Genomic DNA, 112705 nt, shown 5'->3' with positions numbered 1-112705 from the left:
CGACTACGACGCCTTCGTGTGCAAGGACGGCAGCCTGCTGCCGGTGTCCGTGGTGCAGGTGCCCCTGCTCGAAGGCCCGCGCCTGACCGGTACCGTGGCCGCCTTCCAGGACATCACCGAGCGCAAGCGCGACGAGGAATACCTGCTCGCCACCACCTCCCGCCTCACCGCCCTGATCGAAAGCCTCCAGGCCGGCATCCTGGTGGAGGACGAGCACCGCCAGATCCTGCTGGTGAACCAGGCCATGCCGGCGGCCCTGGGCCTGGATTCGTCCCTGGCCGAAAGCTATATCGGCCAGGACTGCCGCGACGTCCTGGCCAGCCACCTGCCTCTGATGGAAAACGCCGAAGAGCTGCGGGACTGGGTAGAAGGCCGGGTGCTGGAGCGGGAGCACGCCGAGGGCCAGGAAATGCGGCTGAAGGACGGCCGGGTGCTGGAAATCGACTACGTGCCGATCTTCCTCTTCCCCGACGCCCCGGACCCGGAGGGCTACCGGGGCCACCTGTGGCTGTTCCGCGACGTGACCGAGCGCAAACAGGCGGAACGGGACCTGGAGCAGGCCCGGGCGGCGGCGGAGGAGGCCAACCGGGCCAAGAGCGTGTTCCTCGCCAGCATGAGCCACGAAATCCGCACCCCGATGAACGGCATCCTGGGCATGACCGACCTGGCCCTGGAAACCGACCTGGACCCGGTGCAGCGGGACTACCTGGAAACGGTCAAGGTTTCCGCCGAATCCCTGCTGGTGATCATCAACGACATCCTCGACTTCTCCAAGATCGAAGCCGGCCGGATGGACCTGGAGTCCATCGCCTTCGCCCCGCGCCGCCTGGTGCGCGAAGTGGTCAAGCTCCTGGCCTTGCGCGCCCGGCAGAAGGGGCTGACCCTGGAATCGGTGGTCACCGAGGACGTGCCCGAGCGGCTGGTGGGGGACCCGGGGCGCCTCAAGCAGGTGCTGATCAACCTGATCGGCAACGCCATCAAATTCACCGAGCGCGGCGGCGTCACCCTGACCCTAACCGGGGGCGGGAGCGGAGCCCCGGGGCACCTGCGGGTGGCGGTGAGCGACACCGGGGTGGGCATCCCGGCGGAAAAGCAGCAGCTCATCTTCGACGCCTTCTCCCAGGCCGATAGCAGCATCGCCCGCCGTTTCGGCGGCACCGGCTTGGGCCTGGCCATCTGCAATCGGCTGGTGGGGCTGATGGGCGGCCGGATCGGCGTGGACAGCCGGCCCGGCCAGGGCGCCACCTTCCATTTCGACGTACATCTTGGCCTGGTGGAGAGCGCCGTGGCGATGCCGTCCGGCGCGGCGGACGAGGAGGAGGGCCGGGATGCCGGAGAGCGGGAAACCGTGCTCCAGCCCCTCTCCCTGCTGCTCGCCGAAGACCACCCGGTCAACCGCAAGCTGGCCCTGGCCCTGCTCAACGGCCGGGGCCACCGGGTGACGGTGGCGGAAAACGGCCGCCAGGCCCTGGACCGCTGGGCCGCCGATCCGGAAGCCTTCGACGCGGTGCTGATGGACGTGCACATGCCGGAAATGGACGGCCTGACCGCCACCCGGGCGATCCGGACGGCGGAAGCGGCCCGGGGCCTGGCCCGGGCCATCCCCATCGTCGCCATGACCGCCAGCGTGCTGGACGGGGACCGGGAAGCCTGCCTCCAGTCCGGCATGAACGGCTACGTGGCCAAGCCGGTGGTGGCGGAAAAACTGTTCGCCGAATTGGGCCGCTGCCTGCCCGGGGCGGTGCTGGCCGGTCCGGCGGCGGCCGCCGCCGTGGCCGAAGCCGCGCCGGTGGCGACCGGCGGGCCGCTCCTCGACCGGGCCGAAACCCTGGCGCGCATGGGGGACGACCCGGCCCTGGTGGCGACCCTGGCGGACATGTTCCGCACCGAACTGCCGCGCCACCGCAGCAACCTGGCGCCACCGGGGAGCGAGGAGGGTACCGTCTGGGTGAAGCGCATCGCCGAGGAAGCCCACACCCTGAAAAGCCTGTTCGCCACCTTCTCCGCCCCCGCCGCCACTGCCCAGGCCCTGGGGCTGGAACAGGCCGCCAAGGAAGTGCTCAAGGCCTGCGCGGCGGGGCAGGCCGGGCAGTTGAGCCAGCCCGGCGGGGCCGAACTCACGGCCTTGCAGCAGCGGGTCGGCGAACTGCTCGCCACCCTGGATGCGGTGGACGGCGAACTGGCAGGCTGGCTGGCCGCCTGACGCGGCGCCGTCGTCGAGCATCCAGAGTGGTCCTGCGGCCGGAGTGCGGCCGGATGCGGCGCCGTCCAGGGTGGAGTGGCCAGATGGGCCGGATTGGCGAGCGCCCCCAATCCCCCTTGGATGCCATAGAAAAACTACGGCATGAATCCGGGAGTTGGCCAAAAGTCCGCGCCGATATTCGAGCTTGGCGGCTCGCCCGGTAAATGGCATAGAAAAACTATAGCGCGCCGAGTCACGCCGACTCCCACCAAATTCAGCCGCCTTCCGCCTTCCGCCTCCCGCCGGTAGCGGCGGGAGGCCAGGCCCGTTCAGGCTCGTTGCGCCGCTCAGTGCCGGGCGAACACGCTGATCTTCTCGCGCCCGTCCTCCCGGCTCACCAGCAGGGTGTCGTAGGGCTGGGGCTTGGGTACTTCCATGCCCGGGGCGCCCTGGGGCATGCCGGGCACGGCCAGGCCGACCGCCTTGGGCTTTTCCACCAGCAGGCGGCGGATGTCCTGGGCCGGCACGTGGCCCTCGATGGCGTAGCCGCCGACCTTGGCGGTGTGGCACGAAGCCAGGGAATCGGGCATGCCGGCGGCGGCCCGGGCGGCCTGGGTGTCGTCCACGTTGTGCACCTTCACGGCAAAGCCGGCGGCCTGCATGTGCTTGACCCAGTCGGTGCAGCAGCCGCAGTAGGGGCTCTTGAACACCTCCACGGTGGGCAGGGCCGCCTGGGCCAGGGCGCCGGCGGCGCCGAGGGCCAGGACCAGGGTTGCGGCGCCGCGGAGAATGCGACGGGAAATTGCACTGGGAATGGCACTGGGAATGGCGCTGGGAATGGCGGAGGTGCGGATTTCCTGAAGGGTTGGCTGCATGGTCATCTCCCGTAAAGGTGCCGGGGAATTCCCCGGCGTGGTGCCGGCCGGCATTGCCTGAAAAGGCGCCGGCCGACGAGGTTCGAGGGTGGTGGTTGCCAGGGGCCGGGCCGCATTCCGCATCGAATCGCGCCGTCGCGAATCCCGGCGCCTTAGATCCGGATCTCCAGCCGGGCCGAGAACACCCGGTAGGTGCGGGCGCTGCTCTGCACCGACTGCTCACCGGTGCCGGTCAGGTAGGCGGTGCCAGTGGCGTAGTCGACGTGCAGCAGGTTGGCGGCGGAAAAGCGGACCCGGGTGTCCCGGTCCACCTGCCACAGGGCATACACGTCGTACACCCGCTTCAACTGCTGGGTGTAGGTCTGGGTGGTGCTCTGCTGCACGGTGAAGGCCGGGGTCCAGTTGAGGTTGCCGCCCACGGTCAGGGGCAGGCTGCGCAGGCGGTAGTCGGCTCCCAGGTTGGCGGTGTAGGTGGGCTGCTGGTCGAGCCGGTTGTTGGGGCCGTCGATGCCGTCCACCTTGGACCAGAAGCGGCTGACGTTGGCCCGGATGTCCAGGGGCGGGGCGCCGGCCATCAGTTCTGCGAGGCGGAACTTGGCTTCCAGCTCGATGCCCCGGGTGACGGCGCTGCCGATGTTCTGGGGCGTGGTCACCCAGCGCTGGGTCGGCGACCAGCCGACGTTCTGCAACGAGGTGACGTTGCGGATCAGGTTGTCGATGTTGCGCTGGAACAGGCTGGCGCTGAGGATGCCGCCCTCCGCCAGGTAGTGCTCGTAGGCCAGGTCCAGGCCCCAGGCCAGTTCCGGCTTGAGGTTGGGGTTGCCGGCGCTGTCCGGCTTGTCCACCGTGTTTTGCACGCTGGTGGGATAGGTGCTGGACAGGGTGGGGCGGGGCACCAGCTGGCCGAGGGTGGGGGATTTGTAGCTGCGGGTCAGGCCCAGGCGGATCTGGTCCTTGCTCTCCTCGGTGAAGCGCCAGACGCTGTGGAAGAGGGGGCTGGCCACGCTGCTGTCATTGCTGGCCGAGCCGGACGCCCAGTCGCTGCGGGTATGGATCGCTTCCCAGCGCAGGCCGCCGTAGACCGACCACAGGGGCGAGATTTCCCACTCGTCCTGGCCGAAGGCCGCCAGGCGGGTGGTGCTGGCCTCCAGGTCGCTGCCGAACTGGGCCAGTTGCAGGGCGCCGTCCTGGATGGTGGTGGCGGTCTCCTTGCGCTGGCCCCGCTCCAGTTCCCAGCCCACCGCCAGGCTATGGCCCCGGGCTACCGGGTTGGACAGCTTGCCGGCAGTGCTGAAGGTGGTGTCGCGGATCTGGGTGTTGCTCCAACTGGTGTGGGCCAGGGCGCCGCCGCCGTCGTACTCGCGGCGGTCGGTGGTGCTGTCGCTGCTCGCCAGGCCGGCGTTGAAGCGGATGTCGAGGCGCGAGCCGCTTTCCAGGCGGTGCTTCCAGTTGCCCATCACCCGCAGCAGGGTGCTCTCGTTCTCGGTGCGCCACTGGGCGGTGCTGTAGGGCGCGATGCCGATGCTTTCGGTGAGCCGGCTGTCCCCGGTGGTGACGCCCCGGTTGACGGCGAGGAAGGGGTTGAGGGCCAGGCTGTCGCCGCCGTCGAGCTTCCAGTTGAGGCGCGACGACAGGTGCAGACCGTCGCTGACGGTGTTGCTGCGGCTCTGCTCGTCCCGTTGCAGGGTGGCCAGGCCGGTGCCCAGGTCCCGGGCGCTGGTGGTGGTGTCCACCTGGCTGGCCTGGTTGCGGTGCATCACGTTGGCGTTGAGGTTGTAGCCGAAGCTGCCGTCGCTGTCGCTGCGCTGCAATGAGACGAAGGATTGCAGCCGGCCGTTTTCCAGGCTGGCCGAGGGGCGGAAGTCGTTTTGCTTGCGGGCGAAATCCTCGCGCAGAACGATGTTGATGATGCCGGCGATGGCCCGGGTGCTGTGCTCGGCCACCGGCGCCCGCATCACCTCGATCCGCTCCACCTGGTCGGGCGGAATGCTGTCCAGGGAAAAGCCCCGGGGCGCCGGCTCGCCGTTGAGCAGGATCTGGGTATAGCCGTTGCCCAGGCCGCGCATGCGGATGTCGCCGCCGCGTCCCGGGGTGCCGGAGATGGTGACGCTGGGCAGTCTCTTGAGCACGTCGCCCAGGGAGGTGTCGCCGTAGCGGTCCAGTTCCTCCCGGCCGAACACCATCTTGGCGGCGGTGGAGTAGCGGCGCTGCTCGATATCGTCCAGGCGGTTGGCCGAGACCACCACCTCGTTCAGGGTGCGGTTGTCCTTGCTTGGTGCCGCCCGTTTTTCCGCCGGGGCGGTATCGGCCGTTTCAGCCGTGTCGGCGGCAGCGGCGCCCAGGGAAACGGTGGATAGGGTGGACAGGGCCAGGGAAAGTAGACGAGGCAGGGGCAGGGGAGGACGTGACAGCGCCAGCATGACGGGACTCTCGCAGAAAAGGGGAACGGCCCGCGGGATGCGGACCGGATCTGGGTCTTTTGCGTGCTGGGTGGCTGAAGGGGCTTGAGCAAGCCTGGCTGCCTGGCGGGCGCGAGTATACGGGCAGCCTACCGGCAGGGTTGTTTCAGGTTGTAAGGCGGATTTCAAGGCGAATTCGTCCCTCGCGTCCGGCAAGGGGCATCGTGAAGCTGATGGCATTGCTGCAAGCATTCCTGAAATCCTGGCGGGGCCGTTCGCTGCGCCCCGGGCGGCCGAACCACCCGGGGCTTGGCCTTACTTGATGGCGAAGCGCACCGTGGCCGGGGCCTGGCCGGGCAGGGCCACCACCGCCACGGCGGTGGCCGGGGCCTTGAAGTCGCCCTTGGCGGCGAGCTTGTTGTCCCCGGCCGGGGCCAAGGGGGCTTCGCTCTTCTTGCCGCCGGCCAGCCAGGTGAGCTTGCCGGTGGCGCCCTGGGCGGCGATGGGCTGGCCGTGCTGGGTTAGATAGACGGTGGCGCCGCCTTCGGCCATGGTCAGCTCGGCCTGGAAGATGCCGGCCTCGGCGAAGACGCCGCCGTACTGGGGCTGGCCGTGGGTCTCGTGGGCCAGGGCCGGAGTGGCGAGGCCGGCGCCCAGGGCTAGGGCGAGGGCGGACGTGCGCAGGAAGTTGGCAATGGTTTTCATGAGTTTTCTCCGGAAAGAACGGGTTAAAAGGTTTCGTCGCTGCTGTCGGCCAGCAGGCGTTCGAGGGGCGCCCGGCCGTAGCGGGCGAAGAGCAGGGGGGTGACGAAGCTGTCGAGCAGGGTCGAGGAGATCAGCCCGGCGAAGATCACCACTGCCACCGGGTGGAGGATCTCGGTGCCCGGCTGGTCGGCCTCGAACAGCAGGGGCGCCAGGGCGAAGGCCGCCACCAGGGCGGTCATCAGCACCGGGGTGAGGCGTTCCAGGGAGCCGCGCAGGATCATGGCCGGACCGAAGGTCTCGCCCTCGAAGCGGCACAGGTTAACGTAGTGGCTGACCTTGAGGATGCCGTTGCGGGTGGCGATGCCGGCCAGGGTGATGAAGCCGATCAGGGTGGCGATCGACAGGGGCTGGCCCGCCAGCCACAGGCCGGCCACGCTGCCCACCAGGGCCAGGGGCACGTTGGCAATGATGAGCAGGGCCAGGGCCGTGGAGCGGTAGCGCGAGTAGAGCACCACGAAGATCAGGGCCAGGGACACCAGGGACAGGCCGGCGATCAGGCGGCTGGCTTCCTCCTGGGCCTTGAACTGGCCGTCCAGGGCGAAGAAATAGCCCTCGGGCAGGGGCGTGGTGTCGAGCGTGCGGCGGATGTCCTCCACCACCGCCGACAGGGGCCGGCCCTGGGCATTGGCCGAGAGCACGATGCGCCGCCGGCCGTTGTCGCGGCTGATCTGGTTGGGGCCGTCGCCATCCTCGATGCTGGCCAGCCGGGCCAGGGGCACCCGGCCCCCAGGGGTCTCGATCAGCAGGTTGGACAGCCCCTCGACGCTGCGCGCCGACTCGGGTAAGCGCAGCACCAGGGCGAAGCGGCGGTTGCCCTCGATCACCTGACTGATCCTTTCGCCGTCGGTGAGGGTCTGCAACTGGGCCAGCAGCACCGCCGGGGAAACGCCGTACTGGCTGGCCCGGTCGTAGTCGATGCGCACCTTGATCTGGGGCGCCAGCACCTGCTTCTCGATCTCCAGGTCGGCGATGCCGGGAATGGCCGCCAGCTTGTCGCGCAGCCGGGCCGCCTCGCCGCGCAGCACGTCCAGGTCGTCGCCGACGATGCGCAGGGCGATCTGGGCGCGTACCCCGGAGAGCATGTGGTCGATGCGGTGGGAGATGGGCTGGCCCAGGCTCACCGCCGCCGGCAGCACCGCCAGCTTGTCGCGGATCGCCGCCGACACCTGGCGGGTGTCGGCGTCCGGGGCCAGCTTCACGTCCAGCTCCGAGACATGGACGCCTTCGGCGTGCTCGTCCAGCTCGGCCCGGCCGGAGCGGCGCCCGACGTGCTCGATGCCGGGCAGGCCGCGCACCAGGTCCTCGGCCTGGCGGGCGATGCGCACCGATTCGGTCAGGGTGGTGCCCGGGTTGAGGCGCAGCCCCACCAGCAGCGACCCTTCGTTGAAGGGCGGCAGGAAGGTGGTGGGGAAGAAGGGCACCGAGGCCGCCGCCAGCAGCACCGCCGCCGCCGTACCTGCCAGCACCGCCTTGGGCTTTTCCAGCCCCCGGGCGAGCAGGCGGGCGTAGTGGCGCTTCAACCAGACCACCAGCCGGGTGTCGTCGTGGCCGGCGCCGGCGCTCTGTTCGGCCACCTTGGGCAGCAGCCAGGCCGACAGCACCGGGGTCACGGTGATCGACACCGCCAGGCTGGCCAGGATCGAGGTCAGGTAGGCCGCGCCGAGGGGCACGAACAGCCGCCCTTCCAGCCCGGGCAGAGCGAACAGGGGGACGAACACCAGGACGATGATGAAGGTGGCGTAGAGGATGGCCGAGCGCACCTCCAGGGTGGCATCGAGCACCACCTTGCCCACCGCCTGGGGCGCGGCGCTGGCCCGATTGAGCTTGAGCCGGCGCAGCACGTTCTCCACCCCCACCACCGCGTCGTCCACCAGCTCGCCGATGGCGATGGCCAGGCCCCCCAGGGTCATGGTGTTGATCGACAGCCCGAAGACCTGGAAGACCAGGGCGGTGACCAGCAGCGACAGAGGGATGGCCGCCAGGGAAATGACCGTGGTGCGCCAGTTGCCGAGGAACAGGAAGAGGATCGCGGCGACGAACACCCCGGCCGCCAGCAGCTTGGTCTTGAGGTTGCCGATGGACGACTCGATGAAGCTGGCCTGGCGGAAGGTCACCTGGGGCGCGGCCATGCCCGGGGGCAGGGACTTGCCCAGCTCCCCCAGGGCCGCCTCGATCCGCCCGGTGAGGGCGATGGTGTCGGCGGCGGGCTGCTTCTGCACCGCCAGGATCACCGCCGGCTGGCCGTTGAAGCCCGCGTCGCCGCGGCGGATGGCCGGGGCGAAGCCGACGCTTGCGACCTGTTCGAGCAGGATCGGCTGGCCGTTGCGGGCGGTCAGGGCCAGGCGTTTCAGGTCCTCCAGGCGGTTGGTGCGGCCCAGGTGGCGGATCAGGTATTCCCGCCCGTTCAGCTCCAGGAAGCCGCCGCTGGTATTGGCGGCAAAGCCGCGCAGGGCGGTTTCCACCTGGTCCAGGGTGATGCCCAGGGCGGCCATGCGCGCTGAATCCGGCTGCACCTGGAACTGGCGCACCTCGCCGCCGATGGGGATCACCTGGGACACCCCGGGGAGGGTCAGAAGGCGCGGGCGCAGCACCCAGTCGGCGTACTCGCGCACCGCCATGGCGCTGATCTTGGCTTCATCGACCGGCAGGGCGATCAGCATCACCTCGCCCATGATCGACGACACCGGCCCCATGCGCGGCACCACCCCGGCGGGCAGTTGCTCCTGCACCAGGGACAGCCGCTCGTTGACCATCTGCCGGGCCCGGTAGATGTCGCCACCGCCCGATCCACCCATATCCCAATCGAACTGGACATAGACGAAGGACAGGCCGGCGGAGGACACGGAACGCACCGCGCTCACCCCGGGCATGCCGTTCATGGCCGTTTCCAGGGGGAAGGTGATGAGGGTTTCCACCTCCTCCGGGGCCATGCCGCCAGCCTCGGTCATGAGGGTGACGGTGGGCTTGTTGAGGTCGGGAAAGACGTCCACCGGGGTGCGGCTGGCGACGAAGGCGCCGTAGAGCATCAGGGCGCCGGCGGTGGCCAGCACCAGCAGGCGGTTGGCCAGGCTCTTCTGTACGAGGGTGGCGAACATGGGTCACCTCACCTGGTTGAGCAGGGTCGCCCCCTGCACCACCACCCGCTCGCCGGCCGCGACGCCGTCGGTCAGGGTCACCCGGGCGCCGTCCAGGGGGACGAAACGCACCGGCCGGGGCACGAAGCGCTCGGCGCTGGCCTTCACCCACACCACGTCCTGGTTAGCCGGGTTCTTGACCAGGGCGGCGGCGGGCACCGGGGCGCCGCTCACCGTGTCCCGGGTCTGGGCCAGCACCGTCACCGTCTGGCCCAGGGCCAGGGTGCCGCCGCCGTCTTGGGCCGCCTGGGCGTCCACCTGGAAGTGCAGGGGGATGGCCTGCTCGCGCAGGGCCCGGCCGGCGCCGACGAAGCGCAGGGCCAGGGATTCCCCCGGAGCGGCACTGGCCCGGGCGGCGGCGATGCGCGCCGCCAGGCGCGGGTCGAAGGTCAGGGCCTCGATGCGCAGCCCGGCCGGATCGACGATCTCGAACAGGGTTTCCCGGGCGTCCACCACCTGGCCGGCGATGGCGTTGGCGGTGGCTACCACCCCGGCCACCGGGGCGCGCAGCTCCTCGTGGTAGCGCAGGCTGCCGGACAGGGTGGCGAGCCGGTCCTTGAGGCTCTGCACCTCGGCCTCGGCCTGCTCAATATCCTTGCGCGCCACGGTGGCTTCCAGGGACTGGAGGCGGGCCAGGCGCTTTTCCGCCACCTTCAGCTGGGCGCGGAAGTCCGCCGCCTGGGCGGCCTGGTTGCCCAGTTCCAGGGCCGAGGCCGAGGGGTGGATGGCGGCCAGCAGCTGGCCGCGTCGCACCTTCTCGCCCAGGGCCGGCAGGCCGCCGGCGGGGGACTCGATGCGCCCGGCGATCATGGCCTGGACCCGGCCGCCGGTGCTGGGATCGAGCACCACCCGGCCAGGCAGCTCCACGCTCTGGGGCTGGGCCGAGGGCTGGGCCACGACGGTGCGCAGTTCCAACTGGCGCTGGGAGGTCTTGGGCAGAAAGACGCTGCCGTCGGGCAGGCGCTGGGGTGCGTCGCCGCGTACCGCCGGGGGCGGGGCGTCGTCATGGCCCTCGTGGGCCTGGGCGGTGGCGGGCAGCAGAGCGGCCAGGGCTAGAGCGAGCGCGGCGGCAAGGGGGGCGAGGGGGGCTGTGGGATAAGCCCGGGCACGGCCAGGGCGATGGGGCATGGGTCGGATCATGAGGCGCTCCCGGAACGGGGGGCTCGGCGGCGCAGGCGCCGCGCGGCGAAGGCGAGAAGGGCGGCCAGTGCCAGGGTCGCGGCGGCGATGCCGAGGCGGGCGGCCCAGGGGCTGGCGGCGGCGGGCACGGCGTCCGCCGCCACGTCGAAGTCGGCAGCGAGCAGGTCGGCCTGGTCCCCGGCGGTCACCGTCAGGGTCAGGGCATACTCGCCGGGGGCCGCCAGGGCCCGGGCGAAGGCGGTGGGCAGGGCGTAGGTGCCGTCGGGCCGGGCTTCGGCCTGGGCCTTGAGTGGCGCGCCGTCCTTGCCGCCCTTGTCGCCGTTTGCCTGGCTGGCCTCGATCTCGATGCTGGCGCCGGCCACCGGCTCGCCGCTGGCCCAGCGGTCGAGCCACAGGGTCAGGCGGGGTTCGCCGTGGCCGTCGGCGGCGGTTTGCAGGCGGCCCACCACCTCGAACAGGTCGGAGTGGGCCTCGAAGGTCGGGGAGGCGCCACGGCTGGCGGGGGCCGCCGGGGCGTCGTGGCCCTCGTGGGCCAGGGCCGGCATGGCGGCCAGGGTAAGGCCGACCGTGAGAGCGAGCAGGGGCGCGGCTTTCCCGGCCGGTTGCCCGGAGATCGAGCACTGGCGCGGCTTTCCGAAGAGGGGGGTAGGGAAGGTCATGGCAGGAGTCCCAGGGATTGGTTGTGCCGGGCGACGGCCCGGGCGGCCTCGATGCGGGCCCGGGCGGCGGCCAGTTCGGCGTCGAAGCGGTCGAATTCGATGCGCAGGCGCTGGGGCAGGTCGATGTTGCCGAGCTGGAAGGCCCGGGCGTATTCGCGCTGGGTTTCCACCGCCAAGGCCAGGCGCTGCTCGGCCCGGGCCAGGGCGACGGCGGATTGCTCCACTTCCCGGGCGCTGGCGTCCTGCTCGGCGGCGAGCCGGGCCCGTTCCAGGGGTAGGCTGGCCTCGGCCTCGGTCAGCTCGGCGCTGGCGGCGGCGATGCGCGGCCGGTTGCGGGCGCCGGTGGAGAGGGGGATGCGCACCCCGACGGTGGCGGAGTTGAGCCAGGGGCCGTCGAAGCTGTCCCGCTCGCGGCGCACGCCCACGGTCAGCTCCGGTGCGTCGCGCACGTTGCCCCGGGCCAGGGCCAGGCGGGAGCGGGCCGCCTCGATGGCCCGCACCAGGGGCGAGAGGGCCGGATGGGCGGCTTCCCGCTCGTCGAGGGGGGCGTCGAAACCGGCGTCGTCCGCGGCCAGGGGGACACTTGCGGTGGAGGGCACTGCGGGCGCCGGGGCCGGAGTTGAGACGGCCGATTCCCGGGCGGCGCTTTCCTCGGGCAGGGCGCCAAGGCCGGTGAGGGCGGAAAAGGCGCGGCGCGCCCGGTGGGCCCGGGCCTCGCCGTCGGCCTGGGCCGCCAGGGCGGCCTGTTCCGCGCCCCGGGCCTGGTTCAGGTCCATGGGGGCCAGTTCGCCGGCGGCGACGCGGCGGCGTACGTCCTCGCTCAGGCGGGCGGCGTCCTCGGCGCGGCGGTTGGCGACGATCCGCTCGTTCTCGGCCAGGCGGGCCAGCCAGTAGGCTTCCCGCACCTCGCCGGCGAGGCGCCAGCGGGCCTGGTCCACCAGGGCCGCGAAGGCGTCGCGTTCGGATTCCACCAGAGCCAGGGTGCGGGACTGGTAGCCGGGCAGCCACAGGGGCAGGGCCAGGGACACGTCCCATTCGGCGACGCCGGCGTTGCGGTTGAGCTTGTCGCTGCGGTTGCTCGCCGCCAGGGAGGGCGATTCCGCCAGCAGGCTGGCGGCCGCATCCTCCCGGGCGGCAAAGGCGTCGAGCCGGGCGCTCAGGGCCCGGGCGGCGGGATGGCGCTGCCAGGCGGCGGCGAGTGCATCGGCCAGGCCGATGGCGCGGCGTGGCGCGGCGGTACCAGGCTGGCCGATGGACGGGGGAGGTGAAGGGGCGGCGGCCGTTGGCGCGGCCAGCAGCGGGGTGGCCGCACCGCCCGCCAGCAGGGGCAGGGCGGCCAGGGCCAGCCGGACGATGCGCGCGATGCGGATCGGGCGCTCTGGCATGGCCGGGGCAGCCAGGCCGGGGGGGCGGCTGCCGGGTCGGGGTGATACGTTCCAACGCATCGGATTCTCCAAAAGCAAAACGGGGAGGAGGAATCCGGCGGGGGAAAACGCGGGGCGCGTGGGGCGCCAGGGGGCTGCGGCTAGTCGGTTGCGTACCGTCCATTCCGCTTGGCCGGCCCGCACGCGGCATGGGCCGGCGCGCAAGACGGGCGAGCGGGGCTGGACGGCGTGGAACCGGGGCCGGGGACGGTCAGGCCGTCGCGCCGGTCAGCGCAGGGGAAGGTGCGTTCGGGTCCCGCCGGTCAGACGGCGGGAGCCCAGTTGGGCCGTTCGGGCCCGTCGGGAACGGCGGAGAGGAAGGCAGGGACCGCCCGTGGCGGCGGGGTCGAGCCCGTGCCCAGAGCGGGCAGGGGCGGAGGGAGGAGAACCAGGCTGAGGCAGCTCAGGTGGCAGGTGCCGCAATCGCCGTCGAAGCCGTTGCCGGATGCACTACCGCTTGCGTGGCCGGTGCCAGCTGCGGCATGGTCGGCCGGCGTGCCGTCGTGGCCGTGGCTACCATGGCCGGCCTTGTCGTGGGGGCAGGCGGCGAAGGCCGCATCGGCCATGACCTGGCTGGCATCGTCGGCGCCGATGCCAGCCGCTTGCCGGTGCTGGTGGGCGTGGTGGCCGAGATGCTGCTGGGCGGTGCGTCCCGCTTCGTGCTGGCAAAGGCTGCCCACCGCGGCCCAGACGGACTGCAGCGGGAAGATCACCATCAGGAAGAGGACGAGAAGGCGGCGCATGGGGGCGAAGCATAGCCCAGGGGCCGCTTTCCCTTCAACCTTGCTGGCGTAACAGGGATTCGGCCTGGGCCGGGGTGAGGCGCCGCCAGGGGCGGGGAACAAAGGCCGGGACGCAGGCCCGGTAGTGCCGGTAGATGTCGCCATGGCGGGCGATCAGCTTGCGCTCTTCGAGGCGTGAGCCGGCGACGAAGTAGAGGGTGGCGAGCAGGGCGGTGAGCAACATGCCGGCGTCCATGGGGCGGGTCCACAGCAGCACCAGGGCCAGGGCGTACCAGGGATGGCGCACCCAGCGGTGCAGGGGCGAGAGGCACAGACGTTCCTGGTCCTCGGCCTGGCGCACCCGGCCGCGCCATTGGCGCAGGCCGAGGAATTCCTGCCCGTCGTAGTAGCGCAGGGACCAGGCGAAGCCCGCCACGGCGGCCAGGGCCAGGCCGTCGGCCAGCCAGGCGCCAACGCCCTGCCAGCGCCACAGCGGCGGCCAGGGCGTGCCGTAGAGCAGCCCCAGGGGCAAGGCCAGGGTGACCAGGGCCACCAGGTTGAAGCCGAGCCGGTAGGCGGGCATGGCCCCGGGCCGATGCCGGGCGACCCAGCCCTTGACCGGCAGGGAGGCGAGCAGGGAATGGAGGGCGAAGTAGGCGAGCCAGGCCAGGGCCAGCAGCGCCAGGCGGAAAACCAGGTCGGGCATGGCGCTAGAAACGCTGGTGGTCGAGGAAGGCCGCCGCCGCCTCGGCGGAGAAGAATACCAGGCGGACTTCGGCCACGGCGGCCAGGGGCGTGCGCCCAGGTTGTTCCGTCAGGGCGTCGCGCAGGGCGGTGGAGACCACCTGGGCCGCCTCGTCCCCCGGATAGCCGTAGACGCCGGTGGAGATGGCCGGAAAGGCCAGGCTGGCAAGACCGTTGCCTGCCGCCAGGGCCAGGGCGTTGCGGTAGCAGTTGGCGAGCAGTTTCGGCTCCCGTCCGTCGTGGCGGCCGTAGACCGGCCCGACGGTGTGGATGACGTAGCGCGCCGCCAGGTTGCCGCCGGGGGTGATCACCGCCTCGCCGGTGGGCAGGCCGTCGGGCCAGCGATTGGCGCGGATGGCCCGGCAGGCCTCCAGGATGGCCGGCCCGCCGGCCCGGTGGATGGCGCCGTCCACGCCGCCGCCGCCGAGCAGGGTGGCGTTGGCGGCATTGACCAGGGCGTCGACGTCGTGGTGGGTCAGGTCGCCGACGTGGATGGCGATGCGGCCGTCGAGGAAGGTGGCGATGGGGGGCATGGCGAAGGGACGGGTGAACTCAGGGGCCGGCCGGCTTGCAGCGCATCACGTGGCTGTACCCGCCGTCGTGCAGCAGGGCGGCGAGGCGGAGGTCGGCCCACTGGTTTTCCCAGAAACGGTGCATGCGCAGTGCCCGCCAGTCGGGGAGCTGTAGCCCAGGGCCTGGGCGAAGCCGTTGGGATTGCCGAAGCAAATCCGCATGAGGCGGGTGCAGATCGGCCTGTTGGCGATCAGGATGACCGTCAGCAGGACGGGAGCGTCGGGAAACGGCATCGCCTCAGCGGCTCGGAGGTTCAACGGCTCAACCGGGCCGCCAGTTCGTCCACCAGTTCGGCCCAGTCGGCGTCGTCCCCCAGTTCCTCGCGCAGGAACTGGGCCTGGGCGGGATTCCAGAAGGGCGCGTCGGCCAGGGGCGTGCCAGCGGGGAGAGGGCGGTGGGCGGCGATGAAGGCGTCGATGGATTCCGCGTCGTCGGCCAGGCCGAGCTGGCGGAACAGGTCGCTGAGTTTGTGGATGGCGTTTTCCATGGCAAGGGCTCTATGGGGATGGGGGGCGCCGGCGCCGGAAGCGCCGGCGGCTTCCTTCAAGCTAGCATGGCGCACCGGGTCATGCCGTGCCGAAACGGTTGGGTTCCCGGGCCGGCTGGAGGCACCAGTAGACCATCACCAGCCAGCCGATCACCGGGATGATGCCCACCAGCTGCCACCAGCCGCTGCGGTCGATGTCGTGGAGGCGGCGGGCGGTGACCGCCAGGCCGGGCAGCAGCACCGCCAGGGAGAACAGGTTGCCCAACAGGTGGTGGATGAGGGTGGTGACCAGGGTGGCCAGGAAGACGAAGAGCACCCACCACCAGAATTCGGACCGGGAGGCCCGGCCCTCGAAGTTGAGGTAGTTGGTGAAGCCGCTTTTGATCGCATCGACGAAGGTCATGGTCGCTCCTGGATGAAATGGCACGGCGCCCCGGATCGGGGCGGGAACGCCGTGAGCATAACGGCCGGGGCGAGGCGCCGTCCATGTCCGAGCCATTTCCTACCATTGCCTCGCGGCGGGGAAGGCGGCGCTTGCCCACAGTTTCTGTGCGTCAGTCTGTGGATAAGGTGAAAAATCCCTGGTGGTTCAGCCATATGACGAACCGCCCGGATAATGAGCATTGGCGCGGTTTTCGGCGATGGGTGGCTGGAGATCGGCCATGGTGGCCGACCTTGGCGGCATGTGCCCGGAAAGCCAAGCCTGGCGCCGACTTTCACGAAGGGGCGGGATGGCTCAGGCGGTGAGGCGGCCGTCCACTAGCTCGATCACCCGGTCGCAGCGGGCGGCCAGGCGCGGGTCGTGGGTGACGATCAGGCAGGCGCTGCCTTGTTCCCGGTTGAAGTGGCGCATCAACTCGAAGATGTCGTCGGCGGTCTTGGTGTCCAGGTTGCCGGTGGGCTCGTCGGCGAGCAGCAGGCGCGGGTGGGTGGACAGGGCCCGGGCGATGGCCACCCGCTGCTGCATGCCGCCGGACAGTTCCCCCGGCTTCTTCTGTCCGGCCCCGGCCAGGCCCACGGCGGCGAGCAGTTCCTCGGCCCGGGCGGTGGCCTCGTCGGTGGCGATGCCCTGGTGGATGATGGCCGGCATCATCACGTTCTCCAAGGCCGAAAAGGCCGGCAGCAGGTGGTGGAACTGGAAGACGAAGCCGATGGCGCGGCCGCGCAGCCGGGTCAGGGCAGTGTCGTCGAGGACGGTGGTTTCGTCCCCGGCGATGCGCAGGGCGCCCTGGGTGGGCGTCTCCAGCAGGCCGATCAGGTTGAGCAGGGTCGATTTGCCCGAGCCGGAGGGGCCGGTCAGGGCGACGAACTCGTGCTCGCCCAGGGTCAGGTCGATGCCATGCAGCACCTCGGTCTCCACCGGCGTGCCGATGCCGTAGGACTTGCGGATGCCGCGCAGTTCCAGGATCGGTGCGCCGGCGTCGGCGGTGGCGGTTGTACCCGGGGTCATACGCGGATCGCCTGGACCGGGTCGAGGCGGGAGGCGCGCCGCGCCGGCAGGGCGGCGGCGGCCACCCCCACCGCCGTGGCCAGCCCGCAGGCGGCCAGGGCGAGCATCGGGTCGAGCTGGGCGGAGAACAGCTGGGAGCCGTCCGGCGCCTTGTAGATGTGGGAGAACAGGTGCAGCAGGCCGAAGGCCAGGGCCGTGCCGGCCACCGAGCCGATGGCGCCGACGATGCCGCCCTGGAGCAGGAACACGGTGAGAATGCGCTGCCGGCTGGTGCCCATGGCCCGCAGGATGCCGATCTCCTTCTGCTTCTGCACCACCGACACCACCAGCACGCTGGAGATGCCCAGGGCGACGATGAGGATGACGAAGGTGCGGATCAGGTTGTTGGAGACGCTCTGGTTGGTCAGCGCCGTGAGCAGGCCCGAGTTGGTCAGCATCCAGGATTCCACCGTCAGCCCGGTCTGGTTGCCGAGCCGGGCCGCCACCTGGTCGGCGACGAAGATGTCGGTGACGGTGAGGTCGATGTTGGATACCGAGCCGGGCAGGTCGAGCAGGGTCTGGGCCAGCTTGAGGGTGATGAACACCCAGCGCCGGTTGATGTCCCGGCTGCCCATGTCGAACAGGCCGGTGACGGTGAGGGTCTCGTCCCGGCCGTCGGCGGCCAGCACCCGCAGCTTGTCGCCCAGGCCTACCCCCAGGTCCTTGGCCAGGTCGACGCCGATCAGGGCGTTGGTGCCGGAAACGTCGAAGCGCCCCTGGGTCATGTAGTCGTCCATCTTCACCACCCGGCGGTACTGCTCCGGGATCATGCCGATCAGGGCCACCGACTTGTTGGCGCCGCCGCGGATGGCGAAAGCCGGCCCGCTGGCCACCGGCGAAACGGCCACCACGTTGGGGGTGGCCTCGGCCAGGCGGGCCACCGCCTCCCACTGGTCCAGGGGGCGCAGCCGCTGGGCCCGGGGTTGCACCGTGGCCGCCACCGGCGCGTCGGCGGGCAGGGCGCGGCGGGTCAGGTCGTCCAAGGGCTTGATCACCACGTGGGCCTGGGAGCCCAGCACCTTGTCGATGATGGTGCCCTGGAGCTGGTTGATCAGCTGGGTGAGGAAGATCACTACCGCCACCCCGCCGGTGACCCCGGCCAGGATCAGGAAGGTCTGCATCCGCCCCTCGCGCAGAAAGCGCAGGGCCACCAGCCACTCGAAGGGCAGGTGCAGGGGGCCGGGGCGGATCAGGCGGGCCATGGCGGCGTATCCAGGATTGGTGGGACCGATGGAGCGGCGCTCAACGCGACAGACCCGGCACGTCGAAATTGCGCCGGGGGCCGACGGCCCGGGGCTGGGCGCTGACCCGGTCGCCGGGGCCGGCAGCGGCCTGGGCCACCACCAGGATGTCGCCGGCCTGGACGCCGGCGACGATCTCGCTGCTGCCCACACCCTTGAGGCCGAGCTTGACCGGCACCTTCACCGCCCGGCCGTCCTGCACCGCCAGCACCCAGGGTTCCTGGGTATCGGCGCCGCGCACCGCGTCGGAGGCCACCACCAGGGCGTCATCCTTGTGCCCGGTGACCATCTCCACCGACACGGTCATGTCCGGCCGCAGGTAGGCGGGGGGCTTGGGCACCGTCAGGCGTACCTCCACCGTGCCCTTCTTGGGGTCGATGGACGGGGCCACGTAATACACCCGGGCGTCGAAGCGTTCCCCCGGGTAGGCGTCGGCTACGCCGAGCGCCGTGGCGCCGGGGGCCAGGTAGCGCAGGTTCTTCTCGTCCACGTCAACGTAGATGCGGGTCTCGCCCTGGTCGGCCAGGGTCAGCAATACCTTGCCCGGCTGGGCGATGGTGCCGGGCTCCACCGTGCGGGTCAGCACCCGGGCGGCCTCGCCCAGGGTTTCCGGAGCGGTCAGGCGCTGGTTGTCGAGGCGGGCCTGGGCGGCCTTCAGCGCTGCTTCGGCCTGGACCAGGCGGGCGTTCGCCAGGGCGCGCTCGGCGCCGCCCTTGGCGTTGCCCTCGGCCTGGGCCTGGGCCGAGAGCAGGGCGGCCCGGGCGGTGTCCAGGTTGCGTGCCGCGTCGTCGGCCTTGGAGCCGCTGTAAAAGCCCTGGGCCACCAGGGCTTGGGCGCGCTGGTACTCGGCTTCGGCCACCCGCAGGTTGGCTTCGGCCTGGCGCACCGCCTGGTCGGCCATGGGCTGGGCTACCCGGTCGAGCTGGGTGATGCGCGCCCGGGCTTCCACCAGGGACGCCTGGGCCTGGACCTGGGCGGCCCGGGCTTCGTCGTCGCGCAGGGTGACGAGCAGCTGGCCGGGCTTGACCAGGTCGCCCTCGCGCACGGTGACGGTTTCCACCGTGCCGGTGACTTGAGCGCCGATCTCGATGCGGGTCGGGGTGGTCACCCGGCCGGTGGCCACCACCGACTGGACGATGGGGCCCCGCGCCACGGTCACGGTTTCCACCGGCTTGGCCCGGGGCCAGAAGATCAGCACGACAACGGCTACGGCGACGAGGGCGATGAGCAGGCGCTGGCGGGTGAGCTTGAGGCTGGGCATGGGGTGGACGGGACGTAGTCAGGGCTGGCCGGGCAGGCGCAGGGTGCGGGCGATGATGTCGAGCCGGGCTTCCCGGGCTGGGCCGGCGGGTTCGGCCAGGTGGGGCGTCAGCCCCAGGCAGGGCAGGCCGAACGCATTATGCAGGCGGTCTCGCAGGTAGCGCACGTTGTCCTCCTGGCGAGCCATGGCCGGGTCCACGTGGTTGCCGATCCAGCCGGCCAGGGGCAGCCCCCGGGCGGCGATGGCCTCGGCGGTGAGCAGGGCGTGGTTGAGGCAGCCCAGGCGCAGGCCCACCACCAGGATCACCGGCAGGCCCAGGGCCCGGGCCAGGTCGGCGCCGTCTTGCGTGTCGGAAAGGGGCGCCAGAAAGCCGCCCACGCCTTCCACCAGCACCAGGTCGGCCTGGGCGGCGAGGCGCCGGTAGGCGGCCGCGATCGTGGCCAGATCCACCGGCCGGCCTTCGTCCCGGGCGGCAATGTGGGGCGACACCGGGGCCCGGTAGAGAAAGGGATTCACGTCGTCCCGGGGGGGCTGGAAGCTGCTGGCGGCGAGGATGGCTTCCACGTCGTCGTTGCGGCCGTTGGCGTCCACCCCAGCAGCCACCGGCTTCATGCCCAGGGCGGTGAGGCCAGCCAGGCGGGCGCTGCGCAACAGCAGGGCGGTGGTGAAAGTCTTGCCGATCTCGGTGTCGGTACCGGCGATGAAGAAGGAGCGGGGGGCGTTCATGGCTGTCGGGAAATAGGAGTGAAGGCGCCGGGCCCGTCGCGCCGGCTGCCCGGTTCAGGCACGGGCCAGGGCGTAGACCACCCGGTAGCTCAGGGGCAGGCCCTGCGGCGTGCGCAGGGCTTCGTAGGCCTCGGTGAGGCGGGCCAGGCCGGCCCGGCCCAGAGGCGCGGTGCGCCGGCCGGGGCCCACCTGGTTGGCGCCCACGGCCTTGATGGCGGCGAGCAGGCTGGGCAGGTCCGGGTAATGGACGGTGAGGGTTTCGCTCTCCAGGTACGGGTCGGCAAAGCCGGCGGCGGCGATGGCGGCGGCGATGGCGGCCCCGTCGTCGAAGGCCAGCACGTGGCGGTGCCGATCCACCGCGGCGAAGGCTTGGGCCAGCTCGGCAAAGGTGCCGGGCCCCAGGGTGGCGACGGCCAGCATCCCGCCCGGGCGCAGCAGGCGCCTGGCTTCGGCCAGGGCCGTGGGCAGGTGGCACCACTGCAGGGCCAGGCTCGACCAGTATAGGCCCAGGCTGGCATCGGCCAGGGGCAGGGCCTCCAGGTCGGCGCACAGGGCTTGGGCCTGGCTTGGGGCGTTCAGCGCAGCCAGGGCCTTGCGGCTGGCGTCCACCATGGCCGGGGCCAGGTCGGCGGCGATCAGGGATTGGCCGGGGTAGCGCGCGGCCAGCAGGGGCAGGGCATAGCCGGTGCCGCAGCCGGCGTCGAGCAGGGGGCCGGCGAGGGCGGGGGCTGCGGCCTCCAGGCGTGCCAGCAGGCCGGCCACGGCCCGGCGTTGCAGGATGGCGGCCCCGTCGTAGGTGCGCGCCGCCCGGTCGAAGGCGGCCCGCACCCGATGCTTGGCGGGACGGTCGGAAACCGGGCTCATGCAGCCGTGGCGGTGCCGGTGTCGGCGGCGGCGCCGGCCGTGGCGAAGCGGGCGATGGCGGCGGCGCAGCCGGCGGGGTCGTGCAGGAAGGGCGTGTGGGCGGCCTCCGGCAGGGTCAGCAGTTCGGCCCGGGGCAGGTGCCCGGCCAGCCACTGGCCGGCCTCACAGGGGATCAGGCCGTCCTTGGCGCCGTGGATGACCAGGGCGGGCTGGGCGATGGTGGCCGCCAGGGGGCGCAGGTCCAGTTCCCCCAGCCAGGCCAGTCCGGCGAGCAGGCCGGCTTTTTCCGGCAGAGGCTCCTGGGTGAGGGGCTTGATCAGGCGGTTGATGTCCCGGGCACGGCTGTCGCCCTGGTTGATCAGGGTGGCGAAGCGGGGCACCACGGCGGCGGGCAGGGCGCGGATGCCGGCGGTGAAGGTGGCGAGCAGGGCCGGGGGCTGGCCGGCTTCGAAACCCTCGCGCTTGACGAAGCAGGGGGTGGTGCCGAGCAGCACCAGCCGGGCGATGGGGCTATTCGGCCGGACCGCCGCCATCTGGGCGAGCATGCCGCCCAGGGACCAGCCGGCCAGGGTGCAGCCGGGGGGCAGCTGCTCGGCCAGTTGCCGGGCCACATCGGCAGCGTTCTCGCCGGCGTAGGGCGTGCCGTGGTAGCCGGGCAGGTCCACGCGCAGCAGGGGCAGATCAGGCGCCAGGGTGGCGAGGTGGGGCAGCAGATCGTCCCAGATACGGCCGTCCAGGCCCCAGCCGTGCAGCAGGGCGAGAGATGGGCGCGCGGGGGCCACGGGGGCGTTGAGGGGCGTGATGTTCATGGGGCAAGGGCAGCAACGGCGGCCAGGGCGGCGGTTAGGCGGTCCACGTCGTCCAGGCTATGGGCGGCGGACAGGGACACCCGCAGCCGGGCGGAACCGGCGGGCACCGTGGGCGGGCGGATGGCCGGCACCCACAGGCCCTGGTCGAGCAGGGCCTGGGCCACGGCGAGGACGGCGTGGTTGTCGCCGACGACGATGGGCTGGATGGCGGTGTCGGAATGCAGCAGGCGCCAGGGCGTGTCGGCCAGGCCGGCGCGCAGCCGGGCGATCAGGGTTTGTAGGTGGGCGCGGCGGGCGTCGCCGTCCGGGCCGGCCAGCGTGTCCAGGGCGGCGAGCAGGCCGCAGGCCACGGCAGGGCTGGCGGCGGTGGTGAAGATGTAGGGCCGGGCGGTCTGAATCAGCCACTCGATCACCGATTCCGCGCCGGCGACGAAGGCGCCGGAGACCCCGGCGGCCTTGCCCAGGGTGCCCATCAGCAGGATGCGCGGGGAGGCGGGCAGGCCCAGGTGGGTCAGGCTGCCCCGGCCCTGGGGACCGAGCACGCCGAAGCCGTGGGCGTCGTCCACCACTAGCCAGGCGTCGGAACGCTCGGCAAGGGCGAACAGTTCGGCCAGGGGCGCCAGGTCGCCGTCCATGCTGAACACGGCGTCGGTGAGGATCAGCTTTTTGCGGGCGGTGGATTTTTCCAGCAGGCGCTCCAGGGCCGCCACGTCGTTGTGCGGGTAGCGCACATGGTCGGCCCGGGATAGCTGCACCGCGTCGATCAGGGAGGCGTGGTTGAGCTTGTCGGCGAACACCGCATCGCCACGGCCCACCAGGGATGGGACGATGGCCAGGTTGGCCATGTAGCCGGTGGAAAAGGTCAGGGCCCGGGCAAAGCCGGTGAAGGCGGCGAGCCGGTCTTCGAGCTGCTGGAACGGTTCCAGGTGGCCGGACACCAGGTGGGAGGCGCCGGAGCCGGCGCCCCAGCGGCGGGCGCCCTCGGCCATGGCGTTGGCAACAGCGGGGTCGGCGGCCAGCCCCAGGTAGTCGTTGCTGCAAAAGGCCAGGAGCGGCCGGCCGTCCACGATGGCGTGGGGGCCGGCGGGGGATTGCAGGGTGCGCCGGGTACGCAGCAGGCCCTGGTCGCGGCGCTTGGCCAGTTCGAGGTCGAGGTCGTCCCAGATCATGGATGTGGTTCAGGCGGCGAAGGTGGGCGAGGCCGGACCGCCGGGCTGCGCCGCGTCGCCGGCGGCCAGGGCCGCTTCCAGGGCCTGGAGCGCCCGTTGGGCGAGGAAGGCCAGATCGGCTTCCGTGGCGATGTAGGGGGGCATGAAGTACAGGGTGTTGCCCAGGGGGCGCAGCAGCACTTCACGGGCCAGGGCCTCGCGGTAGAAACGGCGGCCGAAGCTCGGGTCGGCGGTGTCGATGTCGGCGGCCCAGATCATGCCGCGCTGGCGGAAGTGGCGCACCCGGGGATGCTCGGCCAGGGGCCGCAGCAATTCGCTGAAGGCGGCGGCGGTGGCCCGGTTGGCGGCGATCACGTCGTCGCTGGCGAAGATGTCCAGGGTGGCCAGGGCCGCCCGGCAGGCCAGGGGGTTGCCGGTGTAGGAGTGGGAATGGAGGAAACCTCGGGCCAGCCGCTCGTCAAGGAAGGCGGCGTAGATGGCGTCGGTGCTCAATACCACCGACAGGGGCAGATAGCCGGCGGTGATGCCCTTCGATAGGCAGAGAAAGTCCGGGCGGATCGGCGCGCCGGCCACGGTGGCCTGCTCATGAGCGAAGAAGGTGCCGGTGCGGCCGAAGCCCACGGCGATCTCGTCGCAGATGAGATGAACCCCGTAGCGGTCGCACAGGGCGCGGGCCTGCACCAGGTACTCCGGATCGTGCATGGCCATGCCGCCGGCGCACTGGATGAGGGGTTCGACGATCAGGGCGGCGATGTGCTCGTGCTCTTCGGCCAACAGGGCCTCCAGCCCCTGGGCGGCGCGGCGGGCCACGTCGGCGGCGCTCTCGCCGTCCCGGGCGAGGCGGGCGTCCGGGCTGGGCACCACGTAGGCCGGGTGGGTGAGGGGGCCGTAGGCGTCCTTGAACAGGGCCACGTCGGTGACCGCCAGGGCGCCCACGGTTTCGCCGTGGTAGCTGCCGGCGACGCAGACGTAGCGGCGCTTGGCCGGGTGCCCGGTGTTCTGCCAGTAGTGGTAGGACATCTTCAGGGCGATCTCGGTGGCCGAGGCACCGTCGGAGGCATAGAAGGCGTGGCCCAGGGCGCCGCCGGCGAGGGCCGAGAGGCGCTCGGAGAGTTCCACCACCGGCTCATGGGTGAAGCCGGCCAGGATGACGTGTTCGAGCGTTTCCAGCTGGTCGCGCAGCGCCGCGTTGATGCGTGAGTTGCCGTGGCCGAACAGGTTAACCCACCAGGAACTGATGCCGTCGAGAAAGCGCCGGCCCGAATCGTCGTACAGCCATAGCCCCTGGCCGCGCACGATGGGGATCAGGGGCAGGGCGTTGGCGCCGGCCTCCAGATGGTGGCGCATCTGGGTACAGGGGTGCCAGACGGCAGCCAGGCTGCGGTCGAGCAGGGAAGACGAGGCGGGAGCGTGGGGCATGGGAGGGGGCAGGAGCTATCCACGGCGTCGCGCCGGGCGCCTCATGGAGTGCGCGGGCGCGTGTAAAACGCGGCTGGGATATTGCAGATTCCGACAAAGGCCGACATTCTACCGCCTGCACTTCCGGGCGCGTTGGCCCGGAGTCCCGCCAACGAGGAAGCGACACGGCCGCCAACCGCCGGCCGGCAAGGGGAAAACGATAATGAAGAACCTGAAACTGGGCTGGAAACTGACCCTTTTGGTGGCCCTGGCCGCCCTGGGCATCGTTGCCAGCATCGCCATGGGCCTGGCCCAGCTGCGCGACAACCTGCTGGAAGACCGCAAGTTCAAGACCCGCCACGTGGTCGAAACGGTCCACGGCCTGGTGTCCCACTACTACGCCCTGCAGACCAGCGGCGCCCTGGGCGAGGACGAGGCCAAGGCCGCCGCCATTGCCGCGGTGCGCCGGCTGCGCTACGGCGGCGACGAGTATTTCTTTCTCAACGATTTCGATGCCGGGTCGGTGATGCACCCGATCAAGCCCGAGTTGGAGGGCAAGAACCTGTCCGACGCCAAGGACGCCAACGGCGTGCATCTCTTCCGCGAAATGTCGGAAGTGGCCAAGGCCAAGGGCGAGGGCTTCGTCAGTTACGTCTGGCCCAAGCCGGGCAGCGACGTGCCGGTGGAAAAGATCTCCTACGTGAAGGCCTTCCCCGCCTGGGGCTGGGTGGTCGGTTCGGGCATCTACGTGGACGATGTGGATCAGGTGTTCCGCGAGAACGTGGTCCGCCAGGGCGGCGTGGCGGCGGTGGTCCTGGTGCTGCTGGTGGCCCTGTCATGGTGGGTGGTGCGCGGCATCCTCGCCCCGGTGAAACAGGTCCAGAACGTGCTCGAAGCCCTGGCCGAAGGCGACATGACGGTGCATGCCGAGGCCGACGGCAAGGACGAGATCGCCCAGATGATGCGCTCCGCCGACAAGATGATCAGCCGCAACAAGGCCGCCATGCTGGAAGTGCGCGCCAGCGCCGAGGCCCTGGCCAGCGCCTCCGACCAGGTCAGCAGCACCTCCCACTCTCTGTCCCAGTCCGCTTCCGAACAGGCGGCCAGCGTGGATGAAACCACCGCCGCCGTGGAGCAGATGGCCAGCAGCATCGAGCAGAACAAGGACAACGCCCGGGCCACCGAAACCATCGCCGTGCGTGCCGCTGAGGATGCCGGCGCCGGCGGCGAGGCGGTGCGGGCCACGGTGGAGGCCATGCAGCGCATCGCCGACAAGATCGGCATCGTGGACGAGATCGCCTACCAGACCAACCTGCTGGCCCTGAACGCCGCCATCGAAGCGGCCCGGGCCGGCGAGGCGGGCCGGGGCTTCGCCGTGGTGGCCGGCGAGGTGCGCAAGCTGGCCGAGCGCTCCCAGAAAGCCGCCCAGGAAATCGGCGAACTGGCCACCGGCAGCGTAGCCTTGGCGGAAAAGGCCGGCGGCCTGTTCGGCCAGATGCAGCCCAACATCGAAAAGACCGCCGCCCTGGTCAAGGAAATCGTCCTGGCCTCGGAGGAACAGGCCACCGGCGCCGGCCAGATCTCCACCGCCATCGTCCAGGTCAGCCAGGCCACCCAGCACAACGCCAGCGCCTCCGAAGAACTCTCGGCCACGGCCCAGGAGCTGCACGGCCAGGCAGTTCGCTTGCAGGAGACGATTGGGTTCTTCAAGCTGGATTGAATCCTTCCTGGTAAGTGCATTGAAAGAACAAGGGCCGATCAAATGATCGGCCCTTGTTCTTTCGTGTCTTGTAAGTTTTTATAGGTGATGATAAAAATGACATCGTTCTTTTTGTATGGGAAGGGGATGATGAAAAAAATATTGGTTGGTTGCTTTTTTTGTTTTTTTGCAATGAATTCATTTGCAGAAGTAACGGTATATCAAGCACTAAAGATTCTCAGGACAGAAAGCCAGGAAGGAGTTGTTGGCCTTCTTCTTTCGGAAGATATGAGCAATCCTAAGCGCCCCGATGCTTGGGAAGCAGAAGAAGTTGACGAAGTCGTGGCCGAACTTCCAGCTGATTACCTAAAGCCTCTTTTGTTGAGCAAGCAATTTGAATCATGGCCGGCTGCCCGGAAAAAAGTGGTGATCAGTGGCTTGTTTCGGCCGAGTACCAATGTTCTGAAAAGAATCAGATCCGGATCGCCCCAAGGCGATTTTTTCCTGTTCGTCAAAGAGGACTACAGGCAGCGTCTGGAGTTGGTGCGCGAGTATGCGGGAAAAAACAACCAATGGCAGGTGTGGGGAAGTGAGTTCTTGATAGTGGCTTCAAACTTTACGAATGCCGAGGGGGTTTCATTTCTGTTGAGTCAGGGGATAAAACCCAAAGGAAACGTTGTCAGCGCGGCACTTGAGGCCAGGAGGATGCAAAAGGCTGGGTATTTAACTGCGCTCGCGACGGTTGATGATCAGTTTGGCGTGGTTATGCAACTGATTGATGCCGGCGGTGACGTCAATGCCTTGAAGTCCAGTGTGCCTCCCTTGTTTTTTGCGTTGCGCCAAGTCTATATAGCCAACGAGTGTGAGTCAGATACCTTGAAGCCCTTGGGTGTGGGTACTCCTCAAGGATTGGGTGGAACTCCGCGGCTGGTTAGAGAAAAATGTGGTGCCGGCCAGCATTTCGGGAGTCAGGATGTCGCACTGAAATTAGTTGAAACATTGCTGGCACATGGTGCGAAAATTCCAAAAGATCTCCCCGAGGGGGTCGGTAGCCCGAAAGATTGGGTTAGAGTCAGTGGATTGCCAGGAGCGGAAAATCTGTTGAAGAAACACAATTTGTATTTTTGACGGGCTGGAAAGAAAAACCCCGCTGTGCGATGTGCAACAGCGGGGTTTTTCTTTGGTGAGCGAGATCGCAAGCGTTAGTGCAGCATCCCGCCTGCCGCGCCGTGGGCCGGTTGTTCCGGCATTTCAGCGTGGATCAGTTCGCCTTCTTTGTTGGGATACAGGGGGCTGCCGCAGTCGTCGCAGAATTCCAGGGGGAAGCGGTGATCGTGGATGGTCACGTCCTGGAAGCCGGCTTCGGCGAGGATGGCTTCGATTTCCGGCACCACTTCGGCGTTGTCGTCCTCGGTGCCGAGCAGGGGCCAGACCACGCCGTAGTAGATGTCGTCCGAATCCCGGGGGCCGAGACCGATGCGGTATTCCTCCAGGCGCTGGTCGTGGAAGGGGCCGATCACCGCCTTCATGGCCGCCGGCTCCAGGTTCACCGTGGTCTGTAGGAAGGCGATGGCGGCGCGCAGGGAATAGGGGCGCGAAGCCTGGTCGGTCTGGCGGCAGGCGGCGTGGTAGGCGTCCGGCAGTTGCGGCTGGAAGGCGCAGCCGGGCAGCAGGGTTTCCACCGTGGGGCCGGCCTGGGCGATCCATTGGGCGAGGGCCTTGTCCTTGTCGCCGTCGGGCTCGTTCCAGCGGAACAGGGCTTCGCCTTGGGGCACGGCCACCGCCGCCAGCAGGTAGCGGGTGTCGGAGAGGAAACGGTTGGTTTCCGGCAAGTCCTTGGCGTTGAGCTTGAAGTCGCGGCCGGTGAGGGCGCGCACGCCCAGTTCGCAGGTGATCTGGAAGGTTTCACAGAAGCTGCGCGGCAGTTGGTCCGGCGAGAAAAGGAAGTTGGCCAGGGCCACCTTGGCGTTCTTGGCCAGCACGTGGCCCGCCAGTTGCGCCTTGAGGGCGCCCAGGGTCTCCGCGGCGAGGGGCGCGGCGGGAATCGAGAAGCGGGACCAGGCCAGCACTGGGCAGGCTACCAGCAGCACGTCCCAGACCTTGCCGTCGTGGTTGAGCCGGGTGCTCTCGGCCCGGGATTCGACCATGTCGGCCAGTTCGTCGTGGGCCGGGCCGTCGGCCTCGAACAGCTGGTCCAGGGCGGCGGTCAGGTCGGCCTCGTTGTCGTCGCGCAGCAGTTCGTCCACCGCGCTGGCGAGGCGGGGTTCCCAGTAGGCGTCTTCCAGCTTGCCGCCGGAGCGGGACAGGCCGGTCGAGAGCCAGACAAGCTGGGCGGCTTCCCGGGGGAGGTGGGAGCGGGCGGAGGAACGGGGTTTTCTCATGGCGGAAGCACTTAATGGCGCGGCCCGGAGGGTGTCCGGGCCGTGTGTAATGTAGCGGTCATCGATTCTACCAGACCCGGGGCCTTTCCCCCGCCGGGGCGGGCGGGAGGGCGGCCCGGCAGCGGGTCCGGGCAGTGGGGGCAAAATCAGGCTTGCGATTCCCGCGGGCGCTCTTGTTCTCCATCCCTCGGAGCGTCGGGTGCGGCCTCGGCCAGCACCGGCTCCACCGCCGGCGCGGGATCGGGCAGGGCCGGGCGGGGAGGGAGGAAGAATTCCCGTGGATGGCTCCACAGCCGGCGCAGCACGCTGCGGCCGAGCTGGCGGCCCTGGGCGAAGGTGACGCCCCGGGCGCGCAGGGCGACGAACAGGGCCAGTGTGAAGCTCACCAGCAGGTTGGTCAGGCCGATCAGGGCCACCCCCAGCACCGCCGGCAGCCAGATACCCAGCGGCACGCCAAAGTCCAGGGCCACCGTGGCGAAGCCCAGGTTGGCCGACGAGAAGGCGATGTGGCGGATGTCGATGGGCAGGCCGAACAGCACGCCGATGGCCCACACGCCGCCGAGCATGAAGCCGAAGAAGAAGTTGCCGGCCAGGGCCCCCAGGTTGTTCTCCACGTAGCGGGCCACCCGGCGCATGCGCGCCTCGCCGAACAGGGTCTGGGGCCACTTCAGGCGCAGGATGCGCTCCGGGATGCGGTTGTAGGCGCACAGGTTGTCGTAGTAGCCGGCGAGCAGGCCGGAGAGGAACAGGCAGACGCCGGCAATGGCGGCGTAGATGATCGCGCCGCTGTGCCAGGGATGGACCTCTTCGAGCATGTGCAGGGCCTTTTCCGGCCCGACGAAGTGTTCTCCGGCCACGCCGCGGACGAGCAGGGCCAGGATGAAGGCGGTGGGGATCGCCAGGCCCACGTTGCCGATGATGGCGGCGATCTGGCTGCGGATGGTGCGGGCGATCAGGGTGGCCAGGTTCTCCAGGTCGCGCACCTTGCCGCTAGCCTCGCCGATGGAGGCAGCGATGGCGTTGGCGGTCATGGCCGGCTGCTTGGTGGCCACGGTGAAATGCAGCATGTGGATCAGCACGAAGCCCAGGCCGTAGTTGAGGCAGAAGGACAGGGCCTCGTTGAGTGGGGCGAAGTGCTGCTTCGACAGGATCACCTTCAAAGCTGCCATGAAGGCGACGATGAAGCCCGCCCCCAGGGCCGAGCGCAGCAGCGAGAAATACTCGGGCCGGCTCTCGGTGATGTAGTGCTCGCCGGTGTGGCCGGCGTTTTCGGTGACGCGCAGGGCCAGCAGTTCCACGTTCTGGCGCAGGTAGTGGCGCAGGTTGTTCTTGCGGCACTCGGCCCGGATCAGGGCCACCATCAGCACGGCGATGCGCGGCAGCAGGTGGGGCAACTGGCTGGCGGTGTCCTTGTCGTCGTGCAGGCCGGAGAGGATGTCCACCAGGGTTTCGGTGCGGCGCAGGTTCTGCTTGAGGCGTTGCAGCTGGAAGGTCAGGGATAGGCTGGTGCCGGCCCGGGCCGCCCGGCTGCGGATGCGCTCGGCCACGTCGCGGCACTGGCCGAGCAGCACCAGAAGATGTTTTTCGTCGAGCTTGTCGTTGCTCGGATCGGCCCACCAGGCCTCGTACTTGTCCAGGTAGGCGAGCATTTCCACGTTCTGGGCCAAAAACGGCGAGGCGAACTTCTCCAGGGCTGGTTCCAGGCGCAGCACCTCCGGCTCCAGGCCGATGGCGGAGATGCGGTAGGACAGCACCCGCAGGGCTTCCAGCACCTGGGCTAGGGGATGGGGGGGAGGGCCGTCCCGGCCTTCGTCCAGTTCGTCGAAGCGCAGGGCGTGGAGCAGGTCGGTCCAGGTGTCCAGCCCCACCTCCTGCACCCACAGCTGGTCGCTGGCCTTGTGGAAGAGGGTGGCCACCACGTCGCGCAGGGTGGATAGATCCACCACGTCGGGCAGGATGGTGCGGGACAGGCGCCGGCTTGACTCGGTGAAGAAGCCGGTGTTGGGGAAGACCCCGGTGTCCACGTACAGGGACACCTGGCGGCGCTCGGTCATCAGGCCCCAAAGGGCCTGGCGCAGGGCGGCGCGCTGTTCGGGATGCTGGCCGAGTTGGAAGCACAGGGCCTGGATGGCCTGGCGGGCGGCTTCGCCGTCGTGGGCACGCCTGGGGCGGATGTGCTCGACCAGTTCGGTAAGCAGTTCCACCGGGTCGTTGCCGTTCTCGACGAGGGCGATGAGGCGTTGCAGCAGATCTTCCATGACATTCATGGTCTTGTTCTTTTCCCGTGGCGAATTTGTCGAATGTATGTGCTTTTTACCGTGCCATAATTTTTCGACGTTTTTTGTAAAGGATTGTGCCGTGCATTTCGTGATTTCGCCCGCCAAGAGCCTGGATTTCGAGACTCCCGCCCCGATCGAAACGGCCAGCCAGCCACGCTTCCTCGACCGTTCCGCGGCCCTCATCGAGACCCTGCGCCCCCTGTCGCCGGCGGACCTGGCCAAGCTGATGGACATTTCCGATCCGCTGGCCGTGCTCAACGTCACCCGCTACGCCGACTGGCGCCCCGAACACGCGCCGGGCAACGCCAAGCAAGCGGTGCTGGCCTTCAACGGCGACGTCTACGAAGGGCTGGACGCCGCCAGCCTGTCGGCCGCCGACCTGGCCTACGCCCAGGACTACCTGCGCATTCTTTCCGGTCTCTACGGCGTGCTGCGCCCCCTCGACCTGATCCACCCCTACCGGCTGGAAATGGGCACCAAGCTGGCCAACCCGGGGGGCAAGGACCTCTACGCCTTCTGGGGCGAAACCCTGACCGACAGCCTCAACGCCGAACTGGCCCAGGCCCCGGCCGGCAGCGCCGCCCTGGTGAACCTAGCCTCCGAAGAGTACTTCAAGGCGGTCAAGCCCAAGAAGCTGGCGGCGCCGGTGATCGATTGCGTGTTCGAGGACTGGAAGGGCGGCAAGTATAAGATCATCAGCTTTTATGCCAAGCGCGCCCGGGGACTGATGGCCCGCTACGCCATCACCAACCGCATCGACCGGCCCGAGGGCCTGAAGGGCTTCGACCTGGAAGGCTACGGCTTCGATGCCGACGCCTCCGAGGCCCGTCGCCTGGTCTTCCGCCGCCGGCTGGAAGGCTGACCCCTGGCCCGCGCCGGGGCGGCGTTCGCCGTTCTGGCGACATCCTGCCGACGTGCTAGGGTGAAACCTGGCGCCGGCCGACGCCCGGTGGGCCGGCCGGTGCAACACGAACAAGGAGCTTCCCATGATCGATCACACCGGCCTGGTCGTCAGCGACTTCGCCAAGAGCAAGGCTTTCTATACCCAGGCCCTGGGCGCCATCGGCTACGGCCTGCTCATGGAGCTTCCCGCCTCGGTCACCGGCAACGCCGACGTGGCGGGCTTCGGCGAGCCGCCCAAGCCCGATTTCTGGATCAGCCGGGGCACCCCCAACCAGCCGCCCATCCACGTGGCCTTCCGCGTCGCCAGCCGCGCCCAGGTGGATGCCTTCCACGCAGCGGCCCTGGCCGCCGGCGGGCGGGACAACGGGGCTCCGGGGCTGCGCCTCCACTACCATCCCAACTACTACGGCGCCTTCGTCCTCGATCCGGACGGGCACAACATCGAAGCGGTGTGCCACGAGCCGGAGTGAGCAGGAGCCTGCTCTCCGGCACGGCGGCATGAAGGTTCTCTCTCTGCGCAAGGAATCCCCATGGGTAATCCAGTCGGCTGGTTCGAGATCTACGTGCAGGACATGGCCCGGGCCAAGGCCTTTTACGAAACCGTTTTCGACGTCCAACTGACCAAGCTGGCGGACACCGAGTTCGAGATGTACGCCTTCACCATGACCCAAGAAGGCTACGGCGCCTCTGGCGCCCTGATCCGCATTCCCGGTTATCCGCCGGCCGGGGCCGCGGCCAACAGCGTGCTGGTCTATTTCCACTGCGCCGATTGCGCCGTGGAGGCCGGCCGGGTGGCGGCGGCGGGCGGGCGCATCGAAACGCCCAAGAAGGCCATCGGGCCCTACGGCTTCATCGCCCTGGCAGTGGATAGCGAAGGCAACACCATCGGTCTGCACTCCATGCAATAAGCCCGGTGGGCCGGGTCAGAAGATGCACTCGGCCCGGTTGTGCTGCTCGATCACCGTGCGCAGGGTATGGGGCTCGGGTGTGCTGGGCGAGACGAAGGTGCACACCTTCGGGTCGTATTCCTCGTCCCGGCCGCTTAGCAGCGGACAGCTGGAGAACAGTTCCGCCACCCAGTCCACGAAGGCCCGCACCTTGGGCGACAGGTGCCGGTTTTGCAGGTACACCACCGAGATCGGCATGGGGCTTGGCTTCCACTCGGGCAGCACCTCCACCAGTTCCCCCGACTCCAGGTAGGGCAGGACCATGAAGCGGGCCGGCTGGATCAGGCCGAAGCCCTTCAGCGCGCAGGCCACGTAGGCCTCGGAATCGTTCACCGAGATGCGGCCGTGCACCTTCACCTCGGTGCTCTTGCCCTCCACCACGTAGTCCCAGTCGATGGTCCGTCCGGTGCGGGTCGAGAAGTAATGCACCGCCTGATGGTCCTGCAATTCCTCCAGGGTTCTGGGGGTGCCGAAGCGTTCCAGGTAGGACGGTGCGGCGCAGGTGACGCTCTGGAAACTGCCGATGCGCCGCGCCACCAGGGACGAATCCTGCAACTCGCCGACCCGGATCACGCAATCCACCTGCTCCTGCACCAGATCCACCGGCCGGTCGCCCATGCCCAGGGCGATCTCGATCTCCGGGTGGCGGCTGTGGAACTCACACAGGCGCGGAATCAGGATCAGCCTGCCGATGGAGGGGGGCACGTCCAGGCGCAGCCGGCCCCGGGGCACCCGGGCCACGTCGCGGAAGGCGGCCTCGGTTTCCTCGACTTCGGTCAGGATGCGGGCGCAGCGCTCGTAATAGGCCGCCCCGTCCGGGGTCAGGCTGACCTTGCGGGTGGTGCGGTTGAGCAGGCGCACCTGGAGCATGGCTTCCAGGTTCTGGATGGTGGTGGTTACCGTGGCCCGGGGCAGGCCCAGGCTTTCGGCGGCGCGGGTGAAGCTGCTGGTGTCCACCACCCGGGTGAAGACCTGCATGGCTTGAAAACGGTCCATCGGGGTGTCCTTGCGTGATCCGGCCCGGCAGGTGGGCGGGGGAGGGGAATGCTGAATCCCGGAATTCCCGGAGTGGGATTGTTCGGTATTGCCGAATAGTGTTGTCGTGAATTGTATGTTTATCCAATCCACTTTAACACCGAGAATGCGCCCATTCCAACATTCCAAACGACTGGCCGGATCGTCCCGGCCGGCTTTGCCCCATGGACCCCCTTCTTGCTTCGGAGCTGGTTGAAAACGCGATGAACGGCAGCGCCGCCACCGGCGTCGCTGCCCCGCCGGCTGACGTCGCCGAAGCTTCGGCCCCCTTGCAGGTGGATGAGCAGCGCATCGACGGCCATGCCGCCCCCCTGCCGCTGCGCCTCTACCACCCGGCGGGAGCCAGCGGCCTGCCGGTGGTGCTGTACTTCCACGGCGGCGGCTTCGTTTCCGGCAGCATCGACGACGCCGACGGGGCGGCCCGCTACCTGGCCCGGGCTGTGCCGGCCCTGGTGGTGGCGGTGGGTTACTCCCTGGCGCCGGACTGGCCGTTTCCCGCCGCGCCGGAGGATGCCCACGCCGCCGCCTGCTGGGCGGCGGCCCAGGCCCACCGCTACGGCGGCGACGCCGGCCGGCTGGCCGTTGCCGGCGACGACGCCGGGGGCAACCTGGCCGCCTGCCTGGCCCTGATGGCCCGGGACCGGCACGGCCCGGCGATTGCCGCCCAGGTGCTGGTGGGACCCATGCTCGACCCGAGCATGACCCTGCTAGGGGATGCGGTCCGGCTCAATTCCGACCTGGACGAGGCCACCTGCGCCGACTGCTACCGCCAGTACCTGCCCCACACCCAACAGCGCCTGCACCCCTACGCCTCACCCCTGGAATCGCGCCGCCTGGGCGGCCTGCCACCGGCCCTGATCGCCACCGCCGAGTGCGACGTGCTGCACAAGGAGGCGGAAAAATACGCCGCCGCCCTGATCGCCGTCGGGGTGCCGATCCAGGTGTCGCGCTACGGCCGCGTGCAGCACGGCCACCTGCGCGACCACCAGCCCACCCTGGCGGAAGCCGCCGACTTTCTGCGCCGCCACCTGGCGTCCGACCCCCGCGGCGCCGCGCCGCCTCCCTCCTGTTGTCCCGAATGCAGCGCTTGACCTTGCCGCCGTGGCAAGGCCGACGCTGTTGCGGCTGACCTTTCACCGTCCCTGACCACTCCCGTTTTTCCTCTCCCGGCTCCGCCTTGCGCGGCCCGGGCCGGCCCTCGTCATCCTTGAATTTTCGTATGGAGCCTGCCATGACCCGACGCTTCTCCCTCACCGCCACCCGCCTGGCGGTGGCCGCCGCCCTTACCGGCACCGCCGCCCTGGGCGGCCTGGCCTTGTTCTACGCCCACCCCGGCACGGCGGTGGCTGCCTCGGCCCCGCCGCCGCCGGCGGTGGACGTGGCCGAGGTGACCAAACGTTCGGTCACCGACTGGCAAGCCTATTCCGGCCGCCTGGAAGCGGTGGACCGGGTCGAGGTCCGCCCCCAGGTGTCCGGCACCGTCACCGCCGTCCATTTCAAGGATGGCAGCCTGGTCAAGAAGGGCGACGTGCTGTTCACCATCGACCCACGCCCCTACGCCGCCGAAGTGGCCCGGAGCCAGGCCCAGCTCGCCGCCGCCGAGGCCCGGGTGGCCTACACCGGCGCCGACGTGGCCCGGGGCGAGCGGTTGCTGGCCGACAACGCCATCGCCCGGCGCGACTTCGAAGAAAAGCAGAACGCCGACCGGGAGGCCCGGGCCAACCTGCAAGCGGCCAAGGCGGCCCTCAAGGTGGCCGAGCTCAACCTCGAATACACCCGCATCGCCGCGCCGATCGCCGGGCGCATGTCCCGGGCCGAGGTGACCGTGGGCAACGTGGTGGCCCCAGGCACGGCCAACGCACCCCTTACCACCTTGATGTCGGCCAACCAGATGTACGCCGCCTTCGACGTGGACGAGCAGAGCTACCTCAAGTACGTGGCCGCCGCCCGGGGCGCCGCCGGCAGCGCCCTGCCGGTGTTCCTCGGCCTGGCGGACGAGGACGGCTATACGCGTCCGGGGCGCATCGCCTCGGTGGACAACCGGCTCGACACCACCTCGGGAACGATCCGGGTGCGCGCCCTGTTCGACAACGCCGACGGTCGCCTGCTGCCCGGCCTCTATGCCCGGGTGCGCCTGGGCGGCGGCCAGCCCCGGGAGGCCCTGCTGATCGACGAAAAGGCGGTGGGCACCGACCAGGACAAGCGTTTCGTACTGGTGGTGGGCGAGGGCAACCGCACCGCCTACCGGCAAGTGCGCCTCGGCGCCGTCCAGGACGGCCTGCGGGTGGTGGAAGACGGCCTCAAGCCGGGGGAGCGCATCGTGGTCAACGGCTTGCAGCGGGTGCGTCCCGGCGATGCGGTGACGCCCCAGCCGGTGGCCATGGGCGCCACCAAGGCCCCTGCCGATTCGGCCACCGCCGCCGCAGCCAAGACGGCACAGTCCGCCAAGGCTGCCGCCGCCGATAACAATACCTGATCCCTTGCGGGGGGAGTGCCATGAACATATCCAAATTCTTCATCGACCGGCCCATCTTCGCCGGCGTGCTGTCGGTCCTGATCCTGCTGGCCGGGGTGCTGGCGGTGTTCCAGCTGCCCATTTCCGAATACCCGGAAGTGGTGCCGCCCTCGGTGGTGGTGCGCGCCCAGTACCCGGGCGCCAACCCCAAGGTGATCGCCGAGACCGTCGCTGCGCCCCTGGAGGAATCCATCAACGGCGTGGAAAACATGCTGTACATGCAGTCCCAGGCCAACAGCGACGGCAACCTGACGGTGACCGTGTACTTCAAGCTCGGCATCGACCCGGACAAGGCCCAGCAACTGGTGCAGAACCGGGTCTCCCAGGCCCTGCCGCGGCTGCCCGAGGACGTGCAGCGCCTTGGCGTGACCACGGTGAAAAGCTCGCCGACCCTGACCCTGGTGGTGCACCTCATCTCGCCGGACGACCGCTACGACGCCACCTACCTGCGCAACTACGCGGTGCTCAACATCAAGGACCGCCTGGCCCGGCTCAACGGGGTAGGGGAGGTCTCGATCTGGGGCGCCGGCAACTACGCCATGCGGGTCTGGCTCGATCCCCAGAAGGTGGCCCAGCGCGGGCTGACCGCCAGCGAGGTGGTGCGCGCCATCCGCGAGCAGAACGTGCAGGTGGCCGCCGGGGTGATCGGCGCTTCGCCCACGGTGGGCGACGTGCCCCTGCAATTCTCGGTGAACGCCCAGGGCCGCTTGCAGACGGAGGAAGAGTTCCGCGACATCGTGCTCAAGACCGCCCCCGACGGCGGCGTCACCCGCCTGGCCGACGTGGCCCGGGTGCAGCTGGACGCGGCGGAATACGGCCTGCGCTCCCTGCTCAACAACAAGCCGGCCATCGGCATGGGCATCATGCAGTCCCCCGGCGCCAACGCCCTGGATGTGTCGTCCCAGGTGCGCGAGGCCATGGCCGACCTGGCCAAGGACTTCCCCGCCTCGGTGGAATACCGCATCGAGTACGACCCCACCCAGTTCGTCCGGGCCAGCATCAAGGCGGTGGTGCATACCCTGCTGGAGGCCATCGCCCTGGTGGTGCTGGTGGTCATCGTCTTTTTGCAGACCTGGCGGGCCTCGATCATCCCGCTGCTAGCGGTGCCGGTGTCCATCGTCGGCACCTTCTCCCTGATGCTCGGCTTCGGCTATTCGATCAACGCCCTGTCCCTGTTCGGCATGGTGCTGGCCATCGGCATCGTGGTGGACGACGCCATCGTCGTGGTGGAGAACGTGGAGCGCAACATCGAGGCCGGGCTGACGCCCAGGGAGGCCACCTACCGGGCCATGCGCGAGGTCAGTGGGCCCATCATCGCCATCGCCCTGACCCTGGTGGCGGTGTTCGTGCCCCTGGCCTTCATGACCGGCCTCACCGGCCAGTTCTACAAGCAGTTCGCCATGACCATCGCCATTTCCACGGTGATCTCGGCGTTCAACTCCCTGACCCTGTCCCCGGCCCTGGCGGCCATGCTGCTCAAGGGCCACGGCAGCGAGCCGGACTGGCTGACGCGGCAGATGAACCGCTACCTGGGCCGCTTCTTCGCCGCCTTCAACCGTTTCTTCGGCCGGGCGTCGGACAACTACGGCCGGGGCGTGAAGGGCGTGCTGGCGCGCAAGGCTTCGGCCATGGGGGTCTATGCGGTGCTACTCGGCCTCACCGTGGGCCTGGCCTACCTGGTGCCCGGGGGCTTCGTGCCGGCTCAGGACAAGCAGTACCTGATCGGCTTCGCCCAGCTGCCCAACGGCGCCTCCCTGGACCGCACCGAGGCGGTGATCCGCAAGATGGGCGAGATCGCCCTGGAGCAGCCCGGGGTGCAGAGCGCCATTGCCTTCCCCGGCCTGTCCATCAACGGCTTCACCAACAGCTCCAGCGCCGGCATCGTCTTCGCCACCTTGAAGCCCTTCGACGAGCGGCGCGGCAAGAACTTGTCGGCGGACGCCATCGCCGGGGCCCTCAACCAGAAGTACAGCGCCCTGCAAGAGGCTTTCGTGGCGGTCTTTCCGCCGCCGCCGGTGATGGGCCTGGGCACCCTGGGCGGCTTCAAGTTGCAGATCGAGGACCGGGGCGCCCTGGGCTATGCCGAGCTGGACAAGGCGGCCAAGGCCTTCATGGCGGGAGCGGCCAAGGCGCCGGAGCTGGGTCCCATGTTCTCCAGCTACCAGATCAACGTGCCGCAGCTGGACGTGGACCTGGACCGGGTCAAGGCCAAGCAGCAGGGCGTCTCGGTGACCGACGTGTTCGACACCATGCAGATCTATCTTGGCTCCCTGTACGTGAACGACTTCAACCGCTTCGGCCGCGTGTACCAGGTGCGGGCCCAGGCCGACGCGCCGTTCCGCGCCCGGCCCGAGGACATCCTGCAACTCAAGACCCGCAACCGGGACGGGGAGATGGTGCCCCTGTCGTCCCTGGTCAAGGTCAAGCCCGGCTTCGGCCCGGAAATGGTGGTGCGCTACAACGGTTTCACCGCCGCCGACATCAACGGCGGCCCGGCCCCCGGCTTCTCTTCGGCCCAGGCCGAGGCGGCGGCGGAGCGGGTGGCGGCGGAAACCCTACCCCGGGGCGTCAAGTTCGAATGGACCGACCTGACCTACCAGAAGATCCTGGCGGGCAACGCCGGCATCTGGGTCTTTCCCATCAGCCTACTGCTGGTGTTCCTGGTACTGGCCGCCCAGTACGAGAGCCTGACCCTGCCCCTGGCGGTGATCATGATCGTGCCCATGAGCATCCTGGCGGCCCTCACCGGCGTCTGGCTCACCGGCGGCGACAACAACATCTTTACCCAAATCGGCCTGATGGTGCTGGTGGGGCTGGCCTGCAAGAACGCCATCCTCATCGTCGAGTTCGCCCGGGAGCTGGAGATGCAGGGCAGTACGCCGATCCGGGCCGCCATCGACGCCAGCCGGCTGCGCCTGCGCCCGATCCTGATGACCTCCATCGCCTTCGTCATGGGCGTGGTGCCCCTGGTCACCTCCAGCGGCGCCGGTTCCGAGATGCGCCATGCCATGGGCGTGGCCGTGTTCTTCGGCATGCTCGGCGTCACCTTCTTCGGCCTCTTCCTCACCCCGGCCTTCTACGTGCTGCTGCGCACCCTGGACAAGCGCCACAAGCTTCATTCCGCCGCGCCCCACGAAGCGCCGCTCACCGCCCACTCGGCCCATGTGCCCCAGGCGGCCCACGACGCGAGCCACTGAACGGAACAGGACCCTTCATCATGACCCAACGTTTCAACTCCTCCCGGGGGCTGCCGCTGCTGCTCGCCAGCCTGCTGGTCCTGGCCGGCTGCTCCCTGGCCCCGACCTATGAGCGCCCCCTGCTCGACACCCCGGCGGCCTTCAAGGAGGCCGCCGCCGGCGATAGCCAATGGAAGCCCGCCCAGCCCGCCGAGGCTCAGCCCCGGGGCGACTGGTGGACGATCTTCGCCGACGACACCCTCAACGCCCTGGAGAACCAGGCCCTGGCCGCCAACCAGGACCTGAAGGCGGCCGCTGCCCGCCTCGCCCAGGCCCGGGCCCTGGAGCAGAACGCCCGCTCCGGCCTGTTCCCCCAGGTCGGTGTCGGCTTCGGGCCGACGCGCCAGCGCCCGTCCCCCGCGTCCCAAGGGCTGGCGGCGGATGCAGACACCACGCCCACCACCCTATGGCGCGCCCAGGGCACCGTAGCCTACGAGGCTGACCTGTTCGGCCGGGTGCGCTCCGGGGCCGATGCCGCCGGGGCCGACGCCCTGCAACAGCGGGCCCTGTTCCAGTCGGTGCTGCTGGCCTTGCAGGCGGACGTGGCCCAGGCCTACTTTCTCGTCCGCGAGCTGGACGCCACGGCCGCCCTCTACAGCGAGACGGTGGAACTGCGCGGCCAGACCCTGCGCCTCTTCCAGCGCCGTTTCGACGAAGGCGACATCAGCGAACTGGACCTGGCCCGGGCGAGAACCGAACTGGCGGCGGCCCAGTCCGAAGCCCTCGGCGTGGCACGCCAGCGCGCCGTGGCCGAGCACGCCCTGGCGATTCTGCTGGGGCAGGCGCCTGCCGCCTTTTCACTGCCGCCCCAGCCCTTGGCGCGCCTGACCGTGCGCATTCCCGCCGGCCTGCCCTCGGCACTTTTGGAGCGACGCCCGGACATCGCCGCCGCCGAATACGCCATGGCCGCCGCCAACGCCCGCATCGGCGCGGCCCGGGCCGCCTACTTCCCGCGCCTCAACCTGACTGGCGCCTTCGGCTATGAATCCGCCGACCTGGGCGACCTGTTCAAGTGGAGCAGCCGCAGCTTCCTGCTCGGCCCCCTGGTGGGCACGGCGCTCAGCCTGCCGCTGCTGGACGGCGGTGCCCGCCGCGCCGGGGTGGATTTCGCCAACGCCAAGCACGAGGAAGAGGTGGCCAACTACCGCCAGGCGGTGCTCAAAGCCTTCAAGGAGGTGGAAGACAACCTGGCCGGCCTGCGCCTGCTCGATGCCCAGAACCAGGCCCAGGACGAAGCGGTGAGCGCCTCGCGCCGCGCCGCCCGGCTCTCCCACATCCAGTACCGGGAAGGCTCGGTGAGCTACCTCAGCGTGATCGACGCCGACCGTAGCGTGCTGCAACAGCAGCGCGTCGCCGTCAGCCTGGACGGGGAGCGTGCCCGGGCCACCGTGGGGTTGATCCGGGCGCTGGGCGGGAGCTGGGGCGAGGCCCCGGCGCCGGCGGCCGGAGCGAGCGATCCGGCGGCCCCGGCTGCGGGCCAAGCCGCGGCGGCGACCGGTTCGGCGCCTTCCGCCGCGACCCCGGCTGGCGCGACCGCCGGCCCCATGGCCACAGCCGCGAAGTAGGGCGGCGAAGTAAGGGCGAGGCGAGCCCTTGGCCGGCGCCCGCCATTGACCTGCCGGCACCGCCTCCGCTGCCGGGACGGTGCCGCCCTTGCCGCCGGATGGGAATCAAACCTCCTGTCCGGCGGTTTTTTTATGCATGCCCCGGAAAGGCGCGTGGATAAAGGCGCTTGGCGATGCCTATCTGGAACCCCGCACCCCTATTGGCGTTGCGCGATGCCTGCCTGGAGATCGGCCACTGGCGCGGGGAAGCGGGGAGGGGATATGCTGCGCGCGGTTCGGGTCAGCCGCAATTCCACTGAATGGAGGTTGCCCACGGCAGCGGCAAACAGCGCAAATAAAGCGCCTGGCCTAACCGGGAATCAGCACCGGGAACAGGCTGCGCAGCCCGGTGGCCATCATCTCCACCGCCATGGTGGCGAGGATGAAGCCGCCCACCCGGGCCACCAGGTCCAGGGTCGCCTGGCGGATTTGCCGCTCGGCCCGGCAGGCCAGGTGAAAGCTCACCCAGCACGACAAGCCCACCATGACGATGGGCAGGATCACGTGGATCAGGTCCACGTAGCTATGCCAGGCGCTGTTGGCCATCACGTAGCTGAACGCCGCCGGTCCTGCCAGCAAAGGCACCGCCAGGGGAATGATCGATGCCTTGCCCAGAGGCACCGCCAGCGCCCCGTCCGCCGCCGGGGGCGAACCCTTGAAGCTGGTTTCCTTGCCCAGCACCATGGCGATCGCCAGCAGCAGCACGATGATCCCGCCCCCCACCTGCATCGCCCCCAGGGACACCCCGAGCAGCCCCAGCAGCGGCATGCCGAGAAAGGTGGCCACCAGCAGCGCCACCGTCACGCTCACCCCGATGGTCCGGGCAAAACGCACCTTGCCGTGAGCGTCCAGCCCCTCGGCGGAGGCCAGGAACACCGGAATCATCGTCACCGGCCCGACCAGGGCGAAGAGGGTGACGGCTTTTTTGAGGGTTAGGGCGGCGATGAGGAGCATGGGGCTTTTTGAGCAGGAGGCGGCCCCTCGTGGGGCCGGGCCTCAAATCTGTGCAGTGTTTTGTGCGGCGTTAGGAGGCGGGAGCTGGGATTCAGCGGGAATAGATTGCCTGGAGGGTTGCGTTCCCCAGGCTGTTGGCATTGAGCATGAAGCCAACCATAGCCGCAGAGGCATCCGCTGCCAAGTCGAGGCGTTCGACCTTGAGCGCATGGACGGTGATCCGGTAGCGATGGGGCTGGCTCCCGGCAGGCGGGCAGGCACCGCCGTAACCTGGAGTGCCAAAGTCGGTCCGGGCCTGGATGGCGCCTGGAGGAAGGGATTTGCCGTCGGGACTGCCGGCGCCGGCGGGCAACCCGCTTAGCGACGCCGGGATGTCATAGACCACCCAATGCCACCAGCCCGAACCCGTCGGCGCATCGGGATCGTACATCGTGACGGCAAAGCTCTTGGTGCCTTGGGGGGCATCCTTCCAGGCAATGGCCGGGGACTGGTTGCCCCCATGGCAGCCAAAGCCGTTGAGGACATGGGTTTCCGGCAGCCGGGCGCCTTCCTTGACGGTGGTGCTGGTGACGGAGAAACCGTCGGCGCAGGCGGACATGGCGTAGCAGGACAGTAAGGCGGCGGCGGTATAAGCGATGAGCTTCATCTTCTGGCTCCATATGGTTGAGTGGCCGTCCGATGTTCAGACCTTTCCTTGATTTCCGGTTATCCGCTTTCTGCCGATCATTGTTCAGTTTCTTTCAGCCGTGCCCGCACGACGGAGGGTGGGACGCCCCATCGTTCCTGGAATACGGCCGAAAAGCGGCTGTGGGATTCCCAGCCGCAGCGCTGGGCGACCTCGCCCACGGACAGGCTGGTGGTTTGCAGCAAGCCGAGGGCGGTTTCCAGGCGTACTTCCCGCACCAGGGCGCCCAGGGTGATCCTGTCGTCGTCCAGGCGGCGGCGCAGGGACGATTCGCTGAGATGAAAGGTGTCGGCCAGGGATTTTGCCGTCCAGTCCGCGGCGGGATGGTTGCTCACCAGGCGGCGTATTCGCTCGCACCAGCCGACCTCGTTTTTCGGCACGAATCGGTGGCCTGCCTCGGCAAGCATCAGCAGAACCTCCATGGTGCGATGCTGGAGAATTTGCCGGGACATGGGCTTCGCCTTGAGGGGCGGCAAGGTGCGTTGGACGGCTTCGCGAAACTGCTCGTCGGTCGGCACGATGCGGGCGGCGGTGATGGCGTTGGCCTGCGGCAGTTCGAAGCGGCTCATGTCCTGGAGCACGGCATCGTCAAAAGACAGGGCCACGGCCTCATAGCGGCCGCTCCCGCCCGGGTCGTTCACGATGTCCCATCGCGTGCCGCCGGCCACCAGCGCCGCTTCGTTGCGACGGGCCAGCAATACATCTCCGGGACCGTGTAGCCCCTTGGCGCCACTGAGCACTACCACGAGCAGGTTGTCGTGCACGGCCAGCGTTTTCAGGCGGTAACACCGGGAGGCAAAGACTTTGGCGCCGAAATTGAGTCGCGGGCTGGGAAGGGGGGAATGGTCCATTGGAAGAATCTAGGGCGAGAAGAGGAACGGCGCCGTCAGGGGTGCTCTATTCGCCCATCCACATAAAACCACCGCCCATCCTCCCGCACGAACCGGCTCGTCTCCACCAGCCGGTGCGCCCGTCCCCCCACCTTGTAGCGGGCGACGAAAGCCACTTCGGCTTTCTCTCCATCGGGACTATGACGCTTGACCTCCAGCCCCAGCCATTGGGCCGGTGGCTCGTCGGCCAGGCCCAGGGCGGCGGGGCGGGTGGTGGGGTGCCAGGTGGCGAGCAGGTAGGGTTCCAGGCCCAGAACGTAAGCGCTGTAGCGGGAGCGCATCAGGGCTTCGGCGGTGGGGGCGGGGGGCGCCTCGGCGAAGGGTTCGGCGTGGTAGGGGGCGCAGCAGGCGGCGTAGGGGCGGCCGGTGCCGCAGGGGCAGGGGCCTTGGGGCTGTTGCGGGGTGCCGTGGGAGGCGAGTTTGTCGGGCTTGGTGCGGGTCATGAGGCTGAATCTAGGGCTTGATTGAGGGCCGGTTTGGGGCCGATGTGTGGCTGGATTTACGGATTCGGCGTCGCAAGCAGCGTGGCTTGATCCGCCAGGCGCTCGCCCGCCAGCAAGGCGGCCAGTTCTTCCGGCAGGAGCACCCGGTAGGGCAGGGGATTGAGGCGGCGGCGGTTGAGGCGCAGCACTTCCTTGTCCCGGCTGACCAGCCACAGGGCGCCGGCCCGGGCGGCCAGTTCGACGAACTTCTGGTCATCCTTGTCGCGGCAGTGGGGCAGGCCGCTGGCGGTATCCGGATCGGCCGGGGCGATCAGCTCCACCCGGGCGGCGTAGGCGGCGTGGAATTCGGCTTGCTCGTCGGCGGCCAGGGCGAATTCGGGGTAGGTGAGCACCCGGGCCAACTCGTCCAGGGTGGTGGCGTCGGCGCAGGGGCGCAGGGCACCGCTGTCGATGGCCTCGGCCAGGGGTGCGATGGACGGCCCCCGGGGTGGCTTGTTCTGGGCCAGGGCCCGGGGGCGGTAATAGAAGAGGTCGAGCACCGCGTTGGTGTCGAGCACGACCCGGCGCGGCGGGGCATCTGCCCGGGGGCCGTGGGTTGCCGGGGTGCTTGCTGGATTCTGCATCGCGCCGCTCATTGCGTGGCTCCGGCCGGGGCCACGCCCTGCTCCAGCCCCAGCCGCTCACAGGCCAGTTCGGCCAGGGCCAGGCAGGAGGTGAGGCCCGGGGATTCGATGCCGTAAAGGTGGAGCAGGCCGGGGATGCCGTGGGTTTCCGGCCCTTGCAGGCTGAAATCGGCGGCGGGCTGGTCGGGGCCGTTGATCTTGGGGCGCACGCCGGAATAGGCCGGGGCCAGGGCGTGGTCGGGCAGGTCCGGCCAGTAGCGGCGCACCTCGCCGTAGAAGCGCTCGGCCCGGGCCGGATCGACCCGGTAGTCGAAGGTGGCCGGATCAGCCGCCACGCCCTGGTCGGGCAGCCATTCCACGTCCGGGCCGAAGCGGGCCTGGCCGCCCAGGTCCAGGGTCAGGTGCACCCCCAGGCCGCCGGGTTCGGGCACCGGATAGATCAGCCGGGAGAAAGGCGCCCGGCCCGACAGGCTGTAGTAGTTGCCCTTGGCGAAATGCACCGGGGGCAGGTGCTCGGCGCCATAGCCGGTGAGGCGGGAGGCGACCCGGGGGGCGTACAAGCCGGCGGCGTTGATGACCAGGCGCGGGGCCAGTTCCATGGCGTCGCCGCCCTGGCCCACGGTGAGGGTGAGGCCGTCGCGGCTGGCCCAGCCCTCGATCACCGGGCTGCCCAGGGCCAGGCTGGCGCCCTGGCGTTCGGCGTCGCCGAGCAGGGCCAGCATCAGGCCGTGGCTGTCGATGATGCCGGTGGAGGGGGAGAGCAGGGCGCCGTGGCAGTACAGCGCCGGTTCCAGGGCTTGGGCCTCGGCGGCGGTGAGCTGGCGCAGGTCGGTGACGCCGTTGGCCTCGGCCTTGGCGCGGATGGCTTCCAGTTCTCCCACCTGGGCGGCGCTGGTGGCCACGATCAGCTTGCCGCAGCGCTGGTGTGCCACGCCGTAGTCGGCGCAGAAGCGGTAGAGCAGTTGCCGGCCGGCGACGCACAGGCGGGCCTTGAGGGAGCCGGCCGGGTAGTAGAGCCCGGCGTGGATGACTTCGCTGTTGCGGCTGGAGGTTTCCTGGCCGATGGCCGTATGGGCCTCGACCACCACCGTTTCGATGCCGCGCCGGGCCAGGGCCCGGGCACAGGCCAGGCCGACCGCGCCGGCCCCGATGACTACCGCGCCGACTGATTCGGCCATGTCACATCCTCGTTACGACAAAACCTTGCCATTGTACGAGGCTGTCGGGCGGTGGCGGCCCTGCCGATGACGGGATGGGCAGGGCCGGCGGCTGCCGGGTTAAGGCATCAGGGGGCCGGCTGCTGCATTACCACCACCTGGGCCGGCATGGGGGCGGGGAAGCCGGCGGCGGTGAGGGCTTCGCGGATCGCCCGGTTGCCGTCGAAATAGACCTGCCAGTAATTGTCGTTGTGGCAGTAGGGGCGCACCGCCAGCACCGGCCCGACCAGGTTGAAGTCGAGGATTTCCACTTCCGGCGGCGGGTCGGCCAGCACGTTGTCCACCGCCAGCAGTTTTTCCCGCAGCAGCACCATGGCCGCCGCGTGGTCGGCGCTGCCGGCCAGCTGGCACTTGAGGTCGACCCGGCGGTAGGGGTTGGCGGTGAAGTTCTGGATGGTGTCGCCGAAGATCCGGCCGTTGCCCACCAGGGTCATCACGTTATCCGGGGTGTTGATGGTGGTGGCGAACAGGCCGATTTCCTTGACCCTGCCGGTGACGCCGCCGGCACTGATGAAGTCGCCGACCTTGAAGGGGCGCAGCACGACGAGAAAGATGCCCGCCGCCAGGTTGCCGAGCAGCCCGCCCCAGGCGGCGCCGATGGCCACGCCGATGCCGGCCACCAAGGCGGCGAAGGTGGTGGTCTGGACCCCGAAATAGCCGAGGATGGCGACGATCAGGATGATGTTCAGGGTGACCGCAACGAAGCTGCCGACGTAGCGCACCAGGGTCGGATCGACCTTCTGCCGGGCCATGGCCTGTTGCAGCAGGCGTTCGGCCAGGCCGATCAGCCAGCGGCCGACGACCCAGAAGAGGATGGCGCCGACGACCTTGATGCCGATGTCGGTGGCGTAGGTCATGATCAGTTGGCGGTAACTGTCGAGATTTTCCATGGCGGTCTTCCGAGCGGGGTTGGGGGGAATTGGCGCGCTGCAATGACGAACGTATAACGATCCAGCCTAGACGGGAAATGTGCCAATTGCACGCACGGCGGCAGGGGGTAGGGCAGGTTGGCGGGGAGTCCCGACGGCGGTATGATGCAGCGCTCCCATACGTCTGCGTATGGAACCACGCACTCCGCTGCACCACTGACTACAAGGAGAGTAGGGATGTCCCAGCAAAAAATCGGCGTCGTCGGCGCCGGCACCATGGGTAACGGCATCGCCCAGGCCTTCGCCGTGGCCGGCTTCGAGGTGATCCTCACCGATATCGCCCAGCCCGCCCTCGACCGCGCCGTGGCCACCATTTCCGGCAGCCTGGACCGGCTGATCAAGAAGGAAAAGATGACCGAGGCGCAGAAGGCCGCCGCCCTGGCCAAGATTTCCACCGCCACCGACACCCAGGCCCTGGCCGTCGCCGACCTGGTGATCGAGGCCGCCACCGAGAACCTGGAACTGAAGACCAAGATCTTCAAGCAGCTCGACGGCCTGATGAAGGCGGACGCCATCCTGGCTTCCAACACCTCCTCCATCTCCATCACCAAGCTCGCCGCCGCCACCGGCCGCGCCGACCGGGTGATCGGCATGCACTTCTTCAACCCGGTGCCGATGATGGCCCTGGTCGAAGTGATCCGTGGCCTGCAGACCTCGGACGCCACCTACGCTACCGTGGAAGCCATCTCCAAGGCCGTGGGCAAGACCCCGGTGCAGGTCAAGAACAGCCCGGGCTTCGTGGTCAACCGCCTGCTCTGCCCGATGATCAACGAAGCCATCTTCGCCCTGGGCGAAGGCCTGGCCGAAGCCGCCGCCATCGACGAAGCGATGAAGCTCGGCTGCAACCACCCCATCGGCCCCCTGGCCCTGTGCGACATGATCGGCCTGGACGTGGAACTGGCGGTGATGCAGGTGCTGTTCGAAGGCACCAAGGACCCGAAGTACCGTCCGGCTCCTCTGCTGGTGGAAATGGTCGAAGCCGGCTACCTGGGCCGCAAGACCGGCAAGGGCTTCTTCACCTACTGATCCCGGGCGCGCGGTGTGCATGGCGCACCGCATATCGGGAACAAGCAGGAACAGGCAAAAAGGCAGGGCGGGATTTTTCCCGCCCTGCCTTTTTTGTTGCATGTTTGTTGCATATGCCGCCGGCGGAATACTCCCGGATTGTTACAATGTCATATCCAGGGGGCGAGAAGGCAGGGAGAACCTGCCCAGATTCCAACGTGACGACACAAACCAATCAAGCGCTTCATGCGTTCAGCGGCAGCTATGCGGGAACGATCCTGTTCGTCGGCTTCGGCAGCGTCGGCCAGGCGCTGCTGCCGCTGCTGTTCCGCCATTTCGACCTGTCGCCCAGGCAGATCCGCATCGTCACCGCCGACGAACGGGGGATGGATGTCGCCACCCTGTTCAACGTGGCCTTCACGGTCCAGCCCCTCACTCCGGAAAACCACCGGGAGGTCCTGGGGCGGCTCCTGCCCCGGGGCGGGATTCTCATCAACGTCTCGGTCGATGTCGCCTCCCTGAGCCTGATCGACTGGTGCCAGGACCACGGCGTGCGCTACCTGGACACCTGCATCGAGCCTTGGGTGGGGGGCTACACCGATCCGGCCCTGCCCGTGGAGCACACCACCAACTGGTGGCTGCGGGAGCAGGTCCTCGCCCGCCGCGGCCCGGGGCGGCCCACTGCCGTGGTGGCCCACGGCGCCAACCCCGGGCTCATCAGTCATTTCGTCAAGGCGGGGCTCGAACGGCTCGCCGGGCTGCGCGGCGTAGCGTTTGCAGCATCGGCTGGCAGCCACGCCGAGCTGGCCCGGGACCTGGGCGTCCGGGTCGTCCAGATCGCCGAGCGGGACACCCAGCACGGCGGTCCGCCGTTGCCTCCGGGCGGCTTCGCCAACACCTGGTCGGCCGACGGGCTGATGGCCGAGGCCTTCCAGCGGGCCGAACTGGGCTGGGGCAGCCACGAAGGCGCCCTGCCGGCCGGCGCGACTCCGCTCGGTAGCGGCGGGCGCAGCCTGTACCTGCCCGAGCCGGGCGTGCGGACCCGGGTCCGCTCCTGGGTGCCCTCGGCCGGGGAGCAGAGCGCCTACCTGCTGACCCACCACGAATCCCTATCCATCGCCGACCTGCTGACCGTCGCGGACGGCGCGGGAGCCCCGGAAGTCTCGGAAGTCCCGGCCTATCGGCCCACGGTGTATTACGCCTACCGGCCCTGCCCGGCGGCGGAGACCTCCCTGGAGGACTGGGCCGCTTCCGGCTTTGCCGAACTCGGTTACAAGTTCCTGCTGCGCAATGATCTGAGCGGCGGCGGCGACGAGCTGGGCGCCTTGTTCGTCTTCGACGGCGGGACCTACTGGTACGGCTCCACCCTGACGCTGGAAGAGGCGCGCCACCTGGCTCCGTGCAACAACGCCACCACCTTGCAGGTGGCGGCGCCCCTGCTGGCCGCCGTGGCCTGGCTGGTGGAGCACCCGGACGAGGGCGTGGTCGAGGCCGAATCCCTGGACCACGAATTCGTGCTGGACATCGCCCGGCCCTACCTGGGGCGGATCGAGGGCATCCTGTCCGCCTGGAATCCGAAAAGCATGGGCAGGGCGGGCGGCTTGCAGTTTTCCGACTTTATCGTCGCGTCCTGAGGAGGGACGATGAAACGTTCGCAACAGGTTGGGCGGCTCCCGGTCCAGATCGCCGAACCCAAGAAGCGCACCACTTGGACCTATAACGGCGATGGAGGCACCTACTGTGTTCGCGGCAGGTGGTTGGCTGGTCGATGCAATCCCGCATAGCAACCGATCTGGCTCTCAACGCACTATTGATGGCCGTCTGGCGCCGGCAGCCCAAATCGGCGGTGACCATCCACTCCGACCAGGGCCGCCAGTTCAGCAGTCATGAATGGCTGGCGTTCCTGAAGGCCCATAACCTGGTGGCCAGCATGAGCCGGCGCGGCAACTGCTACGACAACGCTGTGGCCGAGAGCTTTTTCCAGCTTCTCAAGCGGGAGCGGATTCGTCGGAAGATCTACGCTGATCGCGAGGAAGCCCGGCGGGATGTCTTTGATTACATCGAGCTCTTCTACAACCCGAAACGCCGCCATGGTTACGCTGGCAGCATGGCTCCGGTAGAGTTCGAAAAGCAGTATTTCAACCGGCTCGAAAGTGTCTACTGAAACCGGGGCGATTCAAATCGAAAGGGAGAAAACATGGCCACGTCACCATCAGAGGCAGTCATTTTGGATGAACAAGGTCTACGACTACTTACCCTGTTGATAGCCATGCTGCCCAAAATCAAGGCCAACGACCCCCGAACGTTTGTCAGCTACAAGCAAGTTCACGAAGCTCTGAAACTTCCTCTGCTGGGAGCCACATTCGGAGTAAGCCTTCAAAACCAGGGGCTAAATTCTCTGGCTGACTGGACGGCTTTAACAGGCAAACCCGGCATCACAGGCCTAATCATAGATAAAGAAAAACTCACGCCTGGGCCTGGCTATTACAGGTTATTCGGTAGAAATCAAGACGATATCAACTGGTGGCTGGCTGAAATTCAGAAATCCAAAGTCTTCGATTGGGAACCTTACCAGACTAGCCATGAAATGCAGCCAGAAGATGTCAGCGGTGGCGGTTGGAGCCGTGACGAGCTGCGAGCATCTGTTGAGGCCTACTTGGATATGCAACGGCTTGATCGAGCCGGGACACCGTTCATCAAGAAAAAGTACTACGACGAACTTGCCAGCCAGTTTGGCAGAACGGCAAAGTCATTTGAGTACCGGATGCAGAACATTTCATATGTTCTATCACTTATGGGACGAGACTGGCTATCGGGGTTGAAGCCCGCAAAAAATGTAGGTGCAAACGTCGCAACACAGATCGAAGAGCTGGTCGCTGAAATCGAAGATCAAGTTATAGCGCCCACGGTTGCCTTTGAGATCGCCGTCCGAGAGGACGTAAAAAGAAAGCAACTACCACAGCCGGTAGGAAGCCCTGCCCCGACTGCCTACACATCCTCAGTAACGCAATATCAGCGTGACCCATCGGTGAAAGCTTGGGTGCTGAAACAAGCAGAGGGTGTTTGCGAGTGCTGTAATCAGCAAGCCCCTTTCTTGGGCGCAGACGGCCTTCCATATCTTGAAGCTCATCACGTCCGCAAACTTGCTGAGAAGGGGTCTGACACTACCAGTAATGTCGTTGCCGTATGCCCAAATTGCCACCGCGAACTTCACTATGGCGAACAAGCTAAGGAATTGGTCAGCAAACTTTACAAGTCAGTCTCCCGCCTGAAGCGCGAGTAAAGGCGGCAAGGGAATCCTGAAGGAAGCCGAGGTCGGCCTGAAGGTGGCGGAGCTGTGTCGCAAACACGGCATCAGCGAGGCGACCTACTACAACTGGAAGGCGAAGTTCGGCGGCATGACCGTGTCGGACGCACAGCGCTTGAAGGGGTTGGAGACCGAGAATGGTCGGCTCAAGCGACTGCTGGCGGAAGCGATGCTGGACAACGCCGCCTTGAAAGAGGTCGTGGGCCGAAAGTGGTAGGCCCACAAGCCAAGCGGGCAGCAGTTTCGCATTTGATGGCAACGCAGCAGATGGGTGTCACGCGGGCTTGTGGGCTGATCGGCATTTCCCGGTCGCTGTATCGCTATCAAGGCAAGCGGCCAGCCGACGCGGAACTCAAGGAGCGGCTATGCGAGTTGGCGGCGCAGAAGCGGCGCTATGGCTACCGCCGTCTGCATGTCTTGCTCTGCCGGGAAGGCTGGGAAATCAACCGGAAACGCACGTACCGGGTGTATCACGAAGCCGGCCTGATGGTGCGCAAACGAAAGCGTAAGCGCATTGCCGGGATCGAGCGCCAAATCAAGGTCGCACCTTCAGCACCGAACGAGAGCTGGTCGATGGACTACGTCTCGGACGGCCTGACCGATGGTCGGCGGCTGCGGTGCCTGAACATCGTCGATGACTTCACCAAAGAGTACCTGGCGATTGAAGTCGATACTTCGTTGCCCGGCCGACGGGTCGTCGGCGTGCTGAGATGCCGAATATCCAGACAACCCTGATGCGATGCCAGGGAAATTTCAACCTATTCGAGGAACGCCCGGAAAGCAGTGTGAAGATGGTTCAGTTTGGGAGCGGGATAAATCGGGTCACGGCAATCGTGATAGAGACTAATGGAAGCGTTGGCCCAGCAAGGGCTCTTGGGAGCGAGGTGACAAGCCACAAAGTATTTGGCCCGATGGGCGTATAAGGAAATAAATATGGCGAATGCTCAGGTTTTTTCTGGTTGGCTCTCACAAGCTCTATCAGAGTGGCCGCAGTCACTTGATTTGAAAATATGTTACATGCAGAGTGACGGGCAAAGATATGTTGTTGAGGGTCTTGGTCAATTGGCAGATGATATTGGAGACACATTCATTGGGCGTGAAGACGAACTCATCTTTAGAAATTTGCATTGGGCAATCAATGTTGCTATTCATGGATTGGCAAAGTACACGACCAGGATCTGCTTGGCAGATTTGCGGGGGGAGCCTGTGCAAGATATCTTTAATGCCAAATTGAGGTCGTGCATTGACGATTTAAAGAAAGAAGGAGAGGAGATTCCGGCTTTATTGTGTGAATATATTATCAACAACACCTCGGCGCCTTGACAAATAGCTCCTGTTTTCGACACGATGCGCCGTCCTGGTGCGTCGTTTCTTCGTAGTAACTCAGATACTGCTACACGTGTAAGCACTGTGCCGGTTTTGCCAAAATTCCATTCATCAGTTGATGGCTTTTCCCAACTTTATGCATACTATTAACCCGGAAATCCAATAGGTTTGCTGTGTTTAATCATATGGCATATTGAGTATTAGGGGCTGAAATAGTAGCGGGCGATTTCACCAGATCTTGCTGGACAGTGTGCGGGTGGCGCTGGCCGCCCAGTTAGGCATTGCCGGCGGACTGAGCGCCACGCAAGGCGCTCAGGCGGTGGCCGGGTAGCGTTCCAGCACCGTGTAGGGTGATTCCTGGCCCGGGCGGCTTTCCACCAGCACGTAGTCGCGGACCTGCCAGCGCAGGGGAAGAGGCGGGATGGCCGGTACCAGCCTGCCGGCCCGGCGGGCCAGGGTGACGTGGGGGTGGAAGTCGGCGCTGTCGGTGGGCAGGCCCAGGTCGGCCAGGCGCTTTCCCAGGGCGGCGTGAAGGGCTGCCATGCCCGGCGCCATCGCGTCCGTGGCGAGCACGGCAATGCCGTGACGCCAAAGGTCCGTCCGCTCCAGCCCGAAGGCGAAGGGGGCGAAGGGGATTTTCAGGCCATGGCGGATTTCCGCCAGGCGCGAACGCGGCACATGGCCGATGTAGTGCAGGGTCAGATGCAGGGTGTCGGGCCGCATCAGCCGGGTGCCGGCCGCCGCGCTCCAGGCGTCCCGCTGCCGCACCAGGGCCCGGCGCACGCCCGCATCGGGCCACAGGGCGAGGAACAGCCGCACCTCCTCGCCGGCGGCGGGGGGATGTGCAGGTGGCCGAGGAGGCGGAAGAGGGAGCGTGCTCACTCTGCCAGTGTAGCGCCGCCAGCGCCCGAAGCGCTCCGGGACAACGCCGGCCGGGAACTGCCGCGCCCGCGCCATGGCCCAAGCAACAGGGACGGTTTGGCGCGAAGGAGAGTCTCATGCCCTGGGAATCTGGAATATCCGGCGGTGTCTTTGGCGGCTACGGCATCGTCGTGGTGCTGCTCGTGCTGTTGGCGTTTGCGTCGATCCGCATCTTCCGCGAGTACGAGCGGGGCGTGGTGTTCACCCTGGGCCGTTTCTGGAGGGTCAAGGGGCCGGGGCTGGTGATTATCGTCCCGGCCATCCAGCAGGTGGTGCGGGTCGATCTGCGCACCATCGTGCTGGAGGTACCGACCCAGGACGTGATCTCCCGGGACAACGTGTCGGTCAAGGTCAGCGCCGTGGTCTATCTACGCGTGGTCGACTCGGCCAAGGCCATCATCCAGGTGGAGGATTACCTCAACGCCACCAGCCAGCTGGCCCAGACCATGCTGCGCTCGGTGCTCGGCAAGCACCAGCTGGACGACATGCTGGCGGAGCGGGAGCGGCTCAACCTGGACATCCAGCAGGCCCTGGACGCCCAGACCGATACCTGGGGCATCAAGGTGTCCAACGTGGAGATCAAACAGGTGGACCTGACCGAATCCATGATCCGGGCCATCGCCCGCCAGGCCGAGGCGGAGCGGGAGCGGCGCGCCAAGGTGATCCATGCCGAGGGCGAGTTGCAGGCCGCCGAAAAGCTCTTCCAGGCCGCCCAGATCCTGTCCCAGCAGCCCCAGGCGATCCAGCTGCGTTACCTGGAAACCCTCACCGTGATCGGCGCCGACAAGAACACCACGGTGATCTTTCCCCTGCCGATGGACCTGGTGAGCGCCTTTCTCGACCGGGCACGCCAGCCCTGAACCGGAGCGAGCCATGAGCCACAAGCACCTGACCCTGCTGCGCGCCGTATTCAAGGACCCGCCCAGCGCCAACATCCACTGGCGCGAGGTGGAATCCCTGCTGCACAACCTGGGCGCCACCATCGAACCCAGCCACGGCGCCCGCTTCAAGGTGGTCCTCAACCACCAGGAAGGCTTCATCCACCACCCCCACAACAGCTCCACCTGCACCCGGCAGGACATCAAGCAGCTGCGCGAACTGCTCACCCAGGCCGGGGTGAGCCTGGCGGCCTACGAAGAAGGGGTTGGCTGACGTCTAAGACGTAAGCACGGTGCTTCGCGTAGTGGAGGGCGGTACTGCGGGTTGAAGGCGATTTCTCAAGCCCATTGGTCGAAGGGCTTATTCAACCTTGTCCCGATACTGCTGGATGAACGCCTGGGTATCGAGAGACAGGACGTTGGCGACTTCCATGAATTCCGTGAAGTCGAGGCGGCGGTCGCCTGACTCGTATTTGGAAACGTAGCTCTGGGGCTTGCCCAGCAGTGCGGCAACTTGCACCTGTGTCATTCCTGACCTTTCCCGAGCCTGCTTGAGCAGCTCGCGGAAGATCGCGTAATGACGGGAGTGCAGGGACTTTGCCATGGCCGCACGTTAGGCTTCATCGACAAATATCCCGAATTAGGATATTTTTCGCCTGCCGGTCCCGGATGACACATGAGTTGCGGGCAACGGAGTCTGCAACCCGCTCACGGCAGGGCCGTTTTTTGAACTCTCAGGAAAAGGGTAGAAATGAAAAAGATCTTTCTTGCGGCAGCCCTGGCTGCGCTTTCCACTTCCGCGCTGGCGGGCGGTTTCGACGGCCCGTTCGTCCAGGCATCCCTGGGGTGGGCCAAGACAGAGACCAAAATGACCGATGGGGCGGATACGACGAAGTGGCACGATTCGGCGACCATCGGCAAATTGTCTGCGGGCTATGGCTACTCGTTCGGTGGGTTCCACCTGTCCGGCAACGTTTTTTACGTTGTGGGTGACCTGAAATCGGGAAGCCTGCTTCTTGAAGACGGCACAACGGTCAAAACCAAGGGCTCCAATACCTACGGTGTTTCCGTTGAGCCGGGCTGGAACGTCACCGAATCCACCCTGGCCTATGCGAAGCTTTCCTATGTTCATACCACCGGGAAGGTTTCTGCGGACGGTATCGACCCCATCTCCGTGTCGCGTGGATTGAACGGGTTCGGCTATGGCGTCGGCGTCAAGCAGAAGCTCTCGCAAAGCCTCTATGGCCTGGCTGAAATCGAGCAGATCGATTTCGGGAGTACCACGGTAGAGGGCGTTAAGCTCAAGCCCAGCACTTTCGGGGCTTATGTCGGCGTGGGCTACAAGTTCTAAGCCCGCCTGTCTCGGGAAGAAGCCCGCCCCATGAGCGGGCTTCAGGCTGCTCGCACCCCCGACTTTTCGGGGGTTTTGTTTTGTGGGAATGAGTAAAGTTCCTGGCAAGCAGGGACTTATGAGTACTGCGCTGGCTGGCTAGAGGCGCGTTTACCGAGGCACCATGGAAAAGATGGCCGCCAATTGGTGGCAGCCAATTGCGGGCTGATGCTCCGGTGGAATTTCAGAAGGGCAATTCGCCCTGGCGCTGCTGTCGTGTGAGCGCTCCCCGGGCGTCGTCCAGCTCGGCCAGAGGCGTCAGGGTGCCGACCCGCACGCCCAGCAGGCGCAGGCGCTGGTCCAGGGGTACCCGTTTCAGGCATTCCCCCGCCGCTCGGCGGATGGTGGCGGCGTCGGCCACCGGCAGGGGCAGGGTCGCGTCCCGGGTGACGGTGTGGAAGTCGGCGTAGCGCAGCTTGATGCCGATGGTGCGTCCGGCGTAGCCCTTGCGCTTGAGGTCGGCGGCCACCTTCTCGCACAGGTCGGTGAAGATTTCGCTCAAGGCGGCCCGGTCCTGGCGCGGGTGCAAATCCCGGGCGAAGGTGGTTTCGCGGCTGATGGAACGGGGTTCCGGGTTGAGGGACAGTTCCCGGTCGTCGATGCCGTGGGCGGCCGCGTGGAGCCAGGCCCCGTAGCTGCGGCCGAACTGGGCGACGAGAAAGTCTTCCGCCGTGGCCGCCAGTTCGCCGATGGTGTGGATGCCCAGGCCGGCGAGCTTCTCCGTGGCCTTGGGGCCGATGCCGTTCACCTTCTTCACCGGCAGGGGCCAGATGCGGGTGGGGATGTCCTCAGGGCCAAGCAGGGTCAGGCCGTTCGGCTTGTCCAGGTCCGAGCAGATCTTGGCCAGCAGCTTGTTGGGGGTGACGCCGATGGAGCAGGTGAGGCCGGTGGCGGCGAACACGGCGTCCTTGATGCGCCGGGCCAGGGCCTCGGTCTCCCCCGGCACGTCGGTGAGGTCGATGTAAATCTCGTCCACGCCCCGGTCCTCGATGCAAGGAGCGATTTCGGCCACCGCCGCCTTGAAGCGCCGTGAGGCGTTGCGGTAGGCCTCGAAGTCCGCCGGCAGCAGGATGGCGTCCGGCGCCAGCTGGGCCGACTTCATCAGCCCCATGGCGGAGAACACCCCCAGGGCCCGGGCTTCGTAGGTGGAGGTGGTGACCACCCCCCGGCCCACGTAGTCGCGCAGCCGGGCGTAGCGCCGGGTGCCGTCGGGCTGCGTCACCGGCGCGTCCACACTGCGCCCGCCCACCACCACCGGCTGGCCGCGCAGGTCCGGGTAGCGCAGCAATTCCACGGAGGCGAAGAACGCATCCATGTCTAGGTGGGCAATGCGGCGGTGAGCGGAGAGGGAAGCGGGGCGGGGACTGCTCATGACGGCGTGGAGCGGTGCAGAACGGTGGCAAGGACGCCAGAAGGGACGGTGCCGGGGCGTTCCTTGAGGCTCAGTTCCGGGTCAGGCGCAGCACCCGGACCCGGGGCTTGGCCAAGTGTTTGACCAGCAGGGTGTAGGTGTGGCCGTCGAAGGGCGGCCGCTCGGCGGCCAGCAGGGGCGGCACTGCCGCCTCGCCGTCGGCGGTGCCCAGGTAGCGCCAGTCGTCCAGCAGGTGCAGGCCGGCGCCCTCGCGGACGGCGATCGGCCCGCCGTAGGGCCAGGGGGCCAGTTGCGCCCGGCTCAGGGCGACCTTTGGCTGGCGGTTGTGGCGGGGGCGGAGCCGCCGCACCAGATCGGCCTCGGCGAGCTGGGTGCCCAGTTCGCCGCCGGTTTCGATCCAGTCGATGCGCCGCACCTGTTCGGCCAGGGCCGCCTCCCGAGGGGAGGGCCGGGCCTTGCCGAAGTGGGCCAGCACCCGCCGGCGCAGGCCGCTGCTCTTACCCACGTAGAGGGCTTGATCGTCCTCGCCGTAGAAGAGATAGACCCCGGGGCCCTCGGGGATTTCTTCCGCCAGATTCGGGTCCAGTTGCGGTGGCAGCTTGGGTTGGGCGGTGAGGGCGGCCACCTCGGCGTCGATCCTCGCCTCGCTCAGTTCGGCCCGGGCCTTCTGCCAGAAGTGCCAGATCACCCGGGCATCGTCCAGGGCGCGGTGGCGGGCGGCCACCGTCAGGCCGTGGCGGGCGATCAGGGCGTCCAGCCCGTGGCGCGGCTCTTCCGGGTAGAGCCGGCGCGACAGGCGCACGGTGCATAGCACCGTCGCCTTGAGGTCGATGCCCAGGCGCTTGAATTCGCTCTTGAGAAAGCCGTGGTCGAAGCGGGCGTTGTGGGCGATGAACAGCCGGCCGGCGAGCCGTTCCTGCACCGCATCGGCCACTTCGGCGAAGACCGGGGCGCCGGCCACCATGGCGTCGTCGATGCCGGTGAGCTTCTGGATGAAGGGGGGAATGGGGGTCTGGGGATTGACCAGGGTGCTCCATTCGGCCACCCCGCCGGCGTCCACGGTGACGATGCCGATTTCGGTGATGCGATCCAGGGCAGCGGTGCCGCCGGTGGTTTCCAGGTCGATGAAGGCGAGGGGTTGCACGGTGTGTAGGTGAAAGGCGCCCGGCTGCGGCCGGGGCGTAATCAAGATTGACTGTATATAAAAACAGTATGTGGCGTATTGCCCGGTTCGGCAAGGGGGAGGGGCCGTTCTCCGGCCGGGGAGCCGGAGCGGAGCCTCCTGTAAACGGACGCGGCGCCGGGGAGTCCGGCGCCGCGTTGCGAGCAGGGCGAATGGGTCGAATGGGGCGGATAGGTCGATTGTCGCGGCGGGCGGGTCAGACCAGGTTGTCCACCGCCGCCGTGTCCGGTTCCCCGGCCGTGCGGGGCGCGGCGGGCAGGATCAGGTTGAGCAGCACCGCCAGCACGCCGCACAGGCTGATGCCCTGGAGGCTGAAATTGCCGATGGAAACGCCCAGGCCGCCGATGCCGGTGACCAGGGTGACCGAGATGATGCACAGGTTGCGCGGGTTCATCAGATCCACCTTGGCGTCCATCAGGGTCTTGAGGCCGATGCCGGCGATGGAGCCGAACAGCAGCACCATGATGCCGCCCATCACCGGCATGGGGATGGTCTGGAGCAGGGCGCCGAACTTGCCGACGAAGGCCATGACGATGGCGAAGCCGGCGGCCCAGGTCATCACCACCGGGTTGAAGTTGCGGGTCAGCATCACCGCCCCGGTCACTTCGCCGTAGGTGGTCACCGGCGGGCCGCCGAACAGGCCCACCACGTTCACCGCCAGGCCGTCGCCGAGCAGGGTGCGGTGCAGGCCCGGTTCCGCGGTGAAGTCCTTGCCCACCACCGAGCCGATGGCCAGCACGCCGCCGACGTGCTCGACGATGGGGGCGATGGCCACCGGGATCATGAACAGGATTGCCGCCAGATTGAATTCCGGCGTGCCGAACTGAGGCACCGCCAGCCAGGCGGCGTCGCTCACCTTGGCAAAATCGACGATGCCCGCCGCCAGGGAGGTCCCGTAGCCCACGGCCACACCCACCAGGATCGGCACCAGCTTGAGCAGCCCCTTGGCGCGGATGGCGGTGAGCATGGTGGCCGCCAGGGAAATGGCGGCAATGGCGATGGCCGTGCCGTAGGGCACCACCTGCTGGTCGCCGGCCTTGCCGCTGGCCATGTTCACCGCCACCTGGGCCAGGCCCAGGCCGATCACCATCACCACCGGGCCGATCACCACCGGCGGCAGCAGGCGGTGGATGAGGCCCACGCCGCGCCACTTCACCAGGGCGGCGGCCACGTAGTAGAAAAACGAAGCGCAGGCCAGGGCGCCCAGGGTGGCGGGCATGCCCCAGGTTTGCACCGAATAGATCACCGGGGCGATGAAGGCGAAGGACGAGCCCAGGTAAATGGGCACCCGGCGCTTGGTGCACACCTGGAAGATCAGGGTGCCGACCCCGGCGCCGAGCAGCGCCAGGCTGGGGTTGAGGCCGGTGAGCAGGGGCACCAGCACGGTGGCGCCGAAGGCGACGAAGAGAATCTGGGCGCCGGACAGGGCGATGCGCCAGGTGGGGTCCCGATGGGTGGTCATGGGCGAGGGTGTCCGTCGGAGCGGTTGGAACGGGGTGGAGCCGGCGCGGCGTGGGCCCGGCCTGGGGGCGGCATGGGCCGATGCAACGCGGGCCATGCCGCGCGGGAGGATACGGCCTTGCGCGGGCCGCGTCCATGGCGCCGGGCAAGGCAGGGCGTCATGTGTCCGTCACCCGGGGGCCGGTGTTTGCGGCGTCAGCGGTTTTCCACGGTTTTTGTGGACGTCCCTGTGGATAAATCCAAAAAACCTTGCCGCATCAGGAGGATGACGCACTGCCGCAAAAATGGGCACGGCCGAAGGTCCGCGCCAGTATTGGCTTTCCGAGGTGTGCCCGTGGAGACCCGTGCTGATATTGGCTTTACAGGCAGCCTGTCTGGAAATCGGCCAGGGGCCTGGGGTTCGGGGGAGACTGCACGGAGAGTAGTCAGACCAGGATTCTTGTTTGAGTGCGGCAATATCGATGACAATTGGGAAAAGGGAGGTCGAATGAGCGTCGGAACAATTTGCCAACACTGCAAGCACACTCGCACTTTAGAGGACCAGGAATCCCCCGCATGGGTCTGCCCGGCATGTGGAAAAAAATATTATGAGGGTAAACCAAAAAAAGGGCTGTTTGAGTGTATCTACGATACTTTGCTATTTACTCCATCAGAGAAATGGCCCGCGACATGGCCGTGCAAGGCGTGCAGAAAGATGGTTGCTCGCGATGCCGTGGTTTGTCCGCACTGTGAGCAGCCTGAGCCATACAGCTATCAGCCTATTTTTAAGATATACGCTAAGGCAGATACATCCCATAAAGTCTCTGGCGGAATAATTCTTGGGCTTGGTTTTTTTGCCCTATTATGGATGGTGCGATGCTCTATCACCCCAGCTGCTCCAGATTATTCGGATGGTACGGCCTTGTATATGTGTCAAAGCTATATTAAACAGTTGCTTAAAGCGCCAGCAAGTGCTCAATTTTCCAGGCCAAAATTTTACGGGGCTAATGATGGAATGGTTATCGCAGCAGGGACTGTCGATGCCCAGAATGGATTTGGTGTCTTGATTCGTAATGGCTACGAATGTCAGTTAATTAAAGGTGAAAGGTCGTGGGTTTTGATTGGAGGCCAGTTCTTGGAGCGTTGATTTAATTCAATATTAATTTTTCTTGCTGTTCTATTAACCCGCGACCCTGTTTGTGAAGTTATTCCTTCCATTGTCGATGGGTCAGTCATGGCAAATAATTGGCTAGCAGTAGTGGTGTGTTTTTCTAGCTGGTGTTGGTGAAGTTATAGCTAGAGCCATATGCAGTGAAATTACCTCGATCCGTATATCTAGGGCATAAAGAATGGGACTCGGTTCTGCCCGTGGTTGGCCCGGCCTGGCGCCAACCACGGGAGAGAGGCCGGATCAGGCGTCGAACAAGCTTTGCCCGATGAACTCGCCGGGACCGACGCCCGGCGGGCAGGCGAACAGGCCGCTGCCCGTATGGGTGGTGAACTGGTTGAGCATGTCGATCTGGGCCATCTTGGCGTACAGCTTGACGAAGCCGGTGCGCGGGTCCTTCTGGTAGCACTGGAACAGCAGGCCGGCGTCGAAGGTCACCAGCTGGCGCCAGGGCGGCCAGCGCTCGGCGATCTTGGCGATCCCGTTGTCGTAGTTGAACGCCCGGCGCAGGATCTGGGCGCCGTCGTTGTTTTCGGGCGCCGCCATGGCGGCGTGGGAGTTTTCGGCCACCACCGGGTTGCCGTCCTTGTCGGTGCGCTCCAGGTCCAGGGGGTCGAATTCGCCGCGCTTGCCGATGGGGGCGCCGGAGGCCTTGTGCCGGCCCACCGATTCCTCCTGGAAGGCGACCTTCATTTCGTCCCAATGCTCCAGGGAAATGCGGATCGGGCGGATCACCATGTAGCTGCCGTTGCGCAGCCAGGCGGGCCCTTCTTCCCGAACCCAGACGAATTGGTCCATGGCCTTGGCCTGGTGGGTGGGCACGTTCATGGTGCCGTCCAGGAAACCCATCTGGTTGCGGCCGGTTTCCCCAGGCTTGAAGCCGCCGGTGAAGCCCATCTGGGCCCAGCGCATCACCGCCGTGCCGCGGGCCAGCATGGCCAGGCGGCGCACCGCGTATTCGACCACCTGGGGATCGTCGGCGCAGGCCTGGACCGACAGGTCGCCGCCGGTGCGGTCCGGTGCCAGCTGGTCCCCGACGAAGCGGGGCAGGTCCACCAGGGCCTCGGGGCGGTGCTTGGCCAGGCCGAAGGGGTTCTGGCCGTCTTTTTCGAACAGGGTGGCGCCGAAGCCGAAGGTTACGGTCAGGCGCGACACCGGCAGGCCGACGGCGGCGCCGGATTCCTCGCTGGGCTGGCCGGGGTCGGCCTTGGGGTCGAAGCGGGCCGGGCCCGCCGTCATCTGGGCGGCGGCCTTGGTCCAGTCCTGCAACAGCTTGACCAGCGCATCGCGGCTGTCCGTTACCAGGTCGAAGGCGATGAAGTAGGTGTGCCGCTGGATGGGCGTGGCGATGCCGGCCTGGTGCGTGCCCCGGAACGGCTCCACCTGGGAGGCGGCCGGGGGCGCTGCCGTGGCCTTGGCGGTGCCGGCCAGCACCTGGGGGGCGAAAGGCGCTGCCGCTGCGGCCGCCGCCGCGCCGGCCAGGAAGTGGCGCCGGCGGGGATCGGGTTGGCGGTCGATTTGGTCGGCGGATTGTCGGGCGGGTGTGGAAGTCATTGCGTGGCCAGCCTCAGGGAATTGATGTCGTCCTCGACGTAGTAGAAGCCCTTGCCGTCCGGGGTGAGGGCGATGCCGAACAGGTTGCCGTTGCCCGGGGGGGACTGGGCCTGGTTGGTGTTGAGCCAGTGGGCGTAGATTTGCTTGCCGGCGACGGGGTCGATTTCCACCGCCTGGCCGTTCTTGCCGTTGCACACGATCAGGTGGCCCTGGGGCGTCATGACCATGGCCAGGGGCCAGGCGAGCAGGCCTTCCCTGGTGATCACCCGTCCCTTGCCGGCGCTGCCGGTGCGGGTGCTGGCTTCGGGGATGGCGGTGATCTCGTTGTCCAGGCCGTCGGTCACGTAGAGGGTGTCGTCCGGGCCCAGGGCCAGGCCGGTGGGGCCGAACAGGAAGTTGTCCCGGTCGGCGCGCTGGGCGAAGCCGTCGCCGATCACCGTCTGGCTGTCCAGCACGGGGGGCTTGCCGTCCGGAATGGTCAGTTCCAGGCGCAGGACGGTGGCCTTGTGGATGATCACCGGGTACTTGGTTTCTGGATCGATCACGTCGGGGCCCTGGAGGCCGAAGCCGGCCATGCTGATGAACAGGGTGGCCTTGTCGCCCCGGTCCACCGTCACCATGTTGCCCCAGGGGCCGTTGATGGTGGGGCCCGCCCAGGTGGCGACGTGCTTGCCGTTGGGGTCGAAGACCAGCAGGCAGCCGTCGCCCTTGGTCTTGGTGGTGCCGTCGGTGCTCGGGGTGCTGCCGACGATGATCCAGCCGCTCTTGAGCATGGTCATGGCCGTGGTGAGGCCGACGCCGCCGGGACAGTCCTTGAGCTTTTGCGGCACCTGGGCGAACTGCTTGGTTTCCTTGGTGCCGGGGCGGTAGCGGACGATGGTGGTGCCGGTGCCCTGGAGGTTGGAGATGTTGTTGAAGTTGTCGATCAGCACGTCGTCCTTCTCGATGGCGCCGGCCGAGACGGGGGCGACCACCACCGCGTAGGGGTTGAGATCCCCGTTTTCGGCGGCCGTGGAAGTAAGGAACTTGTGCTTGTGGATGGTTTCGAGCAGCCCCTTGGGCTCGGCCAGAGTGGGGGCAGCCAGGCAGGCGCTAAGGCCGAGGAAGAGGGCGGCCCGGGCCAGGGCGGCGCCCAGGCGTCCCAACGGTGCCGGATGGTTGGAGGTGGTTTTCATGGCGGTGGCGGTCAGAAGGAAATATTGGTGCGCATGCCCAGGACGAGCTCGTTCTTGATCCGCTTGCTCGGATCGTCGGGGTTGGGCACCCCGGCCCCCGGGTTGAACACGTACTGGAGGTCCGGCTGCAACTGAATCCAGGGCTTCAGCTGGTACTGGTAGGTGAGTTCGACGAAGGTCTCGCTGCTGCGCGTCGGCCCGGGCGGGGCGTTGCCGAAGGCGATGTTGTCCCGGTCGAGCTGGGCGGCGGACTTGCTGACGTGGGCGTAACCCACCCCGACGCCGAAGGTGTCGGCGGTCCGGTAGCGGAAGGGGCTGTGGAACACTAGGCCGGCGTTCAGGCTGAAGTCGATCAGGTTGCGGTCCTTGAGCGGCGTGCCCATGACGCGCCCGAACAGGGCCATCGTCCGGTTCGGGTCGGTGCCGTCGCGCCAGATCAGCTGGTCGGCCACTGCATAGACGGCGTAGTTGCCCCGGTGCTCCCGGGCGTTGCCGTCGCTGTTGGGATCGGCCAGGGACAATCCGCTCTGGTCGATCCGCTGGTCGGCGAAGGTCTTGGTGTTGTACCAGGCGCCGATCCGGTAGGTCCAACCCAGGGGCTGGGCGTTGCCGGGTTCGACCATGGAGCCGAGGGACGGATACGAAAACTGGAGTTCGGCGATTGCCAGCCGCCCGTCCCCCCAGGGGAAACCCAGACCGTGGCGGTTCTGCACTTGCGGGTCGGTGCCGTTGTCGCGCTTCACCGGGTTGCCGTTGAAGTAGCCGGCGAGAAACGTGACCCCATTGACGGGGCGGGCACTGATGCGGGCCCCCAGGGCGGAAAGGGGATAGGCCGGGCCGCCGCTCGGCATGTTGGCCGAAGGCAGCATGGGCCAGCCGAACATGGTGTTCACGAAGTACAGGGCGTTGGTGCTGACCATGAATTCCTGGTCCAGGCTCTGCTGGCCGATCTTCACGTCCAGCCGGTCCTCTTCGAGGAATTTCTGGTCGTACCACAGTTCCCACAGCCGGGTCGCCCGGTCCGCCTCGATGCCGCTGGCGGTCTGCAAGGTCTGCAGGTTATCGGCGCTGAGGTTGCGGCCATGGATGTTGAGCAGGCTCACGTTGACCAAGCCGCCGTAATGGCCGAAGGCCCGCTGGGTGTCCATCTGCAGCAGAACCTGGGTGAGGCCGTCGTACTCGAAGCCCTTCTTCGTCCCGCCCGTGACGTTGCCCAGGTACTCGCTCGTCTCCTGGATGGCCAGGGAAATGCCGTGGCGGCTCAGTTCGGTGCGCAGCCCCCACAGGTCGCCGAGGAGGGCGCTGCTGCGATTCACTCCGCTCAAAAAACCGAACAGGCCGCCGCTCGATGCCTGGTTTTCCTCGCTGCTGGCGGGGATCGAGATGGGCGGCGGAGCGGCCAGGGTGGATTGCGCCCCGGTCAGCAACACGCCGCCCAGCAGCGCGAGAGCGGCGCCGCGTCGGTAGCGTTGGGAATCGGCTCTTTTCTTCTTAAGGGAAGTGCGAGCGGCTGCGCTTCCCCCGTGGCAATTTTCTGGGTTCATGGATTATCGATTGATGCCTGCTTACACAAAGCCAACCACAGTCCTGCCAGTGGCTTCCCGTCGCCAGTGCGGAGCGCTAGCAATAAGAATTGCTAATAGAAATAATTTGCATTAACCAAATGCTACGCCTACCTGCCTGACCGCATCCTGAGGGGGAGCCCCCTTTTCACGAAGGCGCCAGGATGATCTTGGTGAGGCTGGTGTGAGCGGGCCGCCGGGATCGGTTGGAGAGCTGGGAGCCGTGATCCGCTTGAGGAGCGCGCATAGCCGCCGGAACCGGGGGATGGTTCCGGCAAGAACTGGCGTGAACGGGCTTTGATTGCGAAAACGCCCATTCGCCATGACAGTCGATGCCGTCATTGCGAATGGGCGTTGCGTGGCTTCCCCGGGTGGTCGTTTCAGACGCGAACTTCACCTGCCACGGAAGTGGGGCCAAGGGGCCGGCCCTGTCGCGGTGGTGCGGTGGTGGCCCCGAGGGGGGCGAGCTGCGTCAGTGCGTGCGGCTCTCGGCGGCCTCGGCTTCGCGGACGGCCTGCTCCCAGACCTTGCGCGGGATGAAGGTTTGCAACCGTTCCAGGGCCTTGCGCATCAGGGCTTCGGGAATCTCGTGGCCGATCTTGGGCAGCACGTCGGCGGTCACGTCGCCACCCAGGGCCACCAGGTGCTCGCCGGCGTCCACGCTGTGGCGGGCCGGCACCACTGGGTCGGCCATGCCGTGGAAGAGGTGGATCACCGTGTCGGTGGGCGGCTCCTCGGGCAGGGTGGCGTAGCGGCCGGAGAAGGCCAGCACCCGGCCGGCCAGCTCGTGGCCGAGCAGGCCGTGGGCGGCCTGGGCCGCCTCCAGGGCCAGGATGGCACCTTGGGAGAAGCCCACCAGGCAGACCCGCTGGGGCGCCAGGTTGAAGGTAGCCCGGGTGGCCTCGATCTCGGCGATCAGGCGCGGCACCACGGCGGCGATGCGCTCGGGCCGATTGGTCTCGGTGATGTCCTGAAGCGAGAACCACTGGCGGCCGAAAGGCGCTTGGTCGAAGGGCTCGAAGCCCTCGGCGAGCAGGTGGGCGGCCTGGGGGTAGTAGTGGCCGATGGCCTGAGCCAGGGGCTCCAGGTCGTCGCCCCGGGCACCCACGCCGTGCAGATAGATGAACAGCAGCTCCGGCGTGCCGCTTTCCGGCAGCAGGAGGGTGCCGGTGAGCTGGGGAGCGCCGCCGGCGTTGGGAGTGGTCGGGGTGGTCATCATGTTCCTTTCAACCGCAGCGCCGGGCACTGCGGGGGTAATCATCGTTTCCGCCAATTGTTCCGCCGTTTGCCGCGCGAAAGACGAGGGCGGCCTGCACCGCCGGGGTGTCGACCGTTGGAGCACCGGCAGCGGCAATAAATCCGCCGCCGGCGTTCATGGGCAACGCGGCCCTTGCGACGCCATGGGCCGTTTCTGGGCCTGGCGGCCGGCCTTAGTGGAAGGCGTAGGCGTCCATGGCTAGGATGCCGTGGGTCACGCTGCGGTGCAGCCGCTCGGCCCGGGGGGCGCCATTATCGCCGTTGGCAGGGCCAAGTGCAGCGCCATAGGCGGCAAACAGCGGGATGAAGTGCTCCGGCGTCGGATGGGCGCGGCGGGCGTAGGGCGTGGCGTTGCGCCAGTCGAGCAGGGCCGCCGTATCGCCGGCGGCCAGGATGGCGGCCAGCCAGTCGGCAAAGCCGTCCACGTAGGCGCCTTCCGGGGTGCCCGCCAGAGGGCGGCCCAGGTCGCGCAGGTTGTGGGTGACGCTGCCGGACGCCAGCACCAGCACCCCTTCGTCGCGCAGCGGGGCCAGGGTCCGGCCCAGGTCCAGGTGGGCGGCTTCGTCCAGATGGGCCGACAGGGAAACGGGCACCACCGGGATGTCGGCCTCCGGGTACATCAGGGCCAGGGGCACCCAGGCACCGTGGTCCAGACCCGGGGCGTCGGCCAGGGCGTGGGGGATGCCGGCCGCTTCCAGTCGGCCGGCCACGTCCCGGGCCAGGGCCGGAGAGCCGGCCACGTCGTAGCGGCGCCGGTACAGCTCGTCGGGAAAGCCCCAGAAATCGTGGATGGTCTCCAGCCGTTCGGCGCTGCCGACCACCGTCAGCCGGGCCATGTCGTGGGCCGACACGGCGACCACGGCACGGGGGCGGCCGTAGGTGCGGTCGATGTGCTGGCCCAGGCCGGCGAGGAAATCCCGGGCCGGCACATCCTCGATGAGCAGGCTGGGGGCGCCGTGGGAAACGAACAGGGAGGGCAGGGTGGTCATGGTGGAACTCCGGTAGTGCGCGGCATGAACATCGCCCGGACAGGGCGATGATGGTCCATCGCAGGCCCCCATTGTTCCAGTTGCCAATCGACGGATAAAGATGGATTTTTTGGATTTTTCGTTTCTAAAATAGAAACAATTGAGCGCCGGGAACCCCCATGGATACCTTGCAGTGCATGAGCGTCTTCGCCAAGGTGGCGGAGCTGGGCAGCTTCGCCGCCGCCGCCGAGCGCCTCGGCGTGGCCCGTTCGGTGGTGTCGAAGCAGGTGGTGGCCCTGGAGGAGCGCCTCGGCGTGCGCCTGATCAACCGCACCACCCGCACCCTGCACCTGACCGAGGCCGGCGCCGCCTACCTGGAGCGCTGCAACGGCATCCTGGCTGAAGTGGACAGCCTGGAAGCTTCCCTGGGCGCCCTGGCCGAATCGCCCCGGGGGTTGCTGCGGGTGAACGCGCCGGTGTCCTTTGCTATCTCGCACCTGGGCGGTGTGCTGGCCGGCTACCGGCGCCTCTACCCGGAGGTGGGGGTGGAACTGGCGGTGAACGACCGGCAGGTGGACATCGTGGAAGAGGGCTACGACCTGGCCCTGCGCATCGCCCGCAAGCTCGAATCGTCCCTGGTGGGCCGGCGCCTGGCCACGGCCCGCATGGTGCTGTGCGCAGCACCCGGCTACCTGGCCCGGCGCGGCACTCCGGCCCGCCTGGAGGCGCTGGCCGGCCATGACTGCATCGGCTACACCTACTGGGGCAGCGGCGACGACTGGCAGCTGGACGGCCCGGACGGCCGGCCCGCCACGGTGCGGGTCAAGCCCATGCTGCGGGTGAACAACGGCGACGTGATCCGGGCCGCCGCCCTGGAGGGCGAGGGTGTGATCTTCCAGCCCTCGTTCCTGGTGGGGGACGACCTGCGCACTGGCCGGCTCGTCGAGCTGTTGCCGGACCACCGGCCCATGGAAATCGGCATCTACGCGGTGTATCCCCACCGCAAGTACCTCTCGGCCAAGGTGCGGACCTTCGTGGACTACCTGGCCGATCACTTCGCCAAGGTGCGCTTCTAGCCAGGGTCCGCAGGTCTGGCGGCCGCCAGCGGTACAATGGCGCCCCTTTTGACGGAACGAGCGGAGCGGTCGGTGGAGTCGGTGGCATCTGGAACGGACGTGCGGCACCTGGGAGCGGGCCAGCTCCTGCTGGCTCCCATGGAGGGGCTGGCCGATTACGTGCTGCGCGACGTGCTGACCCGCATCGGCGGCTATGACGCCTCGGTGTCCGAGTTCGTCCGGGTCTCCGGCTCCCTGTTGCCCACCCGCACCTATATGCGCCTGTGCCCGGAGGTCGCCAACGGCGCCCACACTCCGGCTGGCACCCCGGTAGTGGTGCAGTTGCTCGGCAGCGATCCGGAGTGGCTGGGGCGCAACGCCGCCAAACTGAGCGCCATGGCGCCCCACGGGATTGACCTCAACTTTGGCTGCCCGGCCAAGACGGTGAACCGCCACGGTGGCGGCGCCATGCTGCTGGCCGATCCGGAACTGCTCAACCGCATCCTGCGCACGGTGCGTGCCGCCGTACCGGCGCACATTCCGGTCACCGCCAAGATGCGCCTGGGCATCAGCGACACCTCCCGGGCCCTCGATTGCGCCCAGTCCCTGGCCGAGGGCGGTGCCGGCCGGCTGGTGGTCCATGCCCGCACCAAGGACGAGGGCTACCGCCCGCCGGCCCATTGGGAATGGATCGCCCGTATCCGCGAGGCGGTGCCGGTGCCGGTGGTGGCCAACGGCGAGGTGTGGAGCGTGGCCGATTGGGCCCGCTGCCGCGATGCGAGCGGCTGCCCCGACGTGATGATCGGCCGGGGCGCCGTGGCCGACCCCTTCCTCGTCCGGCGCATCCGCGGCGAGCACGACCCGGTGCCGGGACCTGCCGACTGGCAGGCCGTGCTGCCGATGCTGCTGGCCTACTGGGAAGCCGTGCACCACCGGGTGCTGCCGATCCACGCTCCGGGCCGGCTCAAGGTCTGGCTCAACCTGCTGCGCCGCACCTGGCCCGAGGCCGCCGAGTTGTACGCCCGCATCCGGCCGATCAACGATCCGGCGCGGATCGCCCAACTACTTCACGAACTGGTCGCCGAAGCCGCCCGCCGCGGACGGGAGTCGTGACACAATCCCGCCTCGCCGGATGTGCGGAGACATGCACGGCGGCATAGAGCGGTATAGACACACCACAACAACAAGGGGGGAGGCGTCCGGCACGGCTGCCGGGCTGCCGCCACGGCCAAGCTCCCCCAGGTGAGAGGAGCAATCAACCATGATCTGGCGCGAACACCGTTCCCGACCAACCCACCCCGCAGTCCTGCACGGCATCGCCGCCCTGATCGCCCTGGGGGGCGCAGGCGGGGCTTCGGCGGCATTGAACGACGTCTTTCCCACCGACTACGTGCCCATGGCCCCTGGCACCACGGTACTGGTCAGCTACCTCTACGACCGGCAGGTGAAAGGCCCCTACGTAGGCGGGGAGAAGACCCAGAACTGGAAAGGGAACGCCACCATCGGCGCCCTGCGGGCCAGCTACTTCGGCGACGTGCTCGGGGTGCGCACCGCCGGCACCCTGACCATGACCTATGCCGATCAGCACCTGGACGGTACCGGCATCCCGAACAGCATCAACAAAGCCTCCAGCGGCTGGTACGACGCCCGCCTGGGGCTGACGGGCTGGGCAATCAACGATCCGGAGCGGCGCCACTACCTGGCGGTCAACCTCACGGCCATGGTGCCCACCGGGGAATATCAGCGCCAGAATCTGCAGAACGTCGGCGAGAACCGGCACCGGGAAGCCCTGTCCCTGGCCTGGATTCGTGGCCTGGGAACGAACTGGACCGCCGAGGCCATCGGCGAACTGACCTGGTACGGCGACAACAGCGCCTACTTCCCCGGCGCCCGCACCCGCCAGCAGGCCCGCAGCGAGGCCCTCACCACCTACCTGCGCTACCGCTGGGACAACGGCTTCCAGGCCTTTGCCGGCTACCAGTGGAACACCGGGGGCGAATCCCGCATCAACGGGGTGGACCAGCACGATTCCCCGCGCAGCCAGCGGGCCTACCTGGGGCTCCTCTATCCGGTGGCCAAGAACCACGTGCTCAGCCTGCGGCTGGGCAAGGATGTGCAGGTGGAAAACGGCTTCGCCATCGACCGGGAAGCGACCCTGCGCTGGCTGGTCTATTTCTGATTTTCTGATCCGGAAACGGCCCGCCCGCCAGGGCGGATCGGCTATGCTTGGTGGGCGCGGCAGTACGGCAACGTGCCGCCGCGACGCACAACCATAAATAACGATCCGGAGACAAATCATGCTCATGCGTGCGCCCCAGTCCGTCCTCCTGGTGGTGGACATCCAGGAACGCCTGGCCCCCGCCATCCACGACAGCGACGCCGTCATCGCCAACACCGCCTGGCTGCTCCAGGTAGCCGCCAAGGTCGGCGTGCCGGTGCTGGCCACCGAGCAGTACCCGGCCGGTCTGGGAGTCACGGTGCCCGCCCTGCGCAGCCTGATTCCTGCCGAAGCAATTGCCGAGAAGACTCATTTTTCCGCCGTGGCCGAAGGCAACCTGTTCGACCTGCCCGGCGGCGAGCGGCGCCAGTACGTGGTGACCGGCACCGAGACCCACGTCTGCGTGTTGCAGACGGTCATGGACCTGCTCGCCGAAGGCCGCCAGGTGTTCGTGGTGGCCGAGGCGGTGGGGTCGCGCAAGCCCGCCGACAAGGAACTGGCCCTGGAGCGGATGCGGGCCGCCGGGGCGCGCATCGTCTCCCGGGAGATGGTGGCCTTCGAGTGGCTGCACCGGGCCGGCACCGACCTGTTCCGCGCCGTCAGCCGCGATTTCATCCGGTAGCCGGACGGCGGCGGGGCCCGCTCCCGGCCCCGCCCGGGACGGGGCTTTCGGGCCGGCGGTGGGGCAATGGTATTATGGCGGCTCTTTGCGGCTTCCCCGGCCCCGGACGGTTTTTCCCGCGTTTTGCTCCCTTCCATGAAGATGGAATGAGTGCTGCGTAAAACCGGCGGTCTGCCGGCCAGCCCCGGAGGCACCCGTTTTGCCGCCCTGCGGCGGCCGGCCCTCCGCCGGCCCCGATCCATCCCGGTGGCCGGACCCTTCCTGCACCTGCCGCCCACCGGATTACATGCGTCTCACCAAGCTCAAAGTCGCCGGCTTCAAATCGTTCTGCGATCCCACCATCGTGGAGTTGCCCGGGCAGCTCGTCGGCGTGGTGGGGCCCAACGGTTGCGGCAAGTCCAACGTGATGGACGCGGTGCGCTGGGTGCTGGGCGAAACCCGGGCCTCCGAGCTGCGCGGCGAGTCGATGCAGGACGTGATCTTCAACGGGTCGAGCAACCGCAAGCCCGTCTCCCGGGCCTCGGTGGAACTGGTCTTCGACAACTCCCTGGGCCGTGCCGCCGGCCAGTGGAGCCAGTACGCCGAACTGGCGGTGAAACGGGTGCTCACCCGCAACGGCCAGTCCGACTACTTCATCAACAACCTCAAGGTCCGCCGTAAGGACATCACCGACCTGTTCCTCGGCACCGGCCTGGGACCCCGGGCCTACGCGATCATCGGCCAGGGCATGATCTCCCGCATCATCGAGGCCAAGCCCGAGGAAATGCGGGTCTTCCTCGAAGAGGCCGCCGGTGTCACCAAGTACAAGGAACGGCGCAAGGAAACCGAGGGGCGCATCGAGGACACCCGGGAAAACCTGACCCGGGTGGACGACATCCGCCAGGAACTGGGCGGGCAGATGGAAAAGCTCGAGGCCCAGGCCGAAGTGGCGCGCCGCTACCACGACATCAACTCGGAACTGACCACCAAGCAGCAGTTGCTCTGGTTCATCCGCCGCAACGAGGCGCGCCAGGAACAGCAACGCCTGGCCGTGGAAGTGGAGCGGGCCGCAGTGGACCTGGAGGCCCAGACCGCCACTCTGCGCGAGCTGGAAACCCGCCTCGAAACGGCCCGGGAAACCCACTACACCGCCAGCGACGGTGTCCACCAGGCCCAGAGCGGCCTGTATTCCGCCAACGCCGAGGTCACCCGGCTGGAAGCGGAAATCCGCCATCAGGGCCAGTCCCGCCAGCAGCTCGAAGCCCGGCTGGCCCAACTGAGCGGCGAGTTCGCCCACTGGAAGAGCCAGGCGGAAAAATACGAAGAGGACGGCCTGCGCTGGCAGGAGCTGTCCGACCTGGCCGACATGCGCGTCGAGCAGGCGGCCATGAAGCTGGAGATGCAGCAGGAGCGCCTGCCCCAGGCCGAGGAATTGCAAGGCATCGCCCAGGACGAGGTGAACCGGGAGCGGGGCCGCATCGCCCAGGTCGAGCAGAAGATTCAGGTGGAGCAGGCCCACCGGGGTAACGCCCAGCGCGCCCTGCAAGGCTTCGTGCAGCGCCGCGAGCGCCTCGCCCAGGAACGGGACAGCCTGGCCGACCCGGATACGGTTGAACTGGAGGACAAGCAGGAAGAGTTGGCCATGCTGCGCGAGGAACTGGCGATGCGCCAGGAGACCGTGGCCGACCTGCAGCAGCGTCTGCCGGAACTCGATTCCCAGCGCCGCCACGTCCAGGCCGAGGTGCAGAACGCCTTGCGCGACGTGGCCGCCGTCCAGGCCCGGGTCGGTGCCCTGGAAACCCTGCAAAAGCGCGTCCAGGGGAACAGCAAGCTGATCGAATGGCTGCGCCGCCACGGCCTGGAAGGGCGCACCCCGCTATGGAAACGCCTGCACGTCGAGGCCGGCTGGGAAGACGCGGTGGAAGCGGTGCTGCGCGAACGGCTCAACGCCTTGACCTTGTCCCTGGAGGCGGGGGAGGGCGGCCGCCTGCCGGCCTGGACCGCCGACGGCACCCCGGGGGGCAAGCTCACCCTGCTCATCCCCGATGCAGTGCCGGCTACCGTGCCCGCCGACAGCCTGGCTGCCAAGGTACGCTGCGAGGATGGCGCCTTGGCGCCCATCGTCGCCGACTGGCTGGCGGCGATCACCACCGCCGACACCCTGGAAGCCGCCCTGCAACGTCGTCCCCAGCTGGCCCCCGGCATTACCGTGGTGGTGCCCCAGGGCCACCTGGTCACCCGGGGCAGCGTCACTCTCTTTGCCCCGGACAACGCCGAGCACGGCCTGCTCGAACGCCAGCGCGAGATCGAGGAACTGAGCGCCGCCCTGGAGGTGAAGCAGGGCGAGGTGGAAACCGCCCAGGCCAGCTTGGCCGAAGTGGAAGCCCGCCTGGCCCAGGCCCAGGGCGAACTGGCCAACGCCCGCCGCGAGGCCCAAGACCTGGTGTCCCGGGAACACGCCCTGCAAGTGGAAACCCTCAAGCTCGCCCAGGCCGTCGAGCGCGTCCGGGAGCGGGCCCAGCAAATCGAGGACCAGCTGGCCGAACTGGCCCTGGAAGAGGAAGAGGAACGCGCCCGGGAAATGGCTTCCGAGGAAGCCATGGCCGCCGCCCGGGAAGAACTGGGCGAGCTGCACATGCGGCTGATGGCCGCCCGGGGCCGCCTGGAAGAGGCCGAGCGGCGCCTGCGCGACGAGCGCGAGGCGGTTACCCAGGTGGAGCGGGAACTGCGCGAATCCCAGTTCTCCCAGCGCGAATGCGCCAGCAAGCTCCAGGAGATCGCCTCCGGCAAGCAGGTAGCCGCCCGCCAGGTGACCCGCCTGGCCGAGGAGGAAACCACCTGCCGCACCCAGCTGGCGGAAACCCGCATCGAGGACCTGGAGCCCGAACTACAGGTGGCCCTGGAAAATCGCATGGAGGCGGAGCAGCGCCTGTCGGACGCTCGCCAGCATCTGGAAGAGGCCACCGCCGGCCTACGCGAGATGGAAGAATCGCGGCTGCGCATCGAGCAGAGCCTCAACCCCCTGCGCGAGCGCATCGGCGAACTGAAGCTCAAGGAGCAGGCCGCCGGTTTGAACGCCGAGCAGCTGGCCGAACAGCTGGTGGAAGCCCAGGCCGACGAAGCGGCCATCGCCGAATACCACGCCAAACTGGTGACCGAGGGCGGCATGGTCAAGGTGGCCAGCCTGCAATCGTCCATCGGCCATTTGCAGAAGGCCATGCTCGACCTGGGTGCAGTGAACCTGGCAGCCCTGGAAGAGCTGGATGCGGCGCGGGAACGGAAGGGCTTCCTCGATGCCCAGGCCGAGGACCTGAACCTGGCCATGGAAACCCTGGAAAACGCCATCCGCCGCATCGACAAGGAAACCCGGGAACTGCTGCAGCACACCTTCGACACGGTGAACCGCCGCTTCGGCGAGCTGTTCCCCACTCTGTTCGGCGGGGGCCGGGCCGAGCTGCTGATGACCGGGGAAGAGATTCTCGATGCCGGCGTGCAGGTGATCGCCCAGCCGCCGGGCAAGAAAAACTCCACGATTCACCTGCTTTCCGGCGGCGAAAAGGCCCTGACCGCGATTGCGCTGGTATTCTCCTTCTTCCAGCTCAATCCGGCGCCGTTCTGCCTCCTCGACGAAGTGGACGCGCCGCTTGACGACACCAACACCGAGCGTTTCGCCCAGATGGTGAAGCGCATGTCGGCCCAGACCCAGTTCCTGTTCATCAGCCACAACAAGATCGCCATGGAAATGGCCGAACAGTTGGTGGGGGTGACCATGCAGGAGTCCGGGGTGTCGCGGATCGTTGAAGTGGATATGGAAGAAGCCCTCAAGATGCGGGAGCAGGTGACGGCCTGAGCGCCCCGCCCACGCCTGCCCGACCTGATGATGACTGCGCTTTGATGAACGAACTGCAACTGGCACTGATCGGACTGGGAGCCGCCGCCGTGGGCGGTGTGGTCGCCTACAACAAATGGCAGGAGCGCCGCCACCGCCAGGTGGCCGAATTCCTGCTCGCACCCCAACGGGGCGACGCCCTGCTCGACGATGCGCCGGCGGCGGGAGGTGTGGCCGATGGTTACGCCATCGACCCGCCGGTGGATTTCGACGATGTGCCCGACCTGCCGTCCTTTAGCGCCGCCCCGGGCGGGGCCGCCGCGCCCGCGTCGGCGGCGGTGTCCCGTGGCGTCTTCGAGAACGCCGCCTACGCCGAGCCCGGCCTGGGTCAGCACCAGCCAGCCCAAGCTCCGATGATGGCCGATCCCCGGGAACTCCACCACGCGCCCCAGGCGGCTTTCGCCGGCCTGCGCCAGGAGCCGGTCCTGGGCGGCCTGCCGCCGGTGGACGAGGTGCCGCCCTTCGCCCCCAGCGAGCCTGCCTACGCGCCGGTTGCACCGCCCCAGCCGGCGGTCGCGCCAGCAGCCGCCATTCCCCGGGCTGCCGTGCCGCAGCCGGCTGCGCCGGCCTATGCGCCGCCTCCGGCCCAGGTGCAAAGCCCGTCGCCCTTCGCCAGCGCCCCGATCGCCCCGCCCCTGGTGCGGCCCGATCCTCCCCGGGGCCCCATCGCTCTGGACGACCAACCCGAGGCGCCTCTGGCGCCGCAAGCGCAATCCGCGCCTGGGCCGGCCCGAGCGCCGGTCCAGGCCAGCACTTTCTCCGCCGTGCTGTTGCCGCCGGAGTTGCTGTCGTCCGACACCGACTACCTGGTGGCCCTGGAAACCAGCGAGCCCCTGCCGGCCCACCAGTGGCTGGATGCCCAGCGCGAGGTGCTGGGGCGCCTGTCCAAGGCGGTGATCTGGGTCGGTTTCGACGAGCGGGAAGGGGTGTGGACCCCCCTGGAGGCGGATGACCAGCGCGCCATGCGGCGCATCCGGGTCGGTCTGCAACTGGCGGATCGGCGCGGCCCCCTGGCTGAACACGAACTAGCCGCCTTCCATGCCGCCATGCGCCAAGTGGCGGAACGCTTCATGGCGGTGGCCGACCTGCCGCTGCAACGCCCCTTCCTCGAAGCCGCCCGGGAACTGGACGGCTTCTGCGCCCAGGTGGACATCCAGATCGGCCTCAACGTGGTCGCCCACCAGCAGCTTTTCGCCGGTACCAAGATCCGCGCCCTGGCCGAATCCGCCGGCATGGGTCTGGAAGCCTCCGGCGCCTTCGTGCGGCGCGACGATCTGGGACGGGCGGTGTACGCCCTGGTTGGCCACGACCCCGGCGGTTTTGCCGCGGACACGATGAAGAGCCTGCAATGCCGGGGCGTCACCTTCCTCCTCGACGTGCCGCGCATCGCCCATGGCGACCGGGTCTTCCTCCAGGTGGTGGAGCTGGCCCGGCGTTTCGCCGATGCGCTCCACGGCAAGGTGGTGGACGACAACGGCCAGCCCTTCACCGACGTCATGATCGAGCCGATCCGCCGGCAGATCGTCCAGTACCAGACCGCCATGGCGGCCCGGGGCATCCCGGCCGGCGGGCCGGTGGCCCTGCGCCTCTTCGCCTGAGCGCCTTGCCCTTGCTGTACGGTTGCACCACCGCATGACTTTGCCCCCCGAGATTCTTGCCCGGGCCCGTTCCCTCGCCCGGGAAATCGAGCGCCACAACCACGCTTACTACGTCCTCGACGCCCCGACCATTCCGGACGCCGACTACGACGCTTTGTTCCGCGAATTGCAGGCCCTGGAGGCCGCGCATCCGGAATTGCGCACCCCCGATTCCCCAACCCAGCGGGTGGGGGGGGCGCCTCTCGATCAGTTTGCACCGGTGCGCCACGCCGTGCCCATGCTGTCGATCCAGACCGAGACCGATATCGAGGAGAGCGGGGCCTACAATTTCGACGCCCGGGTGCGCAAGGAACTCGGCCTGGACGAGACCGACCCGCCGGTGGAATACGCCGCCGAACTCAAGTTCGACGGCCTGGCGGTGACCTTGCGCTATGAGCATGGCCTGTTCGTCCAGGGCGCCACCCGGGGCGACGGCACGGTGGGCGAGGACGTCACCCAGAACCTGCGCACCGTGCACCAGATTCCCCTGCGCCTGGCCGGCGACGCCCCGCCCGTGCTGGAGGTGCGCGGCGAGGTGTACATGCGCCGCGACGACCTGGCCCGCTACAACGAAGCCGCCGCCGCCCGGGGCGACAAGACCCTGGTCAATCCGCGCAACGGCGCCGCCGGCAGCATTCGCCAGCTGGACCCGGCCATCGCCGCCAGCCGGCCCTTGAGTTTCTTCGCCTACGGCATCGGTGTGGTGGAAGGCTGGACGTTGCCGCCTACCCACAGCGGCGTGCTCGACGCCCTGGCGGCCTTCGGCGTGCCGGTCTGCACCCATCGCGCCGTGGTGCGGGGCGCGGCCGAACTGGCCGGTTTCCACCGCCAAATGGGCGAGTTGCGCGATACGCTGCCCTTCGACATCGACGGAGTGGTCTACAAGGTCAACCGCCTGGCCCTGCAAGCCGAACTGGGCTTTCGCTCCCGGGAGCCGCGCTGGGCCGTGGCCCACAAGTATCCGGCCCAGGAAGCCAGCACCGTGGTGGAAGCCATCGACTTCCAGGTGGGGCGCACCGGCGCCATCACCCCGGTGGCGCGCCTCAAGCCGGTGTTCGTCGGCGGGGTGACGGTGACCAACGCCACCCTGCACAACGAGGACGAGGTGCGGCGCAAGGACGTGTGGATCGGCGACACGGTGATCGTGCGCCGCGCCGGCGACGTCATCCCCGAAGTGGTGAGCGTGATCCAGGAGCGCCGCCCGGCGGATGCCAAACCCTTCGCCATGCTGCGTCATTGCCCGGTGTGCGGCTCTCACGTGGTGCGGGAAGAGGGCGAGGCCATTGCCCGCTGCTCCGGCGGTTTCGCCTGCCGGGCCCAGCGCACCCAGGCCATCCTGCACTTCGCCGGCCGGCGCATGATGGACATCGAAGGGCTCGGCGACCGCTACGTGGAAAACCTAGTGGACCTGGACTACGTCCATGGCGTGGCCGACCTGTTCCGCCTCACCCTGGACGACCTGCTGGAAATGAAGCGCCGTGCCGACGAGCGCGACGGCACCACCCCCGAGACGGTGAAGAAGGGCGTGGTTGCCACCCGCTGGGCGGAAAAGCTGCTGGAAGGCATCAAGACCAGCCGTTCGCCCACCCTGGCACGCTTCCTGTTCGCCCTGGGCATCCGCCACGTCGGCGAATCCACCGCCAAGACCCTGGCCGACTGGCTCGGCACCTTCGCTCGGGTCCGACGCGCGCCGGCACCGCTCCTGGCCGTGCTGCCGGACATCGGCGCCACGGTGGCGGCCGCCATCGCCGATTTCTTTTCCGAACCCCGGAACGGCGCCGCCATCGACGCTCTGTTCGCCGCCCAGGTGGCGCCGGCCGACGAGCACGCCCCCCATCCGGACCTGGCGGAAAAGCTGGCCTGGCCCGCGCTCTACGCCGCCCTGGGCGTGCCCAGGCTGACTCCGGTGCGCGCCCAGCAACTGGCCGAGGCGGTGCCGGACGGCGCCACCCTGGCGCGCCTCGACCATTTGGATTTGATTGCCTTGCCCCTGCCCGCCGAGGTGGGCGACGCCCTGCGCGACTGGCTCGACCGGGAAGACAACCGGAAGCTGCTGCTGGCCTTGGCCGAACTGCGCGGCGAGTTGCTCGCCGCCTTGCCTGAGGCCCCCGCCGCCGGCAGCGGCAACCCCCAGGTGGCGGGCAAGACCTTCGTGCTCACCGGCACTCTGCCTACCCTGACCCGGGACGAGGCTAAAGCCATGATCGAGGCCCAGGGCGGCAAGGTGGCCGGTTCCGTGTCGAAGAAAACCCATTACGTGGTGGCCGGCGCCGAAGCCGGCTCCAAACTGGCCAAGGCCGAGGAGCTGGGCGTGCCCGTCCTCGACGAGGCCGGCCTGTTGTCGTTGTTGGAATCGTTGTCGGAGTCGCATGGTTCGACGCCGCCGAATCAGGGAGAAACGCAGTGAAGAAAGTTCGCAAGGCCGTATTTCCGGTAGCCGGTCTGGGCACCCGGTTCCTGCCTGCCACCAAGGCCAGCCCCAAGGAAATGCTGACGGTGGTGGACAAGCCCTTGATCCAGTACGCCGTGGAAGAGGCGGTGGCCGCCGGCATCACCGAGATGATCTTCGTCACTGGCCGCAGCAAGCGGGCCATCGAGGACCACTTCGACAAGGCCTTCGAGCTGGAAACCGAGCTGGAGCGCAAGAACAAGACCGAACTCCTGGAAGTGGTGCGCAACATCCTGCCTAAGGGGGTGAACTGCATCTACACCCGCCAGTCTGAAGCCCTGGGCCTCGGCCATGCCGTGCTCTGCGCCAAGTCGGTGGTGGGGGACGAGCCCTTCGCCGTGATCCTGGCCGACGACCTGCTCGACCACGGCAAGCCGGTGATGCAGCAGATGTCCGAGTCCTTCGACTACTACAACTGCTCGGTCATCGGCGTGCAGGACGTGCCCCGGGCCGAGACCAAGAGCTACGGCATCGTGGACGCCCAGCCCGTGGCCGACCGGGTCGAGCGCATCTCCGCCATCGTCGAGAAGCCCAAGCCCGAAGAGGCGCCGTCCACCCTGGCCGTGGTGGGGCGCTACATCCTGACTCCACGCATCTTCCACCACCTGGAGCGGGTCAAGCCCGGCTCCGGCGGCGAAATCCAGCTCACCGACGGCATCGCCGCCCTGCTTCAGGAAGAGCAGGTGCTGGCCTACCGCTACGACGGTGTGCGCTACGACTGCGGTTCCAAGCTCGGCTACCTGCAGGCTACGGTGGCCCTGGGGCGTCGCCATGCCGAGGTGGGCGATGCCTTCGAAGCCTACCTGGACAGCCTGAAAGGATGAGCATGTCCATCATCGACTACCGGGAAGCCCAGGCCACCCTGGCCGACGCCGATGTGATCCACGACGAGGCCCAAGTGAGCGAGGCGGTGGCCCGGGTGGCCGCCACCATCAGCGCCGACCTGGGGGAGAAGTGTCCCCTGGTGCTGTGCGTGATGACCGGCGGCCTGGTGTTCGCCGGCCAGCTCCTGACCCAGCTGCGCTTTCCCCTTCAGTTCGACTACCTGCACGTCACCCGTTACGGCCAGGACACCGCCGGCGGCGCCCTGTCGTGGAAGGCCGCCCCCTGGACCAGCGTCAAGGACCGGATCGTGCTGGTGGTGGACGACATCCTGGACCAGGGCGTGACCCTGGCGGTGATCCGCGACCGGCTGCTGCAACTGGGGGCCGCCGAGGTGCGCACCGCGGTGTTCGCCGACAAGGACAATGGCCTGGACAAGCCGATCCGCGCCGACTACGTGGCGGTCTCGGTGCCCAACCGCTTCGTCTTCGGCTATGGCATGGACGTGCGCGGCGCCTGGCGCAACCTGCCGGCGGTCTATGCGGTGAAGGGACTGTGAGCGCCGTGGCAGAAGCTTTTCCTTCCCGCTGGACGAACGAAGCCGCCTGGTACGCCCGTCATGGCGACTACGCCTGGCTCGCCGAAACCCTGGCAGCCGCCCTCGGCGCCGCAGATCAGCGCCGCGTGGTGGAAGTAGGCTGCGGCGTGGGTGAAAGCACCGTGGTCCTGGCCCGGGCCGGCTTTTCCGTGTGTGTGGTCGAACCGATTGCCGCCTGCCGCGACGAGGCCGCCCAACGCCTGGTCGCTGCCGGTGCCGAGATCGCCGGCCGGGTGACCTTCATCGACGCCGACGTGACGGCCCTGCCGGATGCGGCGCGCCGCCAGCTGGAAGCCTTCGATCCCCGCGCCGTGGCCTGCTGGCTGGCCGGCGCCCCCGACGAGGTCACGGCCCTGCCCGGCGGCCGGCCGGGGGAGGGGGTGGCGCGCCACCGGGAAACCATGCAGCGCGGCTGCGCCGAACTGGCCGCCGCCCTGCCCGGCGTGACCGTGCTTCAGGTGGCGGACCGTACGGTCATGCCCTGGGCGGCCAAGGACATCGGCCGCGACCTGACCCTCAAGGTGCAGCAGCAACTGGTCCTGAAAGACTTGCCGTTCCAGTTGTCCAAGGCTGACACCCTGTTTCGCAAGCTCACCCCGACGCCCCACGAGGCGGCCACCCTGGGCAAGCTGTCCGGCCCTATGCGCGGAGCCATTCCGCTGCTGGGCATGGCCCTAGCGCGCCGGGCCTGACGCAATTTAGTAGCGGAGAATTCAATGCTCGCCATCATTGGCGGTTCCGGGCTGTCCCAGCTCGCCAACCTACTCATCACCCACCGCGAGGTGGTCCGTACGCCCTACGGCGAACCCTCCTGCCCCCTGACCTTCGGCGAAGTCTGCGGCACCCCGGTGGTCTTCCTGGCCCGCCACGGCCATGGCCACACCTTGGCGCCCCACGAGGTCAATTACCGGGCCAACATCTGGGCCCTCAAGCACAAGGGCGCCCTGGCGGTGATCGCCGTGGCCTCGGTGGGCTCGATCCGGGCCGACCTGGCCCCGGGCGACCTGGTGGTGCCCCACCAGGTCATCGACTACACCTGGGGCCGCCGTTCCACCTTCTTCGAAGGGGAGGGCAATCCGGTGCGCCACATCGACTTCACCGATCCCTACGACGAGGAGTTGCGCCAGCGCATCATCGGCGCCGCCGACCTGACCAAAATCCCCATCAAGGCCGGGGCGGTCTATGCCTGCACCCAGGGACCCCGTCTGGAAACCGCCGCCGAGATCAACCGCATCGAGCGTGACGGCGGTGACGTGGTGGGCATGACCGGCATGCCCGAGGCCCTGCTGGCCCGGGAACTGGAGCTCCCCTACGCGGCCATCAACGTGGTGGCCAACTACGCCGCCGGCCGGGCTGATTCGGCCCATGGCATCAGCTTCGACGCCATCCTTGGCGAATTGGGCGCCCCCATGGGGCGGGTCCGATCGCTGCTGGAAACCGTGGCCGGCTGCGGCGTGTTCCTGTGAACCGTTAGGAGGATGCCGTGATCCGGGAAATCCTGCGCATGGGCGACCCGCGCCTTTATCTGCGGGCGGAAGAGGTCCGGGCATTCGGTACGCAGGCCCTGGACGCCCTGGTGGCCGACATGCTCGACACCATGCAGGCGGCTCAGGGCGTTGGTCTGGCCGCGCCCCAGATCGGCGTGCCGCTGCGGGTGGTGATCTTCGGCTTCGAGCGCAACCCCCGCTACCCCCAGGCCGAGGCCGTACCATTCACCGTGCTGGTGAACCCGGTCCTGACGCCGCTCGGCGACGAGATGGAGGAGGGCTTCGAGGGCTGCCTGTCGGTGCCCGGGCTTCGTGGCAGCGTGCCCCGCCACCGGCGCCTGCGCTACACCGGCGTCACCCCACAGGGCGACGTCGTGGATCGCACAGTGGAAGGTTTCCATGCGCGGGTGGTGCAGCACGAGTGCGATCACCTGGACGGCATCCTATTCCCGATGCGGGTACGGGATTTCACCCGCTTCGGCTTCACCGACGTGCTTTTCCCCAATGGCCTGCCTGCCGGGACCGACGACTGAGCAAAGGCAAGGCCCCATGAATAAAGGCCGGTTCCATAGCAATGGAGCCGGCCTTTGGCTTTAGAGGGGCCGGTTCAGGCGAAGAGCGAAACCCCGGCGTTGCGCAACATGCTGCACAGGGCGATCAGGGGCAGGCCGATCAGGGCGTTGGGGTCGCTGCCCTCCATCTTTTCCAGCAGGGCGATGCCCAGCCCTTCGGACTTGGCGCTGCCGGCGCAGTTGTAGGGCTGTTCGCGGCGCAGGTAGTTGTGGATTTCGTCGTCCGTCAGGTGGCGGAAAGTGACCAGGGTGGGAATGCCCTCGATCTGGCGGTGGCCGCTGGCGCCATGGACCAGGGCCAGGCCGGTGAAGAAGTTGACGGTGCGGCCGCGCATGGTCTGCAACTGGCGCACGGCCTTCTCGTGGCCACCGGGTTTGCCGAAGATGGCACCGTCGAGCACCGCCACTTGGTCGCTGCCGATCACCAGGGCATCCGGGTGGCGTTCCGCCACTGCCCGGGCCTTGGCTTCGGAAAGACGCAGTGCCAAGGCTTCAGGCGCCTCGCCGGGCAGGGGGGTTTCGTCGACTTCGGGAGAGATGGTTTCGAAGGGAATCTGCAACCGGCTGAGCAATTCGCGCCGGTAAGGTGAGGTGGAGGCAAGAATCAGGCGCTGCGGGGCAGGGGAAGCGGGGGCTGAATGGCTCACGGTAAGGCGCGGAAAGAAATGACGGGGACGGACGAAAGACGGTGAGGCGCGGTGGGGCTGGGGAATAACGGGATGAAGGGGCGTCCAGCTCAAACTTCAACTTTGGCACGGCTTGGGGGCCGCTGCCGCAGGTGTTTGGCGGTGTTTCCGGGCGACTGGCAACTCCTGAAAAGTCCGGCGCTTCCGTCTTTTTTGACATGGAGAGCCGAAAATCATATCATCCGCGCCTTATGTCGCAACAGATCGTGATCGACAGCAAGGTTTTCGCCCGCGAGGGGCGGGTGCTGGAAGGGTCCCTGGACCTGGCCGCCCTGCCGCGCTTGGCGGATTTACTGCTGGCCCGCGAGGGGCAGCTGGTCTATCGACTTGAAGGCCGCGTCAGCACCGACAATAAGCCGCAGCTGTGGCTGGTTGTTTCCGGGCTCTTGCCCCTGGGGTGCCAGCGTTGCCTGGAACGGGTCGATCATGAGCTTGAGGTGGATAGCCTCCTCGAACTCATCGACGACGAGGCCGATCTGACTCAGGATGACCTGGAGGACGACTCCCGGGATTTCATTGTTGCCGACAAGTCGTTGGACGTTGCAGCCCTGATCGAGGACGAGGTGATTCTCGCCCTGCCGGCAGTGCCGCAGCACTTGGATTGCGCCCTGCCGGAAGGCGGGCAGGGAAACGCAAAGGTTTCGCCCTTCAGCGCGCTCGCTGCCCTGAAGAAAACGCCGTGACCTGTTGGTCGCGGTCGGGGTTTAAAGCGAAGCCCGATTTTTATTTAGGAGTTTGAAATGGCCGTTCAACAGAACAAGAAGTCCCCCTCCAAGCGTGGCATGGTCCGCGCTCACGATTTCCTGACCGCTCCCGCCCTGGCGGTTGAGCCCACCACCGGTGAAACCCACCTGCGTCACCACATCTCCCCGTCCGGTTTCTACCGCGGCAAGAAGGTCGTCAAGGGCAAGGGCGAGTAATTCTGCCGGAAGGGGCAGGCGACTCCCTCTCATGAAGAGGGCGCCTGCCTTTTCTTTTGCCGTCGTGCCGGCTCCCGGCGCGGCTCCCTCCTTCCTTGCTTCCCTCCCCAATGGCTATCACCCTCGCCATCGATTGCATGGGTGGTGACCACGGTCCCGGTGTCACAGTGCCGGCGGCCCTGGCTTTCGCCCGTCGTTTTCCCGAATCCCGCATCATCCTCATCGGCCTCGAAGACCGCATCCGTCCCCTTTTGAAGGGCGCGGACGTGGATTCCGAGCGCGTCTCCGTGCACCATGCCTCCCAGGTGGTGGCCATGGACGAATCCCCGGCCCTGGCGCTGAAGAACAAAAAGGATTCGTCGATGCGCGTTGCCGCCAACCTGGTCAAGTCAGGTGAGGCCGATGCCTGCGTCTCGGCCGGCAACACCGGCGCCCTGATGGCGATTTCCCGCTTCGTCCTGAAGATGCTGCCGGGCATCGACCGCCCGGCGATCTGTACCGTGTTGCCCACCACCAAGGGGCACGTCCACGTCCTCGATCTGGGCGCCAACGTGGATTGCGAGGCGGAGCACCTGCTCCAGTTCGGCATCATGGGGGCCATGCTGGTGGCCGCCGTGGAGCACAAGGAGAGTCCCACCGTTGGCCTGCTCAACATCGGTGAAGAAGAGATCAAGGGCAACGAGGTGGTCAAGCAGGCCGCCGAACTGCTCCGCGACTCGGGCCTCAACTTCATCGGCAACGTCGAGGGCGACGGGGTTTACCAGGGCGAGGCCGAAGTGGTCGTCTGCGACGGCTTCGTCGGTAATGTGGCCCTGAAGGTTTCCGAGGGCCTGGCCCAGATGGTGGCCTCCTTCCTCAAGCAGGAGTTCAGCCGCTCGCCCCTCACCAAGCTGGCCGCCCTGGTGGCGCTGCCGGTGCTCAAGCGCTTCAAGGACCGGGTCGACCATCGTCGCTACAATGGTGCCAGCCTGCTCGGCCTGAAGGGCGTGGTGGTGAAGAGCCACGGCTCCGCCGACGCCTTCGCCTTTGAAAACGCCATCGTGCGCGCCTACGAGGCCGCCCGCGAAGGCGTGCTCGACCGGATCGCCCGCCAGATGGCGGTCTACCAGGCCCACCGGGAAGCCCAGCGTGCCGCTGCGGCTCCCCTTGATTCGAACAACGCTCCCGCACAGGAGACAGCGTGACCATTTACGCCCGCATTGCCGGCGTGGGCAGCTACCTGCCCCCGGATCGCGTCACCAACGATGACCTCGTCGCCCGGGGTATCGACACCAACGATGAGTGGATCGCCACTCGTACCGGCATCCGCGCCCGCTACCTGGCCGCTCCCGGCGTCACCTCCAGCCAGCTTGGCCTGGAGGCGGCCCGCCGCGCCCTGGAGCACGCCGGCGCCACGGCCGGCGAAATCGACCTGATCATCGTCGCCACCTCCACGCCGGATTTCATTTTCCCCAGCACCGCCTGTCTGATCCAGGCCGAACTGGGCAGCAAGAAGGCCACGGCCTTCGACGTCCAGGCCGTGTGCAGCGGTTTCGTCTATGCCATGACCGTGGCCGAGAAGTTCATCCGTTCCGGCAGCCATAAAAAGGCCCTGGTGATCGGCACCGAAACCTTCTCGCGCATCCTCGACTGGAAGGACCGGGGCACCTGCGTGCTGTTCGGCGACGGTGCCGGCGCCGTTATCCTGGAAGCCTCGGAGGCCCCGGGCATTCTGGCCACCGCCTTGCATGCCGACGGCAGCTACAACCAGATTCTCAACGTTCCCGGCCAGGTGGCCGGCGGCCAGGTGATCGGCGACCCATTCCTGCGCATGGACGGCCAGGCGGTGTTCAAATTCGCCGTGCGCGTCCTGGCCGAAGTGGCCCGGGAATGCTGCGATGCAGCCCAGATCGCCCCCGAGGCGGTGGACTGGCTGGTGCCGCACCAGGCCAACATCCGCATCATCGAGGCCACTGCCAAGAAGATGGGGCTTTCCATGGACCGGGTGGTGACCACCGTGGCCAGCCATGGCAACACCTCCGCTGCCTCGGTGCCCCTGGCCCTGGACGCGGCGGTCAAGGACGGGCGAATCCAGCGCGGCCAGACCGTCATGCTCGAAGGCGTGGGCGGCGGCTTCACCTGGGGCGCCGTGTTGCTGCGCTACTGATTTTGCGCAATTCCACAAGAAATAGAGAGATAACCATGGCTTTTGCTTTTGTCTTCCCCGGGCAGGGCTCCCAGTCGGTGGGCATGATGGCCGCCTACGGCGACGCCCCGGTGATCCGCGCCACCTTCGACGAGGCGTCCGCAGCCCTGGGCCAGGACCTGTGGCAGATGGTCGCCGAAGGCCCGGCCGAACTGCTGGCCCAAACCGTGAACACCCAGCCGCTCATGCTCACCGCCGGCATCGCCGCCTGGCGCCTCTGGCAGGAGAAGGGCGGCAAGCAGCCCGCCGTGGTGGCCGGCCACAGCCTGGGCGAGTACTCCGCCCTGGTGGCCGCCGGCGTCCTGCAATTCAAGGACGCCGTCCCCCTGGTGCGCCTGCGCGCCGCCGCCATGCAGGACGCCGTGCCCTTGGGCACCGGCGCCATGGCTGCGATTCTGGGGCTGGACGACGACGGTATCCGCGCCGCCTGTGCCGAAGCGGCCCAGGGCGAGGTGGTGGAGCCGGTGAACTTCAATGCCGCTGGCCAGACCGTGATCGCCGGCCACAAGGCCGCCGTGGAGCGGGCTATGGAAGCCTGCAAGGCCCGGGGCGCCAAGCGCGCCGTGGCTCTGCCGGTGTCCGCGCCGTTCCACTCCTCCCTGATCCGTCCCGCCGCCGACAAGCTGGCTGCTCGCCTGGCCGAACTGGACCTGCAGGCGCCGAAGATTCCGGTGGTCAACAACGTGGACGTGGCTGTCGAGAGCAATCCGGCCCGTATCCGCGACGCCCTGGTGCGCCAGGCCTACAACCCGGTGCGCTGGGTGGAGACCGTGCAGAAGATGGCGGCGATGGGCGTGACCGTCGTTGCCGAATGCGGGCCGGGCAAGGTCCTGGCCGGCCTGACCAAACGTTGCGCCGATGGCGTGAATGGCGTGGCCCTGGCCGATCTGGCCGGGATCGAGGCCAACCTCAACCTGGAGTGATACAGATGCTGCAAGGACAGATTGCCCTGGTCACCGGCGCCTCGCGGGGCATCGGCAAGGCCATCGCCCTGGCCCTGGGCCGTGCCGGCGCCACCGTGATCGGTACCGCCACCACGGCGGACGGCGCCGCCAAGATCGGCGACTATCTCAAGGAAGCTGGCATCGCCGGCCGGGGCGCCGCCCTGGAAGTGCGCGACCAGGCCCAGGTGGACGCCCTGATCGGCGAGATCGAAAAGGAATTCGCCCCGGTGTCGATCCTGGTCAACAATGCCGGCATCACCCGCGACAACCTCGCCATGCGCATGAAGGACGAGGAGTGGGATGCGGTCATCGACACCAACCTGAAGGCCGTGTTCCGCATGACCAAGGCGGTGATGCGGGGGATGATGAAGGCCCGCTTCGGCCGCGTCGTCAACATCACCTCGGTGGTTGGCCATGCCGGCAACCCCGGCCAGGCCAACTACTGTGCCGCCAAGGCCGGCGTGTCGGGCATGACCCGATCCCTGGCCCGGGAACTGGGCAGCCGCAACATCACGGTGAACTGCGTCGCCCCCGGCTTCATCGACACCGACATGACCAAGGTCCTCGAAGAGAAGCAGAAAGAGGCCCTGGTTGCCAGCATTCCCCTGGGCCGCCTCGGCGCCCCGGAGGACATCGCCTCGGCCGTGCTGTTCCTGGCCTCGCCGGGCGCCGCCTACGTGACGGGAAATACCATCCACGTCAATGGCGGGATGTTCATGGAGTGACCCGAAGCGGCGCGCCTCGCGAAAGCCTGCGTGGTTGTTTTGTGGCGGCAGCCGCTTTTGGTAGAATGGATAAGTTTTGTTTTTACCCGTATCAGGGATAAGGAGCCCCTTAATGGAAAACCTCGAACAGCGCGTTAAAAAGATTGTTGCCGAACAACTCGGTGTGAACGAAGCCGATATCAAGACCGAGTCCTCCTTCGTCGACGATCTGGGCGCCGATTCGCTGGATACCGTCGAGCTCGTGATGGCCCTCGAAGAAGAATTCGAGTGCGAAATCCCCGACGAAGAGGCGGAAAAGATCACCACCGTCCAGCAGGCGATCAATTACATCCTCGCCAACAAGAAGTAAGCTTCTGCGGACGTTGATCGGGCCGGCTGTTTCCTCGGAAGCGCCGGCCCGGTTGCATCGAATTGCAGCATCCCGGGGCCGCCGCTTGGCGCAGCCTCGTCCCAGCACGGGCCACGCGGCCCCAGTGGCCGAATGCGGCATGCCCCGAGGAGGGCTGCAACGCAGGGCGCCCCGTGCCTTTCACCCCTCACCAGACATATCCGGAGCGCATGTTGGCACGCCGTAGAGTCGTCATCACCGGCCTGGGGATCATCTCCCCGGTTGGCAACACCGTCGAGGAAGCCTGGCAGAACATTACCGCCGGCCGCACGGGCATTGGTGCCATCACCAAGTTCGATGCCTCCTCCTTCCCGTCCCGCATCGCCGGGGAAGTCAAGAATTTCGACATCGGCACCTATCTGTCGCCGAAAGAAGCCCGTCGCATGGATAGTTTCATCCATTTCGGCATGGCGGCCGGCATCCAGGCGGTCCGCGACGCGGGCCTGGAAGGCAACGATAAGCTGGACATGGAGCGCATCGGCGTCTCCATCGGTTCCGGCATCGGCGGCCTGCCCCTGATCGAGCAGACCCACGATGAATACCTGGCCGGCGGTGTGCGCAAGGTCAGCCCCTTCTTCGTGCCCGGCTCGATCATCAACATGATCTCCGGCAATCTGTCGATCATGTACGGCTACAAGGGCCCCAACATCGCCCTGGTGACCGCCTGCACTACCGGCACCCACTCCATCGGCGAAGCGGCCCGCATCATCGAGTACGGCGACGCCGACGTGATGGTTGCCGGCGGTGCCGAATCCACCGTGTCGCCCCTGGGCGTCGGCGGCTTCTGCGCGGCCCGGGCCCTTTCCACCCGCAACGACGATCCCGCGGCCGCCAGCCGTCCCTGGGACAAGGATCGCGACGGCTTCGTCCTGGGCGAGGGGGCCGGCGTCTTGGTACTGGAAGAGTATGAGCACGCCAAGGCCCGCGGTGCCAAGATTTACGCCGAACTGATCGGCTACGGTCGCAGCGCCGACGCCTACCATATGACCCAGCCGGTGGAAAACGGCGAAGGCGCGGCCCGTTGCATGGTCAACGCCCTCAAGAACGCCGGTATCAATCCTTCCGACGTCCAGTACGTGAATGCCCACGGCACCTCCACCCCCTTGGGTGACATGGCCGAGACCCAGGCGGTCAAGCGCTGCTTCGGCGACGCGGCCCAGTCCCTGGTGGTCAGCTCCACCAAGTCCATGACCGGCCATCTGCTGGGCGCGGCGGGTGGCATCGAGGCGGTGTTCTCCACCCTGGCGGTGCATCAGCAGGTGGCGCCTCCTACCATCAACCTGGCCAATCCGGGCGAAGGCTGCGATCTGGATTACTGCGCCAACGAAGCCCGCTCCATGCGTATCGACGTGGCCCTGTCCAACTCCTTCGGGTTCGGTGGGACCAACGGTACTCTGGCGTTCAAGCGCATCTGAGGTTTTCGGGTGCGGCTGCCTTGGCAACTGCACCCCTGTCCCTCCCGCTTCGGGCTGGGACTGCTGGGCGGGCTTCACCTCGCCGCCCTGCTTGCCATCGCCGCATCGGCTTACGCCGGCGCGGCGATTTTCATTTGGTCGGGCGCATTGGCCGCGTTCATCCTGTCCCTGGCCTGGAGCGCCTGGAGCCTGCGGCGTGCGCCCCACGCCTTGCGCCTGGGGAGGGAAGGGCAGTTGCACGTGCGGCTGGGCCGGGACGACACCTGGCGTCCGGCCCGCCTGCTGGGGGATACGGCCGTCTGGGAATTCGCGGTGATCCTGCGCTGCCGTCTGGAAGGCCGGGAAGGAATAGGGGCGGAACGCCTGGGCCGAACCCTGCTGATCGGCCGGGACAGCTTGCCGCCCGACGACTTTCGGGCGCTAAGCGTATGGCTGCGCTGGCGGGAGTGCGGAAAGCGGGGAGGGAAGCCGGGGGAGGCCGACGGCCTCCCCCGGTAGGAGCGAGCCCCTTGGGCGGGCTTTAGCGCTTCGAGCGGAACACCCGGGGGCGAGCGCCGGGCAGAACGGTATTGCGGGGGCGTGGCAGGGTATCCGGGTAGTCGCGGCTGAAGTGCAGCCCACGGCTTTCCCTACGCTTCAGGGCGCAGCGCACGATCAGATCGGCGGTCACCACCAGGTTGCGCAGCTCGATCAGGTCGTGGCTGATGCGGAAGTTGGCGTAGAACTCGTCGATTTCCCGGGCCAGCAGGCGGATGCGGTGCTGGGCGCGGGTGAGGCGCTTGGTGGTGCGGACGATGCCCACGTAGTCCCACATGAAACGGCGCAACTCGTCCCAGTTGTGGGAAATGACGATCTCTTCGTCGGCATCGGTGACCGCGCTTTCATCCCAGGCCGGCAGGTTCGGGATGGGGGGAGGCGTCTGGGCAAGGATGTCGGCGCAGGCAGCCTCGGAAAAGACGATGCACTCGAGGAGCGAGTTGGAGGCCAGACGGTTGGCGCCGTGCAGCCCGGTGCAGGCCGATTCGCCGGAGGCGTAGAGCCCGGGTACGTCGGTGCGCGCCTTCAGGTCGGTGACGATGCCGCCGCAGGTGTAGTGGGCCGCCGGCACCACCGGGATGGGCTCCCGGGAAATGTCGATGCCCAACTCCAGGCAGCGGGCGTAGATATTTGGGAAGTGGGTCTGCAGGAACTCCACCGGCTTGTGGCTGATGTCCAGGTAGACACAATCCAGGCCGCGCTTCTTCATCTCGAAGTCGATGGCTCGGGCGACGATGTCCCGGGGGGCTAGTTCGGCCCGGGGATCGTGGGCGGGCATGAAGCGGGTGCCGTCGGGCAGACGCAACAGACCGCCTTCGCCGCGGACCGCTTCGGAAATGAGGAAGGACTTGGCCTGGGGGTGGTACAGGCAGGTCGGGTGAAACTGGATGAATTCCATGTTGGCTACCCGGCAGCCGGCCCGGTGGGCCATGGCGATGCCGTCGCCGGTGGAAGTGTCCGGGTTGGTGGTGTAGAGATACACCTTGCCCGCGCCGCCGGCACCGATCAGGGTGAATGGGGCTGCCGCAGTGGTCACGTGCCCGGTGCGCGAATCCAGCACGTAGGCGCCGTAACAGCGGTTGTCGTCCAGCCCCAGCTTGGCGCCGGTGATCAGGTCGATGGCGATGTGGTGCTCCAGCACCGTGATGTTCGGGTGGTGCCGCACCTTGCGCGTCAGGGTGTCCTGCACGGCGGCGCCGGTGGCGTCGTTGACGTGGATGACGCGGCGGTGGCTGTGGCCGCCTTCCCGGGTCAGGTGGTAGCCCTTGTCGCCCTTGGTGAAGGGGACGCCCTGTTCGATCAGCCACTCGATGGCGCGGCGGCCGTTCTCAACCACGAAGCGGGTGGCGGCCGGGTCGTTGAGATAGGCGCCGGCGTCAAAAGTGTCGTGGATGTGGGCTTCGATGGAATCCTGGTTGTCCAGGACCGCGGCGATGCCGCCTTGGGCCCAGCCGGAGGCGCTGTCTTCCAGGCTCCGCTTGCTGATCAGACCGACTTTTTTGTGCTGGGCGAGCCGCAGTGCGGCGGATTGACCGGCAAGACCGCTGCCGATGATGAGTACGTCGAAATTCAAGGCCACAGTATTGTTTCCCCGAAACTGCTCTTGCGGCAGTCCTGAACGAGAGTCCCGCACTATAGCGCCGGGGGGAGCGGGGCGCAACGAACATGGTCCCGGCACAGGCGCACAGTGTTGGTGCATTCGGCGCGGAAAAACAGGGGAAAAGCTGAACTAATTCTCAAATGGGAATGTCACATCTGCGGCTCATGCGAATTGCGAGGTGAAACAGTTTTTTTCTGTTGGGCATGAAGTGTTTTCGGGGTGCGGCGTTGTTATATACTGCGGCAAACCCTTATAAGAAAACCCCTCATCTCCCAATCGAAAAGCATGAGCAATCGCGAAGTTGACCAAGTGTTGGTTGAGCGGGCTCAAGCCGGCGACAAACACGCGTTCGAACTGCTGGTCGCCAAGTACCAGCGGAAACTGGCGCGCTTGTTGTCTCGCTTCATCCGCGACCCTGCCGAGGTGGAAGACGTGACGCAAGAGGCTTTCATTAAAGCCTATCGGGCTTTGCCGGCGTTTCGGGGGGATAGCGCGTTTTATACGTGGCTTTATCGCATTGGCATAAATACTGCCAAGAACTACCTGGTGGCCCAGGGGCGCCGCGCCCCCACCTCGACCGAGTTCGATTCGGAAGAGGCGGAAACCTTCGAAGACGGCGACCAGCTACGGGACATCAACACCCCCGATGCTCTCTTGCTGTCCAAACAGATCGGCGAAACCGTCAACTCCGCAATGGAGGCCCTGCCTGAGGAGCTCCGCACCGCGATTGTGTTGCGCGAGATCGAAGGGCTGTCTTACGAGGACATTGCCAAGATCATGGAATGTCCAATCGGCACCGTGCGTTCCCGCATTTTCAGGGCGCGGGAAGCCGTGGCCGCCAAGTTGCGGCCCTTGCTCGACACGGCACCGGACAGACGATGGTAGTTCGCCATGCAACAACAACTCCCCATCGACGTCTCCCTCCTGACCGATTCGGAATTCGAGGGTGAAGCGGCCGATACGGCGTTGGCCCGGGTCCACGGCTCTGCGGAAGAGCGTTCCCGCTGGCTGCTTTATCACCTGATCGGCGACGTCCTGCGCGGCGATTGCCCGGTCGCCGGCAATTGCGCGGCCTTCATGGCCCGCTTCTCGCGACGCCTTCAGGATGAGCCGCCGGTAGCGACAGCGATCGCGGCCCGGCGCATCCTACCCGGAGTGCCTCAACAAAAAAGCCGTGAAAGCCGGGGAATGGCGTCGAAATCCGCCCTGGCTGTCGCGGCGGCGCTTGCCGGAATCATGGTGGCCGGCCTGGCTTCCCTGTCCCTGTCGCCAGCCGGGCAGGTCAGTTTCGCCGCCTTGCCGGGCTCGGCCCTGGACGGGGCGCCGTTGCCGCCGGCCATCGCCCGGGAATACCTGCTGGCCCACGAAGGGGCCGCCCGGGTCGCCACCCTGACCAGCGTCAATCCGCGCATCAAGAGCCTGGCCATGGCCGTCACGCCAGCGGAGGACGAGGCGAAATGACCTGGGCAGCCCGGCTGCTCCTGGTGGTGCTGGCTTTCTTTTTGCAGAACGCGGCCAGCGCAGATCCTCTCGTTTGGCTCAAACGCATGACCCAGGCCAATGGCAGCCTGGACTACAACGGAACCTTCATCTACCAGTGCGGCCCCGTTTCGGAAACCTCGCGCATCGTGCACGGTACCGAGGATGGCCGGGAGATGGAGTGGATCCAGGTATTGGACGGCCCGCCCCGGGAAATGCTGCGGGTCGGCGACGAGGTGCGGGCCTTCCTGCCCGGCGAGAAGCGCGAAGTGGTCGAAAAGCGCGCCGGCGGGCGGGGCTTCCCCGGCCGGGTGGCGGTGGTGCCGGAGCAATTGCTCAACTACTACACGGTCAAGGCGGGCGGCGGGGAGCGGGTGGCCGGACTGGATGCCCGGTTGCTGATCCTCGAACCCAAGGACGGCTGGCGCTTCGGCCACCGCTTCTGGGTCGACGCCAACTCCGGCCTGCTACTCAAGGCGTGGGTGATGGACGACAAGGGGCTGCCGGTGGAGCAGTTCAGCTTTACCCAGATCGCCATCGGCTCCCCCCAGGATTTCACGGCCTTGAAGGCCCGCTGGCGGGAGGACCGGCCGCAGCCCGACTGGAAAGTGGACAACATGCTGCCGGGCGAGGCGGTCAATGGCGACGCCGGCTGGATTCTGCATGGCGGCGTTCCCGGTTTCCGCAAGACCGCAGTCTGGCGGCGGCGCTTGGGCGACGGGGCGGGCTCGGTGCTGCACATGCTGTTCTCCGACGGCGTGGCCGCGGTGTCGGTATTCGTCACGCCGGTCGACCAGGCCCGCACAGCCCGTCCCGGCACCTCCACCCAAGGGGGAGTCGCCATGCACGTGCGCCTGGTGTCTGGCAACGTGGTGACCGCCATGGGCGAGGTGCCGCCCGCCACGGTGCGCAAGATCGCCGAAAGCCTGGAACTGAAAAAATGAAAATCTGCCGGAGCATCGGGATACGTGATTGAAATTGCCGCTGTCGTAACCGCCGTGGAAAATGGCTACCTGGAAGTGGAATCCGCATCGACGGGATGCGGGCGCTGCCACGAACCCGGCGGCTGCGGCGGTGTTTCCCTGGGCTCGATGCTTTGCGCCAAGCCCCGCCGCCTACGGGTGCGCAACGACCTGCCCGGCCCGGTGCAGGTCGGCGACCAGGTGGACGTGGGTGTGGCCGACGGCATCCTGGGACAGGCCGCGTTGGTAACCTACGCGCTTCCCCTGGCCGGCCTGCTGCTGGGTGCCCTGGCCGGCGCCCGGGGGGGGGATGTCGGCGCCATTCTGGGCGGCGCGGCGGGATTGGGCGTGGCTTGGCTCCTGGCCCGGCGCATGCGCCGGCAGGCCGAAGCCCGGGCGGGCGATCTGGTCGTCGTGCGCCACCGCCCGGCGCAGGCTGCCGCCTAGCGTCGCACGGTTCCGGGGATTTGGCGGCGGCCTTTGCCGTTCTTGGGTTTTCCCGGCCGCTTTGGCGGCCGGTTTCGTTTGTTCTGGCATTGCAACGAGAAGAGGTCTCCATGCGTTCGCTCATGCGCTGTTTCGCTGTCTTGCTGTTTCTCAGCCTGGCGCCCCTGGCTTCCGCCCAGGCAGTCAAGGGGCTTCCCGACTTCACCGAACTGGTGGAGCGGCAGGGGCCGGCGGTAGTCAACGTCAGCACCACCCAGGTGGTGCGTAGCAACCGGGCCACCCCCCAGTTGCCTTTCGACGAAGACGATCCCATGTTCGATTTCTTCCGGCGTTTCATGCCGCCGGAAGCTCGTCCGAATACCCCCCGTGAATTTGAGAACCGCTCCCTTGGCTCGGGTTTCATCATCAGCGCCGACGGCTACATCCTGACTAATGCCCATGTGGTGGATTCTGCCGACGAGATTTCGGTCAAGCTCACCGACAAGCGGGAGTACAAGGCCAAGGTGATCGGTGCTGACAAGCGCACCGACGTGGCCCTGCTCAAAATCGATGCTACCGGCCTGCCCACGGTCAGGCTTGGCGACCCGAGCCAGCTCAAGGTCGGCGAGTGGGTGGTGGCCATCGGTTCGCCCTTCGGCTTCGACAACACGGTGACCGCCGGCATCGTTTCTGCCAAGGGACGCTCCCTGCCCCAGGAGAACTACGTGCCCTTTATCCAGACCGACGTGGCCATCAACCCCGGCAACTCCGGCGGCCCCCTGTTCAACATGCGGGGCGAGGTGGTGGGGGTCAATTCCCAGATCTACAGCCGCTCCGGCGGCTTCATGGGCATCTCGTTCGCCATCCCCATCGACGTGGCCATGGATGTCCAGGGCCAGTTGCGCCAGTTCGGCAAGGTCAACCGGGGACGGATCGGCGTTGTCATCCAGGAGGTGACCAAGGAATTGGCCGATTCCTTCGGGCTGCCGCGCACTTCCGGTGCCCTGGTGAACGCGGTCGAGCCCAACGGGCCGGCGGACAAGGCCGGCATCCTGCCCGGGGACGTGATCCTGCGCTTCGACGGCAAGCCGGTCAGCAATTCCATCGACCTGCCGCGAGTGGTGGCCAGCACCAAGCCCGGCACCCGCGTGCCCATCCAGGTGTGGCGCAAGGGGACCACCCGGGATCTGGTGGTGGCCATCGGCGAAATGCCCGACGAAGGCCAGAGTACACGCAAGGAAAGCCGCAAGGGCGCCAAGCCCGAGCGGGCCTTCAACAAGCTCGGCCTGCTGGTTTCCGACCTCACCGCCGACCAGAAACGGGAGCTGCGCGTCCCGAGTGGCCTGGTGGTGGACGACGTGCGCGGTCCGGCGGCCCGTTCCGAATTGCGGCCAGGCGACCTGCTGCTGGCCATCATCGACCGGGGCACGACCACGGAACTGCGCTCGGTGGAGCAGTTCAACCGGCTGCTGGCCCAGGTGGAGAAGAACGCCAACGTCACTCTCCTGGTGCGCCGCGGCGACATCCAGACCTTCGTCACCCTCAAGGCCAACGGAGCAGGCAAGGAATGAGCGGCCAATCTCCGGACAAGGTGCGCCTCCGCCTGCTGGGGCGCACCTATTGCCACCTCTGCCACGACATGGAGGAAGCCCTGTCGCCGATTCTGGACGAGTTCGGCATCGACATGGAGGTGGTGGACGTGGACCAGCACCCCACGCTGGAAGAAAGCTGGGGCGAACTGGTGCCGGTGCTGCTCCATGGTGAAACCGAGCTGTGCCACTACTTTCTCGATGCACCGCGGGTGCGGGCCTACCTGGATGGCTTGAAGTAGGCCGCAGGACGCTTTCCGCTTCCAGAAAAGCAAGAAGGCCGGCATTTGCCGGCCTTCTTGCTTGGATAGACCCGTTTCAAGCCTGGCCGCCTTTGGCGGCGTCGTGGAGCTGCCAGACGGCCAGCGCCACCACCAGGGTTCCGGCCACGCTGACGTTGATCACCGCGTCTTGCAGCGCCGCGAAGCCCAGGGCGTAGGGCGAGAGCAACAGCCATACCCCGATCAGGATGTTGAGGAATTCCTGGCCTTCGTCGAGCAGCCGACAGGCGGAGATGATGTTGAAGAAGATCAGCACCATGCCGGCGCCGCAGGCGTTCTCGGTGGCCGAGCGGTCGAGCCAGAAGCCGAGCAGCCAGGGCGAAAGCACCAGCCAGATGCCCACCAGAACGGAAGTCCAGTCCTGCCAGCGGATGGTCATGGCCGCATCCTCGATGAAGGGGTCAGCCCCGGAAGATTTCGAACGGCTCGATGCGCAACACCCGGCGCACGCCGAAATAGCTGGAGATGCCGGCGATCAGCAGCACCATGATGAACGCCAGACCCAGGTTGGTGTAGGTGACGATGGCGGCGTAGTCGGGGATGCGCAGCCGCACCAGGGCGATCAACGCTGCACATAGCCCCACTCCCAGGCCATAGCCGGTCAGGGCGGTGAACAGGGCCTGGAACAGGATCATGGCGACGAGCTCGTGGCCCTTGGCGCCGATGGCCTTCAGGGCGCCGAATTTTTCCAGGTTTTCCAGGATGAAGGTGTAGAAGGTCTGGCCCGAGATCGACAGCCCGACGATGAAGCTGACGATGGTCATGATCATGATGTTGGTGCCGACCCCGGTCTGGTACTTGTAGAAATCGGCGATGCGCTGATCGAACTCCTCCTTGGTCAGGGCCAGGTAGCCCAGGCGCTTCACCTCGGCCTGGATGCGGAGCGTGTCCGACGACTGTTTCGGCTCCACCAGAATGTAGGACATGGTGAAGCGTCCGTTGGGCAGGTACTGGATGGCCCGGCTGTAGGTGGTGTACAGGGTGGGCACGCCGAACAGGCCGCTGGATACCACCCGGGCGATACCCACCACCACGGCCCGGTGGTCGTTGAGTTCGAACTCGGTGCCAATGGTCGGGTTGTGGAGCTTGCGGAATTCGGCGTCGCGCACCACCACGAAACCGTTCTCGCCGAAGATGTCCTCGATCTTCCCCTTTTCCAGGGGCGGCCGGCCGAACAGGCTGGTGTCGTCCAGCCCCAGGATATTGACCGACTGGTAGGTGCCGTCGCGCAGTTTGGCCAGCCCGCCGCCCGAGTAGAGCGGCACCGCGAACTTCACCCCATCGATGCTGCGCACCGCGTCGAGCAGGTAGTCCGGCACCGGGATGGTATTGGCCACCGTGTTCACCGCCGGGTCCATCACCCACATGCTGGCCCCCACGTTGGTCACGGTGGCCGAGGAGCGGTCCAGGATGCCGGCGAACATGGAGGTCATCTGCACCATCAGGAACACGGCGAAAGTGATGCCGATGAGCAGGGCCGAGAACTTGGCGGCGTCGTTGACCAGCAACTTGTAGGCGATGCGGAACAGGCCGGTGTTGTTCATGGCGTCTTCTCCTCGGCGCTGGCGCTGCCAGCCGGATCGGGAGCGGGGCAGGGAGGCGTGCCGCTGCCGGACGGGTCGGCAGGCGTTTCGCAGGGGGCGCTGCGCCAGCCCCCACCCAGGGCCACGTACAAGGCTACGGTGTCCTGGTGGCGTTGGGCCGTGGCGTCGTTGAGGCCCATCCGGGCCTGTTCCACCTGCTGGCGCGCGGCCAGCCAGTCGATGTCGCTGGCCAGCCCCGCATCCCGGTTGGCCGTGACCAGTTCCGCCTGGGCCTGGGCCAGGTCCAGCGCCTGACGCCGGGCAGCGGCGACCTGGGCGTCGTGCTCCAGGGCCTGGAGGGTGTCCGCCACCTGGGCGAGGGCCGTCAGCACCGTTTGCCGGTAGGCGGCCAGGGCCGCGTCGTAGCCGGCCACCGCCGCCGCCTTGCGGGCGACGCCGCTACCGCCCTGGAAGAGGGGCAGGGTAAGCGTGGGCCCCACGCTCCAGAAACGGCTGTTGGGGTCGTGAAGTTCGCCCAGCCGCTGGTTGTTGACCCCGTAGTCCCCTGTCAAGGTGAGGGTCGGGAAGAGGGCGGCGGTGGCGACTCCCACCTGGGCGCTGGCCACGTGCAGGCTGGCCTCCGCCACCAGGATATCGGGGCGCTGGCGTGCGAGCCGGGCGGGCAGGCTGACCGGGAGTTCCCCGGGCAGATGGATGTCTGCCAGTTCCGGCTGTGCCGGAATGTCGTCGGCGGGTGCCCTGCCGATCAGGATGGAAAGCAGATCTGCGGCGGCGGCGCGGCGCTGCTGGAGAGGCGGCAGCGCAGCTTCGCTGGCGACAAGTTGGGACCTGGCCGTCACCACCGCGGCATCGCCGACCAGGCCGGCGGCGGCCTGGGTTTCCACCAGTTCCAGCTGTTGCCGTTGCAGGTCTATCAGCCGTTCCATGGCGGCGATGTCGGCTCGGTAGGCGGCTTCGGCCACGGCGGTATTGACGATGTTGCCGGCCAGGCTCAGATAGGTGGCCTGGAGCGCGGCGCGCTCCGCCTCGGCCTGGGCGGCCAGCCCTTCGACCTGGCGCCGCTCGCCGCCGAACAGGTCGACGACGTAGCCCACCGCCGCACTCAGGGTGTAGAGGTTGAAAATGGACGGCGCCGTGTTGAGGCCCTGGCGCAAAGGCGAGAGCTGCTGCCGGGCGAACCCGGCGCCCAGGTCCACTTCGGGATAGAACACGCCCCGGCTGGCGCGCAGGTTCTGCTGGCTCTGGCGCAGCACCGCCTGGGCCTGGGCCACGCTGGGGCTATTGGCCAAGCCGGCCTGCACCAGGGCGTCGATTTCCGGGCTGGCGAATTCTTTCCACCACTCCCGGGAGACGGCGCTGCCTGCATTGAAACGCTGGGCCCGGCCGTCGCCGGCCACGGTCTGCGTTGGATCGCCGCCGGGCGTATAGCCGCCCTGGGCCGGAGGCGCTGGCCGCACGAAGTCGGGCCCGGCGGCGCAGCCGGCCAGGGCCAGCAGCAATAGGGCGACGGCGGGGATTGGGTGGGCGGGGGGAGGGCGGCTCATGGCTTTTGGCCGATGTAGACGTCCACCAGTTGGCCCGGGTAGAGCTTGAGGCCCGGCTTGGGCGTGAAGCGGAAGACGACCGGCAGCACCCGCACGTCCACCCGCTCCTGGCGCTGGTCGGAGAGCTGGATCTTGGGCGAGACGTAGGGTTGCACCCGGACGAACTCCAGGGGGAGGTGCTCGCTGGTGCCGCGCACGGTCATTTCGGCCACCAGCCGGTCCACCGGAGGCAGGCGATGGACCAGGATTTCGTCGATGTAGCAGCGCACCGCCAGGGTCCGGGGCGCGCTGCCCATCACCACCGCCGGGTTGTTGCTGGCGCCGGTGTAGGTGTCGTAGCTCCCCTGGGCCGAGACAAAGCTGCCCTCGGTGACTTGGATGGCCATCACTACGCCGTCGCCCGGGGCGCGCAGGGTGTATTTGTCGAGGAGGGCCGCGGAGGCGTCGGCAGCGGCGCTCAGGGCCCGGTATTGCCTGTCCTGGCTGGCGATGTCGTAGGACCAGGCACCGGCCCGGGTCAGGTCGTACTGGCGCCGCGCCAGCTCCAGGTTGGCAGTGGCCACCTTCTGGGCGTTGGCGGCGTTGTCCAGGGCGTCCTTGCTGACCGATCCGGGCCTGATCTCGCTGGAACGCCGTTGCTTGTCGTACTGGTCCTGGGCCTGCTTCAGGCTGGCCTGGGCCACCTCTACCTGGGCCTTGGCGATGGCCAGGTTTTCCGGTCGGGGCTGGGCCTTCAATTCCTGGAGTTGGGCTTGCGCGGCGGCAGCCTGTTCCTTCTGCTGCTCGACGGTACGGCGCTGCACCGTGTCGTCCAGGGCCACCAGGGGCGCGCCTTTGCGCACCGTGTCTCCTTCCTTGGCAAGGACCTGGCGGACCGTGCCGGAAACCTCGAAGTAGAGGTTGGCGTTGGCGCCGCTCGGCTGGTCGCTCTCGACGATCCCGTTGGCGTAGATGCCCTTCTCGAAAGGATTGGCCGCAGGGGCGAACACCGGCGGCTCGGCCTTGTGAGGTAGGCTGAGCAGATAGGCGCTGACCAGAGCGCCGATGAAGCCGACGGCGGAAAGGATGAAGATGAGCTTCCGTTTCATTCCGTTCCCCTCATCAGGCCGGTGATCCGGCCGTCTTCCATGTTCATGATCCGGTCCGCGTATTCGTAGATGCGCGAATCGTGGGTGACGATGACGATGCAGCGTTTGTCGTTGAGTACCTGCTCCTTGACGAAGGAGACGATGCGCCGCCCGGTGGTGCCGTCCAGGGACGCGGTGGGTTCATCGAAGATGAGAATCTCGGGCTGGCTGACGATGGCCCGGGCGATGGCCACCCGCTGCTGCTCGCCGCCACTCAGCTTGACCGGCGCCAGGTCGGCACGGTCCAGTAGCCCGACGATCTCCAGATAGCGGCGCGCCTCGGCGATGGCCTGGTTCCAGTCTGTCTTCTGCAGGATCAGGGGAATCGCCACGTTTTCGGCCGTGGTCAGGCGGGGGAAGAGGTGGTAGTCCTGAAAGACGAAGCCGATCCGGTTCAGGCGAAACTCGGCGATGGCGTTGTCGGATTGGTGCCACAGATCCTGGCCGTCGATGGTCACGGTCCCCCGGTTGGGGCGCAGGATTCCCGAGATCATGCTCAACAGGGTGGTCTTGCCGCTGCCCGAGGGGCCGACGATGTACAGCATCTCGCCGAAATACGCTTCGAAGCTGGCGTCCTTGACCGCAACGGTCTGGGCATCGCCTTCGCCAAACCATTTCACCAAGCCGGCTGCGGAAATCGCTACGTTGGCCATGAGTCGGGACGGGCAAAAAGAGGTATCGGAAAGGCGCTTGACGGTTGGTGGTGTGCTGCATCCGCCAGGTTCAATCGAACGAAGCGACGGTTGACGACGATCAACCCTGGATTTTTTCGTGGAACGCCCTCTATCTGCCGTTCAGCATGGCACAACGGTTTTTTCCCGGCGTTGTCCCGGCCCTGTCTTTTAAAAGATTTACATCGTTAATTTTTATGATGATTTGTTGCGGACTTCCGGCTTTTACCCGGCAATCGTTGGCTCGCTTGGGCAAGGCGGTTGCCGGAGGCAGCACTGGGGGCGGGGCAAGGACTTCGCCCCCAGGGCAGCTTTGCCGCGCCGACGCCGGGAACGTCGGCCTCAAGGTATAATCCGCCCCCTGTCCCCGGAGCCCCGCCTGCGTTTTGGTGCGCGCGGCCGATGTCGAAAGCGGAAAATCCCGGCGGCAGCGAATTTCCCCGTTCCGCTCCGGACACGTCCCGTATCGCCAAATGGCGAGTTGGACTCGGAGCGAAAGCCATTCATTTCATGGTGTTGCAAGCCATTCTTCGCGCAGTTTGACACCATGCGACTCGTCAAGAGCCCATGAAACACATCCGCAACTTCTCCATCATCGCCCACATCGACCACGGCAAATCCACCCTGGCGGACCGCATCATCCATCTGTGCGGCGGCCTGTCCGACCGGGAAATGGAAGCCCAGGTGCTCGATTCCATGGACCTGGAGCGGGAGCGGGGCATCACCATCAAGGCCCAGACCGCGGCGCTGCACTACAAGGCCCGGGACGGCCAGGTGTACAACCTCAACCTGATCGATACTCCGGGGCACGTGGACTTCTCCTACGAAGTGTCCCGTTCCCTGGCGGCCTGCGAAGGCGCGCTGCTGGTGGTGGACGCCTCCCAGGGCGTGGAAGCCCAGACCGTGGCCAACTGCTACACCGCCATCGAACAGGGTGTGGAAGTGGTGCCGGTGCTGAACAAGATCGACCTGCCCTCCGCCGAGCCGGACAACGCCAAGCAGGAAATCGAGGATGTGATCGGCATCGACGCCACCGATGCGGTGCTGGCCTCGGCCAAGACCGGCCTGGGCGTCGAGGACATCCTGGAGCGGGTGATCGAGCGCATTCCCCCGCCCAAGGGCGACATCGACGCCCCGTTCAAGGCCCTGATTGTCGATTCCTGGTTCGACAACTACGTCGGCGTGGTGATGCTGGTGCGGGTGGTGGATGGGGAACTCAAGCCCAAGGACAGCATCCTGCTCATGTCCACCGGCGCCAAGCACCTGTGCGAGCAGGTCGGCGTGTTCACCCCCAAGTCCCAGGCCCGGAGTTCCCTCAAGGCGGGAGAGGTGGGGTTCATCATCTCCGGCATCAAGGAACTGAAGTCCGCCAAGGTGGGCGACACCGTTACCGTTGCCACCCGCCCGGCCACCGAGCCGCTGCCCGGCTTCAAGGAAATCAAGCCCCAGGTGTTCGCCGGCCTGTACCCGGTGGAGGCCAACCAGTACGACGCCCTGCGCGATTCCCTGGAAAAGCTGCGCCTGAACGACGCCTCCCTGCAATTCGAGCCGGAAGTCTCCCAAGCCCTGGGCTTCGGCTTCCGCTGCGGCTTCCTCGGCCTGCTGCACATGGAGATCATCCAGGAGCGGCTGGAGCGGGAATTCGACATGGACCTGATCACCACCGCACCGACGGTGGTGTACCAGGTGGTGCTCAAGGACGGCAGCGAGATCTTCATCGAGAACCCCTCCAAGCTGCCGGACGTGGGCAAGTTCGACGAGATCCGCGAACCGATCATCACGACCACCATCTTCGTTCCCGAGGATTACCTGGGCGCGGTGATGACCCTGTGCAACGCCAAGCGCGGCTCCCAGGTGGACATGCGCTACCACGGCCGCCAGGTGCAGCTGATCTACGACATGCCGATGAACGAAGTGGTGATGGACTTCTTCGACAAGCTCAAGTCCGTCTCCCGGGGCTACGCCTCCCTGGACTACGACTTCAAGGAATACCGGGCCGCCAACCTGGTGAAGATGGACATTCTCATCAACGGCGACAAGGTGGACGCCCTGTCCCTGATCGTGCATCGGGACAACGCCCAGTACCGGGGCCGCGAACTGGCCGCCAAGATGCGCGAGCTGATTCCGCGCCAGATGTTCGACGTGGCCATCCAGGCGGCCATCGGGTCCAACATCATCGCCCGGGAAACGGTCAAGGCCATGCGCAAGGACGTGCTGGCCAAGTGCTACGGCGGCGACATCAGCCGGAAGAAGAAGCTGCTGGAAAAGCAGAAGGCCGGCAAACGCCGCATGAAGCAGATCGGCACCGTGGAAGTGCCTCAGGAAGCCTTCCTGGCCGTGCTGCGGGTCGACGGCAAGTAAGCCGCCGCGCCTGTTTCCATCTCAACCTCGGACACCTCTCATCCCGTTTCTGGAGCCGGTTGCGTGAATTTCGCCCTGATTCTCTTCGTCCTGCTGGTGGCCACCGGCCTGATCTGGCTCACCGATGTGCTGGTCTTCCGCAAGCGCCGCCAGCCGGGCGCGCCGGACCCGTTGTGGGTCGAGTACGGTGCCGGCTTCTTCCCGGTCATCCTGGTGGTGTTCGTGCTGCGCTCCTTCATCGCCGAGCCGTTCAAGATTCCCTCCGGCTCCATGATCCCCACCTTGCAGATCGGCGACTTCATCCTGGTGAACAAGTTCACCTACGGCATCCGCCTGCCGGTCATCAACAAGAAGGTCATTCCGCTCAACGACCCCAAGGTCGGCGACGTGATCGTCTTCCGCTACCCGGAAGACCCGAGCCTGGACTACATCAAGCGGGTGGTGGGCGTGCCCGGCGACAAGGTGGCCTACCAGGACAAGCGCCTCACCATCAACGGCAAGCCCGTCCCCACCAAGGCGCTGCCCGACTACCTGCACGGCGACCGCCTCTACTATTCCCAGCACTTCGAGGAAAACCTGGGCGGCGTGCAGCACGAGATTCTCAACGACGCCGATGCGCCGGCCTTCATCAGCGACGCCATCCAGTTCCCCGGCCGCGACGATTGTCTCTACAATAATTCCGGTGTGGTCTGCACGGTGCCCCCGGGCCATTATTTCGTCATGGGCGACAACCGGGACAACAGCCGCGACAGCCGCTTCTGGGGCTTCGTGCCGGACGAGAACATCGTCGGCAAGGCCTTCTTCATCTGGTGGAACTTCGGCGAGATGCGCCGGATCGGCAGCTTTCACTAAACCATGACGACCCACGACCCGAAACGCCTCAAGGAGGGCATGATGAAGCATCAGCGCGGTGTAAGCCTCGGCGGCCTGTTGATGGCCTGCTTCGTCATCGTCGTGCTGGTGGTCTTCGGCATGAAGATCGTGCCCGCGGTGATCGAGTACTACGCCATCGTCAAGAACGCCAAGGCCGTGGCTACCAGCAGCGGTGCCGGCGCCACGGTGAACGACGTGCGCCAGGCCTTCGACCGCCGCGCGGTCGTCGATGGCATCGAGTCCGTCCGCGGCGTCGACCTGGACATCAGCAAGGACCGCAACCAGATCGTGGTCGGCTTCGAGTACGAAAAGCGCATCCGCCTGGGCGGCCCGGTCAGCCTGGTGATCGACTTCAAGGGTTCCACCTCGGCCCAGGACAAAGGGGACTAAGTGGCCGGCTCCCTAGGCCTGGCGCCCTTGCAGCGTAGTCTCGGCCACACCTTTGCCCAATCCGAGCTGCTCCAGACGGCCCTGACGCACCGCAGCTACGGCACGCCCCACAACGAACGCCTCGAATTCATCGGCGACGGCCTGCTCAACAGCATCGTCGCCTTGCAGCTCTACCAGCGCTTCCCCAACTTGCCCGAAGGGGATCTGTCCCGCCTGCGGGCCAACCTGGTCCGCCAGGACACCTTGCACCAGATCGCCCTGCAACTCGACCTGGGCAACCACCTCCGCCTGGGGGAGGGGGAGCTCAAGAGCGGCGGCCACAAGCGCCCCTCGATACTGGCCGACGCCCTGGAGGCCCTGTTCGGGGCCATCTACCTGGACGCCGGCTTCGACGCCGTGGCCCGGGTCGTTTCCGCCCTGTTCGCGGCCCGGATTGCCGGCATCGATCCGGCCAAGCCGATGAAGGACCCCAAGACCCGCCTCCAGGAATGGCTCCAGGCCCGGCGCAAGCCGCTGCCGAGCTATGTGATGTGCGGCAGCGAAGGCGACGCCCACCTCCAGGAATTCATCGTCGCCTGTGAAATCCAATCCCTTAGCCTGACCACCCAGGGCCGCGGCCCGAGCCGCCGCGCCGCCGAACAGCAGGCTGCCGAGGCGGCTCTGCGCGCCCTTGAAAAGTGAACGACATGACCAACGACACTACCGGCCACGATGATGGCCACGACCTCCCCGAATTCGACTTCGACGCTGGCGCCGAGGCCGCCGGCCCGGCCAACGCGGCCGACTACCGCTCCGGCTACGTCGCCATCGTCGGCCGCCCCAACGTGGGCAAATCCACCCTGCTGAACCGCCTGGTGGGCGAAAAGATCAGTATCGTCTCGCGCAAGGCCCAGACCACGCGCCACCGCATCACCGGCATCCTCACCGACGAAAACGCCGGCCACGAGGCCCAGTTCGTCTTCGTGGACACCCCGGGCTTCCAGACCAAATACTCCAACGCCCTTAACCGGGCCATGAACCGGGGCGTCACCCAGGCCCTCAACGACGTGGACGTGGTGGTGATGGTGGTCGAGGCCGGCCGCTACGGCGGCGCCGACCAGCAGGTGGTGCGCCTCCTGCCCGAGGGCAAACCCGTGGTGCTGGCGGTCAACAAGATCGACCGTATCGCCGACAAGGGCGCGCTGCTGCCCTTCCTGGCCGAGGTCGGCCAGGCCCATCCCTGGGCCGCCGTGGTGCCGGTTTCCGCCGCCCGGGGCAAGCAGACCGCCGAACTCCTGGGCGAGATCCGCAAGCACCTGCCCAACGAAGGCCTGCTCTTCCCCGAGGACGAGCTGACCGACAAGAGCGAACGCTTTCTGGCTGCCGAATACATCCGCGAAAAGCTCTTCCGCCTGCTTGGCGACGAGCTGCCCTACGGCGCCACGGTGGAGATCGAAAAGTTCGAGGTGGAGCCGGGGCAGGGCACCAAGGGCCCGCTACGGCGCATCTTTGCCGCCATCGTGGTGGACCGGGACAGCCACAAGCCCATCGTCATCGGCAAGGGCGGCGAGACCCTGAAGCGCATCGCCACCGAGGCCCGCCAGGACATGGAGCGCCTGTTCGACGGCAAGGTGTACCTGGAAGTGTGGGTCAAGGTGAAGTCCGGCTGGACCGACGACGACCGCCTGCTGCGCAGCCTGGGCTACGAATAATCCGGCAGCCCCTGCATCCCTGCACTGACACCTCCACCGCTCCCTGCTCCAAATCGTGCACCGCGGCAAAGTCGACGGCCAGCCCGCCTACATCCTGCACACCTACCCGTTCCGGGAAACCAGCCTGATCGTCGAGGCCTTTTCCCGGGATTTCGGCCGGGTGGCCCTGGTAGCCCGTGGGGCACGCCGGCCCCGTTCGCCGATCCGCGGCCTGCTCATGGCCTTCCAGCCGGTGGAGCTGGCCTGGTCGGGCAAGGGTGAGGTGCTCACCCTGATGAAGGCCGAATGGGTCGGCGGCCAGCCCCTGCTCGGCGGCCACGCGCTCTTCTGCGGGTACTATCTCAACGAACTGCTGCTCAACCTGCTGCCCCGGGAGGATGCCCACGAGCGCCTCTTTCTGGCCTACGCCCAGACCCTGCGGCGTTTTGCCGAGGGAGTGCAGGAGGCCGATCTGCGCCGCTTCGAGAAAGCCCTGTTGCAGGAGCTGGGCTACGGCCTGTGGCTCACCGAGGACGCCGACGGCAAGCCGGTGGCGGAAGAGGGCTGGTACGCCTACGAGATCGAGCGCGGCCCGGTACGGCTGGCCCGGCAAGGGCAGTCGCCCCTGTGCATCAGCGGCCGGGCGCTGCTGGCCCTGGCCCGGGACGATTTCGCCGAACCTCGGCTGCTGGCCGAGGCCAAACAATTGATGCGGGCCCTGATGGCCCACTACCTGGGCGGGGAAACCCTGGAAACCCGCCGTATTTTCAAGGAACTTCAGGAGCTTTGAGATGGGCAGAGAGGTTGGCGTGAGCGGCATGATCGAACTGGGGGTCAATATCGACCACGTGGCCACCCTGCGCCAGGCCCGGCGCACCTACGAGCCGGACCCGCTGTGGGCCGCCGTGGAGGCCCACCTGGGTGGCGCCGACGGCATCACCGTGCACCTGCGCGAAGACCGCCGCCACATCAACGACGACGACGTGCGTCGCTTGAAGGAAAGCACCCAGATCAAGCTCAACCTGGAAATGGCGGCCACCGACGAAATGGTCGAGATCGCCCGGCGCATCAAGCCTGAAATGGCCATGCTGGTGCCCGAAGGCCGCCACGAGGTGACCACCGAGGGCGGCCTGGACGTGGCCGCCCAGGAGGATCGGTTGAAGGATGTGGTGGCCCGCCTGGCCGACGCCGGCATCGTCACCAGCGTCTTCATCGATGCCGAGCTGCGCCAGGTGGAAGCCGCCGAGCGCATCGGCGCCCGGGTCTGCGAACTGCACACCGGCCCCTACGCCCACGCCTTCCACAACGCCGGCCGCGATGCCGAGGCCCCGGCGGTGCAGGCCGAGATCGCCAAGATCGCCCTGGCCGGCGAGGCCATCCGCGCCTTCGGCATGCGCTTCAACGCCGGCCACGCCCTCAACTACTACAACGTCCAGCCTATCGCCCGCCTGCCCGGCGTGCGCGAGCTGCACATCGGCCACGCCATCGTCAGCCGCGCCGTGTTCGTCGGCCTGCGCGAGGCGGTGCGTGAAATGAAGACCCTGATCCGCGAGGGCGCCGCCATCGGCAGCGTCTAACGGACCCCAAAGGAGGGCGCCATGATCTACGGCATCGGTACCGACATCGTCGCCATCGCCCGGCTGGAGCGCATGTATGCGCGCCATGGCGAGAAGGCCCTGGAGCGCCTGCTGGCCCCGGACGAGATCGCCGAATTCCGCCAGGCCGGCGACGCGGGGCGTTTTCTCGCCAAGCGCTTCGCCGCCAAGGAAGCCTTCGCCAAGGCCCTGGGCACCGGGGTGCGCCACCCCGCCGGTCTCTCCGACATCGCCGTGGGCCACGATGCCCTGGGCAAGCCCATCCTGGTCTATTCCCGGGCCTTGGGCGAGCACATGGCGGCCAGCCGCCTGGCCGCCCACCTGACCCTGTCCGATGAGAAGGAGTACGCCGTGGCCTTCGTCGTCATCGAATGCGTCGCCTCGCGCTGACGGCGCGCCCACGCCACTCTTTATCGACTGCCCCATGTCCAGCCCGTTCCAGCCCAGCCTCCCGACCTCCGCTTCCCTCGGCCCCGTGATGATCGACGTGGTGGGCACTGCCCTCTGCGACGACGACCGCCGCCGCCTGGCCCACCCCCTGGTGGGGGGGGTGATCCTGTTCACCCGTAACTTCCGCGACGTCGGGCAGTTATGCGAACTCACCGCCGCCATCCGCGCCGTGCGGCCCCTGCCCATCGCCGTGGACCACGAGGGCGGCCGGGTGCAGCGCTTCCGCGATGGTTTCACCCGGCTGCCGGCCATGGCCCGCCTGGGCGAAGCCTGGGGCCGCGATCCGCAGCAGGCCCGCCTGGACGCCGAGGCCGTGGGCTACGTGCTGGCGAGCGAACTGCGGGCCTGCGGCGTCGATTTTTCCTTCGCCCCGGTGCTCGACCTGGACTGGGGACGCAGCGGCGTGGTCGGCGAGCGCGCCTTCCACCGGGACCCGGCGGTGGTGGCCGAACTGGCCGGCGCCCTGATCGCCGGCCTCAAGGCGGCGGGCATGGCCGGCGGTTGCGGCAAGCACTTCCCCGGCCACGGCTGGGCCGAAGCCGATTCCCATGTGGCCATGCCCCGGGACGAGCGTTCCCTGGGCGAGCTCATGGCCGCCGACCTGGCGCCCTACCGGGCCCTGGATCTGGCGGCAGTGATGCCGGCCCATGTGGTCTATCCCCAAGTGGACGACCGCCCGGCGGGCTTTTCGCCGGTCTGGCATGGCCTGCTGCGCCGCGAGTTCGGCCAAGGCGGCCAGGGCTTCGACGGCATCGTCTTCAGCGACGATCTGTCCATGGAAGGGGCCAGCGTCGCCGGCGACGTGGTGGCCCGGGCCGAGGCGGCCTACGGGACCGGCTGTGACATGCTGCTGGTGTGCAACAAGCCCGAGACGGTGGACGACCTGCTCGCCCGCTGGCGCCCGGCGCTGCGTCCGGAAAGCACCGCCCGGCTGTCCATCCTCTGGCCCCACTGCGCTGCGCCCACCTGGGTCGGGCTGGTGGACGATCCGGTCTACAAGGCTGCCCGGGCCCGCATCGACGCCCTGACGGCCCACGCCCCCCAGCCGGCGGCCGTCCGGGCCTGAGGCGTTCCGTTCCCTGCCGCCATCCTTGCCGCCACCGATCCATGCCACCCTCTGAAACACCGCGCCAGTCCTTGATCTCCGAGAAGGCATTGCCGAACGCCGCGCCAGACGGGGATCTTCAGGCCACCGCCGCGGAGGTCCCCACCCAGAGCGGCGATCCGGAGAGTGGCAAAGGGGAGGGGAGTACGTCCGTCGAACCGGCAGACCAGTCCGAACCCGCCGTCCCCTTCGACGCAAAAACGTTCCTGGCCACGGTGCCCGAGCTGCCCGGGGTCTACCGCATGATCGACGCCGCCGACACGGTGCTCTACGTCGGCAAGGCCAAGAACCTGCGCAAGCGGGTCTCGTCCTACTTCCAGAAGAACCACCCGAGCCCGCGCATCGCCCTGATGGTGGCCAAGATCGCCCGGGTGGACACCACGGTGACGCGCACCGAGGCCGAGGCGTTGCTGCTCGAAAACAACCTGATCAAGCGCCTCAGCCCCCGTTACAACATCCTCTTCCGCGACGACAAGTCCTACCCCTACATCGTCCTCACCCGGGACGATTCGCCGCGCCTGGGCTTTCACCGGGGCAGTCTGGACCGCAAGGCCGACTACTTCGGCCCGTTCCCCTCCGCCGGCGCGGTGCGCGACAGCCTGCACCTGTTGCAGAAGATGTTCCGCCTGCGCACCTGCGAGAACTCGGTATTTTCCAACCGCTCCCGGCCCTGCCTGCTCTACCAGATCAAGCGCTGCAGCGGCCCCTGCGTCGGCCTGATCGATCCGGACGAGTACAGGGAGGACGTGCGCCTGGCGGCGCTGTTCCTCCAGGGCCGCCAGCAGGAGGTGATCGAGCGCCTGACCCGGGCCATGGAGCAGGCCGCCGAGAACCTGGCCTTCGAGCAGGCCGCCGCCTACCGGGACCAGATCCAGAGCCTGCACAAGGTCCAGGACAAGCAGTTCATGGAGAGCCAGCGGGAAGAGGACCTGGACGTGGTCGCCGCAGTGGCCGACGAGGGCGGCATGCTCTGCGTCAACCTGGCCATGGTGCGCGGCGGTCGCCATTTGGGGGACAAGCCCCTGTTCCCGAGCAACGCCGCCGATTTCACCCCGGCCGAGGCCCTGGCCGCCTTCCTCACTCAGCACTACGCGCTGCACCCGATCCCGGGCCGCATCCTGGTGAACGTGGCTCCGGCGGAAGGGGAGGAGGGCGAAGCTCTGCTCGCCGAGATTGCCGAAATCGCCGGCCGGCCGGTGCCGGTGGGTCTGGCCCGCTACGAGGCCCACAAGGTATGGGTCGAGCTGGCCGAGCAGAATGCCCGGCTGGCCCTGGCGGCGCGGCGCAACACCATCTCGCTGCAAGGCCGGCGCGTCGAGGCCCTGACCGAGGTGCTTGGGCTGGAAGCGATCCAGCGCATCGAGTGCTTCGACATCAGCCACACCCAGGGAGAGGCCACCGTGGCCTCCTGCGTGGTGTGGATGTCGGAAGAGGGCAAGGGCGGCATGCGCCGCAGCGAATACCGCCGCTTTAACATCACCGACATCACGCCGGGGGATGATTACGCGGCGATCCGCCAGGCCGTGTCGCGCCGTTACGATGCGGTGGCCACCGGGGAGGGCGTCTGCCCCGACCTGATTCTGATCGACGGCGGCAAGGGCCAGTTGGCCATGGCCCACGACGCCCTGGTGGAGCTGGGCCTGACCGAGGTGCCGCACCTGGGAGTGGCCAAGGGCGAAGGGCGCAAGCCCGGGCTGGAATCCCTCGTTTTCCCCGATGGGCGCGAGCCGCTACAATTGCCTCCGGAACACCCAGCCTTGCACCTGATCCAGGAAGTCCGCGACGAAGCGCACCGTTTCGCCATTTCCGGGCATCGGGCCAAGCGCGCCAAGGCCCGCATCACCTCCCGGCTCGAAGACGTGCCGGGCATCGGGCCGAAGAAGCGCAAGGCCCTGATCACCCGCTTCGGCGGCTTGCAGGGCATCGCCGAGGCCGGGATGGACCAGTTGGCCGCCGTACCCGGCATCGGCCCGGACCTGGCGGAAAAGATTTACGCGGCCTTTCACTGACAACGCAGCCTTCCCTACATGCCGTTCAACCTGCCCATCTTCCTCACCTGGCTGCGTATCGTCGCCATTCCGCTGCTGATCGCCGCCTACTACGTGCCGGACAGTTGGCTCAGCGGGCAGGAGCGCAATCTGGCCGCCACCCTCATTTTCATCGCCGCCGCGCTCACCGACTGGCTCGACGGCTACTTGGCCCGGGCGCTCAACCAGACCTCGGCCTTCGGCGCCTTCCTCGACCCGGTGGCCGACAAGCTGATGGTGGCCGCCGCCCTGATCGTGCTGGTGCAGCTCGACCGCACCAACGCGGTGATCGCCGCCATCATCATCGGCCGGGAGATCACCATTTCCGCCCTGCGCGAGTGGATGGCCAAGATCGGCGCCGCCAAGAGCGTGGCGGTGTCGATGATCGGCAAGGTCAAGACCGCCGCCCAGATGACCGCTATCCCGCTGCTGCTGTTCCACGCCCCTTATCACGGCATCAATGTGCACGAGTGGGGCACCTGGCTGCTGTGGGTGGCCGCCGTGCTGACCCTGTGGTCCATGGGCTACTACATGCGCATGGCCTGGCCGGAAATCCTGCGCCAGGAAGCGCGCCAGCACGGCCGCTGACCGGTCCTTGTTTCAGTTTTCATGCCAAAAGGATATTTTGGCCTTAAACAGGGCCGGATGTTGACATCGCCGCGCCAGTCCTTATAATGCGCTCCACGTTGAACGCGGGAGTAGCTCAGTTGGTAGAGCGATACCTTGCCAAGGTATAGGTCGAGAGTTCGAGACTCTTCTCCCGCTCCAGATTTCTGGGTAAAGATTGGCGTCTTTGCCCATGTGGTTCGAACCACGCGGAATGTTTGGTTTTGGCGCGATAGCAAAGCGGTTATGCACCGGATTGCAAATCCGTGTAGGTCGGTTCGACTCCGGCTCGCGCCTCCAGTAGCTTGAAGTAAAAGGTTTTGCGGGAGTAGCTCAGTTGGTAGAGCGATACCTTGCCAAGGTATAGGTC

Annotated in this window: 105 protein-coding genes, 2 tRNA genes and 1 pseudogene (1 of these 108 only partly in view); 61 read left to right on the top strand and 47 right to left on the bottom strand. The window is 67.5% G+C overall.

Going from position 1 to position 112705, the window contains the following annotated elements; translation table 11 throughout:
- Positions 1–2203: the 3' portion of an ATP-binding protein gene (locus V7Z98_RS01120; protein WP_334156662.1), read on the top strand. Its footprint begins 1079 nt before the window's first position; 2203 of the gene's 3282 nt are visible here — the last part of the coding sequence; its start codon lies off the left edge, out of view; its stop codon occupies positions 2201–2203.
- Positions 2204–2529: 326 nt separating this feature from the next.
- Here V7Z98_RS01120 and V7Z98_RS01115 read toward each other — a convergent pair whose 3' ends face one another.
- The 20 genes from V7Z98_RS01115 to bioA all read right to left on the bottom strand — a co-directional run bounded on the left by V7Z98_RS01115 (position 2530) and on the right by bioA (position 24082).
- Entirely contained in the window at positions 2530–3057 is a 528-nt protein-coding gene (locus tag V7Z98_RS01115; RefSeq protein WP_334156661.1) for a DUF411 domain-containing protein, read from the bottom strand.
- Positions 3058–3209: 152 nt separating this feature from the next.
- Positions 3210–5477, bottom strand: a complete 2268-nt coding sequence (locus V7Z98_RS01110) for a TonB-dependent receptor plug domain-containing protein (RefSeq protein ID WP_334156660.1) — start codon at positions 5475–5477, stop codon at positions 3210–3212.
- A 294-nt stretch (positions 5478–5771) separates the two neighbouring features.
- Positions 5772–6161: a hypothetical protein gene (locus tag V7Z98_RS01105; protein WP_334156659.1), complete on the bottom strand. Its 390-nt coding sequence runs from the start codon at positions 6159–6161 to the stop codon at positions 5772–5774.
- Positions 6162–6184: 23 nt separating this feature from the next.
- Positions 6185–9316 (bottom strand): efflux RND transporter permease subunit, encoded by a 3132-nt coding sequence (locus V7Z98_RS01100; protein WP_334156658.1) that lies wholly within the window; start codon positions 9314–9316, stop codon positions 6185–6187.
- Positions 9317–9319: 3 nt separating this feature from the next.
- Positions 9320–10483 carry an efflux RND transporter periplasmic adaptor subunit gene (locus tag V7Z98_RS01095; protein WP_334156657.1) on the bottom strand — a complete coding sequence of 388 codons (1164 nt, stop codon included), beginning with the start codon at positions 10481–10483 and terminating at the stop codon, positions 9320–9322.
- A gap of 8 nt (positions 10484–10491) precedes the next feature.
- Positions 10492–11154, bottom strand: a complete 663-nt coding sequence (locus tag V7Z98_RS01090) for a hypothetical protein (protein ID WP_334156656.1) — start codon at positions 11152–11154, stop codon at positions 10492–10494.
- Entirely contained in the window at positions 11151–12599 is a 1449-nt protein-coding gene (locus tag V7Z98_RS01085) for a TolC family protein (RefSeq protein ID WP_334156655.1), read from the bottom strand. The genes V7Z98_RS01090 and V7Z98_RS01085 overlap by 4 nt, the downstream gene beginning before the upstream one ends.
- A 242-nt stretch (positions 12600–12841) precedes the next feature.
- Positions 12842–13321: a hypothetical protein gene (locus tag V7Z98_RS01080; protein WP_334156654.1), complete on the bottom strand. Its 480-nt coding sequence runs from the start codon at positions 13319–13321 to the stop codon at positions 12842–12844.
- Positions 13322–13355: 34 nt separating this feature from the next.
- Positions 13356–14006: a methyltransferase family protein gene (locus V7Z98_RS01075; protein ID WP_334156653.1), complete on the bottom strand. Its 651-nt coding sequence runs from the start codon at positions 14004–14006 to the stop codon at positions 13356–13358.
- 4 nt (positions 14007–14010) lie between these two features.
- Positions 14011–14577 carry an O-acetyl-ADP-ribose deacetylase gene (locus V7Z98_RS01070; protein WP_334156652.1) on the bottom strand — a complete coding sequence of 189 codons (567 nt, stop codon included), beginning with the start codon at positions 14575–14577 and terminating at the stop codon, positions 14011–14013.
- 293 nt (positions 14578–14870) lie between these two features.
- Complete coding sequence (locus tag V7Z98_RS01065; RefSeq protein WP_293261335.1) at positions 14871–15104, bottom strand: DUF2789 domain-containing protein; 234 nt, start codon at positions 15102–15104, stop codon at positions 14871–14873.
- Between the two features lie 79 nt (positions 15105–15183).
- On the bottom strand, positions 15184–15507 hold the full coding sequence (locus V7Z98_RS01060; RefSeq protein WP_334156651.1) for a DUF805 domain-containing protein: 324 nt from the start codon (positions 15505–15507) through the stop codon (positions 15184–15186).
- A gap of 333 nt (positions 15508–15840) precedes the next feature.
- The gene (locus V7Z98_RS01055; RefSeq protein WP_334156650.1) at positions 15841–16554 is read right to left on the bottom strand and encodes an ABC transporter ATP-binding protein; all 714 of its coding nucleotides are present in this window, start codon (positions 16552–16554) and stop codon (positions 15841–15843) included.
- Positions 16551–17795, bottom strand: a complete 1245-nt coding sequence (locus V7Z98_RS01050; RefSeq protein ID WP_293261326.1) for an ABC transporter permease — start codon at positions 17793–17795, stop codon at positions 16551–16553. The genes V7Z98_RS01055 and V7Z98_RS01050 overlap by 4 nt, the downstream gene beginning before the upstream one ends.
- 40 nt (positions 17796–17835) lie before the next feature.
- On the bottom strand, positions 17836–19095 hold the full coding sequence (locus V7Z98_RS01045) for an efflux RND transporter periplasmic adaptor subunit (RefSeq protein ID WP_334156649.1): 1260 nt from the start codon (positions 19093–19095) through the stop codon (positions 17836–17838).
- Between the two features lie 18 nt (positions 19096–19113).
- Positions 19114–19821 carry a dethiobiotin synthase gene (gene bioD, locus V7Z98_RS01040; protein ID WP_334156648.1) on the bottom strand — a complete coding sequence of 236 codons (708 nt, stop codon included), beginning with the start codon at positions 19819–19821 and terminating at the stop codon, positions 19114–19116.
- A gap of 54 nt (positions 19822–19875) precedes the next feature.
- Positions 19876–20685 (bottom strand): malonyl-ACP O-methyltransferase BioC, encoded by an 810-nt coding sequence (gene bioC, locus V7Z98_RS01035; RefSeq protein ID WP_334156647.1) that lies wholly within the window; start codon positions 20683–20685, stop codon positions 19876–19878.
- The gene (locus tag V7Z98_RS01030) at positions 20682–21494 is read right to left on the bottom strand and encodes an alpha/beta fold hydrolase (RefSeq protein ID WP_334156646.1); all 813 of its coding nucleotides are present in this window, start codon (positions 21492–21494) and stop codon (positions 20682–20684) included. The genes bioC and V7Z98_RS01030 overlap by 4 nt, the downstream gene beginning before the upstream one ends.
- Entirely contained in the window at positions 21491–22663 is a 1173-nt protein-coding gene (gene bioF, locus V7Z98_RS01025) for an 8-amino-7-oxononanoate synthase (RefSeq protein WP_334156645.1), read from the bottom strand. The genes V7Z98_RS01030 and bioF overlap by 4 nt, the downstream gene beginning before the upstream one ends.
- 9 nt (positions 22664–22672) lie before the next feature.
- Positions 22673–24082, bottom strand: a complete 1410-nt coding sequence (gene bioA, locus V7Z98_RS01020; protein WP_334156644.1) for an adenosylmethionine--8-amino-7-oxononanoate transaminase — start codon at positions 24080–24082, stop codon at positions 22673–22675.
- A 202-nt stretch (positions 24083–24284) separates the two neighbouring features.
- Here bioA and V7Z98_RS01015 point away from each other — a divergent pair, with 202 nt between their 5' ends.
- Positions 24285–25781, top strand: a complete 1497-nt coding sequence (locus V7Z98_RS01015; RefSeq protein WP_293261305.1) for a methyl-accepting chemotaxis protein — start codon at positions 24285–24287, stop codon at positions 25779–25781.
- Positions 25782–25877: 96 nt separating this feature from the next.
- On the top strand, positions 25878–26888 hold the full coding sequence (locus tag V7Z98_RS01010) for a hypothetical protein (RefSeq protein WP_334156643.1): 1011 nt from the start codon (positions 25878–25880) through the stop codon (positions 26886–26888).
- Between the two features lie 74 nt (positions 26889–26962).
- On the opposite strand, the gene V7Z98_RS01005 is transcribed toward V7Z98_RS01010, so the two are convergent.
- Together V7Z98_RS01005 and V7Z98_RS01000 are read right to left on the bottom strand one after the other, a co-directional pair.
- A complete protein-coding gene (locus V7Z98_RS01005) occupies positions 26963–28141 on the bottom strand; it encodes a DUF2863 family protein (protein ID WP_334156642.1) in 1179 nt (392 codons plus the stop codon).
- A gap of 146 nt (positions 28142–28287) precedes the next feature.
- Positions 28288–30408, bottom strand: coding sequence for a site-specific recombinase (locus V7Z98_RS01000; protein WP_334156641.1), 2121 nt, complete (start codon positions 30406–30408; stop codon positions 28288–28290).
- A 91-nt stretch (positions 30409–30499) separates the two neighbouring features.
- On the opposite strand from V7Z98_RS01000, the gene yaaA reads away from it, so the two are divergent.
- The 3 genes from yaaA (at position 30500) to V7Z98_RS00985 (ending at position 32231) form a co-directional block, all read left to right on the top strand.
- Complete coding sequence (gene yaaA / locus V7Z98_RS00995) at positions 30500–31282, top strand: peroxide stress protein YaaA (protein ID WP_334156640.1); 783 nt, start codon at positions 30500–30502, stop codon at positions 31280–31282.
- A 124-nt stretch (positions 31283–31406) separates the two neighbouring features.
- Entirely contained in the window at positions 31407–31793 is a 387-nt protein-coding gene (locus V7Z98_RS00990) for a VOC family protein (protein WP_334156639.1), read from the top strand.
- 60 nt (positions 31794–31853) lie between these two features.
- Positions 31854–32231 carry a VOC family protein gene (locus tag V7Z98_RS00985; protein ID WP_334156638.1) on the top strand — a complete coding sequence of 126 codons (378 nt, stop codon included), beginning with the start codon at positions 31854–31856 and terminating at the stop codon, positions 32229–32231.
- 15 nt (positions 32232–32246) lie between these two features.
- Here the strand turns inward: V7Z98_RS00985 and V7Z98_RS00980 are convergent, their stop codons facing one another.
- Positions 32247–33266, bottom strand: a complete 1020-nt coding sequence (locus tag V7Z98_RS00980) for a LysR family transcriptional regulator (protein WP_293265231.1) — start codon at positions 33264–33266, stop codon at positions 32247–32249.
- Between the two features lie 203 nt (positions 33267–33469).
- Between V7Z98_RS00980 and V7Z98_RS00975 the strand changes: the two genes are divergently transcribed.
- From V7Z98_RS00975 to V7Z98_RS00960, 4 genes are all read left to right on the top strand, one after another.
- On the top strand, positions 33470–34396 hold the full coding sequence (locus V7Z98_RS00975) for an alpha/beta hydrolase (protein WP_334156637.1): 927 nt from the start codon (positions 33470–33472) through the stop codon (positions 34394–34396).
- A gap of 140 nt (positions 34397–34536) precedes the next feature.
- Complete coding sequence (locus tag V7Z98_RS00970; RefSeq protein WP_334156636.1) at positions 34537–35781, top strand: efflux RND transporter periplasmic adaptor subunit; 1245 nt, start codon at positions 34537–34539, stop codon at positions 35779–35781.
- 20 nt (positions 35782–35801) lie between these two features.
- The gene (locus V7Z98_RS00965; protein ID WP_334156635.1) at positions 35802–39017 is read left to right on the top strand and encodes an efflux RND transporter permease subunit; all 3216 of its coding nucleotides are present in this window, start codon (positions 35802–35804) and stop codon (positions 39015–39017) included.
- Between the two features lie 20 nt (positions 39018–39037).
- Positions 39038–40621 (top strand): efflux transporter outer membrane subunit, encoded by a 1584-nt coding sequence (locus tag V7Z98_RS00960; protein ID WP_334156634.1) that lies wholly within the window; start codon positions 39038–39040, stop codon positions 40619–40621.
- 348 nt (positions 40622–40969) lie between these two features.
- On the opposite strand, the gene V7Z98_RS00955 is transcribed toward V7Z98_RS00960, so the two are convergent.
- The 7 genes from V7Z98_RS00955 to V7Z98_RS00925 form a co-directional block, all read right to left on the bottom strand.
- Positions 40970–41614: a MarC family protein gene (locus tag V7Z98_RS00955; RefSeq protein WP_334156633.1), complete on the bottom strand. Its 645-nt coding sequence runs from the start codon at positions 41612–41614 to the stop codon at positions 40970–40972.
- A gap of 91 nt (positions 41615–41705) precedes the next feature.
- Positions 41706–42260, bottom strand: a complete 555-nt coding sequence (locus tag V7Z98_RS00950; protein WP_334156632.1) for a YbhB/YbcL family Raf kinase inhibitor-like protein — start codon at positions 42258–42260, stop codon at positions 41706–41708.
- A gap of 77 nt (positions 42261–42337) precedes the next feature.
- Complete coding sequence (locus tag V7Z98_RS00945; RefSeq protein WP_334156631.1) at positions 42338–43150, bottom strand: helix-turn-helix transcriptional regulator; 813 nt, start codon at positions 43148–43150, stop codon at positions 42338–42340.
- 35 nt (positions 43151–43185) lie between these two features.
- Positions 43186–43632, bottom strand: a complete 447-nt coding sequence (locus V7Z98_RS00940) for a YchJ family protein (RefSeq protein WP_334156630.1) — start codon at positions 43630–43632, stop codon at positions 43186–43188.
- A gap of 56 nt (positions 43633–43688) precedes the next feature.
- Positions 43689–44255, bottom strand: coding sequence for a PIN domain-containing protein (locus tag V7Z98_RS00935; RefSeq protein WP_334156629.1), 567 nt, complete (start codon positions 44253–44255; stop codon positions 43689–43691).
- Between the two features lie 8 nt (positions 44256–44263).
- Entirely contained in the window at positions 44264–45433 is a 1170-nt protein-coding gene (locus V7Z98_RS00930) for an NAD(P)/FAD-dependent oxidoreductase (protein WP_334156628.1), read from the bottom strand.
- 107 nt (positions 45434–45540) lie between these two features.
- Positions 45541–46362 (bottom strand): mechanosensitive ion channel family protein, encoded by an 822-nt coding sequence (locus tag V7Z98_RS00925; RefSeq protein ID WP_334156627.1) that lies wholly within the window; start codon positions 46360–46362, stop codon positions 45541–45543.
- Between the two features lie 216 nt (positions 46363–46578).
- On the opposite strand from V7Z98_RS00925, the gene V7Z98_RS00920 reads away from it, so the two are divergent.
- The 7 genes and pseudogenes from V7Z98_RS00920 to V7Z98_RS00890 all read left to right on the top strand — a co-directional run bounded on the left by V7Z98_RS00920 (position 46579) and on the right by V7Z98_RS00890 (position 52036).
- Positions 46579–47427 (top strand): 3-hydroxybutyryl-CoA dehydrogenase, encoded by an 849-nt coding sequence (locus V7Z98_RS00920; RefSeq protein WP_293265280.1) that lies wholly within the window; start codon positions 46579–46581, stop codon positions 47425–47427.
- Positions 47428–47624: 197 nt separating this feature from the next.
- Positions 47625–49040 (top strand): saccharopine dehydrogenase NADP-binding domain-containing protein, encoded by a 1416-nt coding sequence (locus tag V7Z98_RS00915; protein ID WP_334156626.1) that lies wholly within the window; start codon positions 47625–47627, stop codon positions 49038–49040.
- Positions 49041–49144: 104 nt separating this feature from the next.
- Positions 49145–49570: pseudogene (locus tag V7Z98_RS00910) on the top strand (IS3 family transposase); the annotation flags it as partial.
- Positions 49571–49603: 33 nt separating this feature from the next.
- Positions 49604–50689, top strand: a complete 1086-nt coding sequence (locus V7Z98_RS00905; protein ID WP_334156625.1) for an HNH endonuclease — start codon at positions 49604–49606, stop codon at positions 50687–50689.
- Positions 50690–50702: 13 nt separating this feature from the next.
- A complete protein-coding gene (locus V7Z98_RS00900) occupies positions 50703–50930 on the top strand; it encodes a transposase (protein WP_334156731.1) in 228 nt (75 codons plus the stop codon).
- A 35-nt stretch (positions 50931–50965) separates the two neighbouring features.
- A complete protein-coding gene (locus V7Z98_RS00895) occupies positions 50966–51448 on the top strand; it encodes an IS3 family transposase (RefSeq protein WP_334156624.1) in 483 nt (160 codons plus the stop codon).
- 198 nt (positions 51449–51646) lie between these two features.
- The gene (locus V7Z98_RS00890; RefSeq protein WP_334156623.1) at positions 51647–52036 is read left to right on the top strand and encodes a hypothetical protein; all 390 of its coding nucleotides are present in this window, start codon (positions 51647–51649) and stop codon (positions 52034–52036) included.
- Between the two features lie 315 nt (positions 52037–52351).
- Here V7Z98_RS00890 and thpR read toward each other — a convergent pair whose 3' ends face one another.
- The gene (gene thpR, locus V7Z98_RS00885) at positions 52352–52858 is read right to left on the bottom strand and encodes an RNA 2',3'-cyclic phosphodiesterase (RefSeq protein WP_334156622.1); all 507 of its coding nucleotides are present in this window, start codon (positions 52856–52858) and stop codon (positions 52352–52354) included.
- 179 nt (positions 52859–53037) lie between these two features.
- Between thpR and V7Z98_RS00880 the strand changes: the two genes are divergently transcribed.
- Positions 53038–53820, top strand: coding sequence for a slipin family protein (locus tag V7Z98_RS00880; RefSeq protein ID WP_334156621.1), 783 nt, complete (start codon positions 53038–53040; stop codon positions 53818–53820).
- A gap of 13 nt (positions 53821–53833) precedes the next feature.
- Positions 53834–54112, top strand: coding sequence for a type II toxin-antitoxin system HicA family toxin (locus V7Z98_RS00875; protein WP_334156620.1), 279 nt, complete (start codon positions 53834–53836; stop codon positions 54110–54112).
- 87 nt (positions 54113–54199) lie between these two features.
- Here the strand turns inward: V7Z98_RS00875 and V7Z98_RS00870 are convergent, their stop codons facing one another.
- Positions 54200–54442 carry a helix-turn-helix domain-containing protein gene (locus tag V7Z98_RS00870; RefSeq protein WP_334156619.1) on the bottom strand — a complete coding sequence of 81 codons (243 nt, stop codon included), beginning with the start codon at positions 54440–54442 and terminating at the stop codon, positions 54200–54202.
- A gap of 147 nt (positions 54443–54589) precedes the next feature.
- Between V7Z98_RS00870 and V7Z98_RS00865 the strand changes: the two genes are divergently transcribed.
- A complete protein-coding gene (locus V7Z98_RS00865) occupies positions 54590–55189 on the top strand; it encodes an outer membrane protein (protein WP_334156618.1) in 600 nt (199 codons plus the stop codon).
- 223 nt (positions 55190–55412) lie between these two features.
- Here V7Z98_RS00865 and dinB read toward each other — a convergent pair whose 3' ends face one another.
- The 3 genes from dinB to V7Z98_RS00850 all read right to left on the bottom strand — a co-directional run bounded on the left by dinB (position 55413) and on the right by V7Z98_RS00850 (position 59245).
- Positions 55413–56600, bottom strand: a complete 1188-nt coding sequence (gene dinB, locus V7Z98_RS00860; protein WP_334156617.1) for a DNA polymerase IV — start codon at positions 56598–56600, stop codon at positions 55413–55415.
- 70 nt (positions 56601–56670) lie between these two features.
- Complete coding sequence (locus V7Z98_RS00855) at positions 56671–57744, bottom strand: exonuclease domain-containing protein (RefSeq protein WP_293265298.1); 1074 nt, start codon at positions 57742–57744, stop codon at positions 56671–56673.
- 235 nt (positions 57745–57979) lie between these two features.
- The gene (locus V7Z98_RS00850) at positions 57980–59245 is read right to left on the bottom strand and encodes a uracil-xanthine permease family protein (protein ID WP_334156616.1); all 1266 of its coding nucleotides are present in this window, start codon (positions 59243–59245) and stop codon (positions 57980–57982) included.
- 693 nt (positions 59246–59938) lie between these two features.
- On the opposite strand from V7Z98_RS00850, the gene V7Z98_RS00845 reads away from it, so the two are divergent.
- Positions 59939–60370 carry a hypothetical protein gene (locus V7Z98_RS00845; RefSeq protein ID WP_334156615.1) on the top strand — a complete coding sequence of 144 codons (432 nt, stop codon included), beginning with the start codon at positions 59939–59941 and terminating at the stop codon, positions 60368–60370.
- Positions 60371–60634: 264 nt separating this feature from the next.
- Here V7Z98_RS00845 and V7Z98_RS00840 read toward each other — a convergent pair whose 3' ends face one another.
- The 5 genes from V7Z98_RS00840 to V7Z98_RS00820 form a co-directional block, all read right to left on the bottom strand.
- Complete coding sequence (locus V7Z98_RS00840; protein ID WP_334156614.1) at positions 60635–61945, bottom strand: Dyp-type peroxidase; 1311 nt, start codon at positions 61943–61945, stop codon at positions 60635–60637.
- On the bottom strand, positions 61942–63120 hold the full coding sequence (locus tag V7Z98_RS00835) for a hypothetical protein (protein WP_334156613.1): 1179 nt from the start codon (positions 63118–63120) through the stop codon (positions 61942–61944). Before V7Z98_RS00835 ends, V7Z98_RS00840 begins: the two co-directional genes overlap by 4 nt.
- A gap of 11 nt (positions 63121–63131) precedes the next feature.
- Positions 63132–64664, bottom strand: a complete 1533-nt coding sequence (locus tag V7Z98_RS00830) for a carbohydrate porin (RefSeq protein WP_334156612.1) — start codon at positions 64662–64664, stop codon at positions 63132–63134.
- A 490-nt stretch (positions 64665–65154) separates the two neighbouring features.
- Positions 65155–65901 (bottom strand): esterase, encoded by a 747-nt coding sequence (gene ypfH, locus V7Z98_RS00825; RefSeq protein ID WP_293265308.1) that lies wholly within the window; start codon positions 65899–65901, stop codon positions 65155–65157.
- A 211-nt stretch (positions 65902–66112) separates the two neighbouring features.
- Positions 66113–66928, bottom strand: a complete 816-nt coding sequence (locus tag V7Z98_RS00820) for a DODA-type extradiol aromatic ring-opening family dioxygenase (protein WP_334156611.1) — start codon at positions 66926–66928, stop codon at positions 66113–66115.
- A 158-nt stretch (positions 66929–67086) separates the two neighbouring features.
- Between V7Z98_RS00820 and V7Z98_RS00815 the strand changes: the two genes are divergently transcribed.
- The 12 genes from V7Z98_RS00815 (at position 67087) to def (ending at position 82196) form a co-directional block, all read left to right on the top strand.
- Positions 67087–67983: a LysR family transcriptional regulator gene (locus V7Z98_RS00815; protein ID WP_334156610.1), complete on the top strand. Its 897-nt coding sequence runs from the start codon at positions 67087–67089 to the stop codon at positions 67981–67983.
- Positions 67984–68082: 99 nt separating this feature from the next.
- Positions 68083–69075, top strand: a complete 993-nt coding sequence (locus V7Z98_RS00810; RefSeq protein WP_442951793.1) for a tRNA dihydrouridine synthase — start codon at positions 68083–68085, stop codon at positions 69073–69075.
- 148 nt (positions 69076–69223) lie between these two features.
- Positions 69224–70141, top strand: a complete 918-nt coding sequence (locus V7Z98_RS00805) for a transporter (protein ID WP_334156609.1) — start codon at positions 69224–69226, stop codon at positions 70139–70141.
- Positions 70142–70259: 118 nt separating this feature from the next.
- A complete protein-coding gene (locus tag V7Z98_RS00800) occupies positions 70260–70802 on the top strand; it encodes a hydrolase (RefSeq protein WP_334156608.1) in 543 nt (180 codons plus the stop codon).
- A gap of 286 nt (positions 70803–71088) precedes the next feature.
- Entirely contained in the window at positions 71089–74631 is a 3543-nt protein-coding gene (smc, locus tag V7Z98_RS00795; RefSeq protein WP_334156607.1) for a chromosome segregation protein SMC, read from the top strand.
- Positions 74632–74675: 44 nt separating this feature from the next.
- Complete coding sequence (locus V7Z98_RS00790) at positions 74676–76268, top strand: cell division protein ZipA C-terminal FtsZ-binding domain-containing protein (protein WP_334156606.1); 1593 nt, start codon at positions 74676–74678, stop codon at positions 76266–76268.
- A gap of 34 nt (positions 76269–76302) precedes the next feature.
- Complete coding sequence (gene ligA, locus V7Z98_RS00785; protein ID WP_334156605.1) at positions 76303–78714, top strand: NAD-dependent DNA ligase LigA; 2412 nt, start codon at positions 76303–76305, stop codon at positions 78712–78714.
- Entirely contained in the window at positions 78711–79580 is an 870-nt protein-coding gene (galU, locus tag V7Z98_RS00780; protein ID WP_293265325.1) for a UTP--glucose-1-phosphate uridylyltransferase GalU, read from the top strand. The genes ligA and galU overlap by 4 nt, the downstream gene beginning before the upstream one ends.
- Entirely contained in the window at positions 79577–80137 is a 561-nt protein-coding gene (locus tag V7Z98_RS00775) for a hypoxanthine-guanine phosphoribosyltransferase (protein ID WP_293265327.1), read from the top strand. Before galU ends, V7Z98_RS00775 begins: the two co-directional genes overlap by 4 nt.
- A 5-nt stretch (positions 80138–80142) precedes the next feature.
- A complete protein-coding gene (locus tag V7Z98_RS00770) occupies positions 80143–80868 on the top strand; it encodes a class I SAM-dependent methyltransferase (RefSeq protein WP_334156604.1) in 726 nt (241 codons plus the stop codon).
- A gap of 24 nt (positions 80869–80892) precedes the next feature.
- A complete protein-coding gene (locus tag V7Z98_RS00765) occupies positions 80893–81642 on the top strand; it encodes an S-methyl-5'-thioinosine phosphorylase (protein ID WP_293265331.1) in 750 nt (249 codons plus the stop codon).
- Positions 81643–81659: 17 nt separating this feature from the next.
- Positions 81660–82196, top strand: coding sequence for a peptide deformylase (def, locus tag V7Z98_RS00760; RefSeq protein WP_334156603.1), 537 nt, complete (start codon positions 81660–81662; stop codon positions 82194–82196).
- Between the two features lie 74 nt (positions 82197–82270).
- On the opposite strand, the gene V7Z98_RS00755 is transcribed toward def, so the two are convergent.
- Entirely contained in the window at positions 82271–82882 is a 612-nt protein-coding gene (locus tag V7Z98_RS00755; protein ID WP_334156602.1) for a Maf family nucleotide pyrophosphatase, read from the bottom strand.
- Between the two features lie 245 nt (positions 82883–83127).
- Here V7Z98_RS00755 and V7Z98_RS00750 point away from each other — a divergent pair, with 245 nt between their 5' ends.
- The 9 genes from V7Z98_RS00750 (at position 83128) to V7Z98_RS00710 (ending at position 89996) form a co-directional block, all read left to right on the top strand.
- Positions 83128–83604, top strand: a complete 477-nt coding sequence (locus tag V7Z98_RS00750) for a YceD family protein (RefSeq protein WP_293265337.1) — start codon at positions 83128–83130, stop codon at positions 83602–83604.
- 57 nt (positions 83605–83661) lie between these two features.
- Entirely contained in the window at positions 83662–83841 is a 180-nt protein-coding gene (rpmF, locus tag V7Z98_RS00745; protein ID WP_054620852.1) for a 50S ribosomal protein L32, read from the top strand.
- A 110-nt stretch (positions 83842–83951) separates the two neighbouring features.
- The gene (gene plsX / locus V7Z98_RS00740) at positions 83952–85025 is read left to right on the top strand and encodes a phosphate acyltransferase PlsX (protein ID WP_334156601.1); all 1074 of its coding nucleotides are present in this window, start codon (positions 83952–83954) and stop codon (positions 85023–85025) included.
- A 2-nt stretch (positions 85026–85027) separates the two neighbouring features.
- Positions 85028–85987 (top strand): beta-ketoacyl-ACP synthase III, encoded by a 960-nt coding sequence (locus V7Z98_RS00735; protein WP_334156729.1) that lies wholly within the window; start codon positions 85028–85030, stop codon positions 85985–85987.
- Positions 85988–86022: 35 nt separating this feature from the next.
- Positions 86023–86949: an ACP S-malonyltransferase gene (fabD, locus tag V7Z98_RS00730; RefSeq protein ID WP_334156600.1), complete on the top strand. Its 927-nt coding sequence runs from the start codon at positions 86023–86025 to the stop codon at positions 86947–86949.
- 5 nt (positions 86950–86954) lie between these two features.
- Positions 86955–87695 carry a 3-oxoacyl-ACP reductase FabG gene (gene fabG / locus V7Z98_RS00725; RefSeq protein WP_293265345.1) on the top strand — a complete coding sequence of 247 codons (741 nt, stop codon included), beginning with the start codon at positions 86955–86957 and terminating at the stop codon, positions 87693–87695.
- Positions 87696–87807: 112 nt separating this feature from the next.
- Positions 87808–88044, top strand: coding sequence for an acyl carrier protein (gene acpP / locus V7Z98_RS00720; protein WP_293265347.1), 237 nt, complete (start codon positions 87808–87810; stop codon positions 88042–88044).
- A 212-nt stretch (positions 88045–88256) separates the two neighbouring features.
- Complete coding sequence (fabF, locus tag V7Z98_RS00715) at positions 88257–89498, top strand: beta-ketoacyl-ACP synthase II (RefSeq protein WP_334156599.1); 1242 nt, start codon at positions 88257–88259, stop codon at positions 89496–89498.
- Between the two features lie 9 nt (positions 89499–89507).
- Positions 89508–89996: a protein YgfX gene (locus V7Z98_RS00710; protein ID WP_334156598.1), complete on the top strand. Its 489-nt coding sequence runs from the start codon at positions 89508–89510 to the stop codon at positions 89994–89996.
- A 22-nt stretch (positions 89997–90018) separates the two neighbouring features.
- Here V7Z98_RS00710 and nadB read toward each other — a convergent pair whose 3' ends face one another.
- Positions 90019–91614 carry an L-aspartate oxidase gene (gene nadB / locus V7Z98_RS00705; RefSeq protein WP_334156597.1) on the bottom strand — a complete coding sequence of 532 codons (1596 nt, stop codon included), beginning with the start codon at positions 91612–91614 and terminating at the stop codon, positions 90019–90021.
- A 306-nt stretch (positions 91615–91920) separates the two neighbouring features.
- Between nadB and rpoE the strand changes: the two genes are divergently transcribed.
- From rpoE to V7Z98_RS00675, 6 genes are all read left to right on the top strand, one after another.
- Positions 91921–92520: an RNA polymerase sigma factor RpoE gene (gene rpoE / locus V7Z98_RS00700; protein ID WP_293265355.1), complete on the top strand. Its 600-nt coding sequence runs from the start codon at positions 91921–91923 to the stop codon at positions 92518–92520.
- A gap of 6 nt (positions 92521–92526) precedes the next feature.
- Positions 92527–93096 (top strand): sigma-E factor negative regulatory protein, encoded by a 570-nt coding sequence (locus tag V7Z98_RS00695; RefSeq protein WP_334156596.1) that lies wholly within the window; start codon positions 92527–92529, stop codon positions 93094–93096.
- Positions 93093–94058 carry a MucB/RseB C-terminal domain-containing protein gene (locus V7Z98_RS00690; RefSeq protein ID WP_334156595.1) on the top strand — a complete coding sequence of 322 codons (966 nt, stop codon included), beginning with the start codon at positions 93093–93095 and terminating at the stop codon, positions 94056–94058. Before V7Z98_RS00695 ends, V7Z98_RS00690 begins: the two co-directional genes overlap by 4 nt.
- A 24-nt stretch (positions 94059–94082) precedes the next feature.
- Positions 94083–94523: a SoxR reducing system RseC family protein gene (locus V7Z98_RS00685; protein ID WP_334156594.1), complete on the top strand. Its 441-nt coding sequence runs from the start codon at positions 94083–94085 to the stop codon at positions 94521–94523.
- 110 nt (positions 94524–94633) lie between these two features.
- Complete coding sequence (locus V7Z98_RS00680; RefSeq protein ID WP_293265363.1) at positions 94634–96073, top strand: DegQ family serine endoprotease; 1440 nt, start codon at positions 94634–94636, stop codon at positions 96071–96073.
- Positions 96070–96333: a glutaredoxin family protein gene (locus V7Z98_RS00675; protein ID WP_293265365.1), complete on the top strand. Its 264-nt coding sequence runs from the start codon at positions 96070–96072 to the stop codon at positions 96331–96333. Before V7Z98_RS00680 ends, V7Z98_RS00675 begins: the two co-directional genes overlap by 4 nt.
- A gap of 76 nt (positions 96334–96409) precedes the next feature.
- Here the strand turns inward: V7Z98_RS00675 and V7Z98_RS00670 are convergent, their stop codons facing one another.
- The 5 genes from V7Z98_RS00670 to V7Z98_RS00650 are packed head-to-tail and all read right to left on the bottom strand — an operon-like array spanning position 96410 to position 101207.
- A complete protein-coding gene (locus V7Z98_RS00670; protein ID WP_293265367.1) occupies positions 96410–96751 on the bottom strand; it encodes an SPW repeat protein in 342 nt (113 codons plus the stop codon).
- A gap of 22 nt (positions 96752–96773) precedes the next feature.
- A complete protein-coding gene (locus V7Z98_RS00665; RefSeq protein ID WP_334156593.1) occupies positions 96774–97916 on the bottom strand; it encodes an ABC transporter permease in 1143 nt (380 codons plus the stop codon).
- Positions 97913–99460 carry an efflux transporter outer membrane subunit gene (locus V7Z98_RS00660; RefSeq protein ID WP_334156592.1) on the bottom strand — a complete coding sequence of 516 codons (1548 nt, stop codon included), beginning with the start codon at positions 99458–99460 and terminating at the stop codon, positions 97913–97915. Before V7Z98_RS00660 ends, V7Z98_RS00665 begins: the two co-directional genes overlap by 4 nt.
- Positions 99457–100548, bottom strand: coding sequence for an HlyD family secretion protein (locus tag V7Z98_RS00655; protein WP_334156591.1), 1092 nt, complete (start codon positions 100546–100548; stop codon positions 99457–99459). Before V7Z98_RS00655 ends, V7Z98_RS00660 begins: the two co-directional genes overlap by 4 nt.
- The gene (locus V7Z98_RS00650) at positions 100545–101207 is read right to left on the bottom strand and encodes an ABC transporter ATP-binding protein (RefSeq protein WP_334156590.1); all 663 of its coding nucleotides are present in this window, start codon (positions 101205–101207) and stop codon (positions 100545–100547) included. The genes V7Z98_RS00655 and V7Z98_RS00650 overlap by 4 nt, the downstream gene beginning before the upstream one ends.
- 618 nt (positions 101208–101825) lie before the next feature.
- Between V7Z98_RS00650 and lepA the strand changes: the two genes are divergently transcribed.
- From lepA to V7Z98_RS00585, 13 genes are all read left to right on the top strand, one after another.
- A complete protein-coding gene (gene lepA / locus V7Z98_RS00645; protein ID WP_293265374.1) occupies positions 101826–103619 on the top strand; it encodes a translation elongation factor 4 in 1794 nt (597 codons plus the stop codon).
- Positions 103620–103682: 63 nt separating this feature from the next.
- On the top strand, positions 103683–104471 hold the full coding sequence (lepB, locus tag V7Z98_RS00640) for a signal peptidase I (protein WP_334156589.1): 789 nt from the start codon (positions 103683–103685) through the stop codon (positions 104469–104471).
- A gap of 3 nt (positions 104472–104474) precedes the next feature.
- A complete protein-coding gene (locus tag V7Z98_RS00635) occupies positions 104475–104882 on the top strand; it encodes a DUF4845 domain-containing protein (RefSeq protein WP_293265377.1) in 408 nt (135 codons plus the stop codon).
- Positions 104883–105563, top strand: coding sequence for a ribonuclease III (gene rnc / locus V7Z98_RS00630; RefSeq protein ID WP_334156588.1), 681 nt, complete (start codon positions 104883–104885; stop codon positions 105561–105563).
- 5 nt (positions 105564–105568) lie between these two features.
- Complete coding sequence (gene era / locus V7Z98_RS00625; RefSeq protein WP_334156587.1) at positions 105569–106573, top strand: GTPase Era; 1005 nt, start codon at positions 105569–105571, stop codon at positions 106571–106573.
- 52 nt (positions 106574–106625) lie between these two features.
- Entirely contained in the window at positions 106626–107342 is a 717-nt protein-coding gene (gene recO / locus V7Z98_RS00620; RefSeq protein ID WP_293265393.1) for a DNA repair protein RecO, read from the top strand.
- Positions 107343–107370: 28 nt separating this feature from the next.
- Positions 107371–108129: a pyridoxine 5'-phosphate synthase gene (locus tag V7Z98_RS00615; RefSeq protein ID WP_334156728.1), complete on the top strand. Its 759-nt coding sequence runs from the start codon at positions 107371–107373 to the stop codon at positions 108127–108129.
- 21 nt (positions 108130–108150) lie between these two features.
- The gene (acpS, locus tag V7Z98_RS00610; RefSeq protein ID WP_334156586.1) at positions 108151–108537 is read left to right on the top strand and encodes a holo-ACP synthase; all 387 of its coding nucleotides are present in this window, start codon (positions 108151–108153) and stop codon (positions 108535–108537) included.
- A gap of 34 nt (positions 108538–108571) precedes the next feature.
- The gene (gene nagZ / locus V7Z98_RS00605; protein ID WP_334156585.1) at positions 108572–109663 is read left to right on the top strand and encodes a beta-N-acetylhexosaminidase; all 1092 of its coding nucleotides are present in this window, start codon (positions 108572–108574) and stop codon (positions 109661–109663) included.
- A gap of 41 nt (positions 109664–109704) precedes the next feature.
- Entirely contained in the window at positions 109705–111711 is a 2007-nt protein-coding gene (gene uvrC / locus V7Z98_RS00600) for an excinuclease ABC subunit UvrC (RefSeq protein WP_334156584.1), read from the top strand.
- Between the two features lie 18 nt (positions 111712–111729).
- The gene (gene pgsA, locus V7Z98_RS00595) at positions 111730–112317 is read left to right on the top strand and encodes a CDP-diacylglycerol--glycerol-3-phosphate 3-phosphatidyltransferase (protein WP_293265387.1); all 588 of its coding nucleotides are present in this window, start codon (positions 111730–111732) and stop codon (positions 112315–112317) included.
- A gap of 104 nt (positions 112318–112421) precedes the next feature.
- Positions 112422–112497 (top strand) — tRNA-Gly (locus tag V7Z98_RS00590).
- Positions 112498–112561: 64 nt separating this feature from the next.
- Positions 112562–112635: transfer RNA gene (locus V7Z98_RS00585), tRNA-Cys, on the top strand.
- The last annotated feature ends 70 nt before the right edge of the window (positions 112636–112705 follow it).

This window comes from Oryzomicrobium sp. (assembly GCF_036820405.1).
In the GTDB taxonomy this organism is placed as follows: domain Bacteria; phylum Pseudomonadota; class Gammaproteobacteria; order Burkholderiales; family Rhodocyclaceae; genus Oryzomicrobium.
Note: the sequence above shows the minus strand (reverse complement) of the source record. Positions and strands in the feature narration are given on the sequence as shown.

Coding starts and splice junctions, on each gene's coding strand:
- V7Z98_RS01115 (WP_334156661.1), bottom strand. CDS start 3,057: ATGCAGCCAACCCTTCAGGAAATCCGCACCTCCGCCATTCCCAGCGCC.
- V7Z98_RS01110 (WP_334156660.1), bottom strand. CDS start 5,477: ATGCTGGCGCTGTCACGTCCTCCCCTGCCCCTGCCTCGTCTACTTTCC.
- V7Z98_RS01105 (WP_334156659.1), bottom strand. CDS start 6,161: ATGAAAACCATTGCCAACTTCCTGCGCACGTCCGCCCTCGCCCTAGCC.
- V7Z98_RS01100 (WP_334156658.1), bottom strand. CDS start 9,316: ATGTTCGCCACCCTCGTACAGAAGAGCCTGGCCAACCGCCTGCTGGTG.
- V7Z98_RS01095 (WP_334156657.1), bottom strand. CDS start 10,483: ATGCCCCATCGCCCTGGCCGTGCCCGGGCTTATCCCACAGCCCCCCTC.
- V7Z98_RS01090 (WP_334156656.1), bottom strand. CDS start 11,154: ATGACCTTCCCTACCCCCCTCTTCGGAAAGCCGCGCCAGTGCTCGATC.
- V7Z98_RS01085 (WP_334156655.1), bottom strand. CDS start 12,599: ATGCGTTGGAACGTATCACCCCGACCCGGCAGCCGCCCCCCCGGCCTG.
- V7Z98_RS01080 (WP_334156654.1), bottom strand. CDS start 13,321: ATGCGCCGCCTTCTCGTCCTCTTCCTGATGGTGATCTTCCCGCTGCAG.
- V7Z98_RS01075 (WP_334156653.1), bottom strand. CDS start 14,006: ATGCCCGACCTGGTTTTCCGCCTGGCGCTGCTGGCCCTGGCCTGGCTC.
- V7Z98_RS01070 (WP_334156652.1), bottom strand. CDS start 14,577: ATGCCCCCCATCGCCACCTTCCTCGACGGCCGCATCGCCATCCACGTC.
- V7Z98_RS01065 (WP_293261335.1), bottom strand. CDS start 15,104: ATGGAAAACGCCATCCACAAACTCAGCGACCTGTTCCGCCAGCTCGGC.
- V7Z98_RS01060 (WP_334156651.1), bottom strand. CDS start 15,507: ATGACCTTCGTCGATGCGATCAAAAGCGGCTTCACCAACTACCTCAAC.
- V7Z98_RS01055 (WP_334156650.1), bottom strand. CDS start 16,554: ATGACCCCGGGTACAACCGCCACCGCCGACGCCGGCGCACCGATCCTG.
- V7Z98_RS01050 (WP_293261326.1), bottom strand. CDS start 17,795: ATGGCCCGCCTGATCCGCCCCGGCCCCCTGCACCTGCCCTTCGAGTGG.
- V7Z98_RS01045 (WP_334156649.1), bottom strand. CDS start 19,095: ATGCCCAGCCTCAAGCTCACCCGCCAGCGCCTGCTCATCGCCCTCGTC.
- bioD (WP_334156648.1), bottom strand. CDS start 19,821: ATGAACGCCCCCCGCTCCTTCTTCATCGCCGGTACCGACACCGAGATC.
- bioC (WP_334156647.1), bottom strand. CDS start 20,685: ATGAGCCCGGTTTCCGACCGTCCCGCCAAGCATCGGGTGCGGGCCGCC.
- V7Z98_RS01030 (WP_334156646.1), bottom strand. CDS start 21,494: ATGAACATCACGCCCCTCAACGCCCCCGTGGCCCCCGCGCGCCCATCT.
- bioF (WP_334156645.1), bottom strand. CDS start 22,663: ATGATCTGGGACGACCTCGACCTCGAACTGGCCAAGCGCCGCGACCAG.
- bioA (WP_334156644.1), bottom strand. CDS start 24,082: ATGCCCCACGCTCCCGCCTCGTCTTCCCTGCTCGACCGCAGCCTGGCT.
- V7Z98_RS01015 (WP_293261305.1), top strand. CDS start 24,285: ATGAAGAACCTGAAACTGGGCTGGAAACTGACCCTTTTGGTGGCCCTG.
- V7Z98_RS01010 (WP_334156643.1), top strand. CDS start 25,878: ATGACATCGTTCTTTTTGTATGGGAAGGGGATGATGAAAAAAATATTG.
- V7Z98_RS01005 (WP_334156642.1), bottom strand. CDS start 28,141: ATGAGAAAACCCCGTTCCTCCGCCCGCTCCCACCTCCCCCGGGAAGCC.
- V7Z98_RS01000 (WP_334156641.1), bottom strand. CDS start 30,408: ATGAATGTCATGGAAGATCTGCTGCAACGCCTCATCGCCCTCGTCGAG.
- V7Z98_RS00990 (WP_334156639.1), top strand. CDS start 31,407: ATGATCGATCACACCGGCCTGGTCGTCAGCGACTTCGCCAAGAGCAAG.
- V7Z98_RS00985 (WP_334156638.1), top strand. CDS start 31,854: ATGGGTAATCCAGTCGGCTGGTTCGAGATCTACGTGCAGGACATGGCC.
- V7Z98_RS00980 (WP_293265231.1), bottom strand. CDS start 33,266: ATGGACCGTTTTCAAGCCATGCAGGTCTTCACCCGGGTGGTGGACACC.
- V7Z98_RS00975 (WP_334156637.1), top strand. CDS start 33,470: ATGGACCCCCTTCTTGCTTCGGAGCTGGTTGAAAACGCGATGAACGGC.
- V7Z98_RS00970 (WP_334156636.1), top strand. CDS start 34,537: ATGACCCGACGCTTCTCCCTCACCGCCACCCGCCTGGCGGTGGCCGCC.
- V7Z98_RS00965 (WP_334156635.1), top strand. CDS start 35,802: ATGAACATATCCAAATTCTTCATCGACCGGCCCATCTTCGCCGGCGTG.
- V7Z98_RS00960 (WP_334156634.1), top strand. CDS start 39,038: ATGACCCAACGTTTCAACTCCTCCCGGGGGCTGCCGCTGCTGCTCGCC.
- V7Z98_RS00955 (WP_334156633.1), bottom strand. CDS start 41,614: ATGCTCCTCATCGCCGCCCTAACCCTCAAAAAAGCCGTCACCCTCTTC.
- V7Z98_RS00950 (WP_334156632.1), bottom strand. CDS start 42,260: ATGAAGCTCATCGCTTATACCGCCGCCGCCTTACTGTCCTGCTACGCC.
- V7Z98_RS00945 (WP_334156631.1), bottom strand. CDS start 43,150: ATGGACCATTCCCCCCTTCCCAGCCCGCGACTCAATTTCGGCGCCAAA.
- V7Z98_RS00940 (WP_334156630.1), bottom strand. CDS start 43,632: ATGACCCGCACCAAGCCCGACAAACTCGCCTCCCACGGCACCCCGCAA.
- V7Z98_RS00935 (WP_334156629.1), bottom strand. CDS start 44,255: ATGCAGAATCCAGCAAGCACCCCGGCAACCCACGGCCCCCGGGCAGAT.
- V7Z98_RS00930 (WP_334156628.1), bottom strand. CDS start 45,433: ATGGCCGAATCAGTCGGCGCGGTAGTCATCGGGGCCGGCGCGGTCGGC.
- V7Z98_RS00925 (WP_334156627.1), bottom strand. CDS start 46,362: ATGGAAAATCTCGACAGTTACCGCCAACTGATCATGACCTACGCCACC.
- V7Z98_RS00920 (WP_293265280.1), top strand. CDS start 46,579: ATGTCCCAGCAAAAAATCGGCGTCGTCGGCGCCGGCACCATGGGTAAC.
- V7Z98_RS00905 (WP_334156625.1), top strand. CDS start 49,604: ATGGCCACGTCACCATCAGAGGCAGTCATTTTGGATGAACAAGGTCTA.
- V7Z98_RS00895 (WP_334156624.1), top strand. CDS start 50,966: ATGGCAACGCAGCAGATGGGTGTCACGCGGGCTTGTGGGCTGATCGGC.
- V7Z98_RS00890 (WP_334156623.1), top strand. CDS start 51,647: ATGGCGAATGCTCAGGTTTTTTCTGGTTGGCTCTCACAAGCTCTATCA.
- V7Z98_RS00880 (WP_334156621.1), top strand. CDS start 53,038: ATGCCCTGGGAATCTGGAATATCCGGCGGTGTCTTTGGCGGCTACGGC.
- V7Z98_RS00875 (WP_334156620.1), top strand. CDS start 53,834: ATGAGCCACAAGCACCTGACCCTGCTGCGCGCCGTATTCAAGGACCCG.
- V7Z98_RS00870 (WP_334156619.1), bottom strand. CDS start 54,442: ATGGCAAAGTCCCTGCACTCCCGTCATTACGCGATCTTCCGCGAGCTG.
- V7Z98_RS00865 (WP_334156618.1), top strand. CDS start 54,590: ATGAAAAAGATCTTTCTTGCGGCAGCCCTGGCTGCGCTTTCCACTTCC.
- dinB (WP_334156617.1), bottom strand. CDS start 56,600: ATGAGCAGTCCCCGCCCCGCTTCCCTCTCCGCTCACCGCCGCATTGCC.
- V7Z98_RS00850 (WP_334156616.1), bottom strand. CDS start 59,245: ATGACCACCCATCGGGACCCCACCTGGCGCATCGCCCTGTCCGGCGCC.
- V7Z98_RS00845 (WP_334156615.1), top strand. CDS start 59,939: ATGGTTGCTCGCGATGCCGTGGTTTGTCCGCACTGTGAGCAGCCTGAG.
- V7Z98_RS00840 (WP_334156614.1), bottom strand. CDS start 61,945: ATGACTTCCACACCCGCCCGACAATCCGCCGACCAAATCGACCGCCAA.
- V7Z98_RS00835 (WP_334156613.1), bottom strand. CDS start 63,120: ATGAAAACCACCTCCAACCATCCGGCACCGTTGGGACGCCTGGGCGCC.
- V7Z98_RS00830 (WP_334156612.1), bottom strand. CDS start 64,664: ATGAACCCAGAAAATTGCCACGGGGGAAGCGCAGCCGCTCGCACTTCC.
- ypfH (WP_293265308.1), bottom strand. CDS start 65,901: ATGATGACCACCCCGACCACTCCCAACGCCGGCGGCGCTCCCCAGCTC.
- V7Z98_RS00820 (WP_334156611.1), bottom strand. CDS start 66,928: ATGACCACCCTGCCCTCCCTGTTCGTTTCCCACGGCGCCCCCAGCCTG.
- V7Z98_RS00815 (WP_334156610.1), top strand. CDS start 67,087: ATGGATACCTTGCAGTGCATGAGCGTCTTCGCCAAGGTGGCGGAGCTG.
- V7Z98_RS00805 (WP_334156609.1), top strand. CDS start 69,224: ATGATCTGGCGCGAACACCGTTCCCGACCAACCCACCCCGCAGTCCTG.
- V7Z98_RS00800 (WP_334156608.1), top strand. CDS start 70,260: ATGCTCATGCGTGCGCCCCAGTCCGTCCTCCTGGTGGTGGACATCCAG.
- smc (WP_334156607.1), top strand. CDS start 71,089: ATGCGTCTCACCAAGCTCAAAGTCGCCGGCTTCAAATCGTTCTGCGAT.
- V7Z98_RS00790 (WP_334156606.1), top strand. CDS start 74,676: ATGAACGAACTGCAACTGGCACTGATCGGACTGGGAGCCGCCGCCGTG.
- ligA (WP_334156605.1), top strand. CDS start 76,303: ATGACTTTGCCCCCCGAGATTCTTGCCCGGGCCCGTTCCCTCGCCCGG.
- V7Z98_RS00775 (WP_293265327.1), top strand. CDS start 79,577: ATGAGCATGTCCATCATCGACTACCGGGAAGCCCAGGCCACCCTGGCC.
- V7Z98_RS00765 (WP_293265331.1), top strand. CDS start 80,893: ATGCTCGCCATCATTGGCGGTTCCGGGCTGTCCCAGCTCGCCAACCTA.
- rpmF (WP_054620852.1), top strand. CDS start 83,662: ATGGCCGTTCAACAGAACAAGAAGTCCCCCTCCAAGCGTGGCATGGTC.
- plsX (WP_334156601.1), top strand. CDS start 83,952: ATGGCTATCACCCTCGCCATCGATTGCATGGGTGGTGACCACGGTCCC.
- fabD (WP_334156600.1), top strand. CDS start 86,023: ATGGCTTTTGCTTTTGTCTTCCCCGGGCAGGGCTCCCAGTCGGTGGGC.
- fabG (WP_293265345.1), top strand. CDS start 86,955: ATGCTGCAAGGACAGATTGCCCTGGTCACCGGCGCCTCGCGGGGCATC.
- acpP (WP_293265347.1), top strand. CDS start 87,808: ATGGAAAACCTCGAACAGCGCGTTAAAAAGATTGTTGCCGAACAACTC.
- rpoE (WP_293265355.1), top strand. CDS start 91,921: ATGAGCAATCGCGAAGTTGACCAAGTGTTGGTTGAGCGGGCTCAAGCC.
- V7Z98_RS00695 (WP_334156596.1), top strand. CDS start 92,527: ATGCAACAACAACTCCCCATCGACGTCTCCCTCCTGACCGATTCGGAA.
- V7Z98_RS00690 (WP_334156595.1), top strand. CDS start 93,093: ATGACCTGGGCAGCCCGGCTGCTCCTGGTGGTGCTGGCTTTCTTTTTG.
- V7Z98_RS00680 (WP_293265363.1), top strand. CDS start 94,634: ATGCGTTCGCTCATGCGCTGTTTCGCTGTCTTGCTGTTTCTCAGCCTG.
- V7Z98_RS00675 (WP_293265365.1), top strand. CDS start 96,070: ATGAGCGGCCAATCTCCGGACAAGGTGCGCCTCCGCCTGCTGGGGCGC.
- V7Z98_RS00670 (WP_293265367.1), bottom strand. CDS start 96,751: ATGACCATCCGCTGGCAGGACTGGACTTCCGTTCTGGTGGGCATCTGG.
- V7Z98_RS00665 (WP_334156593.1), bottom strand. CDS start 97,916: ATGAACAACACCGGCCTGTTCCGCATCGCCTACAAGTTGCTGGTCAAC.
- V7Z98_RS00660 (WP_334156592.1), bottom strand. CDS start 99,460: ATGAGCCGCCCTCCCCCCGCCCACCCAATCCCCGCCGTCGCCCTATTG.
- V7Z98_RS00655 (WP_334156591.1), bottom strand. CDS start 100,548: ATGAAACGGAAGCTCATCTTCATCCTTTCCGCCGTCGGCTTCATCGGC.
- lepA (WP_293265374.1), top strand. CDS start 101,826: ATGAAACACATCCGCAACTTCTCCATCATCGCCCACATCGACCACGGC.
- V7Z98_RS00635 (WP_293265377.1), top strand. CDS start 104,475: ATGACGACCCACGACCCGAAACGCCTCAAGGAGGGCATGATGAAGCAT.
- era (WP_334156587.1), top strand. CDS start 105,569: ATGACCAACGACACTACCGGCCACGATGATGGCCACGACCTCCCCGAA.
- V7Z98_RS00615 (WP_334156728.1), top strand. CDS start 107,371: ATGATCGAACTGGGGGTCAATATCGACCACGTGGCCACCCTGCGCCAG.
- acpS (WP_334156586.1), top strand. CDS start 108,151: ATGATCTACGGCATCGGTACCGACATCGTCGCCATCGCCCGGCTGGAG.
- nagZ (WP_334156585.1), top strand. CDS start 108,572: ATGTCCAGCCCGTTCCAGCCCAGCCTCCCGACCTCCGCTTCCCTCGGC.
- uvrC (WP_334156584.1), top strand. CDS start 109,705: ATGCCACCCTCTGAAACACCGCGCCAGTCCTTGATCTCCGAGAAGGCA.
- pgsA (WP_293265387.1), top strand. CDS start 111,730: ATGCCGTTCAACCTGCCCATCTTCCTCACCTGGCTGCGTATCGTCGCC.